The sequence below is a fragment of the Shewanella sp. ALD9 genome (assembly GCF_002836315.1).
Taxonomy (GTDB): Bacteria; Pseudomonadota; Gammaproteobacteria; order Enterobacterales; family Shewanellaceae; genus Shewanella.
The window spans coordinates 1-108,156 of sequence record NZ_PJCD01000040.1; the positions used below are offsets into that span (position 1 = coordinate 1).

Annotated in this window: 84 protein-coding genes and 1 pseudogene; 29 read left to right on the top strand and 56 right to left on the bottom strand. The window is 42.0% G+C overall.

Annotated features, from left to right (window positions below):
• Positions 1-48: 48 nt before the first annotated feature.
• The 3 genes from yjjG to CXF88_RS16345 all read right to left on the bottom strand — a co-directional run bounded on the left by yjjG (position 49) and on the right by CXF88_RS16345 (position 3,319).
• Positions 49-750, bottom strand: coding sequence for a pyrimidine 5'-nucleotidase (gene yjjG, locus CXF88_RS16335; RefSeq protein WP_101087660.1), 702 nt, complete (start codon positions 748-750; stop codon positions 49-51).
• A gap of 133 nt (positions 751-883) precedes the next feature.
• A complete protein-coding gene (locus tag CXF88_RS16340) occupies positions 884-1,954 on the bottom strand; it encodes an aminoglycoside phosphotransferase family protein (protein ID WP_101087661.1) in 1,071 nt (356 codons plus the stop codon).
• A 75-nt stretch (positions 1,955-2,029) separates the two neighbouring features.
• On the bottom strand, positions 2,030-3,319 hold the full coding sequence (locus CXF88_RS16345; protein ID WP_101087662.1) for a DUF805 domain-containing protein: 1,290 nt from the start codon (positions 3,317-3,319) through the stop codon (positions 2,030-2,032).
• Between the two features lie 373 nt (positions 3,320-3,692).
• On the opposite strand from CXF88_RS16345, the gene gmk reads away from it, so the two are divergent.
• The 3 genes from gmk to spoT are packed head-to-tail and all read left to right on the top strand — an operon-like array spanning position 3,693 to position 6,777.
• Positions 3,693-4,316 (top strand): guanylate kinase, encoded by a 624-nt coding sequence (gmk, locus tag CXF88_RS16350; protein ID WP_101087663.1) that lies wholly within the window; start codon positions 3,693-3,695, stop codon positions 4,314-4,316.
• A 60-nt stretch (positions 4,317-4,376) separates the two neighbouring features.
• A complete protein-coding gene (gene rpoZ, locus CXF88_RS16355) occupies positions 4,377-4,655 on the top strand; it encodes a DNA-directed RNA polymerase subunit omega (RefSeq protein WP_011635854.1) in 279 nt (92 codons plus the stop codon).
• A gap of 13 nt (positions 4,656-4,668) precedes the next feature.
• Complete coding sequence (gene spoT / locus CXF88_RS16360; RefSeq protein ID WP_101087664.1) at positions 4,669-6,777, top strand: bifunctional GTP diphosphokinase/guanosine-3',5'-bis pyrophosphate 3'-pyrophosphohydrolase; 2,109 nt, start codon at positions 4,669-4,671, stop codon at positions 6,775-6,777.
• Between the two features lie 57 nt (positions 6,778-6,834).
• Here spoT and CXF88_RS16365 read toward each other — a convergent pair whose 3' ends face one another.
• The 4 genes from CXF88_RS16365 to CXF88_RS16380 all read right to left on the bottom strand — a co-directional run bounded on the left by CXF88_RS16365 (position 6,835) and on the right by CXF88_RS16380 (position 9,512).
• Positions 6,835-7,191: a hypothetical protein gene (locus CXF88_RS16365; RefSeq protein ID WP_101087665.1), complete on the bottom strand. Its 357-nt coding sequence runs from the start codon at positions 7,189-7,191 to the stop codon at positions 6,835-6,837.
• 124 nt (positions 7,192-7,315) lie between these two features.
• Positions 7,316-7,636 (bottom strand): hypothetical protein, encoded by a 321-nt coding sequence (locus CXF88_RS16370; protein ID WP_101087666.1) that lies wholly within the window; start codon positions 7,634-7,636, stop codon positions 7,316-7,318.
• Positions 7,636-8,466: a hypothetical protein gene (locus tag CXF88_RS16375; protein ID WP_101087667.1), complete on the bottom strand. Its 831-nt coding sequence runs from the start codon at positions 8,464-8,466 to the stop codon at positions 7,636-7,638. Before CXF88_RS16375 ends, CXF88_RS16370 begins: the two co-directional genes overlap by 1 nt.
• A complete protein-coding gene (locus CXF88_RS16380) occupies positions 8,463-9,512 on the bottom strand; it encodes a hypothetical protein (protein WP_242445182.1) in 1,050 nt (349 codons plus the stop codon). Before CXF88_RS16380 ends, CXF88_RS16375 begins: the two co-directional genes overlap by 4 nt.
• 412 nt (positions 9,513-9,924) lie before the next feature.
• Between CXF88_RS16380 and CXF88_RS16385 the strand changes: the two genes are divergently transcribed.
• Both CXF88_RS16385 and CXF88_RS16390 read left to right on the top strand, forming a co-directional pair.
• Positions 9,925-10,308, top strand: coding sequence for a RidA family protein (locus CXF88_RS16385; protein WP_011635852.1), 384 nt, complete (start codon positions 9,925-9,927; stop codon positions 10,306-10,308).
• A 157-nt stretch (positions 10,309-10,465) separates the two neighbouring features.
• A pseudogene (locus CXF88_RS16390) lies at positions 10,466-10,682 on the top strand (transposase domain-containing protein); the annotation flags it as partial.
• A gap of 230 nt (positions 10,683-10,912) precedes the next feature.
• Here CXF88_RS16390 and exeM read toward each other — a convergent pair.
• Entirely contained in the window at positions 10,913-13,528 is a 2,616-nt protein-coding gene (exeM, locus tag CXF88_RS16395; RefSeq protein ID WP_101087668.1) for an extracellular exonuclease ExeM, read from the bottom strand.
• 579 nt (positions 13,529-14,107) lie between these two features.
• Between exeM and CXF88_RS16400 the strand changes: the two genes are divergently transcribed.
• Positions 14,108-15,547 carry a methyl-accepting chemotaxis protein gene (locus CXF88_RS16400; protein ID WP_101087669.1) on the top strand — a complete coding sequence of 480 codons (1,440 nt, stop codon included), beginning with the start codon at positions 14,108-14,110 and terminating at the stop codon, positions 15,545-15,547.
• Positions 15,548-15,683: 136 nt separating this feature from the next.
• On the opposite strand, the gene CXF88_RS16405 is transcribed toward CXF88_RS16400, so the two are convergent.
• The gene (locus tag CXF88_RS16405; RefSeq protein ID WP_101087670.1) at positions 15,684-17,051 is read right to left on the bottom strand and encodes a hypothetical protein; all 1,368 of its coding nucleotides are present in this window, start codon (positions 17,049-17,051) and stop codon (positions 15,684-15,686) included.
• 200 nt (positions 17,052-17,251) lie between these two features.
• The gene (gene pmbA, locus CXF88_RS16410; protein ID WP_101087671.1) at positions 17,252-18,631 is read right to left on the bottom strand and encodes a metalloprotease PmbA; all 1,380 of its coding nucleotides are present in this window, start codon (positions 18,629-18,631) and stop codon (positions 17,252-17,254) included.
• Between the two features lie 159 nt (positions 18,632-18,790).
• Between pmbA and yjgA the strand changes: the two genes are divergently transcribed.
• The 4 genes from yjgA (at position 18,791) to CXF88_RS16430 (ending at position 23,772) form a co-directional block, all read left to right on the top strand.
• Entirely contained in the window at positions 18,791-19,324 is a 534-nt protein-coding gene (gene yjgA / locus CXF88_RS16415) for a ribosome biogenesis factor YjgA (RefSeq protein ID WP_101087732.1), read from the top strand.
• Between the two features lie 46 nt (positions 19,325-19,370).
• Positions 19,371-21,851, top strand: a complete 2,481-nt coding sequence (locus CXF88_RS16420; protein ID WP_101087672.1) for an Ig-like domain-containing protein — start codon at positions 19,371-19,373, stop codon at positions 21,849-21,851.
• A gap of 291 nt (positions 21,852-22,142) precedes the next feature.
• Complete coding sequence (locus CXF88_RS16425) at positions 22,143-22,544, top strand: hypothetical protein (RefSeq protein ID WP_101087673.1); 402 nt, start codon at positions 22,143-22,145, stop codon at positions 22,542-22,544.
• 337 nt (positions 22,545-22,881) lie between these two features.
• Complete coding sequence (locus CXF88_RS16430; protein WP_197708456.1) at positions 22,882-23,772, top strand: LysR family transcriptional regulator; 891 nt, start codon at positions 22,882-22,884, stop codon at positions 23,770-23,772.
• Between the two features lie 38 nt (positions 23,773-23,810).
• On the opposite strand, the gene CXF88_RS16435 is transcribed toward CXF88_RS16430, so the two are convergent.
• Positions 23,811-24,392 (bottom strand): aspartyl/asparaginyl beta-hydroxylase domain-containing protein, encoded by a 582-nt coding sequence (locus CXF88_RS16435; RefSeq protein ID WP_197708457.1) that lies wholly within the window; start codon positions 24,390-24,392, stop codon positions 23,811-23,813.
• A gap of 479 nt (positions 24,393-24,871) precedes the next feature.
• Here CXF88_RS16435 and CXF88_RS16440 point away from each other — a divergent pair, with 479 nt between their 5' ends.
• The gene (locus CXF88_RS16440; protein WP_101087675.1) at positions 24,872-25,384 is read left to right on the top strand and encodes a hypothetical protein; all 513 of its coding nucleotides are present in this window, start codon (positions 24,872-24,874) and stop codon (positions 25,382-25,384) included.
• Positions 25,385-25,563: 179 nt separating this feature from the next.
• Here the strand turns inward: CXF88_RS16440 and CXF88_RS16445 are convergent, their stop codons facing one another.
• The 34 genes from CXF88_RS16445 to CXF88_RS16610 form a co-directional block, all read right to left on the bottom strand.
• Positions 25,564-26,709, bottom strand: coding sequence for an ABC transporter permease (locus tag CXF88_RS16445; protein WP_101087676.1), 1,146 nt, complete (start codon positions 26,707-26,709; stop codon positions 25,564-25,566).
• Positions 26,706-27,878, bottom strand: coding sequence for an ABC transporter permease (locus CXF88_RS16450; protein ID WP_101087677.1), 1,173 nt, complete (start codon positions 27,876-27,878; stop codon positions 26,706-26,708). The genes CXF88_RS16445 and CXF88_RS16450 overlap by 4 nt, the downstream gene beginning before the upstream one ends.
• A 12-nt stretch (positions 27,879-27,890) precedes the next feature.
• Positions 27,891-28,880 carry a biotin/lipoyl-binding protein gene (locus CXF88_RS16455; protein WP_101087678.1) on the bottom strand — a complete coding sequence of 330 codons (990 nt, stop codon included), beginning with the start codon at positions 28,878-28,880 and terminating at the stop codon, positions 27,891-27,893.
• The gene (locus CXF88_RS16460) at positions 28,870-30,303 is read right to left on the bottom strand and encodes a TolC family protein (protein WP_101087679.1); all 1,434 of its coding nucleotides are present in this window, start codon (positions 30,301-30,303) and stop codon (positions 28,870-28,872) included. Before CXF88_RS16460 ends, CXF88_RS16455 begins: the two co-directional genes overlap by 11 nt.
• 180 nt (positions 30,304-30,483) lie before the next feature.
• Positions 30,484-31,932 carry a metalloprotease TldD gene (gene tldD / locus CXF88_RS16465; RefSeq protein WP_101087680.1) on the bottom strand — a complete coding sequence of 483 codons (1,449 nt, stop codon included), beginning with the start codon at positions 31,930-31,932 and terminating at the stop codon, positions 30,484-30,486.
• A gap of 110 nt (positions 31,933-32,042) precedes the next feature.
• On the bottom strand, positions 32,043-32,873 hold the full coding sequence (locus CXF88_RS16470; RefSeq protein WP_101087681.1) for a carbon-nitrogen hydrolase family protein: 831 nt from the start codon (positions 32,871-32,873) through the stop codon (positions 32,043-32,045).
• Positions 32,797-37,077 carry a YhdP family protein gene (locus CXF88_RS16475; protein WP_101087682.1) on the bottom strand — a complete coding sequence of 1,427 codons (4,281 nt, stop codon included), beginning with the start codon at positions 37,075-37,077 and terminating at the stop codon, positions 32,797-32,799. The genes CXF88_RS16470 and CXF88_RS16475 overlap by 77 nt, the downstream gene beginning before the upstream one ends.
• A complete protein-coding gene (gene rng, locus CXF88_RS16480) occupies positions 37,077-38,567 on the bottom strand; it encodes a ribonuclease G (RefSeq protein WP_059747760.1) in 1,491 nt (496 codons plus the stop codon). The genes CXF88_RS16475 and rng overlap by 1 nt, the downstream gene beginning before the upstream one ends.
• Before the next feature lie 81 nt (positions 38,568-38,648).
• Complete coding sequence (locus CXF88_RS16485) at positions 38,649-39,236, bottom strand: nucleoside triphosphate pyrophosphatase (protein WP_101087683.1); 588 nt, start codon at positions 39,234-39,236, stop codon at positions 38,649-38,651.
• 57 nt (positions 39,237-39,293) lie between these two features.
• Complete coding sequence (gene mreD / locus CXF88_RS16490; protein WP_011639151.1) at positions 39,294-39,785, bottom strand: rod shape-determining protein MreD; 492 nt, start codon at positions 39,783-39,785, stop codon at positions 39,294-39,296.
• The gene (mreC, locus tag CXF88_RS16495; protein ID WP_101087684.1) at positions 39,782-40,738 is read right to left on the bottom strand and encodes a rod shape-determining protein MreC; all 957 of its coding nucleotides are present in this window, start codon (positions 40,736-40,738) and stop codon (positions 39,782-39,784) included. The genes mreD and mreC overlap by 4 nt, the downstream gene beginning before the upstream one ends.
• Positions 40,739-40,801: 63 nt before the next feature.
• Positions 40,802-41,851 (bottom strand): rod shape-determining protein, encoded by a 1,050-nt coding sequence (locus tag CXF88_RS16500; protein WP_011639153.1) that lies wholly within the window; start codon positions 41,849-41,851, stop codon positions 40,802-40,804.
• Positions 41,852-42,043: 192 nt separating this feature from the next.
• Positions 42,044-46,387, bottom strand: coding sequence for a DUF6701 domain-containing protein (locus CXF88_RS16505; RefSeq protein WP_197708458.1), 4,344 nt, complete (start codon positions 46,385-46,387; stop codon positions 42,044-42,046).
• Positions 46,377-46,832, bottom strand: a complete 456-nt coding sequence (locus CXF88_RS16510) for an MSHA biogenesis protein MshP (protein WP_101087685.1) — start codon at positions 46,830-46,832, stop codon at positions 46,377-46,379. Before CXF88_RS16510 ends, CXF88_RS16505 begins: the two co-directional genes overlap by 11 nt.
• The gene (locus CXF88_RS16515) at positions 46,822-47,649 is read right to left on the bottom strand and encodes a prepilin-type N-terminal cleavage/methylation domain-containing protein (RefSeq protein ID WP_101087686.1); all 828 of its coding nucleotides are present in this window, start codon (positions 47,647-47,649) and stop codon (positions 46,822-46,824) included. The genes CXF88_RS16510 and CXF88_RS16515 overlap by 11 nt, the downstream gene beginning before the upstream one ends.
• On the bottom strand, positions 47,649-48,203 hold the full coding sequence (locus CXF88_RS16520) for a type II secretion system protein (RefSeq protein WP_101087687.1): 555 nt from the start codon (positions 48,201-48,203) through the stop codon (positions 47,649-47,651). The genes CXF88_RS16515 and CXF88_RS16520 overlap by 1 nt, the downstream gene beginning before the upstream one ends.
• A complete protein-coding gene (locus CXF88_RS16525) occupies positions 48,193-48,672 on the bottom strand; it encodes a prepilin-type N-terminal cleavage/methylation domain-containing protein (RefSeq protein WP_101087688.1) in 480 nt (159 codons plus the stop codon). The genes CXF88_RS16520 and CXF88_RS16525 overlap by 11 nt, the downstream gene beginning before the upstream one ends.
• Positions 48,673-48,915: 243 nt before the next feature.
• Entirely contained in the window at positions 48,916-49,422 is a 507-nt protein-coding gene (locus CXF88_RS16530; protein WP_101087689.1) for a prepilin-type N-terminal cleavage/methylation domain-containing protein, read from the bottom strand.
• 65 nt (positions 49,423-49,487) lie between these two features.
• Positions 49,488-50,093 carry a type II secretion system protein gene (locus CXF88_RS16535; protein ID WP_101087690.1) on the bottom strand — a complete coding sequence of 202 codons (606 nt, stop codon included), beginning with the start codon at positions 50,091-50,093 and terminating at the stop codon, positions 49,488-49,490.
• Positions 50,094-50,202: 109 nt separating this feature from the next.
• Positions 50,203-50,781 carry a hypothetical protein gene (locus CXF88_RS16540; protein WP_101087691.1) on the bottom strand — a complete coding sequence of 193 codons (579 nt, stop codon included), beginning with the start codon at positions 50,779-50,781 and terminating at the stop codon, positions 50,203-50,205.
• A gap of 44 nt (positions 50,782-50,825) precedes the next feature.
• Positions 50,826-52,040: a type II secretion system F family protein gene (locus CXF88_RS16545; protein WP_101087692.1), complete on the bottom strand. Its 1,215-nt coding sequence runs from the start codon at positions 52,038-52,040 to the stop codon at positions 50,826-50,828.
• Between the two features lie 2 nt (positions 52,041-52,042).
• Positions 52,043-53,803: a GspE/PulE family protein gene (locus tag CXF88_RS16550; protein ID WP_101087693.1), complete on the bottom strand. Its 1,761-nt coding sequence runs from the start codon at positions 53,801-53,803 to the stop codon at positions 52,043-52,045.
• Positions 53,800-55,095 (bottom strand): tetratricopeptide repeat protein, encoded by a 1,296-nt coding sequence (locus CXF88_RS16555; protein ID WP_101087694.1) that lies wholly within the window; start codon positions 55,093-55,095, stop codon positions 53,800-53,802. Before CXF88_RS16555 ends, CXF88_RS16550 begins: the two co-directional genes overlap by 4 nt.
• On the bottom strand, positions 55,092-56,036 hold the full coding sequence (locus tag CXF88_RS16560; RefSeq protein ID WP_101087695.1) for an AAA family ATPase: 945 nt from the start codon (positions 56,034-56,036) through the stop codon (positions 55,092-55,094). Before CXF88_RS16560 ends, CXF88_RS16555 begins: the two co-directional genes overlap by 4 nt.
• 69 nt (positions 56,037-56,105) lie before the next feature.
• Positions 56,106-57,776, bottom strand: a complete 1,671-nt coding sequence (gene mshL, locus CXF88_RS16565) for a pilus (MSHA type) biogenesis protein MshL (protein WP_101087696.1) — start codon at positions 57,774-57,776, stop codon at positions 56,106-56,108.
• Positions 57,777-57,789: 13 nt separating this feature from the next.
• On the bottom strand, positions 57,790-58,092 hold the full coding sequence (locus CXF88_RS16570; RefSeq protein WP_162024421.1) for an MSHA biogenesis protein MshK: 303 nt from the start codon (positions 58,090-58,092) through the stop codon (positions 57,790-57,792).
• Positions 58,093-58,096: 4 nt separating this feature from the next.
• A complete protein-coding gene (locus CXF88_RS16575) occupies positions 58,097-58,753 on the bottom strand; it encodes an MSHA biogenesis protein MshJ (protein WP_101087698.1) in 657 nt (218 codons plus the stop codon).
• Positions 58,750-59,370 (bottom strand): fimbrial assembly protein, encoded by a 621-nt coding sequence (locus tag CXF88_RS16580; RefSeq protein WP_101087699.1) that lies wholly within the window; start codon positions 59,368-59,370, stop codon positions 58,750-58,752. Before CXF88_RS16580 ends, CXF88_RS16575 begins: the two co-directional genes overlap by 4 nt.
• Positions 59,367-60,248: a biogenesis protein MshI gene (locus CXF88_RS16585; RefSeq protein ID WP_242445183.1), complete on the bottom strand. Its 882-nt coding sequence runs from the start codon at positions 60,246-60,248 to the stop codon at positions 59,367-59,369. Before CXF88_RS16585 ends, CXF88_RS16580 begins: the two co-directional genes overlap by 4 nt.
• Before the next feature lie 286 nt (positions 60,249-60,534).
• Positions 60,535-62,445 (bottom strand): RNase E specificity factor CsrD, encoded by a 1,911-nt coding sequence (gene csrD / locus CXF88_RS16590; RefSeq protein ID WP_101087701.1) that lies wholly within the window; start codon positions 62,443-62,445, stop codon positions 60,535-60,537.
• A 205-nt stretch (positions 62,446-62,650) separates the two neighbouring features.
• A complete protein-coding gene (locus tag CXF88_RS16595) occupies positions 62,651-63,898 on the bottom strand; it encodes a malic enzyme-like NAD(P)-binding protein (protein WP_101087702.1) in 1,248 nt (415 codons plus the stop codon).
• Between the two features lie 433 nt (positions 63,899-64,331).
• Complete coding sequence (rpmE, locus tag CXF88_RS16600; RefSeq protein WP_011639173.1) at positions 64,332-64,544, bottom strand: 50S ribosomal protein L31; 213 nt, start codon at positions 64,542-64,544, stop codon at positions 64,332-64,334.
• Between the two features lie 139 nt (positions 64,545-64,683).
• A complete protein-coding gene (locus tag CXF88_RS16605) occupies positions 64,684-65,916 on the bottom strand; it encodes a FimV/HubP family polar landmark protein (protein WP_101087703.1) in 1,233 nt (410 codons plus the stop codon).
• Between the two features lie 288 nt (positions 65,917-66,204).
• On the bottom strand, positions 66,205-67,056 hold the full coding sequence (locus CXF88_RS16610) for a FimV/HubP family polar landmark protein (RefSeq protein ID WP_101087704.1): 852 nt from the start codon (positions 67,054-67,056) through the stop codon (positions 66,205-66,207).
• An 82-nt stretch (positions 67,057-67,138) separates the two neighbouring features.
• Between CXF88_RS16610 and priA the strand changes: the two genes are divergently transcribed.
• The 7 genes from priA to CXF88_RS16645 all read left to right on the top strand — a co-directional run bounded on the left by priA (position 67,139) and on the right by CXF88_RS16645 (position 74,821).
• Positions 67,139-69,334, top strand: coding sequence for a primosomal protein N' (gene priA / locus CXF88_RS16615; protein WP_101087705.1), 2,196 nt, complete (start codon positions 67,139-67,141; stop codon positions 69,332-69,334).
• 182 nt (positions 69,335-69,516) lie between these two features.
• A complete protein-coding gene (gene argS / locus CXF88_RS16620; protein WP_101087706.1) occupies positions 69,517-71,262 on the top strand; it encodes an arginine--tRNA ligase in 1,746 nt (581 codons plus the stop codon).
• A 2-nt stretch (positions 71,263-71,264) separates the two neighbouring features.
• Positions 71,265-71,864: an SPOR domain-containing protein gene (locus CXF88_RS16625; RefSeq protein WP_101087707.1), complete on the top strand. Its 600-nt coding sequence runs from the start codon at positions 71,265-71,267 to the stop codon at positions 71,862-71,864.
• 170 nt (positions 71,865-72,034) lie between these two features.
• Complete coding sequence (hslV, locus tag CXF88_RS16630) at positions 72,035-72,559, top strand: ATP-dependent protease subunit HslV (protein WP_101087708.1); 525 nt, start codon at positions 72,035-72,037, stop codon at positions 72,557-72,559.
• A gap of 25 nt (positions 72,560-72,584) precedes the next feature.
• The gene (hslU, locus tag CXF88_RS16635; protein WP_101087709.1) at positions 72,585-73,910 is read left to right on the top strand and encodes an HslU--HslV peptidase ATPase subunit; all 1,326 of its coding nucleotides are present in this window, start codon (positions 72,585-72,587) and stop codon (positions 73,908-73,910) included.
• Between the two features lie 175 nt (positions 73,911-74,085).
• A complete protein-coding gene (locus CXF88_RS16640) occupies positions 74,086-74,472 on the top strand; it encodes a DUF971 domain-containing protein (protein ID WP_011639181.1) in 387 nt (128 codons plus the stop codon).
• A 127-nt stretch (positions 74,473-74,599) separates the two neighbouring features.
• On the top strand, positions 74,600-74,821 hold the full coding sequence (locus CXF88_RS16645; protein WP_101087710.1) for a hypothetical protein: 222 nt from the start codon (positions 74,600-74,602) through the stop codon (positions 74,819-74,821).
• 1,731 nt (positions 74,822-76,552) lie between these two features.
• On the opposite strand, the gene CXF88_RS16655 is transcribed toward CXF88_RS16645, so the two are convergent.
• Positions 76,553-77,332, bottom strand: coding sequence for a helix-turn-helix transcriptional regulator (locus CXF88_RS16655; protein WP_101087712.1), 780 nt, complete (start codon positions 77,330-77,332; stop codon positions 76,553-76,555).
• Positions 77,333-77,382: 50 nt separating this feature from the next.
• On the opposite strand from CXF88_RS16655, the gene CXF88_RS16660 reads away from it, so the two are divergent.
• A complete protein-coding gene (locus CXF88_RS16660; protein ID WP_197708460.1) occupies positions 77,383-77,823 on the top strand; it encodes a hypothetical protein in 441 nt (146 codons plus the stop codon).
• Positions 77,824-77,972: 149 nt separating this feature from the next.
• Here CXF88_RS16660 and acnB read toward each other — a convergent pair whose 3' ends face one another.
• Positions 77,973-80,570, bottom strand: coding sequence for a bifunctional aconitate hydratase 2/2-methylisocitrate dehydratase (acnB, locus tag CXF88_RS16665; RefSeq protein WP_101087714.1), 2,598 nt, complete (start codon positions 80,568-80,570; stop codon positions 77,973-77,975).
• A 402-nt stretch (positions 80,571-80,972) separates the two neighbouring features.
• On the opposite strand from acnB, the gene hxpB reads away from it, so the two are divergent.
• Positions 80,973-81,632, top strand: coding sequence for a hexitol phosphatase HxpB (gene hxpB / locus CXF88_RS16670; RefSeq protein ID WP_101087734.1), 660 nt, complete (start codon positions 80,973-80,975; stop codon positions 81,630-81,632).
• A gap of 677 nt (positions 81,633-82,309) precedes the next feature.
• On the opposite strand, the gene CXF88_RS16675 is transcribed toward hxpB, so the two are convergent.
• The 8 genes from CXF88_RS16675 to ampD all read right to left on the bottom strand — a co-directional run bounded on the left by CXF88_RS16675 (position 82,310) and on the right by ampD (position 98,591).
• Positions 82,310-84,574 carry a patatin-like phospholipase family protein gene (locus CXF88_RS16675; protein ID WP_101087715.1) on the bottom strand — a complete coding sequence of 755 codons (2,265 nt, stop codon included), beginning with the start codon at positions 84,572-84,574 and terminating at the stop codon, positions 82,310-82,312.
• Positions 84,575-84,682: 108 nt separating this feature from the next.
• Positions 84,683-89,146: an EAL domain-containing protein gene (locus CXF88_RS16680; protein WP_101087716.1), complete on the bottom strand. Its 4,464-nt coding sequence runs from the start codon at positions 89,144-89,146 to the stop codon at positions 84,683-84,685.
• 398 nt (positions 89,147-89,544) lie between these two features.
• Positions 89,545-90,975, bottom strand: coding sequence for a dihydrolipoyl dehydrogenase (gene lpdA, locus CXF88_RS16685; protein ID WP_101087717.1), 1,431 nt, complete (start codon positions 90,973-90,975; stop codon positions 89,545-89,547).
• A 199-nt stretch (positions 90,976-91,174) separates the two neighbouring features.
• On the bottom strand, positions 91,175-93,172 hold the full coding sequence (gene aceF / locus CXF88_RS16690) for a pyruvate dehydrogenase complex dihydrolipoyllysine-residue acetyltransferase (RefSeq protein WP_101087718.1): 1,998 nt from the start codon (positions 93,170-93,172) through the stop codon (positions 91,175-91,177).
• 11 nt (positions 93,173-93,183) lie between these two features.
• Positions 93,184-95,850 (bottom strand): pyruvate dehydrogenase (acetyl-transferring), homodimeric type, encoded by a 2,667-nt coding sequence (gene aceE, locus CXF88_RS16695; RefSeq protein ID WP_101087719.1) that lies wholly within the window; start codon positions 95,848-95,850, stop codon positions 93,184-93,186.
• 91 nt (positions 95,851-95,941) lie between these two features.
• A complete protein-coding gene (gene pdhR / locus CXF88_RS16700; protein ID WP_101087720.1) occupies positions 95,942-96,694 on the bottom strand; it encodes a pyruvate dehydrogenase complex transcriptional repressor PdhR in 753 nt (250 codons plus the stop codon).
• Positions 96,695-97,048: 354 nt separating this feature from the next.
• Positions 97,049-97,900 carry a beta-lactamase regulator AmpE gene (ampE, locus tag CXF88_RS16705; protein ID WP_101087721.1) on the bottom strand — a complete coding sequence of 284 codons (852 nt, stop codon included), beginning with the start codon at positions 97,898-97,900 and terminating at the stop codon, positions 97,049-97,051.
• A 136-nt stretch (positions 97,901-98,036) separates the two neighbouring features.
• Positions 98,037-98,591, bottom strand: coding sequence for a 1,6-anhydro-N-acetylmuramyl-L-alanine amidase AmpD (ampD, locus tag CXF88_RS16710; RefSeq protein ID WP_101087722.1), 555 nt, complete (start codon positions 98,589-98,591; stop codon positions 98,037-98,039).
• 417 nt (positions 98,592-99,008) lie between these two features.
• Here ampD and nadC point away from each other — a divergent pair, with 417 nt between their 5' ends.
• The 9 genes from nadC to mutT all read left to right on the top strand — a co-directional run bounded on the left by nadC (position 99,009) and on the right by mutT (position 107,448).
• Positions 99,009-99,887, top strand: a complete 879-nt coding sequence (gene nadC / locus CXF88_RS16715) for a carboxylating nicotinate-nucleotide diphosphorylase (RefSeq protein WP_101087723.1) — start codon at positions 99,009-99,011, stop codon at positions 99,885-99,887.
• A gap of 935 nt (positions 99,888-100,822) precedes the next feature.
• Positions 100,823-101,272, top strand: coding sequence for a pilin (locus CXF88_RS16720; RefSeq protein ID WP_101087724.1), 450 nt, complete (start codon positions 100,823-100,825; stop codon positions 101,270-101,272).
• A gap of 112 nt (positions 101,273-101,384) precedes the next feature.
• A complete protein-coding gene (gene pilB, locus CXF88_RS16725) occupies positions 101,385-103,091 on the top strand; it encodes a type IV-A pilus assembly ATPase PilB (RefSeq protein ID WP_101087725.1) in 1,707 nt (568 codons plus the stop codon).
• Positions 103,092-103,200: 109 nt separating this feature from the next.
• Positions 103,201-104,463, top strand: a complete 1,263-nt coding sequence (locus CXF88_RS16730; RefSeq protein WP_101087726.1) for a type II secretion system F family protein — start codon at positions 103,201-103,203, stop codon at positions 104,461-104,463.
• Positions 104,464-104,494: 31 nt separating this feature from the next.
• Positions 104,495-105,421: an A24 family peptidase gene (locus CXF88_RS16735; RefSeq protein ID WP_101087727.1), complete on the top strand. Its 927-nt coding sequence runs from the start codon at positions 104,495-104,497 to the stop codon at positions 105,419-105,421.
• Positions 105,418-106,047 carry a dephospho-CoA kinase gene (gene coaE, locus CXF88_RS16740; RefSeq protein ID WP_101087728.1) on the top strand — a complete coding sequence of 210 codons (630 nt, stop codon included), beginning with the start codon at positions 105,418-105,420 and terminating at the stop codon, positions 106,045-106,047. Before CXF88_RS16735 ends, coaE begins: the two co-directional genes overlap by 4 nt.
• Positions 106,040-106,774 (top strand): cell division protein ZapD, encoded by a 735-nt coding sequence (gene zapD, locus CXF88_RS16745; protein WP_101087729.1) that lies wholly within the window; start codon positions 106,040-106,042, stop codon positions 106,772-106,774. Before coaE ends, zapD begins: the two co-directional genes overlap by 8 nt.
• Before the next feature lie 42 nt (positions 106,775-106,816).
• Entirely contained in the window at positions 106,817-107,029 is a 213-nt protein-coding gene (yacG, locus tag CXF88_RS16750) for a DNA gyrase inhibitor YacG (RefSeq protein ID WP_101087730.1), read from the top strand.
• A gap of 23 nt (positions 107,030-107,052) precedes the next feature.
• Positions 107,053-107,448 (top strand): 8-oxo-dGTP diphosphatase MutT, encoded by a 396-nt coding sequence (gene mutT, locus CXF88_RS16755; RefSeq protein WP_101087731.1) that lies wholly within the window; start codon positions 107,053-107,055, stop codon positions 107,446-107,448.
• Between the two features lie 292 nt (positions 107,449-107,740).
• On the opposite strand, the gene CXF88_RS16760 is transcribed toward mutT, so the two are convergent.
• On the bottom strand, positions 107,741-108,156 hold a 416-nt coding region (locus CXF88_RS16760), incomplete at its 5' end, for an IS3 family transposase (protein WP_157822821.1).

Here is a 108,156-nt window from a genome sequence, read left to right on the forward strand (position 1 = left end):
ATTCAGTCGAATGGCTTTTTTATTACTGATTTTATAGCGTATTTAATCTTAGACAATGGTGTTGGGTATCAGTAATTGATGCAGTTCAGTTAAATTACGAACCTGATAACTTGGAGAGATATCATCACTTATAGGTTCGTCATGATGATTTAACCAACAAGTGTCGATACCTGCATTGATACCGCCTAAGATGTCAGAATGTAAGTTATCGCCAACCATAAGTACTTGATGCTTCTCCGGCTTTCCCATTAAGCTAAAAGCATGATGAAAAATAGCAACATCTGGCTTTGCTATACCTAGTTGTTCAGAAATAACCACCAGATTAAAAGCATCTTCAAAGCCAGTACGGCTCAAGCGGATATTTTGTAGCTCGGTAAAACCATTAGTAATTATACCAAGGTTAACTTTACCGCTTAGGGAATCAATCAGTTCTCGGGCACCAGGTAATGGCAGACAAATATCGGCCATAGCCGCAAGAAACTGACTGTTTAGATGCTGTGGAGTAACAGATAGTTTGTTCGCCCAGTGATGGAATCGGGTATGTTGTAAATGCGTAGCACTAATTAAACCGTTTTGATACTCGACCCACAATGGTTTATTTACTTGCTGATAAACAGCAAAGTCATCAATATTAAAATCAACTTCAAAGCGCGAAAACATTAATTTCAATCCAGCAAAAGCATCGAAATGAAATAGCGTTTCATCGGCATCAAATAAAATCCATTTATATTTATTGAGCAAATTCGACATCTACGAAGTCCTTCTTTTGTTTAAATGAATAACTAACCTCAGATCAAAATAATGCCCATTATTATAAAACTTTTTGTGCTGCTACTTATGGTAATAGGTATGATCTCAAGCTGAAGTGAGTTAACGATGGTGACTACGAGTTAAATAATGACATTAACTGCGCTTCTTGCTGCAGTAGACTTTGATAAATAGTTAACTGATTTATAGCGCGATCAAGATTGTGAGTTTGATACTTGATCCCAAAATATGTATCGCCATTTAAATAATCCGTTAAAAACCGTACCCCAAGCATTAATGGCATCACTTTAGTGCCGAGCCATAAACTACGTTTTTCGAGCGGAGTAATAATGTCAGCTAGAGATTCCATGTACGATGTTGTAGCTGCAATAATAATCTCAGGTCGGGCATATACATTGGTTAAATTAGTTGAGTCCTCTGGCTCTGGAGAGCAAAAAGCGCGCACCATATCACCAAAGTCATACATCAAATATCCTTTCATGCAGGTATCTAAATCAATAATGGCCATGCTGGACATATCTCGCCCATCAAACAGCATATTATTGATTTTAGTATCATTATGACATATTCGAACCGGTAATTCGGCTTCGTATTGTACCAATGTTGCCAGTAAATCTGTCTGTGACAAACACAAATTGACCCAATCTTTACAATGACTTAATCGATTGTGAGTGTCAGCTGCCTTTGCATCACGCAATTGAGCGATACGTTGAGGTAAATTCAAAAAATCAGGGATAACATCGACAATGTAACTAGGGTTCAAATCACTTAATGCTGCGGCAAAATGCCCAAAAGCCTCAGCTGCCAACTTAGCTTGAGCTGGTGTATCAACCACTTCAATCGTGTTGCTATGAGGTAAGTAATCTATTGCTCGCCAAAAACCTTGTTCGCCTAAATCCAAATATAGTGCACCTGCTATAGTGGCTATTGGACTAACCACTTGTAATGGATAATGGTGCTGTTGGTGCTTAATCAATAAATGCTGGCTAATATTGGCAGCATTTTGAATGACCACCTTAGGTTCAATAAATACTTGGGTATTAATGCGCTGCAACACCAACGATTTTGATTTATCACTCACCAAGAAGGTTTGATTAATATGGCCATTACCCAATGGATAAAGCGTACTATGCTCACTACTAAAACCAAACTGAGGCAATACATTTTTACGGATAAAATTGACCAATCAAAAACTCCAAATCATGTTCATCAAAGCAAAGATAACCAACACATTTCTTCTGTTTGGTTACCTTAATAATGGTTACTGGCTTAGTATCATTTCAAATTGAGGGTTTTGCATTAATGTTGCTTGGCTGCCCTTTAAACTAAATTCATAACCACACAACTTAAAGCTACCTCTAAGCGCAACATGATTAACAATGGCATCTTTATCCAGTGGCGTAAATCGAGCTTCACTGGCACCATCATCTAGTAGATCAACCGTTATTGGTCGGTAACGGCTACCGTCATTAAATTCAAGGTTGGTACAGGTTTTATCACCTATTGCAGTCGCTAAACGCCATAAATTTTGTTTATCACCACTTTCACCTAACCAACGTACGATAAGGATTTCGCCCTCTAAAGCGAGCCAAAACCCATCAGGCAGTTTGATCATTTGTCGAATGCTGGCTTGTTGTTGATTACTCATATCATCAACATGCTCAGTTTGCTCTGTGCCGTCGCCAGAAAATACACTGATTAAAGTGAAAACCAAATACACAACCACACTAACAGCAATAATAGCCACAGCAATTTTACCGATTAAAATCAACTTTGTCTGGTGTAACTTAGCCACATTCAACCAAGATTTTGCAAGTTCAGTAATCGACCCTGACTGCAACGCATCTTGATCAACATAAAGCGGCTGATGACTACGTTCTTGCGACGTCGAAAACGAATTGACCGGATCATCTTCTGTTGCTGTATCGAAATGTTGATCCATGTGTGTGCCAGCTTGCTCGAAACTTGTTTGCGGCACAGCATCATCATTAAATGGATGTTTGTCTCTATCGGCAGAATCTGGATGAGTTACACCCGTAAACGCTACTTCATCAGCTGGCTCTCTTGATGAAAAAGTGTTATCAGGCTGCTCATGAACAGGCATAACCTGCCCTTTCATTACCGGTTCTTGTCGATGAAAAACCGAGCCCGAAATGGATACTGATACCATGCTTGGTCCATAATATCCTTGCACATAGTTAATTGAATTTTTAGCCGGTAAGAATGCTAGGTAGCCACCACAAGCCAGGCCAAACAAAAACACTCCTGCTAGTGCGCCTAAAGGCGCCATTAAGTAGGTTAATATGCCAAAAACCAATACCGGAACAACACATACCATTGCCAATTTAATCGACTTATTGGCATCATTTAAGCGACGAACAGCCGATAAACCAACAATAGGCATTACTGCTAGCGTCACAATCCAATTAATTACACTTGCCGGAAATACAACAGCAGAGATTATTAGCAACAAAAATGCAGCTAAAATAACTCCCATTAACCTTAAGCCTGTGTCACGACCATCTCGGCACAGTAGGGTTTTTACAGACATCAATCATTCCTATTCATTTACAAAAAAATCAAAAAACAGCTGGCTACATAACAGAATGAGTCGGTGATTATCGTGCGTTATTACAACACAAATGGATTGTTCTCATCATCAAAATCGACACCCGCTATTAATAGCGCAAAGCCTACAGAATTTATCTTATAAAGCCATACCCAACCTAGATTTTGCGTTACTTTTTTATTCACTATCGCGTAAGTCACTTTTAAGCAATCCAAGAGTTGATTTCATTAATCTAATAGCTATTTGAGCATTTTAGACACAATACCAATATCTATCATTGCGCTAGCATAACCCTACAGTTAACGAGTATAATATTAAGCTTTCTTAATGAATAATCGGATGAGAAACCCTTTTTATGAGCACTCGTGGAAATCTTTTTATTGTGTCAGCCCCTAGTGGCGCAGGTAAATCATCACTTATATCAGCACTATTAAAAGATAAACCCAGCGATAAACAGGTTTCAGTGTCACATACGACCCGCAAACCTCGTCCAGGCGAAGTCGATGGCCAACATTATCATTTTATTACTGTGGAACAATTTAAAGCACTAATTACCCAAAATGCCTTTATTGAATGGGCCGAAGTTTTTGGCAATTTTTATGGCACTTCCAAGCTCGTCATCGAACAAACATTAGATAAAGGCATCGATGTATTTCTTGATATTGATTGGCAGGGCGCAGAACAAGTAAAAAAATTAATGACAACGGCGATTGGAGTGTTTATTTTACCGCCGTCTAAAGCTGAGCTTGAACGTCGTTTAACTGGCCGAGGTCAGGATAGTCAGCAAGTGATTGATTCGCGCATGGCACAAGCCGTTTCGGAAATGTCACATTATGCGCAATACGAATTTATAATTGTAAATGACGATTTCGATAACGCGCTAGCCGATTTAAGCGCCATTATTCGCAGTCAAAGGCTAACCTGTGCTAGTCAGCAGCATGCGCAAAATGATATGATTGTTGATCTCTTGGCAGATTAATTGTCATAGTGTATAATTTTGCGTCATTTTTTCCCATAGATAACACTGGAGTTTCAACACATGGCTCGCGTAACTGTAGAAGACGCCGTAAATAAAATCGGCAACCGTTTTGATATGATCCTGGTTGCAGCGCGTCGTGCACGCCAAATCGCCGTCCAAGGTAAAGAACCTATGGTTGATGAGATGAATGATAAACCAACGGTTGTCGCTTTACGTGAAATCGAATTAGGTTTAGTCACCTCAAACACTTTAGATGCTGATGAGCGCCAAACTGTTCGTGAACGTGAAGCAGCTGAAATTGCCGCTGTCGCAGCCATTGCAGAAGGCCGCGTTTTATAAGGAGTAGCGCCACTTGTATCTGTTTGAAGGTCTAAAAGAGTCAGCATCCAGCTATTTAGAGCCGGATCAAGTAGAATTACTCAAGCAGGCCTATTTGGTTGCGCGTGATGCCCACGAAGGGCAAATGCGCACAAGTGGCGAGCCTTATATTACCCATCCGGTTGCGGTTAGCCGCATCTTGGCAGACATGCGTCTCGATCACGAGTCGCTTATGGCTGCCTTGCTTCATGACACCATCGAAGATACTCCTGTCACCAAAGAAGAACTCACAGAGTTATTTGGTGTGGCGGTTGCAGAACTGGTGGAAGGTGTTTCAAAACTTGATAAAATCAAGTTTCGTGATAGAAAAGAAGCCCAAGCGGAAAATTTCCGTAAAATGATGATGGCAATGACTCAAGATATTCGAGTTATCCTCATCAAGTTGGCTGACCGAACTCACAACATGCGCACACTGGGCTCACTTCGCCCTGATAAACGTCGTCGTATTGCTCGCGAAACCCTAGAAATCTACGCCCCAATAGCTAACCGATTAGGTATTCACAATATCAAAATCGAACTTGAAGACTTAGGTTTTCAAGCCTATTACCCTATGCGACATAGAGTGATACGTGATGTTGTCAAAGCAGCTCGTGGGAATCGTAAAGAATTAATTAACAGTATTGAAGTGGCCATTGAAACACGCCTTGAAGAAGCTGGGATCCCCACTAAAGTCAAAGGTCGTGAAAAAAACCTCTATTCGATTTATCGAAAAATGCGCAGTAAAGAACTGCAATTTCAAGAGGTTATGGATATCTATGCGTTCCGAGTTATCGTTGACTCTATTGATACCTGTTATCGCGTGCTCGGCGCTATGCACGGATTATACAAGCCGCGCCCAGGACGTTTTAAAGATTATATCGCTATTCCCAAAGCCAACGGTTATCAATCATTACACACATCATTATTTGGCCCTCATGCGGTTCCTGTTGAAGTGCAAATTCGCACCGAAGAAATGGATCAAATGGCCGACAAAGGTGTTGCTGCGCATTGGATGTATAAAAACAATACCGATACGGCTCAACAAAGCACTTCTCAAGTTCGTGCTCATAAATGGATGCAAAGTTTGCTTGAGTTACAGCAAAGTGCCAGCAGCTCATTTGAATTTGTTGAAAACGTTAAAACTGAATTATTCCCTGAAGAAATCTACGTTTTTACCCCTGAAGGTCGTATCTTAGAATTGCCGGTCAATGCCACTGCCGTCGATTTTGCCTACGAAGTGCATACTGATGTGGGCAATACCTGTGTTGGCGCACGCGTTAATCGTCAAGCATACCCGCTGAGCCAACCATTAATTTCAGGGCAAACCGTTGAAATCATTACCGCAAAAGGTGCTCGCCCTAATGCTGCATGGTTAAACTTTGTCGTAACGGGTAAAGCTCGTGGTAAAATTCGTCAAGTATTAAAGAGTCTTAAAGGCGATAACGCTATCGCATTAGGTAAGCGTTTACTAAACCATGCCTTAGGTGATACTAAGCTTGAGACCATTCCGGCTGAATTACTTGAGAAAGTGATCAAAGAAACCAAACACACATCTTTAGAATCGCTGCTAGCAGATATTGGCTTAGGCAATGCCATGAGCATTGTGATTGCCCAGCGCTTGGTTGGTGAGCAGTTTGATTCGCAAGATAGCAATAAAGAAAAACCACAAATGCCAATTCGCGGTGCTGAAGGTATGTTGGTCACTTACGCCAATTGTTGTCGCCCAATTCCTGGTGATGCCGTCATCGCCCATGTAAGCCCAGGCAAAGGTCTGGTAGTGCATATGGAAAGCTGTGCCAATATTCGCGGCTATCAAGGCGAACCTGATAAGTATATTTCAGTGCATTGGGATAACGTAGAAGGCGCAGAATACCAAGCAAATCTACGGGTTGAAATTGTTAACCATCAAGGTGCATTAGCAAAAATCACTTCTATCATCGCATCTGCTGGATCTAATATTCATAATCTCAGTACCGAAGAACGTGATGGCCGAGTGTATTTGATTAATTTACGTATTTCAGTTAAAGATCGTGTTCACCTTGCAAACGTTATGCGCAGAATACGTGTTTTACCTGAAGTGCTACGTACCTCACGCAATAGATAGAAATAATATGAGGTGAGGTGTGCAAAATTGGCATCTCATGAATATCCATATCAAAATTTAAATGTTACTTCCCAATAAGGTTTGCGGCGCCTCATCAACATAATCAGTTAATGACACCATCTCCATCACTCGTTGTTGAGTTTTATCAGCAGCCTTGCGCCACTTTTTATGCTTGTCAGAACGGTCAACTTGATGATTAAAGCGCACCACTAAATAATGGCCTTCATCTAAACCTAAACAATACATGTCGGTGCGACTGCGTGAATGGGGTTTAACCAGTTGATGAAACACCCACTCAGTACCATTTATTTGTACCGTAGTAGCATCTGGAATTTTTGGGTAACCACCATTGTTTATAGCTGCTTCTAATTGAATAGCCATTACCTCATCTGAAAGAGTGGTTTGTTTACTCATTTCTTGCCTTATCCTAGTGTTGCTACCTTTAGCTTTATCACCAGGCTCAGGGTGATTATAATATTGATCATATTCTTGATTAAGCCATGAACCAAGCGCCTGGTTATCGAGCGCATTAATACCATCAGGTTTTTTTTATTCTAAACACACTGCTGAGCATGCGGTATTCACTGCGGGGAAAAATGCCGACAATGGGTAGATACATCCAAACTCGAGTATAGATATGCACATAGGTTTCGTGGGTGTGAGTTTTTTGCTTCGTATTAAACCAATACCTATTTCTATAAGGATAATTAACCTCTTTGGGTAACTGCCGAGCGACTATATTACTGATAGGAATAGTTATTTTTAACAGTTTATCTTCTAAAATAAACCGCTCATTGACGAGCTGAATAAAATCAGCACCACCAACAAAGCCTTGCCACAAGCGCTTCAATAAACCCATTATGCCGTTTCTTGCCCAGACGAAGTATCATTGGATAGTCGCGATTGTGGCTCATCTGCAACATAATCAGTTAATGACACCATCTCCATCACCCGTTGCTGGGTTTGATTGGCCGCCTTGCGCCACTTTTTATGCTTATCAGAACGGTCTACACGATGGCTAAAACGCACCACTAAATAATGGCCTTCATCCAAGCCTAAACAATACATATCTGTCCGACTGCGAGATTTCGGTTTCACCAGTTGATAAAATACCCATTGAATATTATTAAAGCTGGCTGAAGTTGCAGCAGGAATTTCAGGGTAACCACTACCATTTATATAAGCTTGCAACTGTGAAGCCATATGAGGAGTAGTTAGATCACCGTGTCTTTGTTGCATTTCGGCAATTAAAGTAGTATTTCGTCCTTTAGATTTATCTCCTAGTTCAGGGTGATTATAATATTCATCATATTCTTGATTAAGCCATTGACCTAATGCCAGATTATCAAGCGCATTCACTCCCTCAGGAGTTTTCTTGATCCGAAATACACAACCTAACATGCCATATTCACTGCTAGGCAACATACCGATAATAGGTAAATACATCCAAACTCGAGTATAGATATGCACATAAGTTTCATGAGTATGAGTTTCTTGATTAGTGTGAAACCAATGGTTATTTTTATAAGGGTAATTGACTTCTTTAGTCGGCTTTCGAGCAACAACATTACTAATAGGAATAGTGACTTTGAGTAGTTTACCTTCTAAAATAAACCGCTCTGTCACCAGCTGAGTAAAATCGGCCCCGCCAACAAAACCTTGCCATAATGCTTTGATTAATTTCTTCATAATAACTGGTTCATCTGTTCTGCTTGATTGATATACTTTCTAACATATGCAGCTCGTTTATGATCACCTAGCATCACCAGTTGCTGATGATATGTTTTCACCCCGAGAAATGGCAAGGTATGCGGACTTATTCCAGGTGAGCCTAGCAATGCTCTGGCAAATTTTAACGAACGCGCAAAACTACTTTTTGACAGATCATTTTTACCGGCTAGATTAGGCACGGGATCGAATGGATTATTACGCGGCTGATGGGTTTTTAACCCCACCAATTTAGCCGTTTGTTGCAAGTCAGTTACATTAGCGCCGCTGCCATGAATCGCTAATTCTTGACCGGTTAATAAGCCTTGATAATGAACTCGGTAATAGCGTAATGCCGATAAGAAAATAATCGCCCCCTGGCTGTGCGCTACCCATTTAACTTTTTTACCCAACTGTTGGTTTTGCTTCAATACTGCCGCCAAGTGCTGGGCATTATGGGAAGTATTGCTTTGGCTTTTATCAAAAGCACATTCAATAAGATCACGCACCACTTTATCACTGGGGTTATGAAATAAAGTATAAGCTTTAATTGCATCACTTTGATACGCATTATCTAAATGGGTACCCATTAACCACTGCGCTTTAGTAAACTCATTTAGCATACCGTTAACCGCAGCATGAGTGGTATTCACTTGGGTGCTTGGTTTCGGATCGCCCCATTCATTGGCAAGCTTCTCTATTTCATCTTCCGTTTTTACACCGTCATATTTTGCCCCTATACCTATTCTTTCAACTTGATACAGCATGGTGCGCTCATCTGTGTGGCGATCTTTTTCACCATACAACTGTTTATCAAAATAAATATCGGTGACATGCACTTGGCAGTTGGTGGCTATTTTGTAATCTATAAAATAGTGATAATTACGGAAGGGGATATCTGTGCGACGCATATGCCTAAAGGGATTACGGCTTTGTTTAACTGACGAGGCTGCTGTTGGTTGCTGGATAATAAATTGAATTTCTTTAATCACCTGCTGTTGGTCATAATCATTAAGGCTTTGCAGCATAACAAATGCTTGATAGGCAAATTCAACTTTTTGGTAATTAAAGTCAACAGGTCATCGAAGTCCATGCTCTAATGCTGTTTGATGGTCTAAACCCATTAAACTATGAGGTGAACTCGGTTGTAGTGCGTCTTTATTTGTACTGCTGTTTTTCCAAGTCATGCTATTCATCCGTGATACATAAATTGTGTATCATAAAATGGATTGTTGATTTTATATATAGCTACAAATGACTGATTTTATTAAAGTAAGTAATACTTGATGATAGTGTGTTAACAATAAACTCATGTCGATCAATTTAGGTCAGACGTTAGTCATAGTATTGAAACTGTTTAAGGAGGCTTGCTCAAACAGCGCTAAGCCGATACATTGACGAGTAATTTTTACCAAACAACACAATTAAAGAGAACTCAACATGGCCGAAAAAATTATCATCGCAACCGACAAAGCTCCACAAGCTATTGGCACTTACTCACAAGCAGTTAAAGTCGGCAGTACCGTTTATCTTTCAGGTCAGATACCGTTAGATCCAAAAACCATGACCATGGTAAGCGATGATTTTGCAGAACAAGTCGTACAAGTGTTCGAAAATTTGACCGCTGTATGTGAAGCAGCAGGTGGAAGAATGAGTGACATCGTTAAGCTCAATATATTCTTAACCGATTTATCTCATTTTGCCACTGTAAACGAAATTATGAGTCGTTACTTCCAACAACCTTATCCAGCTCGTGCCGCTATTGGCGTCAAAGAGTTACCAAAGGGATCATTGGTAGAAATGGACGGAATAATGGAAATTTAACGAAAAATATACCACTTTTAAAACGCGCCTAGGGCGTATACCGAATCAGTTAAGCGGTAAAACGACAAAATTTAACTGATCGGTTGACCGATCTTTCTAGCCTGCGAAAATCCGATAATCTTTATTATCGGATTTTTTATGGAACTTTCACCACCCCTTGCCTCACACTTCAATTAATCGTCTAACTGAGTTTTTTATCTCTCGCTGATGTACTAGAACCCGGGATTATTCAATCCTGCCTTAATTCAAATGGCGTAGCGACGTTAAGGCGATGTAAATTGCCCATGGACGCGATAGTTTGGGTTGTTATAGGCATGTCTCTATTCCGCTCAGAATACGTCCGTCAATTGATTAATAAGCTTGATACTGTGTTGCTAATGGCAGGGTTTCACCCGCTGAATATGAAAATCATCATTTTAGAACGTTACAAAGTGTCCAGTATTCCTAGGCCTTACCAAAGGCAAGCGAGAAAGGCGTTATCCACGGCACTTAAAAATTCATTAAAAACAGTATCCTGTAGCAAAAAAAAATACCGCTCACCTTAAGTGAACGGCATTACGCCTAGGGCGCCTTTTTTATATATGTATCATTAATAATGCAATAATTAACTGCGACGGCGTAAGCCTAGAGCACCTAATAACATCAATGCAAAGTAACCTAAACTACCACCATCACTGTCTTGAACAGGCTCTGGTGTTGGCGTAGGAGTTGGCGTTACTGGCGCAGGATAGCTTAATGCAATAATCACTGGATCATGGTCTGAAGCTGAGAATGGACTTTCAGTTTTAACCAGATCTCCGGTGTACTTGCTACCATATTCAAACAGGTTAGATTCAACTGAGTTAATGTGCCAGTCGTCAATACCGACTAACTTAGCCGCTAAACTCTCATTGGCTAAAGCATGGTCTAAATTACCTAATTCACCACTATAACTATATGAATAAGTGGCTGCGCCATGTGCTTGAGTGTTTAAGTTAATTAAACCATAACCTTTATCTATCACGCTGCCTTCACGCTCGTACACTTTACCGTTTAAGGTAGTCCACGATGCAGTGCGGATAACATGATCTGTAGTTGAGGCATCGTAATCAGTTAATACTGCTACCGGATCTTCTTTGCCGTAGGCATTTAAATCACCAATAACCAGTACATCACCAGCAACATCTTTTAGTGACTCACCGAGTACTTTGGCTGCTGATACACGAAATGCATTACACTTTCCTTGCAAGTCTGCTGGCTCAGCGTTTTCGTTAAATTCAGCCCAGTCCTCAATACAGCCTGAACCTTTCGATTTTAAGTGGTTAACCACAACAGTTAACTTTTCATCGTTAATGCTAAAGGTTTGCACTAAGCTATGACGTTGGAACTTTTCATAACTCGGGCTTTGCTCAACAACGCCATCTTTCTCACGGGTTTGCGCACCTTCTGCAGCATGTTGTTCTGGCGTCGCAATCACTTTTGCCGCGCCGTCTAATGTAATACGGGCTGGGCGATATAACATGCCAACTGTAATAGCATCACTGCCGATGAATTTGTCTTCATACTTATCAGCATCTTCAATTTCAACAAAGCGATACGCTTGATCATCAGTTAATTCTGCGTTCAATGCATCTACAAGGTTTTGAATAGCACTTAACTCGCCAAAGCCATTGTTAGCGATTTCCATTAAGCCAACAACATCAGCATTCATGGCGACAAGCGCATTCACTATTTTAGTACGCTGCAACACCATTTCTTCTTCGATTAATGCACCACGATTGCTGTTTGATGGATTAGCATCACCGCCAACAACGTCATTAAAGAAGTTCAACACGTTAAAGCTCGCTACGCGAATGTCGCCCATATCTGCCACTGTAGGCGCATCGGTACGATCGTTTACACGGATAAAATCGCCAGCAGTAATTATGTTGGTCGGTAAAATACGGAATGCGTTGTAGCTATAACCGATCACACCTTCAAGGTTAGTCAATTGATCGCCAACACGAATGTAACCCGTTTCTGCGTTAAACTCTGGGAAATAAGGTACTTCACCATCTTTCGCTTTGAAATCAGATTCAACAAATAACTGGTTCACCGCGTTAGCTTGAGCCAGTGCAATAGAATCTGCTGAGTTTGGCTCAAATACTTGAGTTGGTTTCATTAATGGCGCTTTATGTGACAACACCATATTGTTACGACGTCCGTCATAATCGTAGCTAAAGGTACGGGTGATTTTCATCTCACTACCCGCATCTAATACTACTTTCATGCCTTCAACACGCTCTAATGCTTGCGTTAGGGTTTCGCCATCGGCAACATAAAATGCACTGGCTAGAGGCACTTCACCTAATGCGCCAACTTCAATTTTTTGATCGTCCTTAAGGTTAATCTGAGTCGAGCCGTAATACTCGTTTACTTTACCTTGCACACACACTTCAGTGCCTGGCTGAATAGTATCTGGTGCAGCTTCGTTCAAGTAGACGAAAATGCCGTCTGAAGTATAAGGTGAGTTGTCACCTTGCATGTCTTGAATAAAGAAGCCTTTGTATAAACTGTCGCTTCTAGAAGTAACAATCCCTTTTATGGTCACTTCATTAGCCGATTCATAACTACCATCGGCAATTAATGGACTAGAGTCACCTGCACCTTGCACATCATAAATGTTGGTCAGTGTGGCCCCATTACAGGTAAATACTGTTGGCTCTGGTGTTACTGCGGTATCAAGCGAGCCTAAACCACTAAAGGTGTCTTTATCTAATGTGACCCATTGGCTAGCATCATAAGTAGTGCTGGCAGTTAAGGCGTCTAATTTACGCTGGAATGTGGTGTCAAACCCCCAACCTGCTGGTGTTGGAATGTCACCAACAACATCAACCAACACACCGTCTTTTAATAGGCCGACAGCATCGCCACCATTAAAGTATAAGTTACCGGTCATCGAGTCGGTTGAGGCTGGCAAGGTAATCGCTGCACTTGAATGCAAAATGACTTTGACACTTTTAGCAGCAATAGTGTCAGTTAATTCCACCATATCAAGCGCTGCAGAGTCACCGTCTTTGTAACGTACTAATTTGTAGCCTGTTAAATCAATTGCAACGTCACTGTTGTTATACAGTTCAATCGCTTTGTTGTTTGAACTACCTTCAACGTATTCACTAATTAACACCTCTGCATTTGCCATTATCGGCATTGCAGCGGCTACTGCGAGTGAAACCGCCGTTAGTTTAGTCAGTCCTTTCATTTTTTAACCCCATATTTTGTAATATAAATGCTATTTTTTTGTAATATGCGGGGCGATTGTCCCAAAGTTTGTTTACAGAAAAAAGAACATTGATCACATTAATGGGGTAAACAAATTTACTATCTGATTGATTATCAAGTAATTTTGTTTTAATTAGAAAACGATGATAAATAAAATCAAAAATACCTCAACTAAAACAACATTTAGCGCAAAAACAAGCATTGAGGGGGTGGTTGTTAAAAAATATAGATTTTGTAACACTTATTGTTCAAAAAAATAAAAAAATGACAACATACTGTTTGATATTTTAATTCATGTCATGGAATCATCTTGAAAATGTAAGGTTTTTACCCGATTATTACGCTAACATTGACCACCAACACTCGTAGTATGTTGAATACACCATGAATAAAAACCAATAAATCACTTAAGGTATGTGAGTTATTGTCGATATTGATCATGACTCGATGTCATGTTGGTCACAACAAAATATTATTAAGCTGACTATTTAGTATCAATATACTAAAAGCTCATCTAGTATTTGAATTTATTATCTTTACCGGTTTAGGTGCTCAAACCATGAAACAAGTTGATTTCAGAAATATCGATAAACTTTTCATCAAAATGTCCATTAACGATAAGTTCTGGGCTATTTTCGGACTGTTCCTGATTATTTTATCTAGTGTATCGATTAGTAGTTACGTTAATAAAATTGAAAATATAGAACAGCAATCATTACTGGTTTTAGAGCAAAAAACAGCAGCTATGGTTCAAGCACTTGATGCCACGAGCCAACTAGAACAAGCTTCAACATTAGGTTTACAAGTCTCAGGACGTTCACAAACAAGTTCACGCCAACGAGATACTATTACTGCCGTTTATGCATTAGATGGCCAATATTATACCCTGAGCGAATCTGTTTCTGGACAAGAAGCCAGCGCAAAACAAGCTGCTTTGATATCACTGTTAATGTCATTTTTATGGGTATTGCCTTTTGTAGTAGTGATTTATTGGACGGCCACGTTCCTTGGCGGTGCACTTTGGGTGTTATGGGATACCACGGAAAAAATTGCTAAAGGTGATTTAACCTCTCGTTTAGGCTTCCATCCTGGTCGTGATGAATTTGGCACCATTGGTTGCGCACTTGATAAAGCCATGGACACATTAACCGATCTCGTTGTCGCGGTGAAGAAAAGTGCCGATACATTGCAAACAACCTCGAGCTCATTCGCCAATGAAGCAGTACAAAGCGCGGAACAAATTGATTTACAATATGCTTCACTTGACTCGGTTGCTACAGCGATGGAAGAAATGACGGCATCAGCTGCCGAAGTCTCTAATATCGCTCGAAATTCAACTCAACGTGTTGAACAAGATTCAGAGTATACACGTCAGAGTTATGACCGAGCTAAGCGTGCGATTAATGAAATTAAGCAGTTATCGACCTACATTGAACAAACATCAAACTCGGTCAATACCCTAAAAATTAATGCTACCAATATTAATGAAGTGATCACCACCATTAATGCTATTTCAGATCAAACCAACTTACTGGCATTAAACGCAGCAATTGAAGCGGCACGTGCAGGTGAAATGGGCCGTGGTTTTGCGGTGGTTGCCGACGAAGTAAGAACCCTTGCGGGTCGTACTCAAGCTGCGACGGTTGAAATTCATAAAATGATTGAATTACTGCAAAGTGAAACACTCAATATTGACAGCATTACTCAAGATACTGTCAAACAAGCACAAACCAGTAGCGATCTAATTACTAATATTGGAACCGATATTAATGCCATTTCTGAATCTGCGAATTCAATTATGGACATGAGTTTCCAAATTTCTACATCGTCAGAAGAACAAAGTGCAGTGGCCAATGACATTGCAAAAGAGCTGACGGACATAAGACAGAAATCAAATATTATTAGAGGCTTATCGCAACAGTCTTCAAGTGGAGTTAAAGATCTAGCAAAAGCATCAGCTGATTTGGGTAAAATTCTTAGTCGATACCGTACTAATTAATCTCAGCTCAGATTATAACTTATTAGTTTGTATGTTTATTTGACTATAAGCGCTAAATGAAAAGCCGATATCGATGATATCGGCTTTTTTATGTTTAATAAGCAGTGGCTTAACTCACGGTTAATTCAACTTAATATTACTGTAATGACGTAAGTCTATGACCTAAAGCGCTTGTACTGTCTGGAGTCAGCACAAAAGTATAATTACTGTCGCCATCAAAGCTGATTGAATCAGACTGATAAACTAAGGTTTGCGTGCCATTATCGGCTTCGTAAACAATGTTAATTTCATAATCATCTTCAGGCAATGTCAGGCTGAGTTTTTCGACAAAATCTAAATCCGTTAAGGTATATTCGGCGGTTTCAATGGTTTCTGAAGCGCGGACAAAATACACGGTTAAGTCATCATAATCGTAAGCTAAATTCACCACATCGACTTTATATTCAAAAGCTCGAGGTCGTAAGTCTTGCTCGATCACCATACCTTTAACAGAACTGTCTTCTTGCTGATAAATCAGTAAAGACTTCACTTCATCTTGGTTAAACGTTACCAACAAGTTATCGAACAACTTGGCTTTACTGGTCGCATCTTTAGTGGTGATACCATAATCATTAAACGATGTTGATTGGTAATCCGTTACTGTGAAGGGTGAAATACCATACAAGTATTGTGTTTCTTGCTTACTGGCAATATCAACATCAATGCTTTGCGTTTCTAAACCATTAAACACCCGGTAATCGGCAGTTGCCTCTAACGCGGCGTAAGTGACAGGCGTTGTAGTTGAGTCAATGCTGTCGATAGTGACGTTAATATCACCTGCACCAAAACTATTACGAATAATGAGTTTATAGGCGGTTTCGGAGGTTAAACTCATGCTACCTGTGGTGTAGAGCACATTTTTAGTGCCGGTTTCGGTCAGATAGACAATATAATCATCAGTATCGAATATCTGTTCGCTGGTGTAACTGCTATACGGCACATTACCCAGCATCACCGCTTGGTCAATGGTTTGGGTATCAAGTGAAATATAGGTATCAAAAGTACCTTCATCAGTCGCTACGTTAGCCACTAGCACTTCCATTTTGCTGTAGTCATTATCATCGTCGGCATTTAACTCATCCATTTCATCGCGTGAATAGTTAATATCCAATAGTTCTGGATCGTGATAATCACCATAAAGTACAAACAAATGGTTCGAGTCGCTCGCTAAATCAACGGCGTCGCTGTAAACGGTTACCGTTTCACTATCTTCGTCTTGACCATAAATTTCCAGTTCTGTGCTCCCTGTACTATAAGCATAGCGCGGCATTGCATCAGCAAAATCAACCGCCGTATATGAATAGTCATCCAGTACTAACGAAGTCGATGTGCTATTAGGTGATGCATTATAAAACTGCACATAAGCGACATCATCACTGCTTTCTTCACTGTCTGAGCCACACCCTAGTAACAAGGCTCCCATTGCAGACACCATCATCAATCGACTTATTTTTTTGTTAAACATATTTACTCCATTAACCATCTAGTTACATTTGCAAGAGTTATGACAACCCTTGCCTGTAAACGACTGTCAAGAAAGGTAAAGTAAAGATATAAAGCGTAAAGAGCCAAGTTAAAGTTAAAAAAAAGCCTCTTAATCAATTAGATAAGAGGCTTTAATTCTTTTTGCATTTAAACCATAAATGCATTTTTCAGCAAAAGGTGTTAATTACCCGCGATTTTCATCTCGCTCAGTAAAATACCGCCGGTGCGGATTGATGAACGTAAATCGCGATCTTTACCTACGCCTTGTATTCCCATAAACATGTCTTTTAAATTACCCGCGATAGTAATTTCTTCTACTGGATACAACACTTCGCCATTTTCAACATAAAAACCTGCCGCGCCACGTGAATAATCACCAGTAACGCCATTAACGCCTTGGCCCATCACTTCCGTAACAATTAAGCCGGTATTCATGGCTTTAACCAAGTCATCAAAGGTTTGATTTGAATGGCTTAGGGTCCAGTTATAAATACCACCAGCATGGCCTGTATTGGTCATCGATAATTTACGCGCCGAATAACTGGTTAGTAAGTAAGTTTCTAGTTGGCCACGATCAATAATACGACGGTCTTGAGTTGCCACGCCTTCACTGTCGTAGTTAGCACTGGCCAGTGCGCCAATTAAATGCGGTTGTTCTTCAATACTAAACCAGTCTGGGAATATTTGAGTATTCAGAGCTTCCATTAAGAAGCTCGACTTACGGTAAATACTACTGCCACTAATCGCGCCAATTAAATGTCCCATTAAGCCTGTGGCAAGTTCAGGAGCAAATAACACTGGCATTTTCGCCGTGGCTATTTTACGGGCATCCAAACGGCTTAAGGTTTTGTTTGCCGCTTGCAAACCAACCGCTTCAGGTGACAGTAAATCATGATATTTACGGGCAACCGTATAGTCGTAGTCGCGCTGCATATTGCCATCAGACTCTTGGCCTATTACAACACAACTTAAACTGTAGCGAGAGCTGCAATAGCCGTTAAGAAACCCATGGCTGTTACCATAAACCCTAGCCGCAGTATGCGCATTGGCACTCGCGCCGTCTGAGTTACGGATACGGCTATCAACCGATAAACTGGCTTCTTCTGCGCGAATGGCCAACTGGGCGAGCTCTTCAGCATCGATATCTTGTGGATGATATAACTCCAAATCGCGAATATCTTGCGCCATCAAAGCGGGATCAGCCAAGCCACTAAAAGGATCTTCTGAGGTATATTTTGCAATGCCATCGGCCGCTTTTACCGCTTGGCGAATTGCTTCAGGGCTTAAGTCTGAGGTCGATGAACTGCCTTTTCGACCATCACGGTAAATGGTAATGCCCAACGCACCGTCTTTATTAAACTCAACGGTTTCAACTTCTTTTTCACGGGTTGAAACCGACAAACCTTGCTGCTTGCTGATAGCCACTTCAGCGGCCGAAGTGCCTAACTCTTTCGCATATTCTAATGCGACAGATACCGCGTCTTTTAACGCCGATAATTCAGAATCAATTCTAGGTGTTGGTTCAGTTGCGCTAGGCGCTGAAGAAGGATGAGAAGCCACAAATTTACTCTTTGATTAGTCTAATTGACGCTAGCATATCAAATTCAATTGGCGATTGATAACCGCGCATTTATATCGCAGTTGATCATCAATAAATTCTGCATATTCTAGGCCAAATAAATGCTATCATTAATGCATATTGACTTGAGGTTTATGACTATGAAAATTGTTGGCGATTCTGAGCTATTTCAGCAGCCCTATGATAATGATGACAACTATGTCAGCAGAACAGGCGTTAAAAAAGAAAGTGAGGATGCTCAAGCACTTGGCATGCGTTTAGTGGCCCTGAGCAAAACTCAATTAGACAAAATGGGTTTAGATGAATTTCTATATGATGCGATTCTAAAAACAAAACTGATTAAACAAAAAACTGAAGCCTATCGCCGCCATTTACAATACATTGGTAAATTAATGCGTGGCTTTGAGCATGAACCTATTGAAGCAGCACTGGATAAAGTGTTGAACAAAAACAATAATGAAGCCGCTCAAATACAGATTTTTGAAAAAATGCGTGAACGTTTATTAGCGAATGGCGACGATGAAGTCCAAGTATTACTGGATTTACACCCACAACTTGATCGTCAAAAAATGCGTCAACTGATCCGCCAAGCGAATAAAGAACTGGCTAAAAACCCAGAATCAAAATCGTCTAAAGAGCTATATAAGTATTTAAGATCTGAAATAAAAGACTAGGGTCCATCTCAAAAATAGTCTGTTTAATAGAATAAGGATGTTGCTAATGCGGCTAAAAATGATGACTCGCACACTATTGTTATTATTAACTTCAGTGCTGTTATTTACAGGTTGTAACGGTGCCGCGGACGGCACCGATACTGACACACTGAGTGGTAATTATAGTATTACCGTCAGCTATCAAAATGTCGTCAATGGCCAATGTGATGCGAATACGGACTCACTGATTTTTGATCTTGATGGTAGCTTTTGTGCCATTGCACATCTCAAAATTGGTAGTACTAACGTTAGTGGAGCGCTCATTACTTTTAGCACCACCAATGCAACAATATCACCTACCACGGTGTTAACCTTATCTTCTGGTCTTGCGACAACTCTGGTCACATCAAGTAGTACCGACGCTGGCACGCTTAGCGCAACTTACTCTCCAAGTGATGCAGATGCTGTTAGTGCGACTCGCAATTATCAATTTAAAGAATATGACACCAGTGTTCCTGTCGAAGCAATTAAATTAACCACTTCTATAAGTGATGCAACCGGTCCGATTACTCGCTTTAATATTGATAAAACAGTTCAACTCAATGCCTTGCTTACTGACAGTAATAATCAAGCTATTGCTAACCAAATTGTGACATTCAATGCTGGTAGTGCTTCGTTAGCGCCAGCAACTGCACTAACAAAATCTTCAGGCATTGCTACGCTCAACTATACGCCGTCAGAGGCAGAGTTAGGTGCCAGTCTGTTAACCGTCACCACAGAATATCAAGGTAGTACTCTCACCAGCAGCAGCGCTTTTGAAGTGTTAGCGTCTGACGATATTGCCACGAATGGTAATGTTAAGATGGGCTCGTATAATGCTAATGGTGAGTTTGTTGAAAGTGAATTGGCGACAACGCTAGTCGCTACAACCGATGGCAGTTATAACATTAGCGCCGGTGGCACATTTGGGATTAGCGCTACGTTAGTTACCGAAAACACCGATGGCACATTAACACGCTTGCAAAATCCAACCAGCATCAGCTTTAGTTCTGACTGCTCTACCAATGACAACGCCACACTTGATTCACCTGTCACTAGCTTATCAGGCTCCGCTAGCTCAACTTTTTCAGATGTCAGTTGTAGTGGCAATAGTGAACGTAATGACACCATCATTGCGACAGCAACGGTTAATGGCGCTAGTTTAAATGCAAGTTTGCCTTTTACCTTAGCCCGTCAAACATTATCTAATGTGAGCTTTGTGTCAGCTGACCCAAGCCAAATCCGTATCAAAGGTTCTGGTGGTACCGGTTCAACAGAATCATCGTTAGTGACCTTTTTAGTCACCAGTGCTAATGGCCAGCCGGCAGCACAACAAACGGTTAATTTCAGCTTAGACACCAGTGTTGGCGGTCTGCGATTTGCTAATGGTGAAGTGACCGACAGCAGTATTACCAATTCCCAGGGATTAGTCAGTGTGCGAGTGCAAGCTGGCACCATTCCAACCCCTATAAGAGTGGTGGCATCAACCACAGACGCCGACACTAACCAAACCATTACCAGCCAATCAGAACAGCTGACCGTCAATACCGGCTTGCCACAACAGCTTGGTTTTAGTATTTCAAGATCAAATGGCAACCCTGAAGCGGGCGACTTCAACGGCGAACAAGTTACCATTACAGCTTATGCCTCTGACAGTTTTGCAAACCCTGCACCAGACGACACTACCATCAACTTTACCGCTGAAGGTGGTCAAATTGAACCATCGTGTTCCATGGAAAACGGAAAATGTTCCGTCATTTGGACATCAACATCACCACGGGTAAGTGACCATCGTGTAACGATTATGGCTTATGCGCTAGGACACGAAACCTTCTTCGATACCAATGGCAACAATGTATTTGACGATGCTGATGGTGGCGTGGTTAACGGCTGCTTAAGCGGCACAACGTCAGTAGCATGCAGTGGCAACGGCATGGATGTAGAAACTTACCATGGCGGTGGTTTTGTTGACTTGCCAGACGCCTTTAGAGATGACAACGAATCTCGCACCCATGATTCAGCTGAACCGTACTTTAATATTCAAGCGAGCAACACATACCAATTAGCTGACGGTCAATTTAACGGCCCACAATGCCAAGGTGCATTATGTAATAGCACGGCTATGAGTACTTATATCCGTAAAGCATTAGTATTAACAATGTCAGGCTCTGATGCTAATTTTGTCATTAGCCAAGATGGCAGCTTGATTAATGATTACGACACTGATGTTCAACCTATTGCACTAGATGAAACGACAAAGTTTGATGTGGTAATCACTGATAGCGCCAATCAAATATTACCTTCTGGTACAACCTTAACCGTTACTAGCACCGAAGGTGAATTGCAGTTCTCTGGCTATACCGTACCTAACAAGAGTTCAGCAGGAGGAACATCAACCTCATTTACCTTGAAAAATAATGGTACACCAGGCACAAGCCAAGTCACACTGACAGCAACTACGCCTAAAGGTGTGGTCACTAAATTGATATTTGATGTGACCTTGTCATAAGCTCAATATTCTCACTCCTATAATATTTATCGATCCTTCAAGCCTGCTACTTCAGCAGGCTTTTTTATACTTGGCATTCACAAATATGTTGATACAATAAGACGTGCAATACGGTATTTAATTGATATATTGTTGAAATAAAAACTATTTTTGCTAGCTGACGTTATGTTCACGCCTTAAATAGTACTCAACATTATGCGTTTCGATACCATCAATAGCATCTGTAAACAGGGCTAGTTTACTATTACGAGGGACCGATTTACGACTCTCGACGCATACTAAGGAATAATAATGCGCAAAATTTCTCTACTTCTTACTATAACTGCAGGTGTACTACTCACCGCTTGTGCCGCTAAACCACCAATCGTGGCTCAAAACAAAACGGTTGTCGTCAATGACCAAACCTTCGTGCTTGGCGGATCGTATGATAAAGCAAATAATAAACTGCTATTGACCGCTAATGGTGACCCGATCATGCAGGGTCGATTCCCGCCAATGACGCCTACCCAAAATCTTAATGCAAACTTTAAAGATATGAAATTTAAAGGTGATTGTTACTTTGGTTCGGTACTCGGAGATCAAGGTGGAAGCTTTGGTATTGTTGCTAGCATTGTTCAATCAGCAAAATCGAGCACTGCAGATAAATGCGACATTTTTATCGATGGCACCAAGCAAGAAACACTGTACTTCTAATTAGACATATTAATTAAGCGCTAGCCCTGCTTACCTACCTATCTATTAATCCATTTCGTTATCTCAGTTGAGATAACGTAACATCAGTTAGCACCAAATTGGTGCGAAGAAGGTTTATTCAGCACCAGAGCAACTCAATCAATTTTTATAAAATTAGTTAACACTATGTTTAAATTAAATTTTAACTACTGGTCTAATCCTTGCTTTCTCTTCAAGAATAGCCCCTAGTCTCACTAAACTATTACTCAGTAGTCGACCCGCATGCATTACAGATGTCATCACAATTGATTATCATCAAGGGGAAGTGAGTTGATAAGCTGTCCTTGTTGAGAATTGAATGATCCCTTTACACACCTCCATGCGCGGCCTACGTTGTTTTTGCGTCGCTGCTGAATGCTTAAGTTTTAAAGAAACCGCTAAAAGACTGTATCTAACCCCTTCGGCGGTAAGTCATCAGATTAAACAGTTAGAGGAATCTCTAAATCAGAGCTTGTTTATTCGTCAAACCCGCGCGGTGACATTGACCGAAGTTGGCACACGCTTTTACCAGGCCATCGAGCCGGTAATGCAGCAATTAGTCAACACAGTCAGTGAATTTAACCAATCAGACAGAATGCTCGAAGTCAGTATTTCAATGCCAGAATTTTTTGCCAGTGAACTGTTTATGCCTAAACTCATTGGTTGGTCATCTAAATATCCCAACATCAATCTTAAGCTCGAAACCATTAAGTCGCGTAGCGATACAATTAAGCACACTGATGTATCCATTATGCTCTCTGGTAAACAACAAACTAATGCCGATGTGTATGATTTATTTCCAATCACTTATATCCCTGCGTGTAATGCACAACTGCATGCTGAATTATCTTCACAAGGTTTTAAAGCATTAACTAAGGTGCCATTAATATTGCATAAAGCTCGACCTTACGCTTGGCATCAATGGGCCGAAAATGTTGGCTTTGATGCATTTCAGCCTAAGCAGATAATTCAACTAGACAGTATGTTCAGTGTCGCCCGCGCTGCAGAACAAGGATTAGGCATTGCACTCATTCCATTACCCATCAGCCAAGCATGGTTCGATAATGGCACCCTTCTACCATTATTTCCTCATCCACTTTATAGCCATGATCGCTATTATTTGATCCGCCACACCAATGAACAACAGCGACCAGAAGTGCAATTACTAATCGATTGGATCCTCAAAAGTTTCCATGATGAAAGTCATTAATAATTAGAGTGATAATGACTTTATTACACTGTTTATTATCATTTCAATAGCTGTTCAGCGTATTGCCGAACGTCGTCTGGCATCATATCTTCTGTGAAGGAATAAATATCCGACCGAAGAAAATCCAACATTAATGTGGCACGATATTGAGCAGAATCATTCCAAGCTTCATGTTCAGCAGTATCATCAAATATTAAACATTTACCTTCTTCCCAATAACGGGTTTCGCTGGCAACACGAAGCCTGCAGTCAGGTGGCACCACTAATCCAAGATGTAAACGATATACATTATTGGCCCAACCGACATGTGGTGTTATATGCGTATGGGGGGCTAGTAGCGAAAAACCAGCGAGAGAAATGCCGCCGATGTTTTCAACGAGTTTCGCTGTTTGAGGGCATTTAACGCATGCACCTTCAACACGATTCCCAAGCGCATACAAGCCGAAGACACTCCAGCCTTGACCATGCATTTGTTGTTGAACCCATGGGTCAAACGAGTCATTTGGTAGTGCAAGAAATTCATCTCGAATTATTTCCCAATTAGCTTCAAGCTCTTTCACAAAAGAAAATTTAGAGGCTTCAATAAACATAATCATTAGTCCTAAATATACTATTAGCATTATCAGCCACATTTTGGGCTAAAAATCAGTGATCATTGCCAATAGTTTCTGGCCGTCTTTAATTAAGTATCAGTTATAATCCTACATGCCCTATCTTATTGATGTAAAGACATTAAAATCTTAAGCAGTGCAGACGCAGACAGTATAAATAGACTTTGAATCATATCAATATGGCTTACACACTATCAGTATTAAATCCCTTGATACCGTTGAAGACTGTTTATAAAAGAATGTGTAAGTCGTTAAGGTTTCAGGTTCAATGAAAATTGTGGAGGTTAAAGAAAATCGTTGGATGACCATGTCATGAAACACATCGATGTTAATTGCCGCGGCCATTAATTAAACAAAACTATCACACCTCCCCATAAGTGAATTTTTTTAACCCATTAATGCGTTTTTTATCGTTTGTCGACGCTAGTCGTTTTGACTAAAGTTCACCTGTAGCGCGGCGCTACACAAACGTTTAAAGGAGCTACATCATGAAAAAGAGCATCGTTAATGGCCTAATTTGTGCCACATTAGTACTGACAGCATCGACAAGCGTAATGGCTGATGAGCAAGGTCAACAGATCAAAAGTAATGCCTACAAAATGGTATTAGTGGAAGATGTGCCTGGTGTTAACGCATTGCAGTCTGGTGATGTTGAAGCAGGCTTAACCGCTACTTTGTCTGCAAGTAAGTTCGCCGTGGATGACTATTCTCGCAACGTGAACTTATGCGCTGGATATGTGCAATTAGCTGATATGGAAAAAGCCCAAAAAGCCTGTAGTGCAGCCGTGAAAAGTGCTCGTACCCAAGTGGCGATTCCATCAATGACGGTTCGGGCTTATGCCTATAATAATCGTGGTGTAATGAAATTACTGAATAATGACAATTTAGGCGCATTAGCTGATTTTAAATATGCTGCAAAAGTCGATCACAGCGAGATATACCAACATAACGTTAAACGTTTAGAGGCAGCTTTAAACAATGCCCAAAACGGAATGATGTAATTGGACTCTGACCAAGAAACCGTCACGGTTGCCCTTTATCAGTCAACAATAAACCCCATAAAACAAATGAAATAGACAGGTCTATCGAGAAGATAACTGTCTATTTTTTTTACTCAGTGACAAACCTAGCTATAACCTTATTTCGATATGATAGAACCTGGCTAACTTCTATGGGTGATTTATGATGCAACATCAACATTTTTCTGTTTCCGCCCAATGGCGACTATGGCCATCGTGACGAATACTGCAAACAAGCCCCACAATTGTAACCATTTAGGCATTACCGCCGACCAACCAGCTCCTAATTGATTTAACTCGAGCATCCCCATAATCGCTGGAACAGCTGGAATAACTTGAGATGCTAATACCAATGGTTCTGGAATTAATGCAATCGGCCACACAAACCCTGACACAAATAAAATCGGCATCGACACCAGTAAATACAATTGGGTAGGTAATTCTCGACGATTAAATAAACTGCTAAGATAAATACCTAACGATCCCGTGGCTAATAGAAAGGGCAACATAAATAGCCCAACTTCAATCACCGTAGCCACCACGCTTACTTTGTACCAATAAAAACAAAAACCTAAATAGAAACTACTAAATAGCGCGTAAATCATCATAAACACACTTAACCGTGCAAGCACCAAGGTTACTGGACGTACTTGCTGCCAATAACCGGGTTTGCGCCATTGGCCTGCGCCCAAAATACCGGTGCCAATTAATAAGGTTTGATGCAGAATTAATAAAAATAATCCCGGCACCACATACGGTGTGTAACCTAAACTGGGGTTAAACGCTGGAACTGAATTAATATTAATAGAATTAACAGCTTGCTGGGCAAGTTGGGGGTTTTGGCCCTGAGCCAATAAACCAATTAACTGCACTTGTTTACTGGCATCTATACCGGCTGACACTAAGCCTTCTACTACGGCTGAATAAATCAGAAAGTAACTCGCATCGCCGCCGTAACTTAATGTTGCACCCTTGCCTAACAACAAATCGCGTCTAAAGTTAGCCGGAATAACCAGTAAGCCGTGAGCTTTACCTTGATCGATCCACATTTGTGCTTGCTCAATACTGCTTACCTTAGCGAGTATTTTTATCTTAGCACTGGCATCTGCGTGGCGAGTCACCAACCTACTGAGTGACGAATTATCGTGATCTACCACCACGACCTTTTGCTCTGTCGGCACCTGATTCAAATACGGTAACGGATACAGAACCGAGTAAAATAACACTCCACCAAATAGCGTCATCACAATCGCTTTGTCAGCCAATATAGCTTTGCATTCTGCTACGATTAATTGCCAGAAGTTCATCGGTTGACCTCCAGAGTAACCGGGTGACTAACATGACCCTGTGGCGGTATTTTCTGCGCGTGGCGGCCCAGCACATAAAGCAAAGGCAATAACAGTAAAAAGCCCCAATAAGAACTGATTTGAGTCAATACTTGCGGCAAGCCAACACCATAACTGACGACGCTGATATGAGAGTCTATATAGTGACTCGATGGCATCACCAACCGCCACCATTTAGCCAATAAGGGCATATCGTTTACGGGAAAGGTTATTCCCATAAATGCAAATGCTGGAGCAAATAATGCGGTACAGAAACTGACCGTGCGAGCACTGTCACGCATAATCATAAAAATAACCAACACTAACAACCACAATGCCATGAGCATGAATGCCTGTGCCAATAGCAATAACCATAGCGAACCCGACACGGGCAAAGCTAAATAGTGGTATAACCACACTAAAATAAAGCCACTATGAACGAGCATGATCGGACTATAAAATAACACTTTAACCCACACTTTTGGCCAAATGTTTCGGGCTAAATAATAGCGTTCACCTTGAGGAATAAGCTCCGCATTAACACTATTAACAAATACCAACATCGACAGTAATTGCCATAATGCAATTAATATAGGCGGGACTAAAAAACCAACATAGTTATTATTTCGGTTAAATAACGCCGTCGTTTGGTTACTAATAGGCGTTAAACTCACATCAACGGTGGCTTTATTTGCGCCTTTAAGTAATAGGCTCACCTCGCCAATATGCGTTAACCCCTCAGCAAGGCTGAGTTGTAACTGGCTGGATAATAACTTACCTACTAACAAAAATTGGCTGTTATAGCGAATATCAATAGTGGGTTGTTTTGATGTGAGTAAATCTTTTCTGAGCTGGTAAGGTAAAATAACTAGCCCGTATACTTGCGCTTGACGCATAGCTTCAATCGCCGCAGCTTCATTGGCAAATGAACGTGGTGCAATCACGGCATTGGCCGATAATTGCCTTGTTAGCATGCGGCTAATTTGGCTGTTATCTAAGTCAACCACGGCAACAGGGAGCTGCCTTGGCAACCCCGCACTAAATAACCACCAAAGTGCGATCACGCTAATTAGCGGAATATAGCTCACCAAGGCAAGTTGCCATGGTGAATTCCACAACGCTTTACATTCTCGCCTGAATAAATGCCTCATCAGCAAGCCTTATTAATGTTCGGCAAGCTTGTCGGCACGAAACAATACCGACATACCAACTCGTAAATCGACAATCTTTTGCTTAGGTGTCAGTTCAACTTCAAAGGTACGCATATCAAAGTCATGGCCGCTCTCTGTCGAGCGCCAAGTGGCAAAATTACCCATAACACTAACGTGCGAAACGGTAAATTCGACTTGCTGCTGTAGTGCTGGAATATCTAACATGACGGTTTGATCTTGTTTAAATAGCTTCAACAAATCTTCTCGAACTTGTAATACGGCCCACGCATCACTCATATCAATAATGCTTACCACCGGAAAACCACTCGGTGCAAGCTCACCTGCTTGTAATAATACTTCACTCACCTCCGCTTTTTTAGGTGAGCGCATTTGGCTGTCGGCTAAAATGGCATTGACCTCGTTAACCGCACCTTCTGCCATACGAGTTTTTCCTGCGGCTGCGGCTTTAGTTTCAACCCGCGCGCCTTCATTTGCCATTTGATACATAGCGTAAGCTGCTTGCTCGGTATATTTAGCCGCTTGCCATTGGGTATAAGCTTCATCGCGCTTTTGCCGTGCGACAACACCTTCATCAAATAAGTTTTCAATTCGTTGGTAAGTTTTTAGGCTAAGTTCGGTTGCAGCCTTGGCTTTTAACCACTGTTCTTTAGCTGCGGTAACTTGTTGCTGCCTTGCGCCATTTTTAGCTTGTTGCTGCATAGCCGTTGCCGCTTCAAGGCCGCCTTGAGCCTGCAGTAACTTAGCATCTAATTCTGGGCTGCTGATGGCAAACAAAATATCATTCACATTGACTTGGTCGCCTTTGCGAACCAAAACTTGCTCAACTCGGCCAGGAACTTTAGACGAGATATTATATTCACGAGCTTCTATTTGCCCTTGCAACACTGTCGGTTGAGGCGTAAAAGCTAGCATTACACCGTACCCTAACAATAATATAACTAGCACGAATGCGACCACTGCAATAATCTTGTTAGCCCGCATAAGCAGCCCCTTGAAGTTGAGTTCGGTTAATAAATTCATCTACTTGACCACTAATGGCCATCACTTTGGCATAGGCTTGCATATAACGATATTTTGCACCTAATTGCTGAGTTTTCACTGCAGTTAAGCTCAACTCGGCATCGATTCGGTCAATTGAAGTGGATAAGCCTTGGTTAAAGGACAACTCTCGCAATCGTAAATTCTCGGTCGCCAATGCTAATGACACATCCAGCGCATCCGCTTCTTCTTTAGCTTGCAGCATTTGCCGATAACTCTGATCAATCAACAAACTTAAATCTTGTTTGGTTTGTGCTTTGGTGTAACGCGCTTGCAGTAAAGCACTTTTCGCCGCGAGCACTTTTCCACTGCGACCATCACGGCTAATAAGCGGTATGCTCATACCAACACCCACCATCCAGTCCGGCTCTACTTGAGAAAATAAGCTGTCATCTTCATACAAGGTGTAGTTGCCGTATAAATACACCGTGGGGTAGTAACTGCCCTTTTCTAAGTCGACTAAACCATTGGCTTGAGCTTCTTTAGCTTCGAGTAGTTTTAACGCCGGATGCTGAGTTAATGTCAGCTGGCTAAGGCGGGGCAATGAAGGTTGTTGTTCGAGTAAAAACAGTGCCGAAATAGGATCGACCGACGGTATATGTAACATCCTTGCTAGCGCAATTTCAGTCATTTCGTATTGACGCTTGGTTTTGCCCCAGTTGACTTTGGCATTTTCTAATGCGACCTGGGCATTTAAGCGTTCAACTTTGGCTATTTGGCCTTGTTGTTCTAATTTTTGGGCATGACTCACATGCAAAGTTAACGAGTCCACCAGCTGCTTTTGGGTATCTACTAAGGTTTTTGTCACCGATACTGCGTAGTAGCGATCAACTAACTGAAGAAATAACTCACGCTGAGCTAGGGCAAACTCTTGTTCTCTCTCTGAGACTTGGGCAGCATGTATTCCTTGGGCTGCAGTAATTTTACCACCGGTATAAATGGGCCACATGGCTTGTAAACTGGCACGAAATACATCTTGTTCGGTAAAAGGAGTGACAAAGAGAGAGCCTGGGATTTCAGCTAATGCACTACTAAGAGCTGCTGGTAATGTACTTGTGTCGAGAGTCGCTAATGGATTTAAGTCACGTAAATCAAGTTCGATAGGTTTTTCGAGGCGAGTATAGCTGCCAGCAATATTAAGCGATGGGTAATTTAACGCATCACCGGCATCCTCTTCCGCTTTGGCGCGGTTGACTAGCTGAGCTTTAGCTTGAAGCTGATCACTCACTTGCGCCAATTGCTGCCAAGCATGACTAAAGGTAACGGGTTCAGCAAAAACACTAAGATGGACAAATAAAACACTGAAACACAGAGTAAAGTTCACTCGTCTGCGACAATATGTACTGATATGACGTTGTGCAACCATAAACACCTCTAGAGTTAATACTCTAATTCCTTGATGAATTATAACGTAATTCCGTTATTATCACAGCCACTAGATCATAAAGTGCATATTCACTCACATAAGATAGTGATCACAGTGAAGATCACCATAACTCACTGAGCATAAACACTCAGTGAGTGACCAACACAGTAAAAGTTAGTGTTAAGCGGTACCACCAACCGTTAGGCGATCAATTTTTAGAGTAGGCTGACCCACACCAACGGGTACGCTTTGTCCATCTTTACCGCACACGCCAACACCTTTATCTAAGGCTAAGTCATTACCTACCATTGAAATGAGTCCCATAGCTTCAGGGCCATTACCAATTAAGGTCGCGCCTTTAATCGCCTGAGTCACTTCACCGTCTTCAATCAAATAGGCTTCAGAAGCCGAGAACACAAATTTACCTGAAGTAATGTCGACCTGTCCGCCACCAAAGTTAGGCGCGTAAATGCCTTTTTTAACCGACTTAATAATGTCGGCTGGGTTTGACTCACCTGCGTTCATATAGGTATTGGTCATGCGCGGCATAGGTAAATGCGCATAAGATTCACGGCGACCGTTACCTGTAGGCTCTTGCCCCATTAAGCGGGCATTTAACTTGTCTTGCATGTAACCTTTTAAAATACCGTTCTCAATTAAGGTGGTTTTTTGGCTTGGCACGCCTTCATCATCGATGCTCAATGAACCGCGACGATTTTCTAAGGTGCCGTCATCCACGATGGTCACTAAGGTAGACGCCACCTGCTGGCCCATTTTACCGCTAAATGCACTGCTGCCTTTACGGTTAAAGTCGCCTTCTAAGCCATGGCCAACTGCCTCATGCAATAAAACACCAGGCCAACCATTACCTAACACCACGGTCATTTCACCGGCAGGTGCATCAATAGCGTGTACATTAACTTGAGCTTGGCGCACCGCTTCGCGGGCAAACTCAAAACTCTGCGGTAAGCCAGCTTCATCGGTGGCTAAAAAGGCGCTGTAATCGTGACGACCACCGCCACCAGCACTGCCACGCTCGCGCTTACCTTTGTCTTCTAAGATAACACTACAGTTAAAACGCACTAATGGACGAATATCTGCTGCTAATGTGCCGTCACTGGCGGCTATCAATATTTCTTCATGTACGCCCGATAAACTTACGACGACTTGAATAATACGGCTGTCGAGACTACGAATATAAGCATCGGCTTGCTTTAACAAATCGATTTTCTTCACTTCGTCCATAGCCGCTATTGGGTCAGCACTGTCATACAATTTATGGGCTGTTTGGCGCTTAAAAGCTTGTACTTTATGTTGCTCACCAGCACTGGCAATTCCGCGAGCAGCTTTTGCTGCTGCATCTAAAGCTGCTGGGGTGATTTCGTCAGCATAAGCAAAACCGGTTTTTTCGCCGGTAATAGCGCGCACACCTACTCCACGTTCAATGTGAAAGCTGCCTTCTTTTACAATGCCATCTTCTAATACCCAAGACTCATGACGACAAGCTTGGAAATACAGGTCTGAAAAATCGATATTGTGTTGATGAATGGTATTTAAGTAACCTTGCAGTCCATCTAAGGTTAATCCATCTTGCAATAAACTCTGCTCTACTTGGGTTAAAAATGGCATTAAAACTCTCTTTTTTAATTGGTAACGCGTACTGCGAATTTGGTTTCTGTCAGGCTCGTTCAGTGTTATTTCAACCAGTATTATTTAAACCAGTATTATTTCAACCAGTGTTATTTCAACTGCGGTTCTATAAATCGATTATGGCCTATCACTGGCATTTGTTGACGAATACGCCGTAGTTCCGTTAAATCGACTTTAGCTTGTACCCAGCCGCATTCAGTGGCTTGCTCTGCAATCACTCGGCCCCATGGGTCGACGATCATACTGTGACCCCATGTTTCTCGACTGCCCTGGTTATGTTGTCCCCATTGGCCCGCCCCCAACAAATAACATTGAGTTTCAATGGCTCGGGCTTGCAATAACACCTGCCAATGTGCTTCACCAGTGACTTTGGTAAAAGCAGAAGGTAACGCAATATAGTCTGCACCCGCTAAACGCAATGCTCGAAACATATCGCCAAAACGGATATCGTAACAAACGGCTAAGCCGACTTTGCCAAAAGGGGTGTCTATGACACAAATGCTATCACCGGGATGAAAGGTATCACTTTCACGATAAGTCTTGGTGCCATCTGCCACCTCAACATCGAATAAATGCAGTTTATCGTAATGACCTAGGGTGACGCCATGATCATCAAAAAAATAACAGCGGCTAAAGACTCTACCATCATCTGCACGCATGGGGATGGTGCCGGCAATAAAATACACTTGGTATTGTTTTGCCATTGCAGCTAATGCATCTTTAAGCTCACTTTGATGCTCGTTGCCAGCATGTTCAAGTTGCTGGCTTTCATGGCCACCAAACAATAAACAACACTCGGGCAACACCACTAATTGCGCTTCATCGGCCTCGCGGGGTAAGTCTTTAAGCTGCGAGTCGACAAACGCGAGATTGGCTTTGACATCGCGACTGCTTTGACATTGTAATAAGCTGATTTGCATTTCTCACTCCTGGTAGCATAACGACGTTAGTTGCTGGCTCGGCTAAAGTTTTGCGAATTCGATCAACTTCAGTGTCAGTCGCTGACGGTTGATTTACATCAGATGAATTATCGATACCAGGCATAAGTTGCGTGGATGGCGAACTTCTTGGTAGCGATTTATCTTCCGCTTCACGAGCGTTATCGCCACGCAGAACATCTGCCTCAACGTTATTTTCTGCTTTACTGTCTATGCTAGCTTTGGCTTTAGCTCCAATAGTCGTCTCTACACTGGTCTCGTCCGCTTGCGGTAAAATTGCTTTAGGTATTTCGATTTCTTTACTCTTACGCTCAAGCTCTTCTAGCTGCGGGTTGTCCATGGTACCGGTGACTCGGAAACGAATTTCAGAGATAACTTCAATAACCGGTTCTAACACTTTCGTTAGGGCAAACGCGCCTAAACCTAGGGTCCATGCACTCGTACTCAATAACACCACGGTTGGCACACTTGACGCAAGTTGCGGCACAAAACGAATGTCATAATTTAAGCTTTGGGTGGTTAAGTCGGTGTAGCCTCTTACTCGCATATTACCAGCAATAGCATCCATTTCAGAATCAGTGGTTTTAACCACCCCATTATCAATCGTCAAGTTACCGTTAAATGTATTGAAATATAAACCTTCGCCAAACACGTCCGAAAAATCTAACGATAATTTGCGCAACAACGAATCTAAACTAAATAACGAAAACACTCGGGCACCTTTATCACTAATTTCCGATAAATGACCTTTGCCCAAATCAAACTTAAGTTGGCCATTTAAGGTGTCGAGGGCGAAGTGATAAGGTGCGCCTTGCCAAGATAACTGACCAGATAGGTCCAGTGGTGCATCTTGCAATCCCGGGTTTATTTTTAACATCGTCGATAAGTCATCAAACTTGTCAGCCTGTAAATTAACCTCAAACAGGGTTTTATCGATACCATTTTCAACAGACCATAAACCGTTGGCCTGTAATGCTACCGTCGGTTTTGTGATGGAAACAGTTTGAAATTGGTAGCCTTGTTTATGTGGTAAGCCTTGCAGCACTAAGTGACCTAGTGATAAATCATTAACGCTAAAGTCATCAACATCTACAGCTAAAGTGGGCAGATTCTCTAGCATCGACGTTGGCGCTAACTCAACGGTTTCAGGGCCACTCACTACCGGGAATAAATGCAGCTTTTTCGCGACCACTTTGATGCCTTGATCGCGCCAGTTAGGATAAAAATCGATACGTCCCGCAAACTGCTGCGAATCAGCGTCAACGCGCCACACATGTTCAGTGGGTTGAGCATCAAAATGCAATTTATCAAATGATTGACCCAATACATTTAATTGAGCGATGTTGGCATGAATACCGACTAATTTAGGGAATGCGGGGGCTGTAGCTTCAATCGAAGAGGTGGCATTATGTTGTGCTGTAGCGCCAGGTAGCTCTGCAGCCGTTAAGATGCGGTCGCGTACCGATGAGGTGATCACTTCAGGTTCTGAGGTGGCACTAAAGCGATTAATAAGCGGGAGCCACTGCGCTAAGTCGACTTTTGGCAAGTCTAAATGTAGATGTCCTTGTTGCTTATTTAAGTTATCACCTAGTCTAAAGTGGCGACCAATCATGACATCATAATAGGCAAGCTGACTGCCACTATCAGCATTAAATCCACCCCAAAACTCCAGATCATTGCCCAGTTTAATGCTCAATGATGATTGTTTGTTATCGCCAATAAGATCCGCACTTAGCTTTCTGGGCTCGTCTGCAGATTTTTGATAAGGCATAGGTAAATCCAATGACGTACCGATAAGATCGGAATTAGCAGAGACTTGTAAGCTGTAACCACTGGGGTCAAAAATCATGGTTAGCCCGCCGTTCCAGTCTAGCTGCCCATGGTACGTTTCCGTCATTGGGTTATGTAAACTGGCAGGCAGAGCATCAAGATCCCATTTGCCACGCATATCGACATTCAATGCTAAATTGCTGTTGTGTTTACCGGTCTTTACGCTAAACGTTAACGGCTGTTGAAATAATCTGGCCTTAATATTTTTACCTTCAATCAATTGATTTACAAAGCTCACTTGCCCTGACACAGCCTGTAAATCTAAACCAGGCGAGTTAATAAACACTGGGTTATTATCAAGTGTGACTTGGCCTTTAATCAATTGTTCACCCCCTTTATATAAGGGAATGGAAAGATCTAATGTGGTATTAATATTTCGCTGAATTTGCACCACATCTAACGTTGCCCCAACAGAACCCCGCAATGAAGAGGCATTAATCACTTTGGTGGCGGCTTGTGCATCGGTGGTGATATCTGCTTCTACTCTTAATAAAGATTCTTTACCAAGATGTGGAATAGAAACTCGCGCACCGTCCACCACCACGTTATCGAGTTTGCCCTGATCAATATGCAAATCCATCATGTCATTTTCAAATAATGCGGAAAGCGTGAGCGAGCTAACGGCAGGCCAATTTGGTTGGAATTTAAAGATGCCGCTATCAAGGGTAAAGCCCGCTTGAAATACGCCACTGCTATCTTGATAAGGATAATCGCCTAATGCACCATGCCAAACGACTTGTGCATCGTTTATATTCCCAGCCACTAAACCGTCATTCAGGTAGTTGATTAAATTGGGGCTCATCGCCATTAATGGAAAATACCGCCCAAGATGAGAGACATCATTAATAGTGACATGAGCAGCTAAACCCATATGTGTCTGCTGGGAAAACTCAAGATTCAAACCGGCTTGCAGGGCAATATCATCATTAATAAATTCAATATTAGGTACTGTTAAGCGTTGTTGTTCGACATTATAACGCCCCATAATTGGGCTGCCGCGCAGCACAATTGGTTGACCAAAATCACCGCTAAAATCAAGCGTATACTCCTGCTCTGGCAAGGCAAACTCGAGTTGATTATTGGCCCAGGTTAATTGAGCATCAATAGGGCTAATACCAGGCACTGACAGATAAGGTTGCCACTGTAATTGCTGTAACTCGACCTTGGCGATAAAGGGTTTGTCGTCCGGTTTATACAGCCTAATCGGCCCAATTAGCCCTTGAGGGTTGAGTTGTTGCCAAATATTCACTTGCTGCTTACCCAAATCGGGCACTAGCGGCAACATTGGGGTTAAGTTCGCTGGAATAATCTGGTTAGCGTAACCAAAAAAGTCACCCTCGCGAGTGCCAATTGCCAACGTTAATGATGGCCAAGTTTGATCATTGGTCGATAAATCTAAATCGTGGCTGTCTATTTTCCAACCATCGGGTTGTAGAGTCCATTGCAATGAACCTGAGTTAATTGCAAATTTTTGCTGGGTGTCTGCATCGTGCCATTGTAACCAGCTGGGTTTAAAAACCAATATGCCATCACGAATTTGACGATGAGCAAATGTCATCCACGCATCGAGGTTTATCACGCCTTGAAATTCAATATTATCAGTGTTTGTTTGAGCGGTATGCTGCCTTGACGCCCATTCACCTAGGTCTAATGAGTCTGCGGTAACATAAAGCTGGCCTGCTACAGTATCGGGTTGATAACCATCCCCTGTAAGGTCAATGCGTAATGTTAATTGCTCTTGCTCCGACTTAAGCTGATCGACGTGGATAATACCTTGCGCTTGGTGACGATTAGCCGTGTTTTGCCATAGCAGATTATCGATAAAAATCGGCTGATAAGCATGTTGTTTACTCACCAGTTGTAAGGACGCGTCGGTAATTGAAAAATGTCCCAGCTGTTCTAATAACAGACCATATAACCAATCAAGATTAGCTTTATCGCCCACTTTAGCATGGTCATCACTAGCCGCTAACTCATCAAGATTTAACGCGACTTTAACGCCATCAAATACTACCGTTTCAATCTGTGGGCTCAAGGTGAAAAGCGACTGCCAAAAATCGAGTTTGATATGCACATTTTCGCTGATAACGGTAATCGGTAAGTTATCTTGTGGCGGTAAGACTAAATTATTAACGGTAAGTGCTGGCCCAAAAGCTTGCCATTCTGCACTCAGTTTATCCATCTGCACATGCAGTTGGTATTCACTTTCAAGATAATGGATTAACTCAGTACGTACTTCAGGAATATGGGGCAATAAACCACGAATAAGGCTCACAACCAGTGCAAAAAGCACCAGCGCGATAGCCAAAATTTGCCAACATAATCTGTTGATAGTTACTGCCTGAGTTGTCGACACTACATCATCACCACATCATATTTACTTTGAATGTATAACGGTTCATTTTGCAAACGAATACGCTTACCAATGTAGACTTCTAATTCTGCCAGCAAATGCGATTCATCACCACTAAAGCTCATATACACCGCCGGCGAGCAATACAGTAAAAACTCATCGGCTTTGTATGCTCGGTCTAAACGGATAATCTCTCGAAAAATTTCATAAGACACGGTTTCAATCGTTTTCATGGTGCCGGTGCCTTTACAGGAAGGGCATTCACCACACACCACATGCTCTAAACTTTCGCGAGTACGTTTACGGGTCATTTCCACTAAACCTAAGCCCGAAAAACCACTGACACTGGTTTTAACGCGATCTAACGCCAATGCTGCATTTAAGCTTTCTAGCACCCGCGCTTGGTGTTCCTTACTTAACATATCGATAAAGTCGATAATGATAATCCCACCCAAATTGCGTAACCGTAGTTGCCTTGCAATTGCTTGAGTGGCTTCGAGATTAGTATTGAAAATGGTTTCTTCTAAGTTGCGATGGCCAACAAATGCGCCGGTATTGATGTCGACGGTAGTCATGGCTTCAGTTTGGTCAATAATTAAATAACCACCAGACTTAAGTTCAACTTTACGGCCCAAAGCCCGTTGAACTTCGTTTTCAACATCATACAATTCAAAGATAGGTGCGGGGCCGGCATAATGTTCAATTTTATCCGCAATTTCAGGCATAAACTCTTGCACAAACTGTTGCAGCTCTGCATAAGTTCGACGCGAATCGACTTGAATATGGTCAAGCTCAGTACCGACAAAATCACGAATGATCCGCACTGGTAAGGCTAAGTCTTGATACAGTAAAGTGACGCCTTTACGCTTACGACGCTCGCTGACTTTAGCCCACACCCGGCGTAAAAAGGCCGCATCTTGAGCAAGTTCATCTTCACCCACATTTTCAGCCGCGGTACGAATAATAAAGCCGCCGTCATCATCAACATAAGGAAGAGTAATATTTTTAAGGCGTTGACGTTCATCTTCAAGCTCAATACGTTGCGATACGCCAACATGACTAGAACCAGGCATAAAGACTAAATAACGTGAGGGTAAGGTAATGTCAGTCGTAAGGCGGGCGCCTTTGGTACCGAGTGGGTCTTTGACCACTTGCACCATAATGTCTTGCCCTTGACGCACGAGCTCAGCAATATCACGCACCACAAAGTTGCCTTTTTCGACATCGGCAACACATTCGGTATGAGGAACAATATCTGAGGCATGTAAGAAAGCAGCTTTATCTAAGCCAATATCAACAAACGCGGCTTGCATACCTGGGAGGACACGGCTGATTTTACCTTTGTAAATATTGCCGACCAAACCTCGCTTCATGCGACGTTCAATATGCACCTCTTGTAAAACACCATGCTCGACTAATGCAACACGCGCTTCTGTTGGCGTGACATTGATAAGTAATTCTGTGCCTTTTTTACGTTGTGCTTTTATGTTCATAAGCCACCAGTATTCGGGTCATGCTCCAATCGTAATATTGACAGCAGTTGTACCACCGTAGATGACCGATTAAAGCAAAGGTTAAGTTTGCTGCATCATGCAGGCTAATAATTCACGTGTTTCGACTAACGGCAAACCAACCACTGCAGAGTAACTGCCAGTAATCGATTTAACAAAACAACCACCCAGAGCTTGTATACCGTAAGCACCGGCTTTGTCCATCGGTTCACCTGAGGCAACATAAGCATCTATGTCTGCTGCAGACAATTCACAAAAGCTCACTTGGGTACGGCATAGTCGGTTAAAGGTGTGTTCACCGTCTGTTAACGCTACCGCGGTCATCACTTCGTGAGTTTGACCGGATAATAATGCCAGCATACGTTTGGCATCATTTAAATCTGTTGGTTTACCTAATATCAGGCCATTTAACACCACTATCGTATCTGAACCCAGAACTTGAGGCTTAACCACATGACCGCTAAGCACTAGGCCCGCTTGGGCTTTTTCAAGTGCGAGACGACAGACATATTGCTCTGCCGTTTCAGTCAACAAAGGTGTTTCATCAATGTTGGGTGCGACAAGCTGAAACGAAAAATCGAGATGACTAAATCCTGCTTGTGCCAATAATTCTTTTCTTCTTGGTGATGTTGAAGCCAGTACCCATGCCATCGGTTATTTACCCTAATTAGTGTACATTAAAATCATACTCACTTTAGTGCGTAAGGATTAACGTACTTTATAATGGCGGCGCATATTGCGTAACACCCAAAACACCCACCACCAAATAAATAAACTCGAAATAGCGGGTAAAAACATGTCCACATTAAATGGGGCTGCGCCTACAACAACAAACTGCACCCAAAATATCACTGCATGATAAATACAAATAAAACAAGCAACCAGTAACGACTGTTGCCAGCGAGGATAGTTACGTAACTGTTGGCACAACAACACCACAATATAAATCACTAATGATAATGCTAATGAACGGATCCCTAGATGAGCGCCCAACAACACATCAAGCATCACCCCTAACAACCACGCAGTGAGAATACTGTAACGATGCGGTAGCGCCATGGCCCAATACATCATCACCATCAATAGCCAATCCGGTCGCCAGGCTTCTACCATTTTTGGCAACGGCATAATCTGAAACATCATCCCGATGAATAAGGTCAGCCATACCACTAAGCGACCATTTGCAATATGTGCGCTCATTGGTTTACCTCGCTTGTTACTGGTGTAGTGGTTGTTTCTACGGGTTGAGGTTGGGGCGCTGAAGAATTTGCAGTGGCAGCGGCTTTATCTGCCGCTTCTTTTATTAACTCTTGTACGTCATTAGGCAGCGTAAACGGTTTGGTTTCATCAGGCCAAATCAGTAACACGTATCGAATACGATCTAGCGCTGCCAAAGGTTGAGCATAAATTACGGCATAACTCTGGCCATCATCACGCGACACGCTAATAACGCGCGCGACAGGATACCCTTCAGGAAAACGATTACCCAGCCCTGAAGTGACTAATAAATCACCCACTATAATGTCAGTGCTTTTCGCCACATGACGTAGTTCAATTTGATCAATATCACCCATGCCATTCGCAATGGCCCGCACATCGTTACGGGTAACACGTACCGGAATACCATGAGTGGTATCGGACACCATCAATACTCGACTGGTAAACTCACTAACCTCCACCACCTGTCCCACAACGCCCTGGGCGTCAACCACAGGTTGACCAACATAAATGCCGGTTTGTGAACCATGATTTAACACCACAAATTGACGAAATGGATCACTGGCAACTTCCATCACTTCAGCCACCATTTTACGAGAATCCATGTGCACAGGCGAACCGAGTAATGCACGTAAACGCTCATTTTCTTGGCGAACATGCTCAAAACGTTGTAAACGTTCTGACATAACCAGTTGTTGGCGTAACAGTTCTTTGTTTTGCAGTTCAAGCATATTGCGGGTGGCAAAAGCCTCGGCTGACCAGTCGAGCATCACCCCTGGTACATTGGCTAAATACTGTAGAGGACTTAATACGGAGGATAAAGATTGGCGTATTGGATCAAGGCGATTATTGGTCATAAGTAATGCCACCGACAAAATAATTGCCAGTGTCAATCTAAATTGACTCGAGACGCCACGAACGAAAATTGGTTTCATAAATTGTTCGCAACTTTGTTAACCCATAAAATGTCATTAACAAAGCCGCTCTGCAGTTGATAATTAGTTCTCTTCAGAGAACAAATCACCACCGTGCATATCAATCATTTCAAGAGCTTTACCACCACCACGAGCAACACAGGTCAGTGGATCGTCTGCGACCATAACTGGAATACCGGTTTCTTGCATTAATAAACGGTCTAGGTCACGAAGTAATGCACCACCGCCAGTTAATACCATGCCGCGCTCAGAAATATCTGACGCTAGCTCCGGTGGTGATTGCTCAAGGGCAACCATTACCGCGCTCACAATGCCAGATAATGGCTCTTGTAATGCTTCTAAGATTTCATTGCTGTTTAAGGTGAAACTTCTTGGTACACCTTCAGCAAGATTACGACCGCGCACTTCAATTTCAAGTACTTCGTCACCAGGGTATGCGGTACCAATAGTATGTTTAATACGCTCAGCTGTTGCTTCACCAATTAAACTACCGTAGTTACGGCGAACATAATTAATAATGGCATCGTCAAACTTATCTCCACCGATACGCACTGATGAAGAATACACCACGCCATTCAATGAAATAATCGCCACTTCGGTCGTACCACCACCAATATCGACAACCATAGAACCGGTCGCTTCAGATACTGGTAAACCCGCACCAATCGCAGCAGCCATTGGCTCTTCGATTAGATAAACTTCACGAGCACCAGCGCCCATCGCAGATTCGCGAATAGCGCGGCGTTCAACTTGAGTCGCGCCTACCGGAACACACACGAGTACGCGAGGACTAGGACGGAAGAAACTGTTGTTGTGCACTTGTTTGATAAAGTGCTGAAGCATTTTTTCGGTAACATAAAAATCGGCAATTACGCCGTCTTTCATTGGACGAATAGCTTGAATATTACCAGGCGTTCTGCCTAGCATTTGTTTTGCCTCTCTACCGACTGCAGCAACTGACTTTGGTCCATTGCTATTGCGTTCGCCGCGAATGGCAACCACTGAGGGTTCGTTCAACACGATGCCTTCATCGCGAACATAAATAAGAGTATTTGCCGTACCTAAATCGATGGATAGGTCGTTAGAAAAAATGCCGCGCAGCTTTTTGAACATGTATCAGGCCTGTATTCTGTGAAATCAGAAGAAGAAAAATCAGCTAACTTTATCAATGACACCCCCATTCTACAAGACCGAACAGGTTAACAATTGCTAATCTGACGTTTTTTTTTGTAAAAGTATCTAAAAAAATGCTAATCGGTCAAATTTAATCCTAAAAAGCGTAAAAGAGATGCTTTTTTATTCGGATCATTGACTCACCTCACGCCAATAAATGATCTTATCATGGCCTCGGTAGCGACCAAAGTACGCACTTGCTCTTGGGTTATAGAGCTGAGTCGGACTTACTTGGTCCCAATTCCAATACCACTTAAGCCAATCCTCGACTTGTAGCGGTGCAGTCACTTGACCTCGATATGCTACAGAACCAGTGTTTTGCCATAATAAGGGGAGTTGGCCATTGTTCATCGTAACGTTGACGGCACTGTTGCCATCACTACGGGTAACGGTTTCACCAGAGGTTAATAATGGGTCGTATACTTCGCTACCATCAAGTAGATCGAACACTCGAGTACATCTATCACTGACGTTAGTTATCCAGCCGCTACCATTCCAATATTGAGCATACGTTGGCATGCGTAAAATTTCATTTTCAGGGCCATAGGTATTATCCATCACCACTCTGCCATGACGAAAATCTTGAGTCGACAATTGTTTCGCATTGCAGGTGTTACTGTCAGCGCAAATAGCACTGTTGTCTGCACGCATATCAGGTGAGGCAATAAACGACACAGCTCCATCATTATCAAATGCTTGTACGCCAAGAGCTAACTGACTAAATGGTCCATCCACAGCCGGTGCCACGGTACGACGAAAATTTGCTTGATAAGATAATCCGACGTTTGCTTCACCCAAAGCCCAAGAACCAGCATTTATTGGTAAAGCACTTAATCTACCACTCAAATCTACACCATTATTGATGTTTTCACCCACAAGGCTTGCACTACCTTTAGCAAAGGCTCCTTGATAATTTTGGGTTACGTAAGTACCGGTATTCAAGGCACTTAATGTTAATGTCAAACCAAACGGTTGATCCATGTGGGTAAAGCTACCGCAAGATGGCAATACACTTGAACGGCTGACTAAAAATCGGTCTGGTATAAAACGACCTATATTAGGAGATGCGGCTAATGGAATGTCATAAAAATTCGACCCTAAATAGCTACTCGATGGATTAGCAGTAAAGCTAAAGACGCCCACTTCGGTTACCGACTGAGATACGGTATTACTATTAGTGGTTTGGGCGACATGATTATATTTTTCTGCTCCCACCTCTCCTAGTACGCCGCCAGATGGGGCAACTAATTGATGGCCTAATGTTACCTCGTTATGGGCATAATTTGGCGTATTGATGTTATCGCAGTAATCAATATCAACGTCAGACTCCCAGGCTTTACCTTGAATAACTACGTTAAATGACTCGCCGGCTTTTTTGTATCGATTACAGCTACTATCTCCTGCAGAGCACTTAGCATTATTATCTTCAGGCATAACGCATAAGCCCACAGGGAAACTAACAAACTGATCTGAACCTAACATGATCAACCCCTGCTCATCGCCTGTGCCAGTATACTTTGCATCTAACTGTATTTTTCCGGCATCTGGATAGTTAACAATAATATCTGCTTTTCCTTCTGCATCGAATGCCAACGCAAGCGTAGTTGCAGTGCTACTCTGTTTACCTACCACGGTATTATTTACAGTCGATGACTGGCCATTAATTGGTGTATTTGGGGTGATATAAGAGCTCCAAAAGTCGACATTTTTAGTCATTCTAGAAAACAGAGGTACACACTGTTGAGTGATATCTGAGGTTTTCACTGCACTAATAGTAATTTTGTCGGTTGGTTTATTAGCCAACTTATCCGGCACAGCAAAAATAAACCCGCTGCTTGCAAAACTTAAAGTACAGCTTGCTGTATTTAACTCGCCCGAACCACTGCGGCACAGGGTATTACTGCCTGCTATGGTTAAAGGAACGGAAGATGTCACCCCAATAGTGGTTGGCGTAGTCACATTGCTGCGTAAAGCGACCGTTGTACTGCCATTTTCAAATTTCACTACATTGGTTTTATTACCGTCAACATACCAAGCGCCATTTGAATTAGGAGCAAGCGATAGATTAGCCTCTACAGGCTCAGTAAATAAATTACATACCGCATCTTTACAGGCTCTGACCGTCATAGTTTCGGCCTTACAGGTGAATGGTGAATTTGTATAGTCAAACTCAAAATGATGAATTTGTTGACCGACCGGATTGGATTTAAGGGCACAAACCTTAAAGTTATCCATCTCATGATTATTATTGGAACCACCCGTGGATCCTGTAATTGATAGGTAAAAATCTTTAGGGACAGGAGCTTGCCCTGAGAAACTTAATGCATCAAAAGGAGCTATTAACGTTTCGTAATTATCCGTGATGCCATTATTCGTGGTATCTCGCAGCACTGACACCATGGCCTTCCCCGACACTCTTGAGTCAATAATGATTTTATATTTATGATTAGGCTGAGCACTGGATGTACTTCGAACGTCAATTTTAGGACTAATATCAGCACTAGTACCGATTAAATACCGATAACTTGTTGCTGCAGAACCACGAATTGCCACGGCTTGCCGCCTAAACCCGGGACCGCCATTTTTACCTTCGTTGGGACTAGAAAAATTACCGTATTCATCTAAAGCTATGCCTAACCATCCACCCGCAAATCCAGGGGTACCATTATTACGCTGTGCGTACCCTAAGGCGCCACCAAAACTACCTGGCTGAGGGGTAATACTAGCGTCAGACAAAATAATAGCGATACCATCTGCTCCCGTACCTGACGATTTAGACCAAGCATAATAATCAAACTCAATTTCAACTAAGTTATCCTCTGCAGGGAATAAACGTTGATAAGTACTGGATGTCGCTTGATTGCCGCTAGCAGAGGTAAAACGCAGACGCCCTTCCACTATTGTAGGCGGTAATGAAGAACCTAAGACCTTGAGCGCCCAATCATCACCAACATCAGAACGCGTAAATTCGTCACGAAAACAAATTAAGGTGTCTACTTTTTTCTCAAAAGCCACAAAACTGTAATGCTCCCAACGATGTTTACGGTCGCTATCGCTAAAAGTATCTTCATCGACAACCATACTCACTTTATCGTTAGTCAACTGACAACGTCGAAGCCAGCCGCCATCGCCACCTAAGCGGCTATTTTTACCCGCGACTAATATAGGGGCTCCCTTAAAACCAATTAAAGGCGTGGTATAACGACATTGCTCACTTACATCTTTAGTACCACTATCAGTAAACGTTTGTGCTTGACCAAAGTGATAATTAGTGTCGACACCATTTAAGGTCATAGTGCCGCTAGCCGTTGTGCCGCTAGGGGTGCTCAACGATAAATAGCCAATGGTTTCATTTTGAATTGAATTGTTATTTAAATTACCTGGTTGACATACACTATTGCTATAAGCCTCTGACGCATCTAATGCAAGTTGAATTCCTGTTGCCGTAAACTCGGAGGTACTAGTTAACCAACAATTATTATTTTTAGTTTGAATCTGATTCAACACCACATCTTGGGTAGTAGGCAAATTAACAGAGGTATAGGGTGAATTAGAACCAAATACAGCCTGGTCATAATTAACTGAGCCAGCAATTAGCTTGATGTCATTTGGCAGGTCATAGGACCCTGGTATGACAGCAATCCAGTGTACTTCAGGCATTTCTGTGGGTTTCACATAAGGGTTATCCGGTGATATAGGCTCTTGTTGTGACCAAGCAAAACCTTGCGACGATACACTATCAAGGAATACCGATGCAGGGCCATCACTGTTACCGTCTTCTGTGGTGATGGTAGGCATTAAGAAAACCAAGGGGGTGACGGCAGTGGGAAATGCTGCGTCAAATGTTACATATGTTGAGTCGTTACCAGACACAGTAGATTTACCATATTGGATATGAAATGTCGCAGCAGTCATATCGCACATACCATTAAAATTTGTATTACTAATGGGTTTAAAATCAACGCTACTGTTACCAGAAAGAGTCAAGGCGCCACCAGCCCCAAGTGCGCCAGAAATGCTACTATTGCCCGACATAGAAACAGAACCCGCCACATACACGATTGCATTAATATTAGTGTTGCCAGAAATGCTTAACGAACCTGCCACATAAATAATCAGGTTTTCTGGGGCCTCGTCTAAATTGATATTGGCATTGTTCAAATTTAAGTTATTAAAATATAAACGCGCTGTGGTGCCCGTGGTTGAAATAACTGCTTTATTGCCAAAGTTACCATTATCGTAATCATAGTCTCCAGGCAGGAATTGATTACCACCATCTCTGTCACAGGTCGTTGAGCTGCAGTTTAAATCTGATAATGGAGAGGCTAAAATACCTGACGGTAACACTAACCCAAAAGGAGAATGGTTACCTGAAGCGGGGTCGGTAAATATGCTGTCGCATTGTGGCGCTGCAAAAACCTGCCAAGGTAATAACAGCCAACAAGCCAATAAAATAAAACCAAGATTATTGCGCACGGGCTTCTACCTCCACTTGGCGACTGACTCGCAAACATGTTGAACTGTTTGAGTTTCCTACACAGTTAGCTGTTTCGCATACCGCTAAACTATTAATTCGATATTGAACAACACTGCCAACGCTTGCGGTATTACAACTAATGGTGACACTACAATTATGGAATCCAACGGCGTTATTGGGCGGTGTCCATGTAGAGCTAACACTAGTACAAGTTGCCACAGTGCCACCAACCGGAAATAACTCAGCCAGCGCTGCATCGGCGCCACTATTAGCGCTAAATAAAGCTCGAGTGCCCCACACCTCCATGTTCACAGATTCATCTGCATCACCGACAATACGGATTAAACTCGCGGCAAGTAAAAACATCACCGTTAGCACAAATACACCAATAATTAGTGCGCTACCTTGTTGAGAATGTTGGGTTAATTTCAGCTTAGGGAACATTCATCACCTGTACTTGATGTTGATATTGAAATGTTTCACCATTGACGCTAAATAGTGGCTGCAAATGCACTATAGCATTAGTCACCAGTGTCGATGGAGTCAAGATCACCGCGGGATTAACCGCTAAGGTATTAGTGATATTTTGTGCCATCAATACGCCATTGCCCATTGCAGCTGGTGCAGGCTGATTGACCTTATAACCATAGTTTTGGTACAGGCGCAGATCAACATTGCTAGCTGTATTAATAAAACAGTAGCTTAATGGGCTATCGGCAACAAACAAGCGTTTTAACGGTGAGGCCTCAGTAAAACGCACACTTTGAGTTAATGTAATGGTGAGTTGATCGCTTATTTCAGCCACACTCTGCACAATAAATCGTTTGGCGGTAGTCGCTTGAGGATTATAAATTTCGCTATTGGTTAAAGGATAAATTAGCACTGACTGAGCAGCATTAATGGGACGAATACTTTTAATCGCGGTTATGGTATTTTGCGCAATTTGAGGCACAAACGGTGCTTCAAGATACGATGTGCTGGTGCTAATAGGCAGTAACTCCAAACACTGATAACTGCCATCGGTTGCGGTAAGTACGCGCATACTATTGGGCACTGCACGACGAATATCTCGGGTCATCCGCTCGATACCAAAACGGCTTTGACTGAGCACTTGATCTACCGCACTTGATTCAACAAAAATGCGGGTACCAAAAATCACAAAACTACTAATCCCAACAATAATAATCCCTAAGATTAAAATGACCGTCACCATTTCAATTAAGGTAAAGCCTGCAGCTTTCAATCCTCGTCGTAAAGGCATTAGTAGTTACTCCTTACCGCTTGGTAAGTGATCACTTCATTGGCAGGCGTTGTCACCGCTACTGTAATTAATTTTTGCGCTTTCGTTGCTGAGTCGAGATATGCCACAGTGACGTGCAACTGATAGCGAGGATAGGCTTGGACATAAGTTTGGCTTGAGTCGAGCATGTTATCGTCTTCATCCAAACCATTATAATCATCAACGTCGTTGAACGTGTCTCGGCTTTCACCGTCAGGCCCCAGAAATGGAGTACCATCGGCTGATAAAGTATAAGAACAAACTTCACCAGTCGGTGCATTACACGCTGGTACTCCGCCATTGGGATTAGTATTTTGATCATATCGCTTACCCCAAATTTCATTCATTACCGAATGAGCTAATTCTGCCGAACGCACTCTTTGTAATGTTGATGCTGCTCTATCCGCCTGGGGAAAAAGCATACTGGTGAGCATCACTATCGCAATGCCGATCACCATCATGCCAATAACAAGTTCGATTAAAGTAAAACCACGAGTAGATTGTGATAAACGATGAAATTGAGTTTTACAGAGCATAAATATACCCCTCTGACTCTACCGCAATGGCTAAGGTTTCATCTGCCACCACATTAAAGCAATGGCCAGAACAAACCGGAGATAACATGCGACCTAAGCTGTCGAAGGTAATCGAAAACACTTGGCTAGCATTACTGGTTAAGGCGACATGAGCATTGCCGCTGAAGGTTTGTTGTTGCTCTATACGTACTTGGTTTGTACATATGCTGGCGGCTCTTCTGCTAAAATGGCGTAACGTATAACCGCTTGATGTCACATCAATTTGATAACACTGATCAGTATTCTGGATGGCTTTAAGTTGGACCTGGCGTAACTCACTAATAAATTCACTGCGTAAACTGTAGGCACTAAAAGATGAATCAGACATCAAACGCGGCAACACCGCCACGGCAATAATAGCAATCACAATCATGGTGGTAACCAATTCAACCAAGGTAAACCCGGCTTGAATATGATGTTGTCGATTCACTATGATGATGTCCTCATTCAACCTGATGAACATTATGAACGTTCAATATTAATTAAACCATAATGGTGTCAGTGACTTATATTAACTTATTCAGTATGGCAAAAATAGGCGATATTGTCTGTTTATTTATTACCTTGTCACATTTTATAGAAAAGCCAAGTGAGTCGTTTAATATTCTTTTTAACTCAAAACACTAAAAAAAAAACCTGCATGAGCAGGTTTTTATTACTTAACGATCACGTATTAACAATCTGATGCATCAGGAATTGCTGTAAATTCAGGTATCTTTGTTGCTGTTGCTGCAGTGTATTTGAAAAAGCAAGTTGAGGGTGCACCGGCTTGCCAAAAGTTACCTGTGGCAGCATCAAAAACCCAGTCAGTCGTGATTGCAGCCGCACCAGGATCTGTACCTGCTGAAACGCTTAAATCAATTGCCGTTTGGAAGTTAAGTAATGTTGCAGTTAAATAACCATAATCTGTTGTTACGTCTGCATTCGTTGCTGGCGTAGCTGTCGCATCGCCAGTTAAAGTAACGGTTGCCCCAGTAGCTTGTTCTTTACCCGCTAAAGCCGCTTTTGAATAAACTAAGGTATTTGCACCTTGGATAGCTGCTTTCAGACCATTTAACGCAGAAACTCGCGCATCACCTTGCAAGTTAATAAACTTAGGTGCTGCCGTAACCGCTAAAATACCTAGAATAATGATCACTACCACTAATTCGATTAATGTAAAACCTTGTTGTTTTTGCATATTAAATAACCTCTATAGAAAATAAATGGGTAAACCAACATCACTGCGAACAGTGGTAAATCAAATTAGTTGTTTGTAAAAGATACGACCTGACCCGTACCTGCATTATATGTTACACCGTTAGCACCCGCAGTGTCTAAATCAGGCGCAGGATCTGCTACACCCGACGTTTGATTTAGCGCTAAAGTAGCCACTTGGTGATAAACACACAAATCAAGACCAGTAACAGTTTGGCCATCAATACTGGTAGATGAACCGCCGACACCATTTTGCATTCTTACGGTATAACGATGATTACGAGCATCCTGATTGAACAGTACATTTCTAGGAGCATTTTGTAAAACTGAATCAAATACTTCCTGACATGTTTCGTTGGTCATTGAGGTAACATCAGTATTGGTTGTGCCAGTTGGAAAACCAAAACGTGTATCGAGTGATACGCTAGTACCATCTAAAATAACGCTGTTGTTACGACGACCATCAACTTCCCATTGTGCGCGAACAAAACTCACTGCTGTGGCTAAACCACCAGCAACACCATCAACACTGGCGTCTTCAGCATCATCGGTCACATTTAAAAAACGCGGGATCGCTGTAGCGGCTAATAAACCGAGGATGACAATAACAATAACCAACTCGATCAATGAAAAACCTTGTTGTTTCAATTTCATAATAACTCACTCTTATCTATAGCGCCTACAACAGGAAATAATACTGATTAAGCTATAACTTCACTAATATTAGCAGCTTATTTAAAATTTAACACTAATGGCACAAACTTTATCCATCGCTCATTAAAAAAATAACTCTACCCGTTTGTAGCTGATAACTTAAACTGGCTGTATTGCCTGAATAGTAGCGGCAAATGTTCTCATCAGGCTGATAATCTACCGTAATATTTAACTCTTGAACATTAGTTGCCAATAAATGCCCCCACAGTTGTTCACAACCTTGGACATCATTAGTGTCAATGGTTGGCCAACCTTGATTAGACATAGCAATCCAATTATCGGTGCCAACCAAATCAGCATCAGTATTAATAGCATCCATCTTACTCGGAGCATCTTTTGATACTGTATTGTCATCGCTAATCTTACTTGATGTCACATTCGATGCCATATGATGCCAGGACAACTGCATTTTATGAGGTCGGCCAGAAGCTAACCACTGACTACGCACCATAGCTAAGACATTCAAAAAACGATTATGTTCAAACTCTAAACCACGCCCACCTATGTTTGAGGTAGTATTGACATAACGTCCGCCAAAAATAGCCAGCAGCGTTAACACCACCACAATCGCAATAACTCGCCCATAGACTTTAAGCAGATCGCCATCCGCTTTTTGCTGGCTCAACATCTCGATACCCAATGATCTGTTTGCATTCTTTGTTGCATTCTTTGCTAACCGCCTTTTACCACATTCAGCATATCCCACATAGGTAGATAAATACCCAGTGCCAATATCAATACAATGCCAGCAACAAATGCGATTAAAATAGGTTCGAGTTTTGCAGTGAGGTTTTTTAAATCATAATCCACCTCACCTTCATAAAAATCAGCGGCATCATTGAGCAGCTGATCTATTTGACCGGTTTCTTCACCCACAGCAACCATTTGCAATACCAATGGGGTAAACAATTGGCTGCTATTTGATACCCTTAGCATTGACTCACCAGATTCAATACCACGGCGCATACCCACAATTTTGTCATGCATATAAGCGTTATCGACCGCATCTGCGACCAAGCTTAATGCCTGTGTCATGGGAACGCCTGCACTGAGCATCATCGAAAAACAGCGACAATAACGTGACAAGGTTGAGCGCTCAATAATAGATCCAATAACAGGTATGTGCAGCTTCCATAAGTCCCATTGCTTCTCGCCCTTTTCAGAGTGATGCCAATATCGAATCCCGACTATGATGCCGATTAATAGCACAATCATGTGAGGCCAAAAATTAACAAACAGATTAGACGTGCCAATTAAAATTTTTGTCGCCCAGGGTAATTCAGCACCAAAACGAGAGAACATATCGGCAAATTTAGGGATCACCATAATGTTCAAAATAACCATCGCAATAGTAATCGCAATCAAGACAAACATCGGATAGCGCATTGCGGCTTTAATCCGTCGACGAGTTTCTTGTTCTCGCTCGATATAACCAGACAACTGGATAAAAGCATCTTCCAACTTACCGGTATTCTCCCCAACATGGATCATCGAGACAAACAACGAATCAAATATATCCTGATGTTGATTCATTGCCGACGATAGCGGTCGACCTGAAGTAAGTTGAACAGAAATATCATCCAAAGCTTTTTTCATTCGATCGGAATGGGTTGTTTCCGACAAGCCCGCTATGGCCCTTAAAATAGGAATACCTGAACGCGTTAACGAATACATTTGCCGACTAAAAATTTGTAACTCTTCCAGCGACACCTTGCTTTGAAATAAGCTCATCGAAAAAGATTGCTTAGTTTTCACTTCGCGCAATTCTAGCGGAATGATCCCGCGAGAAAGCAACGCATCGGCCGCCGCGCTTTCATTAGCAGACTCAAGCTGTGCACTGACCGCCTGCCCTTGTGAATTACGTCCTCGATATTGATATAGTGGCATTGTTATAACCCAATATCTTGTTGGCTAACAATATCTTCCGACAACGGCACTTTCGACTCACTAACGTCTTCAACTAGTTTTGACACCTCTTCCAGTGTTGTGGTGCCAAGGAATAAATACTCCATCGCAGAATGCGCAAGGGGAATAAAGTTAGGACTGCGCAGCGCTGCACGGGCAAAATCTTGCGGATTACCCGTTCGCATGGCATCAATCATATTTTCGTCGAGCTCGAGTATTTCAAAAATACCGATACGACCACGATAGCCCGAACCATTACAGGTTTGGCAACCGCTACCCACTTTAAACGTAGCGCTGCTAATATCTTTTTTCGTCACACTCGCAAGCCAGCTGCGTTCAGCTGCGGTTGGTTGATAATCTACGGCACAATTGTGACAAACGCGCCTAACAAGACGTTGAGCGATAATGACCCGCAGCGCACTAGCAACCAAATAACTCGCCGCGCCCATATCGAGTAATCGCAATGCACTGGTAACCGCATCATTTGTATGCAAAGTCGATAATACAAAGTGACCGGTTAATGCACCGCGTAAGCCAATTTCCACCGTTTCTTGGTCACGCATCTCTCCCACCATGATAATGTCAGGATCTTGACGAAGCGTGGTACGCAGTACGTTAGAAAAGTCTAAACCAATCTTGTGGTTAACTTGTACTTGGTTAATGCGCGGTAATTGATACTCAACCGGGTCTTCTACGGTGATAATCTTTCTATCGGCAGTGTTAAGCTCACTTAAAATACCGTACAAGGTGGTCGTTTTACCACTACCGGTTGGCCCTGTAACTAGCAACATACCGTGGGGGCGTTTAATCTGTTTACGAATACGCGCCACAATATGCGGTGGCATACCGGTTTCATCTAACGTACGTAAACCTGTGGTCTGATCCAATAAACGCATCACCACCGACTCACCATGATAAATCGGCATGGTCGACATCCGCACATCGATTTTATGACCTTTTATTTCCATATGAAAACGGCCATCTTGTGGCATACGTTTTTCTGAAATATCCAGTCCAGCCATCAACTTAAGCCGTAATACTAAAGCAGAGGCGATATTAACTTCACTAAGAAGGTTTTCATGTAATTGGCCATCGATACGCTGACGGATCCGCAGCACTTTCTCGCCAGGCTCAATGTGAATATCTGACGCACGCATTTGCACCGCATCTTCAAAAATAGACTGTAATAGCTTCACCACGGTGGTTTCGTTATCACTGTCGCTTTGAGTCAAATTAGCCAAATCGAACATGTCATCTGCGGCATATTCTTCATCAAGCTTACCGGCAATTTCAGCAATTTGCCCGGTACGACGATAAAGGTTGTCAAACGCGTCGAGTAATTGTTGCTCTGGTGCCACCGCGATCATTAACTGCTTAGGGGCAACTAACACTTCAATATTATCAATAGCCTGCAAGTCAGCAGGGTCGCTCATAGCAACTAATACATGGTCGGAATGACTTTCCACCACTAAAGCTCGATAACGCCTCGCTTGTACTTCGGGGAGAATATTCACCACTTCATCGGCAATCGGACGACGACTAATATCGAGGTACGGTAAATTAAGCTGATGAGATAAAAATTTAAGTAACTGGTCTTCAGTAATACTGTTCAAATCAATTAAGGTGCGGCCGAGCTTTTTACCTGAATTGCGCTGCTCTGCTAATGCTTGCTGTAATTGGGTGTCAGTAATAATCAGCTCTTGAACAAGAAGATCTCCTAACCGCATCTTTAACTTAGGCTTCATCGGTTTTCTCCTAGCTGATCTAAACGCTTTTCAATAAATGTCATAGCTGAAGTTGATAGCCCTTCATAGCTTAATGCTGATCGGTATGCTTGCGCGGCTTGTGGATATTTTTGCTGGGAATCGAGCGCATAACCTAACCCCATCCACCAGCGAGATTGAGTTGACTCAGATACCAATAAGTTTCGGTAAGCCTCCTCCGCTAAAACAAAGTTTTTAGAGTTTTGTGCCAAATCGGTTTGTGCGATCCACTTATCACGAGCCCACGATGAGCTATCTGGGATCATCGCCACCGTTATTAACGCTTCATCATAAGCTTTTATTGCAGTTTGAATTTGCGACAAAATCACATAAAACTCCCACTGTTGTGGAAACATGCTGATTCCACTCTCGAGTAATCTCATTGCAGTCGTTGGATTATTTTGCGCAAAATAAATTTCGACTAATTGCTTACGGGCTTTATGTAAACTCGGTTGTAAAATAATGGCTTCTAAATAGTAACCCGCCGCATCGTCCAGACGTTGCGCTTGCTCAGCATCCATCGCTTTGCGATATTGCAATTGCGCCATTTGCGTCTTGGAAAGCACCACTTCATTGACGCTCATATCAACAGTTTTTGCTGCAGCAGATACTTCTGCGGGCACTTCTGCGGGTAAGAAGCGAGATGTTTGCGCTACGATTTGGCCTTGAGTGGATTCAGTATTAATCAGCGAAGCCATATTCTGTGAATTATTATCCACCGAACCACTGGGCTTCTCTGTGTCTACGGTTGAAGCTAGCACTGTTTGTTGGTTGACGCTTTCGCTATTAACGGCTGATGCAGTGCTCACTTTGGATGGATCAAGCTCGGATATGCGATCCGTTGGTTCAATCATCTCAGCAGTGATTTCTGGGGTGCTCGCTTGAATAGATGCTTGAGTTGATATTTGAGCTGCTGCTTGGGTTGGTGCTTCAGTTGAAACTTGAGCAAGCTTAGGTTCAGCAGCAACGACATTATCTTGTGGCTGACTCGCCAGCGATGACTGAATATCTTCGGTAACCGATGTATCGATAGCTGTTGGCTCATTGACCATTTGAATATTGGCTTGGCGATACATAGATACACCAAACCACAATGTAGGGATCAGGAGTACGGCAACAACAATAAGGCTAATAAGTGGTGAGCGAGATTTAGCTACTGAATGATACTGAATTTGAGGACGCACAAATTCACCCGCAGGTTGCACTGGTGGTTTGTCTGTTCCGGGTTGCTGACGCTGCTCTAAATCTTTCAGCATCTTGATAATCACACTCATTTAATCTCGCTTATTTGTGTCATCCATTCACCACAACAATTATCACCATTTAACCCAATAACCACCATCACTGTTACAAGCAACATAATTATCAGCATGCTGACACGGGAAAACCCTACTTTATGTTGTAAATTAATATCTTCTGTATCCGTTATCGCAGCTAGACAATGGCGAGATGTCACCTTTTTTTTACCTTGGCCATAACATAGCAATAAGCTCTTATGCGCCAATATATTCACTAAACGCGGGATACCTCGAGCAGCTTTGGCAATGCGTTTAATATCCGAGGTATTAAACAATTCAGGTCCTTGATAACCCGCTATAGCAAGTCGGTAACCAATATAAGCTTGTATCTCATCCCATGTTAATGGACGTAAGTCATAGCTAAAGGTAATGCGTTGTCGTAATTGTCTAAACTTGGGTTGAGCTAAACGCTCATCTAATTCTGGTTGGCCAAACAACACCACTTGCAATAATTTACGACTTTCGGTCTCTAAATTAGTAAATAATCTTAACGCCTCAATACTGTCATCCGGTAATGATTGCGCTTCATCTAACACTAACACCACGTGAAAGCCCTGATGATTTAACGCTAATAAGCGCTCATGGATAAGCCTTGTCAATTGTTGTTGATCTAATTTGTTCGGTAACGCTAAACCGAGTTCGCCCGCTACGGCCAAACGTAATTCTTTAGGATTCAAATAGGGGTTAGGTAAGTAAGCGCAATGATATTGAGTCGGTAAGTCATTCAACAGCTTACGACACACTAAGGTTTTACCGGTACCCACTTCACCAGTGACTTTAATAAAACCTTCACCTGTCTGTAATGCGGTTTGCAGCACTTGCAACGCTTCCACATGCGGCGACAACCCAAAAAAGAAACTCGTATTTGGGGTAAGCGTAAAGGGCAATTGACTTAAGCCAAAGTGCTGCAAATACATAATTACTGGCTATCCCTTATCAATTTCAACCGCTATTTTTAATCGTCAATTCTCTACCGTCAACGGTCGCTATTTAGAAGGGTACCAACGTTCGATTAAATCTTGCGAACGCTTTAATTCATCCTTCCATGTGTCACCACCCACAACCGTTGGCTTCAACATAATAATCAATTCAGTTTTCTTTTTAGATTTAGTGCGACTGGTGAAGGCTTCGCCCAGAAAAGGAATATCACCTAATAAAGGTACTTTAGACACTGTTTCAATATTTTCGCTCTTCATCAAGCCACCAATCACCACTACATCACCAGAAGCGGCGCGGATAACGGTATCCGATTCACGGATCTCACTTTGTGCTAACGGTAATTCTAAGGTTGAATCACTGATTTTAATTTCTTTGGTTTGTGAGGTCACGTCAATCACCGAAGGATGGACATGCAATATTACGTTGCCATATTCATCAATCTGCGGGGTTACATCTAAGGCAATGCCTGAGAAAAATGGTGTCAGCTCAACCTGCGGCGTCGTTACCGGAGTGGTACCCGCTACGGTCGTTGAAGATACATCGGTGACAAAGTATTCGTCATTGCCGACTTTAATAACCGCTTTTTGATTATTAGAAGCGGTAACACGAGGGCTTGAAAGTACATCAACATCACCTTGGGTATCTAACAAGTTAATAATGGTACTGAAATCACTTCCGGTGAAATTAATCGAGGTTACACCGCCAATTGCAGACGTAATCGCATTACTTAACCCTTGTCCTGCTGATGTACTGAAATCAACATTGGTACTGCCAGCATGACCTAAGACATTTTCCCACTGAATACCTTGCTGGTAACCATCGGATAAGGTCACTTCAATAATTTTCGCTTCCAAAATCACTTGGCGCTGTAGATGGCTTTCGGCTATTTGTAAGAAACTTCGAATTTGACGTAACTCATCAGGGAAAGCTCGAACGGTAACAAGCCCTGCTTGAGGGGTTACCACAACCTGTCGCCCGCCACCTGTTTCACCCATTATTGACATTAATGTGGCTTGTAATTCACCCCAAAAATCGGTCTTGGTCGTTGAACGAATAAACGTACCATTGGTATTGTCACTGCTGTTCGAATTTCCATTGCTACTGTTACTATTTGAACTATTACTACTGTTACTAGTGCTGCTATTGCTACTGCCATTGCTTGAATTATTGTTTTGGTCTGAAATCCGTCCTGAGCTAACGGAGGTTAATGACAACCCCTCACGTTGCATGTAAATATAATTCAAAGGGAAAGTTTCGGTTCGCATACCCGACGGAAACACACGTAAAATACGACCTTCTCGATTCACTTCGTAACCATAAATGTCTTCAACAACTTGAATGGCTTCTGACAAGGTTACCGCTTTTAAAGATAATGAAATTTTACCTTGTACATCTGGATGTACCGCGACACTCAATGGGGTGTCTTTTACTAAGCTGGGGAAAAAAACTCTTGCGTCAACTTCATTGGCTGATACATCAAAACGACGCTCGGCGGGCAATGCTCTTGCTGATTGGCTCAACACATTATTACCATTAAGCTCACGCTGAACATCTTCAGGCATTGCCGCTGGAGGAGGCGTAATGGCTTGACTCGCCTCAGCTTGTTGCCTTGACTCATTCAAGGCCGCTTTCGCTGTTTGTGGGTCGGGCCTATCTGTCGTTTGGCAAGCAACTAAGCACAGCGACATCAGAGGAGTAACATATCTAATCACATTCATTTTTATTCTTATCCTATCGCTCTGTTATCGACTGAAATAGTTGAAGTTTTCTTCCATCTGACAAGGTAACATAGTCCTTGTTAATCTTTGATACTCTTAATCCACTGCCGCTAATAGCATCACCTACCGAAAGAATAATATTATTAATAACCGCATAAGTATTCTGGCCGTTAACAATACTGTTTAACACCAAAGATTGATTATCAGCTTTGGCCTGCACAGCAACAAAGCCCTGCCCTGGTAAAGTTGGATCACGTAATGTTTGCGCGTTAGCAGCCGACATTAATAGCATCATTAGGCTGGATGCATACGCCATAGCATTAATCTTGTTTCGCAACACTGATAAAGTCCTTATTCACACTAAGTGTGTAAAGTTCTAATTCAACTAACGCATCGGGATGAGATTCAACACGGTAATCTAAACGCTTCCAATACAATTTATCGGGCATACTTTCCACCGCTTTAATAAACGCTAAAATAGAAAAGTAATCGCCTTGTAACGTCAACTTAATACCATGGCTGTAAAGATTAACTTTACTACCATCACCCACTTGCAATAAGGCTTTGGGCGCAATAGAGGCAAACGACATGAGCGATACCCCCTTCACATTGCCCAGTAAGTTGGCTAATACTGTCGGCATATAATCCGCAGGAACCATATCAACCATTTGGTTGCTGAGGTCAGCATCAATCAATTGCATTTGCTCAGTAATCAACTGTAATCGTTGTTGATAATCTTGATTGGGATCGAGCTGTAAACGCTCTTCATAAAGTGCCACTTGTTGTAATGAAATCGAATTTTCTTGTTCGAGTCCCTTTAACTGATTCTGAACACTTTGCTGTTGCTTCCACAATGACTCTAATGGCATAAACAGCAACATCCCAATGACAACGAATAAGGCTAACGTAATCAATATCCGCTCTCGTGGACTTAGCTCATTAAATTTTGACGACCACACCAGCCATTGTTGCTTCATTGTGCAAACTCCTTAGCAACGGGCTGGCTTATCAATTTAAACGCCAACGGCTGTGCTTCACCGCGATCCATTGTCATCGCTGAAAATGCATAACCCTTTAACGTTGAAGTGGTTTTTAATTTGTCTATCCACAATGGAATACTTTGAGGGTTACGACCATAACCTTCAAACTCAATTCGCTGAGCGCTAGTGTTTTGTTGCTCAATAGTAATATGACTCAACCACACATTGCTATCAGCCACAGCAGCCAAGTCGGTCAACATTGGCGAGTAACCTTGGCTTATCATGGTCTTGCGCTGACTTAGTTCATCTTTTAGTAGTTTTTTAAGATCTAAACGTTGTTGCTCAAGTTCAACCTTTGCTACCAAATCGGCATTAGGTTTACGTAAAGCAATTTGTTGTTCTAGTTGTGTCTTTTGGTCAGTTAATCGACTTTTTGTGCTGCTTGCCTGTTGATTTAACTTTTGCAATTCATCGGTATGCCACAGCCCTACAACATAAAGTACAGCGCAACCTCCGGTGAAAAAAGCCAATGCCAACATCATTCTCGCAAAGGTTAGCCTTTGCTTTTTCGGCAACAAATCTGTGGTATATAAATTAACACTGGTTTTTATCACACTTCACCTCGAGCTAATTCTTGCAACGCTAACTGCGCGAGTAAATTCGATACGCCATCGTGAGTAACCGCGACCACTTTTTGATTAAAGTTAGCACTAACGAGATTGGCCAATGATGAACTATCACCTTCAACCAAAATACTAATTGACCCAACTGGAGCTTGACGTAATTGGCTTTCAAAATAATCCATAGAACGTTGAATTTCTAAACTGAGGTTGTCGGCTAAGCCTTGCTTTAATTCTTCTAAAGTCGCTTTATCTAGGTGGTTAAATCCTCTAACGCGACGCTGCATTAACACTTCACCCGCTTTAACAACTAACAACAACAATTCTTGCTGCGGCAAGTGAGCGACTAACATATGTGCCATATTATCGTGTGCTAAGACATGGCTTAATGCCAATTCTTCAATACTGATCCCAACAATATCTAATCCATTGGCATCACAAGCACTGGCCAATTGCATTAAAAATTGACGACTACTGACCACCACATTCACTTTTGAACTGGCAATAAAACTGGATTCGAAATAATCTAGATGAATATTCGTAACGGGCTCGGACACCATGTCTTTAACAGACCAAATCAACGCTTGAGTCACTTCACTAGGCTCAACATTGGGTTTTTCAACTTGTAATAATTGATAATACTGCTGCGACAGCACTAATTGCACCCGAACTCGGCCAAACTGACTCTTTAATGCTTCAAAGGCTTGAGACCAATTGTTTTTTTGTACTAAAAACTGGCTGATAACAGGCGCTGATTGACCTTGCTGTGGCTTACATACCCACAGGGAATTTCCGGCGATAAATACACCTACATTACCCATCAATTGCGATGTCTGCCAAAAGGCTAGTTTACTCAAAAAACCATTGTCCATTGCGTGGCCCATATTCGCTAACATATTAATTATTTAAGATTACTGATGATAAATATATCAGTAAAAATGACATTTTTAAGCCTTGCACCAGCATTTAACATCAACATGATTCGATTACGCTGCATTGTCATTTCTCAGTATTATTGCTCAAATCTAAAACGATGAAGCTTTGTTACTGATACGTTAACGCTATAACTGCTCATTAATATAGCGCATATAGATTGAAAATAGAGTGCAATCTATTGATAAACAAGATCTAACTTAAACAAACATAGCATTATATGACTTAAACTTCAGATCTTTGCCCCAAAAAATCGCCTTGGGCTGCACTCACACCAAGAATTTTTAACGTTTGCCATTCTTCTAAACATTCAACGCCCTCGGCAATCACTTTCACTTCGGCTCTATAAAGGCCACCAATGAGACTACGTATAAATAATTGATTTTCTGAGCGTTGATCTACTCGGCGCACGATAGACCGATGTAATTTCACTAAATCAAAGTGATATTCCTGGATATAATGAGTACCCACAACTGATTGACCAACATTATCTACCGCCAATTTTGCACCCATTTTTCTCAACATATCGAGAGTTTTAACTACCAAAGTATTTTTCTGATTTTTGACAATAATATCTTCAGAAACTTCAAAAATAAGTCGCGCAGCTAAAGGACGATGCTCTAATAATGTAGATTGTAACCAACGAACAAATGCCCTACTGGTCAAACTATCAAGGCTTAAGTTAATGCTGTAAGTTGACTCATTATCAGACATTAACCTGAAGAGCACTTGTTCCAGCACTTGCCTCTCAACCTGTGGCATTAATCCACACTTGTTAGCCATGGGAATAAACAATGTCGCGCGAACATCATTACCTTTTAAATCACGGGCGCGGCTGAATATTTCATAGTGCATAATTTGATTATCACTATCAATAATAGCTTGCTGTAAGATAAAAAATCGTTTGGACACCAATGCATTTTCAATAAAACTACGCCAACGCACAGACCCTTTAGCGATTTCCTCATCTAACGCGCCTTTATCGTACATAAACCAGTTATTAACACGTTGCAGTTGCGCAGCTCGAAGTGCCATTTCGGCTTCTTCAATAAGCTGAACTTGTAAATCGCCAGCGTTAAAAAAAGCACAGCCTAAGTGTAAAAAGTTATCGGGATTACCAATGCCATAAAAAGGTAATGCAAGGCAGGTTTTGAGTATTCGTTGCGCTAACTGGTCGGCTTCTGCCAGTGATAATTGTGGCACTATGATGACTAATTGTGAGTAACTGCGGCGAGCAAAAATACTGTCCTCGTATTGAACGAGTGCGGCTGTAATGGCTTCCGTTGTTAATGACAGCATTGCCTTAACGCCGCTTTCACCGTATTGGTCTTCCACTAAGTCAACATCATCAAACTCAATTAACATTAATACACCATGAGCAACCATTTTCTGATTATGGCTTAATCCGTCGAGACGATTTTGAAAGAATATCGGGTTGCCAATCTGAGTTTGTTTATCAAGAAAAGTGTCTTTACGAATAAATTGATCTAAGCGGCCACGTTCTTTATGAGCATCATCCAACTCGGCCAGCAATTTGCTGATCGCACGATTGATCATCCGTGGTTTGCCATTTGTCGGCATATCGGCAGCTTGCTTTAAATGTCCTTCTAAAATGAGTTTGCTTCGTTGAGCAAGTTGTTCAATGCCATCTAGCTCTCTGGAGTACCATCCATAACCAAAACGGACAAAAATTCCGATGCTGATAAAACCAATAACCAGAATAATAAGCTCGTGCCAGCCAAGATCATGTAAAGAAAATGGCGGCGGCATAATTAATGACATGGATAATTGGCCATGGCTTAATTCGCTCTTATAGAGCGTTAAACTACTTTTAACGATATCGGCTTGATCACGATGAAATTGATAAACTAATTGGTTGTCTTGCGACAGAGAGAATTCAACCGCTTTGTAAGCGGTCAATAGAGGGGGTAACCAGGTAGAAAATTGACGACTACCGTGTTGTTGATAATCGTCGGCTAACATGGTTTCTAACTCAGCGACTTTTTGTTGCTGAAAAGTGTAGGTCAATTGGGTAAAGCCCATCACCGCACACAGTAAAAATACAAAAGCCACCGCAGCTAATGAAAGCAGCCAAAAACTGGTTAATTTTTTAGTAAGGATCTTGGTGAGTTTCATTTATCCGCTATCCTGCTGGATTTATTTATTTTATTAATGACTCCAATGTTATCCAGTATAACGATTGTGCTCTACAACTTCACTAATCGTTTTTAATCACGCTTATCTTAGGCCTATAAAAAAGGGGCAAAAGCCCCTTTTATTAACGGCAGCAGGTTTATTATCCTTGTTCGGATGAATAAACCTGATTAGGTATGCTTGCTTTCTACACTTTGTATTCAGTCGGTAATGTGGTGATTTTTGCCACCCCAGAATCGATTGCCGCTTGCGATACTGCGCGAGCTACCAGCGGCAGTAATCTTGGGTCCATAGGTTTAGGCAACACATATTGCGAACCAAAACTCAATGATGACACGTTAGGATAAGCCGCTAACACCTCGGCTGGCACAGGCTCTTTAGCGAGGTTAGCAATAGCATATACAGCAGCCAGCTTCATTTCGTCGTTAATGACCGCCGCGCGAACATCGAGTGCGCCTCGAAAAATAAACGGGAAGCACAATACATTGTTCACTTGATTTGGATAGTCACTACGACCAGTACCCATAATTAAGTCTTTACGGATATTATGAGCTAATTCAGGCTTAATTTCAGGATCAGGATTTGAACAGGCAAAGATCACCGGGTTAGGTGCCATTAACGCAATATCATCGGCAGCCAATAAATTTGCACCCGACAACCCTAAAAATACATCGGCATCTTTAATCACATCTTGTAGGGTGCGTTTATCGGTATTGTTGGCAAATAACGCTTTATATTCATTGAGATCTTCACGGCGCGTATGAATCACCCCTTGCCTGTCTAGCATATAAACATTTTCACGCAATGCGCCACATTTAACGATCATAGTCATACACGCAATCGCAGCAGCACCGGCACCTAAACAAACAAATATTGCATCATCAATTTTTTTACCTTGAATTTCCAGAGCATTCAACATGCCTGCTGCAGTAACAATAGCAGTGCCGTGTTGATCGTCATGAAATACCGGAATATTGCATCGCTTAATCAGTTCTTGTTCAATTTCAAAACATTCAGGCGCCTTAATATCTTCTAAATTAATCCCGCCAAAGGTATCAGCAATCGATTCGACAGTATTAATAAAGTCTTCAGTTGTGCGGTGTTTCACTTCAATATCAATCGAATCAATATTCGCAAAACGTTTAAACAGAAGTGATTTGCCTTCCATAACCGGTTTTGACGCTAATGGTCCTAAATTGCCTAAACCTAAAATAGCGGTCCCGTTGGTAATAACCGCAACCGAATTGCCTTTATTGGTATACCGATAGGCATTTTCAGGATTAGAAGCGATCTCTCTAACAGGCTCTGCCACACCAGGACTATAGGCCAACGCTAGATCGTGGCTTGATTGAGCCGGTTTTGTCAGGCAAACAGCGGTTTTACCTGGTACTGGGAATTCATGATAATCGAGAGCTTGTTGACGAATATCTGACATTTTATACATCCTGAAATGCGCTATCTATGAGGAAAGTATGATCCATAGTTCACTTTAACCGTGAACTTGCAGGCCATCTAAAATTTTAATAACAATACGCTAATACAGGGATTATATACATCAAAAACTCAGTGATAGGAGGTGTTGTGAGTCAGAATAGAGGCTACGTTTTATAATTATAACTAATCGAACATGAATATATATAAATCAATAAGTTAAAAATGTAGGAAAATAACAAGATTTACGATAACAATCGGATATAGACGTCGATATTTGCAGTTTATTTTGTCTAAATAACAATAAAGCGAGGTTTGTACTTTTTTGTATTGTTTACCACTAAAAAATTAGTTTTCGTTACAGCACAATACTGCTGTTGTCATATAAAAAACAAAAAGGCGCCAAAGGCGCCTTATTCAAGTAAATTGCAATGCAATTACTTTTTACCAAGCATACCAAAACGCTTGTTGAACTTGTCAATACGACCACCAGTATCAACAACTTTCTGAGTACCAGTGTAGAATGGGTGACATGCACCACATACGTCCAAGTGTAGGTTTTTACCTGCAGTTGAGTTCACTTTGATGATGTTACCACAAGTACAAGTTGCAGTAATTTCAGCGTAATTTGGGTGAATACCTGTTTTCATTTTGGGCTACCTTAAATTGAAGGCCATGTCGCTCTCCCAACCCGAAGTTGAGCACCACATGCAGTTAATAACAATATGTTTTAGGCGCAAGATAATACAGTGTCTCTTATACACAAACAAGTAGAATTTCTAAGCGATACTACGATTGTCGATGTGTGCGCTCTAGAGTCTCATAGGTAATTTGTGCCTTAGATGAATTTTGATGTTGCTTTAACATCTCACTTGAGGGGCACTGTAAACGGCTATCAGACATCAATAAGTAAATTTTACCATTGGCAAACGCATTAGGGTTTGCCTCATAAATCGCCAGCATTGCACCGTATACACTGATTTGCCATTGTCGATAATAACGATCGGCAACTCGCCATAACGTGTCTTGAGGAAATTTATCCATTAAACAGGTTTTATCTTGCCCATAAGTCGGTATCGATGACTTGGCTATATTATTGATTGGCAATGGCTGAGGCGATATTTTCGTTTCATGAATAGCGGCCAATAACGCATTACTTTCAGATTTTTTACTGTCCATATCATTCACTGAACCATTCATTGATACTGACTGAGTGGCGAGAACAGGCACAGGTAATGTTGGCGCTAATAGTCCTTGAGACTTACCGCGTTGACTGGCGACTAAATTGTCGAATGAGATCCTATCTACCGCGACATTTTGATAGCGCGAAAGCGTCTCCATTGATGGGCAGCTTAACGAGTGGCCTAATTGCAGTAGACTAATTTTATCTTGATAGAATGCAGAGGGATTTGTTTGATAAAGGGCAAGCATGGCGCCATAAATGTTTGAATTCCATTGCTTACGATAGCGAACCGCTATTTTCCATAACGTATCATTCGGTAACTGATTGATCTGGCAATCATTCAGATTTTTTTGCGTTGTAACAACCTGAGGTATAACGCTGGCTTTACGACTTATAGGCGTAAGCATTGAAGTCGGTAATACCGAAGCTGACTTCATCGTTTTAATTGCTACTGGTTGGTATTGGCTCTGAACAATGGCTTGAGAGAATAAAGGTACCGGTGAGTATTGTAGCCATTTAGCATTACGGTATTCAGAAACAATGAGTGCCGCATCTTTATCGCGGATTTTTTCGGTACCACTTAATACAAAGACATCACGATCACGCTGTTCAACCTCAAGCTTTTCTAACACAATATTATCTTGATAAATTTGGCGTAAATAAAATGTCAGCCGCGATAAATCATGGTGATCGGTTATAACATTCACGGTGAACTGAGGAGATTGTCCGTTTTCAAATGGAATAGTATCGATACTGATATGACTGACTTGTGCAATCACAGTTGAAATACTATCAACCGCCAATAATGCTAATATTGCTAGCACCTTAAAGCTTTTCATTAAATCAATCCTTTCGATTATAAACCGCTTCAGCACAGCGCAAAACACGCTGTAAAACCATGATGTTAAATACACGTATACACTGACAAATAAAATGTTCACATAAAGCTCATCAGGCTGTAATTTATTATTATTGTTTACTTTTTTAACCTTATCCTTGAGCTAAATCATAAGTATTAACACGGGCAACTATATAAACTAACATAAACAGCTGCAACTAATTACTGATAAACCAAAGTAAATACTCGATTAAGGACTACTTTTTATCACTAATTATGATCAGAAACCTTATTTAGCCGCATGCTTTGCTTCAATGACCTCAAAGACTTTTCTATCTACCGCTTTATTATTGTATTCAGCTAAAATAGCCTTCGATGGGCAATGCAATGGAACATCTTTTAATAATAAATGAATTTTCTGTTTGGAAAATGCCATTAAGTTAGCCTCAAAAATAGCTAACATTGCCCCATAAACACTGGTATGCCATTGCTCTTTGTAACGGTTCGCAATACGCCATAATGTATCACTATTATCTCGCTCAATTACACAGATTGCCTGATGAGAGGATTCGGCTGTGGATGTTTCTGATGGTTCTGATGGTTCTGATAGTTCTGATAGTTCTGGTACTGATGATGCCTGCTCTAAACGCCTGTCATCTTGTTGATGTTTTTTGGATACTTTCCCACTAGTGGTGTCTTTTGCTACTGGCAGTACTCGAGACGTAACAACATTAGAGACTAAGGTGGCACTATTAACTGAGTACGGGGCATCAAATAAGGCCATTACTGCTAACGTAACCGCTCCTTTCGCAGTATCTTCGGTAACGATTAACTGTGCATTTACATCACTGATGATATCAGTACCCTTAAGCTGCAATAAAAAACGATTAATACTCTGCACTGCTAACTTCTGCTGCACAACCTTATTGCCATCCAAGCTGTCATCCAACTGGCGAATATAAAAACCTAACCGCGACGCATCATCATTTTGTGCCACGATGTTGATCTTTAATTGCGGGAGATTATTCAATTCAAATTGGCGACTATTGATACTGACATGATTCACTTGAGCCATTGGCGTAGCAATATAGCCCAATAATCCAAATACTAGAATGATGACCTCAATAAGTCCTTTACGCATATATGTTGCCCTATCTCTTTGATGACACTTAGAGGTAAACTGATCCGCAATCCACTATCGAATTGAAAAATGATGAAGCCTTATGCCCGTGTTTGTTGAAGTCGCCTTACCCGTCCCGTTACGCAGAAACTTTAGTTATCGTGTAAAAGACGAACAACAAGCGGGATTACAAATCGGTCTTCGAGTCAAAGTCCCTTTTGGCCCTCAACAACTCATCGGCTTAATTACTGCTATTACTGACAGCTGTGACTTAGCACCGCAACAAATAAAATCAGTCACAGCTGTACTAGATGATGCCCCATTGTTACCTGATTCGCTATATAAATTAACCCTCTGGGCGGCCCGATATTACTTTACTACCCAAGGACAAATGCTCAGCCAAGCGCTGCCTGTCGCACTGAGAAAAGGCCTCGAAGCGGCGCCGCAAGCGGTGGTTGAATATCATTTGAGCCCCGAAGGACGCAATGCTGATTCTAGCGTATTAAAACGTGCCCCGGCACAGAAAAAGCTGCACGAGTTATTACTGGCAAACCCCATCAGCCAAGATGAGTTCACCACCCAACAATTAAGCAAAGCGGCATTAAAAGCATTAGAACAAAAACAATGGATTGAACGGCAACAAAAAGTACTCAGCCATGATTTAAGCTGGCGCCAACAGCTTATTATGAATGAGTCACCTCATAAGCTTAATAAACAACAAGCCGTTGCAGTTTCAGTACTCACTCAACAGCAAGGGTTTCATTGCACCTTATTAGAAGGGATCACAGGCTCTGGCAAAACCGAAGTCTACCTCACCTTGCTTGAGACAATTTTAAAACAAGGTAAACAAGCACTGATCCTCGTGCCTGAAATTGGCTTAACACCGCAAACCATTAATCGCTTCAAACGCCGTTTTGAAGTCAATGTTGCCGTGATCCATTCCGGATTAACCGATAATCAACGCCTAGAAGCTTGGCGTCAGGCTCGTGTCGGTGAAGCGGCAATTATTATTGGTACTCGCTCAGCACTCTTTACCCCAATGGCTTATCCAGGGTTAATTATTCTTGATGAAGAGCATGACAGCAGCTTTAAGCAACAGGAAGGTGTGCGTTATCACGCGCGAGACTTGGCAGTAATGCGTGGGCATCTTGAAGATATTCAAGTGGTATTAGGCTCCGCAACGCCATCATTAGAAACCTTACAAAATGCGCTATCTGGCCGCTATCATCACTTGGAACTGAGTGAACGCGCTGGTGCTGCGCAAAAGGTTAAGCAAGGTATTGTCGATATTACCTCGCAACCATTAAAAGCGGGCATGTCGACATCATTAATTAATGAAATGCGTATGCACCTTGATGCGGGTAATCAGGTACTGCTATTTCTAAACCGCCGCGGCTTTGCCCCGGCCTTGCTTTGTCATGAATGTGGTCATTTACATGAATGCGATCGTTGTGATGCTTTTTTTACCGTTCATCAAGGCTTAAACGAGATTTGTTGTCATCACTGTGGCAATCAATACGCTATCCCGCGCCAATGCCATCAATGTGGTAGCACCATGCTAATGGGCCACGGTTTGGGGACAGAGCAGCTAGAACAAGAATTGATTAAACTGTTTCCCAAATATCCGGTTGTCCGCATTGACCGAGACACCACCAGACGTAAAGGCTCCCTTGAACAGCAGCTAAAAGGGATTTACATGGGTAAATATAAAATTTTGGTCGGCACACAGATGCTCGCCAAAGGACATCACTTTCCAGATGTTACCCTTGTTGGCTTATTGGACGTCGATGGTGCATTGTTCAGTGCAGATTTTCGCGCACCTGAACGTTTTGGGCAGCTATACACCCAAGTGTCTGGCCGTGCTGGCCGTGCAGACAAACCCGGTAAAGTGCTACTGCAAACCCATCAAAGTGATAACCCCATTTTACGTGATTTATTGAAACGCGGTTATGGTGAGTTCGCTCGTACTCAGCTGAAAGAGCGCCAACAGGCACTATTACCACCCGCTTGGCACATGGTATTAATTCGAGCAGAAGCACATTTAGCCGAAGATGCTGATGCGTTTCTAGCCCGCACCAGCGAGCTATTACCACAAGATAAAGACTTTGAAATTATTGGCCCAATTCCGGCGCCACTTGATCGTAAAGCTGGAAAATATCGACGCCAATTAATACTGCAAGCTAAAAGTCGTCAGCGCTTGCAAACCGAATTCGAACGCGTATTAGCACTCATTGAACAAATACCTGAAAGTAAGCGTTGCCGTTGGAGTATCGATCGTGATCCACAGGATTTAATGTAACACAGCGGCATTTTTACTAAGCCAACGGACCCTATATCTGTCATAAACTTCGCTTAGGTTGATAATCAGCATAAAAAAACCAATATTTCCGTTAAAGCAGATAGCAATCACCCCCCATAAACGGCTAAAATATGCGGTTCCGTCATGTCATTCATTTAACGAATTAGTGCAAGCAAACGCCCATGAAATCACATATTGAATCTTTACTAGAACAAACCATCGAATCCTTCAAACAGCAAGGAATTGTGCCGGCTGATTTTCAAGCTCGCATTCAGGTCGATCGCACTAAAGATAAAAGTCATGGTGACTTAGCGACTAACCTTGCAATGATGCTGACTAAAGTTGCTAAAAAGAACCCGCGCGAATTAGCACAGCTTATTATTGATACCTTGCCAGCATCATCTTATGTGGCCAAAGTAGAAATTGCCGGACCAGGGTTTATTAACTTTTTCATTGATGACAATGCATTAGCTAATCAACTACAGCAAGCACTGACGAGCGACCATTTAGGAGTGGCTTTACCGACTAAGCAGACTATCGTTGTCGACTATTCTTCGCCAAACTTAGCCAAAGAAATGCACGTCGGCCACTTACGCTCAACCATCATTGGTGACAGCGTCGTGCGCGCACTCGAGTATTTGGGCCATAAGGTCATTCGCCAAAACCACGTCGGCGATTGGGGGACTCAGTTTGGTATGCTACTGGCGTTAATGGAAGAGTTACGCGCAGCTAATGGCGAACAAGCCAAAATGGAATTGTCTGACTTAGAAAGTTTTTATCGTGCTGCTAAAGTACGTTTTGATGAGTCTACAGAATTTGCCACTCGCGCTCGTCAACTTGTCGTTGCATTACAATCAGGTGATGAATACTGCAATAAGCTATGGCGCGAATTTAACGACATCTCATTAAGCCATTGTCATGATGTATATAAGCGTTTAGGGGTTAGCTTAACCCGCGCAGATGTTCACGGCGAAAGCGCATATAATGCCGACCTAGCCCAAGTAGTTAAAGATTTAGATACCCAAGGCCTGTTAAGCGAAAGCAATGGCGCTAAAGTGGTATTCCAAGAAGCGTTTCGTAATAAAGAAGGCGAGCCTTTACCGGTTATTATTCAAAAAGCCGATGGTGGCTATTTATACGCCACCTCAGATCTTGCCGCCATGCGTTACCGCTCAAACGTATTAAAAGCCGATCGCGCCATGTACTTTGTCGATTTACGTCAAGCCCTGCACTTCCAGCAAGTGTTTAGCCTTGCCAAACTGGCTAAATTTGTTCGCCCTGAAATGTCGCTAGAGCACACAGGCTTTGGCACCATGAATGGTGAAGATGGTCGTCCATTTAAAACCCGTTCAGGCGGGGTGGTTAAGTTAGTCGATTTACTTGACGAAGCCGATGTTCGCGCTCTTGAACTGGTTCGCAGTAAAAATCCAGATATGGATGAAGCTACCCTCACTGAAATTGCTCGCGTAGTCGGTATCAGCTCAGTTAAGTATGCCGATCTTTCCAAGAACCGTACCAGTGATTATATTTTCAGTTTTGAGCAAATGCTTAGCTTTGAAGGTAATACTGCACCTTATCTTCTTTATGCCTATACCCGCGTGGCTGGTATTTTTAAACGTGCAACAGATATTGATCTTAGCCAAGCTAAGATTGTGCTCGAGCATGAAAAAGAAAAAGACTTAGGCACTAAACTGGCACAATTTGGTGAGGTGTTAACTCGCATGACAGACAAAGGCTTACCGCATGTATTATGTGGTTACCTGTATGAGCTAGCGAGTGAGTTTTCGAGTTTTTATGAAGCTTGCCCAGTGCTTGCTGCCGAAACTGAAGCACAAAAGCAAAGCCGTTTATTGCTTGCACAATTAACCGCTAAAACCTTAAAAACGGGCTTGTCGCTACTTGGCATTGAAACCCTAGAGCGGATGTAATCATGAGTCGTGACTACGCAAATCGCAAACCTCGTGCGGGCGCAAAAGCCCGTGCGCCACAACGAAAAAAAGCACCTAAACGCTCTTTTCCTTACTTGGCTGTTTTTGTGATACTCACCTTAGTCATAGGTTTTGGTTATTTCTTATGGTCCATTAATGGCAGCTCCGACTCATCGGTCGTATCTGAGCCAGCTCAACAACCTAAAAAGAAAACGCTATCAACCGCGACCGTAGAAGCGCCAAAAAAAGTGGTCAAAAAAGATCCTAACGCACTGCCACCTAAGCCGCAGGAAGAATGGACTTATCTGGAAGAGCTTGAAAACAAGCAAGTGGAGATAGACTTACCTGAAACAGGTGTAGTGTCTAGTGGCATCTATCAAATGCAATGCGGATCGTTTAGGCAAGAGTCGCAAGCAAATGAAATGAAGGCCAGAATTGCCTTCCAAGGTGCTGAGGCACAAGTGCGCCGCAGCGAAGGTACCAATGGCGTGTGGTATCGCGTGGTATTAGGACCCTATCCGAACAAGCGCGATGCGGAACATAATCGTCATAAGATGCAGAACGCAGGGTTAAATGGCTGCATCATTTGGTTGTGGGAATAACGCTGCTCTTCTGATATTGCTGTATAAATCACTTTAGCCCTGTTCTCTGCAACAGGGCTTTTTGTTGTCCATCGCTTGATATCTGTCATTTTGTCCCCATATCCATTTTATCAATCAACAATTGCATTCACCCTAATGACCCGTTGATGTATTAGTGAAGAGGATTTACCGTGACTACTATCGTATCCGTACGCCGCAATAATCAAGTTGTCATCGCTGGTGATGGCCAAGTGTCTCTAGGCAATACCGTGATGAAAGGTAATGCACGTAAAGTGCGCCGCCTATACCACAATAAAGTCTTAGCCGGTTTTGCTGGCGGTACTGCCGATGCATTTACTCTTTTTGAGCGTTTTGAAACCAAGCTCGAAATGCATCAAGGCCATTTATTAAAATCTGCCGTAGAGCTTGCCAAAGATTGGCGTAGCGACAAAATGCTGCGTAAGCTCGAAGCTATGCTGGTCGTAGCGGATACTGAAACATCATTAATTATTACCGGTAATGGCGACGTTGTTCAGCCAGAATATGACTTAATTGCCATTGGTTCTGGCGGAAACTATGCTCATGCATCAGCCTTAGCATTACTGCAAAATACTGAGTTAAGCGCGGAAGAAATAGCAGAAAAATCACTGACGATTGCAGGCGATATTTGTGTATTCACCAACCAATTCAAAACTATCGAAAAGTTAGACTACTAATTCGAGCGTTAATAAAGGAACAGTTATGTCTGAAATGACTCCACGTGAAATTGTTCACGAACTAGATGCACATATCATTGGCCAACAAAATGCCAAACGCTCAGTAGCCGTTGCATTGCGAAATCGCTGGCGCCGGATGCAACTTGAGCCAGAACTTCGTCATGAAGTCACGCCAAAAAATATTTTAATGATTGGCCCAACAGGTGTCGGTAAAACTGAAATCGCCCGTCGTTTAGCCAAATTGGCTAACGCACCTTTTATCAAAGTTGAAGCGACAAAATTTACTGAAGTGGGTTATGTCGGTAAAGAAGTGGAACAAATCATCCGTGATTTAACCGACTCAGCAGTGAAAATGACTCGCGAACAGCAAATGAAAAAATGCCGTCATCGCGCCGAAGAAATGGCCGAAGAGCGCATTTTAGATGCCTTATTACCTAAGCCAAAAGATGACTGGGATACCGACAAAAAAGATGACTCTACCACCCGTCAGGTTTTCCGTAAAAAGCTGCGCGAAGGTCAATTAGACGACAAAGAAATTGAGATTGATGTTGCTGCGCCTCAAGTTGGTGTTGAAATCATGGCCCCTCCAGGCATGGAAGAAATGACCAATCAACTACAAGGCTTATTTCAAAATCTTGGCCAAAGTACCTCTAAACGTAAAAAGCTTAAAATCAAAGATGCTTACAAGCAGTTGGTTGAAGATGAAGCGGCAAAGCTAGTCAACCAAGAAGACTTAAAAGAACAAGCCATCGAGCTGGTTGAGCAAAATGGTATTGTGTTTTTAGACGAAATCGACAAAATTTGTAAGCGCGGCGAAAGCTCAGGCCCAGATGTATCCCGTGAAGGTGTACAACGTGACCTACTGCCATTAGTCGAAGGCTGCACCGTTTCTACTAAACACGGCATGGTTAAAACCGACCACATTTTGTTTATTGCTTCTGGTGCATTCCAGATGTCTAAACCGTCTGATTTAATTCCAGAGCTTCAAGGCCGTTTACCGATTCGTGTTGAATTAGACGCCCTTACCGCTGCTGATTTTAAACGCATTCTAACAGAGCCATTTGCCTCACTCACTGAGCAACATGTCGCCCTGATGAACACCGAAGGCGTCACCATAGAGTTTACTGAATCAGGTATTGAGCGCATTGCAGAAGCAGCATGGCAAGTGAATGAGCGCACCGAAAACATTGGTGCACGCCGTTTACATACCGTGATGGAAAAATTGATGGAAGAGATTTCATACGAAGCTTCTGAAAAGTCGGGTTCTAAATTTGTCATTGACGCTGAATATGTCAATGACCACCTTGATACCTTGGTACAAGATGAAGATTTAAGCCGCTTTATTTTATAACCATTATTTGAATCAAGCGCCCTCCCATTTGGTTATTATTAATGGGAGGTCTCGTGACTTTTTGGTTTATGAATAAACATCACGAATGCAGGTTACAACAATAGGATTAACAGCAAAATCGCGTATGATGATAATCTGCGATTTAGCGTTAATCCTTTTTTTTATAGGTATTCCCATGACCCAATCAACGCCTACCGTCACCGGCATTAAGCTTAAGCGTCAATCTAAGTTACTCGAAGTGACCTTTGATAACGACCAAACTTACAACATCAGTTGTGAAATGCTCCGAGTCTTCTCGCCATCGGCTGAAGTGCAACGTCATGGCGACCCAATATTGGTTACCCATAAGAAAGCTGTAAATATCAAAGCGCTCGAACCTGTTGGTCATTATGCGGTAAAAATTACCTTTGATGATGGTCATGATACTGGCTTGTATTCTTGGCAGGTGCTACATAACCTGTGCAGTAATCAAACTGAATTATGGCAACAGTATTTAGCCCGATTGCGGGCAGAGAAAGGCTCACGCGAGCCTCTGATTTCGATGAATATTAAGTATTCATGATGACGGTACGCTTTAACGATAGACGTTGATTTCAATACTATATTTGCATAACTTTACTCATCGCGATCAGCAATTGACACTCAAACGATTATGCTTAGTCATAGTCTTCACTCGTATCGAGGTGTGTATGAAACAGTCAATTCAATTTCCTATGATTAAAGTGTTATTGGTCGGATTAGCAATTATAAGCTTGAGTGCTTGTGCCCCACGAGCTCATCATGGACACGCAAAAGCGCCTACTAATAAAAAGACGGTAACTAAAGTGGTCGTTGTTAAACCAGCGGCATATCGCGTCGTTAATGTTAATAACGTTCATCAAAAGGATGTTGTTATCATTCGAAAACGTTAAATGACTCTACTATAAGTGCCAGCTATTTTGCTGGCATTGTTGAATGATGAACTTAGTTAACTCGTATTAACAATGGCCTGCAGCCACTAACGTCGTGGCGCTTCGCCCACACCAAACCAAGTGCTAAAGTTGCATTTCTGGCAATAAATTTAATCCAAATAAATCTCATTAACCTCGTCATCCCGGCAATGCTTTTGAGCCGGGATCCAGGTGTTTCGTTATGCTTAGCACTTATCCCTGATGGCATACGGCCACTAAGGTCGTAGCGCCTCGCCCACGCCGGATTTTTCAAACTTCGTTTGAATTAAGATCGCAAGGTTCCACCCTGCACCGGCCAAAAGGGGATCAACAGCAATCCCCTCTTGGATCACCCCTGCCGTTCCGGCAACATTTTCGCTATTTAACCAAACAACAGCAGCGAAAAATTGCGACGGAAATTTATCCAGCTTTTGACCCCATTTTCGTGTTCTTCGGACTTATTCAAAAATGCTAACGCTTCAGATGGGGCGTCCCTTCCCCTCTAACGCTAAGCTCACATCCATGTGAGCTTCACGCTATTTTCTTCAACATCCTCAATAATATGAAACCTGAAAGAGTTTAATCAGTTCTAAACTTTAAATAACTGACAACCATAAATAACGTTAATCGAAGAGATAAAAATCACAGATTTAGATGAGTCTGCGAGTATCCAAAGCATGGAGGTTTTGGATACGTCCACATGGATGCTAATTTTTACATCAAGAGTCGGCGTCTCGTTGAATTATCTACACGATGACCTGCGACTGGCAATTGGTTAAATTGAATTTTTGGACTGCTATTTTAGAATCAACTTCAGGAATGGGGATGAAACCATAGATATCATAATTACTATAAACGTTATCCTTTAAGTACAACTATATTGTTCCATACTCGGAACAAGCATTCTATGCTGTGCGAAAGCACTTTTATATGTTTAAATTTGCCATCGGTAAACTCATAGGAAGAGGTGATATAAATGAAATTTAACCACAAGCTTACTCAGGCAAAACTGAGTGCTGTAACCTTATGCCTTGGGGTTTCATTTGGTATGTCTTTACTTATCGGAAGTACAGATCCTTTTATCGGTCTTATGTTGGGCATAATAACCATCGGAGTTTATATTATGATCTTATCGGGGAAATGGCATTCGAAGAACAAATAAATGATTTTACATCCCAAAAATGTCAGCATTTAATTTAACGTCGCTTGTCATCGGCTTCGGCCCATTTTTCAATAAAGAGTGAAAATGCTAACGCTTCCGATGGTACATCTGATATGGACAGATTCACGAATGCCGTGATGACAGGACAATAAATAACGACTTTTTTACAGTAAAAGATAGCCTGACTCTGATAACTAGAATGCCTTGAAGCACAAGGATGTACGTTAAAGGTCTGCCAGGCTGACGCATTCTGTTGTAAAGAGTCTTCAACATCCTTAAGCTTAATAGTATCAATTACCTGCAGCTGATATGTAAATGAATATCAACATTATTAAACTCACATCGTTATCCCAGATGATTTATTTCAACTATCATTTCCATCATTTCCGAGATTTTTCATCGGGCCATATCTAAAGCTAGGTCGCGGCTGAGAGAATACCTGCTCTGAACATAAATTGTTATATTGTTGCCCTGCACACACCATTGATGTTATTTAGCATTAGCCTCATAAAATAAATCTAAAAAGTGACATTATCAAGCGATCGACTCTTCTACAGGCTTTTTAGAAATTGCTCTGTTTGTGCATTTGCAGGATAGTAATGCTCCATCAACAATTCCGAGGCAGTTATGTCTAACGGCGTACCAAATGAAGTCAATGTAGTTAAAAAGCGCAGCGTTTTACCAGAGACCACTATGTCTAAATAGATAAAAGGTTCAGTCGACACGATAAGTGTTTTATCCGCTAATAAATTCGCTACGCCAGGATATTGATATAAAGATTGGATCAATTCATCATGACGTTTAGGGGCGTATTGATTCTCCAGATTCAAGCGTTGTAAAGTGGTTTTAGCCACTTCCTGCCAGTTGGTCATCACATGACGTAAACCATTAGGGTGCATTAGCCAGTGAGCAATATTATCCAACCAGATACATTGCGGGTTTTCAGCCTCCATTAAGGCAATTAATTTATCAAAGCCTTTATTGCGGATCACGACATTCCAGTACCAATCAACCACAATAGCTGGGAATGGTTCATGTTTGGCGACTATAAGCTCAAGAATACTCGCCACTTCCACTTTTTTATTATCACTCAGTGGCGTACGTACATATTGTTCAGCAAAGCCTGCTAACGTGATCAGTTCATTACGGTTTCTTAAGGGCAAACTAAGTACTTCACACAAGTTCATGACCATTTCTTTACTGGGTTTGGCGCGACCCGTTTCAATAAAACTAATATGCTTAGTACTTACATTTGCTTCTAATGCTAAATCGAGTTGGCTCAAACGACGACTAGTACGCCAAAAGCGTAACTGCTGACCAAATTTATTCATGATGACCCTTGCTAACGTTTTATAGGACTATGTTACCGCGATTTAAATCAATGAACATTACCTCTGAGGTAATCGCTTTTATTACATGTAAATATCAATATAGTTTACACACACAACAAAGAGTAAAAGCGATGACTAATTTTAGAGTGGCATTGTTAATATCATGGATATTAATTATGAGCATAACGGCTTACGCTATCGTACAAGCCGGTCCTAATTGGCCCGCTATCTATTTTGGGGATTTATTTTTAGGTAATCCTTGGCGCCAGCAGTTTAATACTGATTTTTTAATTCACTTATTCATTTTATGTTCATGGGTGTTTTGGCGTGAAGAATCGAAACTGAAAGGGGCAATTTATGGATTTTTGAGCATTATTATGGGCGGTATGTTTGGCTTTATGTACATCCTTTATGCATCATATCAAGCAAAAGGAAATGTTAGTAAAATCCTGCTTGGTCACCATTGGCATAAGTTAAAGAAAGAAACATAACTGTATGTTTTGACAGGCTCACCGTAAATTATCTTATTGCTAAATATTACATTCTAACAAAGCAATATCTAATCCTACATAACTAAACACCAAATAAAAATGCCAGCATTTCTGCTGGCATTTTTGATCAATTGTTAACTCGTTTAAGCTTAAAGCGCGGCTTGGAAAATCACGCTGTCGGCTTTCTTAGTGTAAGAATCGATTTGGTCGAAGTTCAAGTAACGGTAAGTATCAGCTGCTGTTGCATCTAATTCTTTAGCGTATTCTTGATACTCTTCTGCTGAAGGTAAACGACCCAATAACGCTGCTACTGCTGCTAACTCAGCTGATGCTAAGTATACGTTTGCGCCAGTACCTAAACGGTTAGGGAAGTTACGTGTAGAAGTTGATACTACAGTAGCACCTTCTGCAACACGTGCTTGGTTACCCATACATAGAGAACAACCAGGTATCTCGATGCGAGCACCAACACGGCCGAAGATTGAGTAGTAACCTTCTTCAGTTAATTGATCGCGGTCCATCTTAGTTGGTGGTGCAATCCATAAACGAGTTGGTAGCGTAGTAGCAAACTTTTCTAACATCTTACCGGTAGCACGGAAGTGACCGATGTTAGTCATACAAGAACCAACAAACACTTCGTCAATCTTAGTTTGTGCAACGCTTGATAATAATACTGCATCATCAGGATCGTTTGGTGCACAAAGGATTGGTTCTTTGATGTCGTTTAAGTTGATTTCGATAATTTCAGCATATTCTGCATCTTTATCTGCTTCCATCAACTCTGGCTTGGCAATCCACTCTTGCATCGCAGTAATACGACGTTCAATCGTACGACGATCGCCATAACCTTCAGCAATCATCCACTTTAACATCACGATGTTAGAGGTTAGATATTCAATGATTGGTTCTTTGTCTAGCTTAATGCTACAACCTGCAGCTGAACGCTCAGCAGATGCATCAGATAATTCGAATGCTTGTTCAACTTTAAGTTTTTCAAGACCTTCGATTTCTAATACGCGGCCAGAGAAAGCGTTGATTTTGCCTTTCTTCTCAACCGTTAGCAGACCCATTTCAATGGCTTTTAATGGGATAGCATGGACTAAATCACGTAAGGTAATACCGGGTTGCATTTCGCCTTTAAAGCGCACTAGCACTGATTCAGGCATATCAAGAGGCATGACACCTGTTGCAGCAGCAAACGCCACTAAACCAGAACCGGCAGGGAACGAAATACCAATAGGGAAACGAGTATGTGAATCACCACCAGTACCTACGGTATCTGGTAGTAACATACGGTTTAACCACGAGTGAATAACCCCGTCACCTGGACGTAAAGCAACACCACCACGGTTCATAATGAAATCCGGTAGTGTGTGGTGAGTCGTTACATCAACTGGCTTTGGATAAGCCGCAGTGTGACAGAATGACTGCATGGTTAAATCAGCACTAAAGCCTAAACATGCTAAGTCTTTTAACTCATCACGTGTCATAGGGCCGGTAGTGTCTTGTGAACCTACAGAGGTCATCTTAGGTTCGCAGTATTGACCAGGACGAACACCTGATACGCCACACGCTTTACCAACCATTTTCTGAGCTAAAGTATAACCTTTATCAGAAGCGGCGATATCTTGTGGACGAACGAATACTTTCGATGCTTCAAGACCTAAGGTTTCACGCGCACGGTCAGTAAGGCCACGACCAATGATCAACGGAATACGACCACCAGCACGAACTTCATCTAACAATACTTCGGTTTTAAGCTCAAATGTAGAGATCACTTCATCAGTGCCGTGACGCTTAACTACACCTTCATAAGGGTAGATATCGATCACATCACCGGTCTCCATTTGATCAACGTTGAGTTCGATCGGTAATGCACCCGCATCTTCCATGGTGTTGAAGAAAATAGGCGCAATTTTGTTACCTAGACAGAAGCCACCAGCACGCTTGTTAGGCACAAAAGGAATGTCATCACCCATAAACCATAACACTGAGTTAGTGGCAGATTTACGTGAAGAACCCGTACCAACAACATCGCCAACGTAAACTAAAGGAAAACCTTTAGTTTTTAACGCTTCGATTTCTTTGATTGGGCCAACAACACCTGATTCATCAGGCACAATACCGTCACGCGCATTTTTTAGCATTGCTAATGCGTGTAATGGAATATCTGGACGAGACCATGCATCTGGCGCTGGAGACAAGTCATCAGTGTTGGTTTCACCAGACACTTTAAACACTGTTAATGATACTTTGTCAGCCAATTTTGGACGGTTTAAGAACCAGTCAGCATTGGCCCAAGCGTCGACAACTTGCTTAGCAAAGTCATTACCCGCTTGCATTTTTTCAACAACATCGTGGTATGAATCAAACATCAACAATGTATTTGAAAGTGCTTTAACAGATAGAGGTGCTAGTGCTGCATTATCTAGTTGGTCAATTAGCGGCTCAATGTTGTAACCGCCTTGCATGGTGCCAAGCAGTTTAACAGCGTGTTCTGCGCTTAAGATAGGAGATGACACAGTGCCTTTAGCGACTGCATCAAGGAAAGCGGCTTTAACGTAAGCAGCTTCGTCTACTCCTGGTGGAATACGATTTTCGAGCAAGTCGAGGATGAACGCCTCTTCACCTGCTGGTGGTGTTTCAAATAACTTAACCAGTTCAGCCACTTGTTGTGCATTTAATGGCTTAGGGACTACGCCCTCTGCAGCACGTTCTGCGACGTGTTTACGATATGCTTCTAGCACGGCAACATTCCTCTTTGTTTGGCGCCTAACGGCGAAACTCAGCGCCACTATGGTTACGCTGATAATTCCACTGGTTCGGGCTTGAAATCCGACCTCCAGTATACTACAGCTTTATAAAAGTATGAATCAGCTCACACTCTCAGAGGTATGAAATCAACGCGATTTATCAACCTAAAAATCAATTTAGCGCTAAGTTGAATAAAATAAAATTAGACAATAGTTTGAAACAGACGGAAAAACATTTAAATACATTAACTTATACAGCACCCACTGATTAAACTATATACAAAAAGATATCCCCTTTTTTAGATGAAATATTTTTTAAAAAGTGTGTTTTGATTGTGTCTAATCAACAACAACGTAATAATTAACACTTTACGTTGTGCCGTTTATGGAGTCAGTATTGTGTCAAACCAAATAAAAGCCGTTATTTTTGATATGGATGGAATTTTAATCGATTCCGAACCGGCTTGGCAGTTAGCCGAGCTGACGGTGCTAAATAGCTTTGGGCTTAACCTCAGTCTTGAAGAAGTAGAACAAACCACAGGCTTGCGTATTGATCATGTTGTTAGCTATTGGTACCAACGTTTTCCTTGGCCGAATTACGACAATACAGCTACAGCGAATACCATCGTTAATGAAGTGGTAAGCCAAATAAAAGCCAATGGTGAACCGATGCGAGGCGTTATTGAGTCGCTAGAGGCGTGCAAACGTTTAGGGCTTAAAATAGGGTTAGCCACCTCGTCATCGTCATTAATTATTGAAGCCGTGCTGCGTAAACTCGATATTGGCCATTATTTTGATGCGATTGAGTCCGCTGAAAATCTCGATTATGGTAAACCACATCCTGAGGTATATTTAAATTGTGCTAAAGGGTTGGGCATCGCACCGGGACAATGTATCGCAATTGAAGATTCGTTTAATGGCTTAATCGCCGCGCGGGCAGCCAGTATGCAAACCGTGGCAATTCCTGCGCCTCACACTGCTACACAAGCTAAATGGGTGATTGCCCATCATCAGCTAGCTCACGCAGGATTATTACCCGCGCTGCTAGAGGCCTAGGCCGCTACGCTGCTAAGGTCCTAGACCGCTACGCGGATAGTCCGCTGCGCTTCTAGAGCGGACTTCGTCCTGCTAGGGACAGCTACGCTGCGAGGACGATAACAAGCGATAACAGCGAACGCTGCGCTCACGGATAGGGCACTCTAGGCTTTTGGCTCGATTGTTATCTCTCATCATCGCTTGCCACCGCTCGTCACCAAGATTTTATAGCCTCTAGCAGCGAAGCGTCCTAGCCTCTAGGCTTTTAGCTTTTAGCTTTTAGCTCGATTGTTATCTCTCGTCATCGCTTGCCACCGCCCGTCACCAAGATTTTATAGCCTCTAGCAGCGAAGCGCTCTAGCCACTAGGCTTTTGGCTCGATTGTTATCTCTCGTCATCGCTTGCCACCGCCCGTCACCAAGATTTTATAGCCTCTAGCCGCGTAGCGCTCTAGCCACTAGGCTTTTAGCTCGATTGTTATCTCTCGTCATCGCTTGCCACCGCTCGTCACCAAGATTTTATAGCCTCTAGCAGCGAAGCGCTCTAGCCACTAGGCTTTTAGCTCGATTGTTATCTCTCGTCATCGCTTGCCACCGCTCGTCACCAAGATTTTATAGCCTCTAGCAGCGAAGCGCTCTAGCCTCTAGGCTTTTAGCTCGTAAGCCTCTAGGCTTTTGGCTTTTGGCTTAGTAGACTGCCTAAAAGTTTTTACCGACAAACAAATAGAATGCTGTTTCACCGCGATCGGTAAAACCAAAACCTAATGCTGCCGGACCCCAGTCGGTATCAGTACCTAAATACAAACTACTGGCGTAAATCAAATCATCTAAATCGACATCATCACGATCAAACCACACATTACCGGCTTCAAGACTGGTGCCTAAATACAAAGGCAAGTCGGTGATCAGTACATCACGGCCGAGATCATATTGATAAATCACGGCTCCAAACACTTTATGTGCACCAATTAAGGTGTCTTTACGGAAACCCGACAAATTCAAGAAGCCGCCTAAATCTGCCACATGCAAGGTAAAGTTACCGTCATTCTCAACAGTTGCCAGTTCCATCTTACCTACAATGGCGTGATTTCCGAGTTTCAACGCCCCCTTCCAATCCGCTTCAAATTGCCATGCTAAGTCATCACTAAAAGTCGTATCGACATTGCTTAGTCCATTGTAGGATTCATCTCTTAAGTAGCTGACAAAGGTAATTCGATTACCTTCCGTCGGGAAGCTAATGCTGTTTAGGCTGTCGTAGGCCACTTTTAAATAGCCACCCGTGGAATGATAATCTAGTGAATCAACCGAGCCAAATTCACTGCTAACCCGACCATCTTCGCCGACAAAGCCTAATTCGATAATACCATCTGAATCAAAGTTATAGCCGATACCTAAAACGATTTGAGCAACATTATTTTCGAGTTCTACATAACGGCTATCTTGATCAATTAAATCCCAATCTTTCATTTCATACTGGAATCGCGCTAGGCTATAAAATGTTTGATCACGGTCTAATGGTTGATAAAACTCAGTGCCGACTAACTTTTTATACCCCAGTTCTAATTCGTTACGCCACTCACCACCATTTTCAGTTAAGTCGGTCATGGTGTAAGCCAAACTGAGTGTAATAGCCGAATCTAAGGTGAAATCATCTTCCCAGTTAAAGCCTGCTTGAAAGTAATTCGGCCCCCATGATTTGGCTCTGGTGGTAATAGTTAAAATTCGGCCTTGTTCAACATCTTCAAACTCGGCATCGACACGCTCGAATTTATTCAGTGAATACACTCGATTTAACGCTAAATTTAACTCTTCTTTGGTCAGTACAACGCCTTCGGTAATCCCTAAACGCTCACGCAGTAATTTTTCACTGACTTTTGATTGATTGTCGAAAGCAATTTTATAAATGGGTTTTTTAAGCGGATCGATCCACAGTAAACTTTGTTGTAATTTATCCGCTTGATAAGCTAAATAGTCTTGCTCACTAATACCAAGCGCTTCCAGCTTCACTAACTCTAAATTGGCGGCATTTTCACCTAATTTGAGCGCTAATGGCATGATTGAAAAATCAGTGGTGCTTAGGCTATCAATGGCGGGACGAATGAGGATATCGCTAGACGTCAGTAAGGTTTTTTGGCGAGCTGTGCTCGCTTGAGTCAAAATAGTTGAAAGCTGCTCTAAAACCGCAATGGTACTGTCTAAATGTTCTTGTTTGGTCAGTGCGGAACCAATATCGACGGCAATGATGATATCTGCCCCCATGGCTTTTACCACATCGATAGGCATATTATTGGCAATTCCGCCATCAACCAGTAAACGACCGTTAATCAATGCTGGCTGCAATGCACCTGGAACGGTGGCAGATGCTTGCATGGCTTGTACTACACTGCCGCTGGATAACACCACTGCTTCACTGGTTGCTAAATCCGTCGCCACCGCTCGGTACGGAATCGCGAGTTCATCAAAGTCACCAAACTGTTCAACTAACCCAGTGGAGTGGCGCAGTAATTGAGACATGCTTTGGCCACGTAACAAACCACTAGGTGAGGTTAAGCTATTATTGTTATAACCCACGGTCAGAGGAATATTAAACTGATCTCGTTGCTGTTTATCACGGTAGCTTAATTTATCGCGCGGAATGGTGTCTGAGTAGCCTTTAGACCACTCACCACTAAGCATTATTTCTTCTATTTGATCGGCGTTATAGCCTAACGCGTACATGCCAGCAACATAAGCACCAATACTGGTACCCGCAATGTAATCAACAGGAATATGATATTTTTCAAGTACTTTCAACACACCAATATGAGCAGCACCTTTTGCGCCGCCACCACTCAGCACTAAGCCAATAGTGGGCCTTTCTTTAGCGGCTTTTTTTGCAGCATAGACAGGTTGCACTACTAGGCTAAAGCAAATACAGCTAGCCAAAAACCAGGTAGGTAAGTTAAGGCGCAAAATTTGTTGCATAAATCATTCCGAAAGTAAGTAAAAACAACTTATTCTAACAAAATTTAATCAATACCCATACTAATGGATAGCAGCAACAAGATTACCCTGGCATCACTAATGAACTCATCATTCATTAATCGCCATTTGTCGCTTAATATCGAGCTCAAGTTCGGCTTTGGGCATCGGCTTGGCAAAATAATATCCCTGAATAATATGACAACCACGCTTAACGACTTGTGCAAGTTGTTCAGATGTTTCAACACCTTCAGCCACGACTTCAAGCGATAGGTTACGTGCTAATTCAATAATACTGCTCACAATGGCTTGATCGGCTTGATGGTTGTCAATATGAATTAAAAACGAGCGATCTATTTTCAGAATATTGACTTGGAATGAACGTAAATACGCAAGCGACGAATAACCTGTACCAAAATCATCTATAGCAACATCAATACCTAACTGCTCTAACGCGAGTAAATGCTGGCTGGCGATAGCAATTTCTTTCATCAATACGCCTTCGGTAATTTCTACCGACAAACATTTAGCAGGCATGCCAGTTTGATGTAATGTTGCGGTTAAAAAGTCGATAAAGTCTGGCTGTCTGAAATGCATTGCAGACACATTAACCGACACTTTTATGTCGCTTTGGTATCGCTGATGCCAATCTGCACCGTCGAGACAAGCTTGAGTTAGCACCCAACGATCAATCTCAACAATCAAACCACAGGATTCTGCAATACCTATAAACACATCGGGGTTAACCATGCCATCTTTTGGGTGTTTCCAACGAATTAACGCTTCAACGCCAACAATACTATTTTGTTGGTTAACATCTATCTGAGGCTGGTAATACAATTCAAATTCATTGCACAGTATCGCTCGATGCAAATCAGCCTCTATGCGTAAGTGATATAAGGCTTCTGCATTCCGTTCTGCTGAATAATATTGAAAATTACCACGGCCCTCTTCTTTAGCATGGTACATGGCTAAATCGGCGTTTTTAATCAAGGTTTCTGGCGTTTGATCATCGCCAGACCAAATGCTGATACCAATGCTGGTCGAAATAAAAAATTCTCGACCGTATAATTTAAAAGGCGTTTCGATTTGTTTTAATAACTGTTTGGCAATGTGGTTAATGGTGTCGACGTCTTTTGCATCACGCAGCAAAATAACAAACTCATCACCACCAAAACGACACAATAAATGTTCTTCAGACAAACAAGACTGTAGTCGACTTGCAGCTTCAACGAGTAATGCATCACCCATACTGTGACCGTATGAGTCGTTAACATGTTTAAATCTGTCGAGATCTAAAAACAATAACGCTAGGGTTTCTTTGTGCTGTTTTGCTATTTCAATAACCTGGCCCAATCGGCGCGAAAACATCGCTCGATTAGCTAAGCCGGTTAACATGTCATTGTTTGCTAAGCGGCGCAGATGTAACTCATTATGCTTACGCTCAGTGATATCAGAAAACACCACCACATAATGTAATGCCGAACCATTCATATTGAACATGGTCGATACATTGATCCAAACAGGGCATCGGCTACCATCACTACAATTAAATTCACATTCTCCGGTCCAAAAGCGCTCCTTATCGAACACATCGTCCATATCAAAAGGTTCTACGGTCTCAAACACTAAGTCGGAAAAAGGTGTGCCGGCCAAATCACTCTTTTTAGCCGCTAGAATTAAATTAGCCGCAGCATTGCTAATTTTGATGTTCTTTTTCATGTCTAATATCAACATGCCTTCGGAAGTGTTTTCAAATGCTTGGGCTAATAAATTAACCTCACTTTCAAGGGTTTTTTGTTGAGTGATGTCGGTATACATCCCTGCAGCATAAATTAATCTTCCATTGTTAAGATCTACCTCAATAGCACGGCCTTTAATGCGTAACCAATGCCACTGATGATCATGCTGATTACGATATCGATACTCGGCATCAATCATCTCGACGTTACCGTTAACAAGGTCCTGCCAAACAGATGTGATTCTCTCAACATCGTCTTGATGAATTGGGATATCTTCTAGTTTAACGTCAATCTGCTGCTCTGGTCCTAATACACCACCGCGATTATCGAGTGACAGCACTTGTGTTGATTTATGCCACTCCCATAGGTCCGAATCGCTGCCTTTTAACGATTGACGTAGGCGTTCATCACTTTCAACCAAAGCATGATTCATTTGCTTAAACCGATGAATTTGCCGCTGTCTATATAACAATATAATGGCGGCTATCAGTAATATGCTAAAAATCAATGCGCCTTTAAATTGTTGTGAGCGCCACCAAAACTGCTTTACAGTAAATCGATATTGAAATGGCTCATTCGACCACACGCCATTTCTTTTATATAAAAGCTCAAGTGCATACGACCCAGCGCTTAAACCGGTAATATTAATCTGTGACTGGCCTTCTAATAACACGTAATTGCCAGAGTCTGCGCCATCTTTGACCAAACGATACTGTATGGTCATTGGCTTATCATCAAGGTAATCGAGCACGGCAATTTGAAAGCTAATTAAGCTGGCACCCGGTTCGACTTGCGACAATTGACTTGGAATGAGATAAACCTCGGTATTGTTTTCATAAAACACCGACACAGATTCAAGTATCACTTTGTCATTTACAGTCCGCGGCGCCAGTTTATCGAGGTCGATTAACATCGCTCCGTCTGGCGTACCCACAAAAAAGCCTTTTGCAGGGTCATAAAACTTTGCCGACTCATTAAATTCATCGGAAATAAAACCGTCTTTATGGCTAAACGAACTGACTTTACCTGTCGCCTTATTAACCTTAATAATGGCACTGGCACAGCCAACAATATGGTCTGTTTCAGTGTCCTGTAAAAAGAACACCACTTTACAATCGATCTTCCACTGTTGATCCAGCGAAATAAGCTCATCGGTTTGAGTATTGAATTGATATATACCTTGCTGGGACGTGCCTAGCCATATAACCCCCGGCGCCACTTGCATAAGACTATTCATGGTTGGGACATTTGTAAAATCAGCAAATACATCCACTTTAGAAATATACTCACCCACAGTGGTTAAATAGCCAAAATGTTTACTGCCACTAATCCATAAATGATCAGCATCATCCCTTAATAAGGCTTTATATAGCGTATGACTTAATGACTGCTGGCCATCTGATAAAACTTGTAACGTCAAATAAGTATTACCATCTTGCCAATAATACAATCCTTTAGTGGTGGTAAACCAAATCACATCACTCAGTAACTCGTCACGATAAATCCCAATGACGATTCTATCGTCCAGTGACTCTTTACCACCACTCCATGTCGCAAAGTCGGTACTGGCATTAGTCAATTTATTAACAACATATAAGCCACTGGTCGTGGCCAACACAAGATGATGTGCGTTTAAAGACTCAATTCGATAAATACTGTCACTCAGTTCAAATCCTTTGGGGATGACCATGGTTGAGGTTTGGCTCTGAGTGTTAACGACAGACAAACCACCATCGGTGCCTAGCCACACCTTATCGCCTTCGCTGTATACCGACCACACCATTTCATTATCAAGTTGATAAGGCGGCTTTTTAGAATAATCTTCAATTAAAAAATGAGGTTTACCCGCTATCACCGCTAACCCATCACCAGAGCCACCAACCCACAGTAAACCTTCAGAATCCACCGCCATATCATGAATGTAATCAATATTAGCTCGCTGTTTAAGCTCGTCATGGTATACGGTTAACTTGTTGTTTTCTGGACTCCAAAAAATCAATCCTGCTCGGCTTGAAATCCACAAGTCACCATTAAGATCTTGCTCCATTTGGTCAACATAATAGGGAATCTCAGGCACAGATTGCACCGTAAGCGTTTCGGTATTGACCTTAAATAAACCTTTCGATGTCAGCATCCACACTCGTTGTTGTCTATCTTGAAACAACTTCCTGATGGAATCATTTTTATCAGACAACGAAAATAGACCAATGAAGCTACCATCGGCTTGGTGAAGTTGAAGCTCGTGATTAGTTGAAAACAAATACTGGGAATTGTGCAATTCAAGCGCATTGCGCCAAGGTAAATTATGGTCTAAAGAATGACTTGGAGATAAAGACAATTGCTGAGAAGCATCATCAAAATAATACACTTGACCAGAATAAGCGAGTATCAGCAATCGTCCATCAAGCTGGCGCTGAGTTGCCGCCACGCGAATACTGTTATTGATATTAGTCGCATCATTATCTTCAGGTTTAAGCAATAAACTGAAGTGATTATCTAAAATACTGTAAAGATATAGCGAGGAATTAGTGCCAACAAGTAAATGGTCTTGGCCAGAATTAACTACTGTTGTAATCAGTTCGTCATCAAGTACCGAATCAAAACCCACTTTATCAATACGCCTTACTTTACTATTACTAACGCGATAAAGACCTTGCTGAGTCGCCAGCCAAACATAACCATAACGGTCAAAACTAATGTCTTGAATCGTCGCATTAGCTAAGCCATCTTTGGCGTTAAAGACTCGCTGAACAATGTCTGCACTACACGCAGGCAATACAGTAAATAAAGACAATATAAAACAGCCTAGGCTCACCAATACTGCTCTGGTCATAAATTCAGTTTATCCTTTACGTGATCAAATGCAGGCAAGCCCCACACGTAGCAAAAAACAGGCTTATCATCATCGACACATTAATCATCTTGGTGTTGTGATGGATCGGTTACTAGCCAAAAAAGTTAATATCACTTATTTTTATTGTTAACGACTTGAATGCGATTTTTATAAGTAATATTAATGTTTTAACATTATTTTAGTAGGAAAGTCACCCCCGATTGAATCATTATTCGATTCGCTTTCTATTCTGCTAAATCAACATGTTGTGAAATGCCCTATAACGTAATATAACTCACACATATTAATCATTAAGACTAGCCTAAAATATCAGAAAAAAGACAAAAAAAAGCACCCCAAAATGGAATGCTTTTTTAAGGCTATTTAGTCAGTGTAAGTTACTTCTTCTTAACCGCTTTAGGGTTAGGTAAGTCAGTAATTGAACCTTCATACATTTCAGCCGCTAAGCCTACAGACTCATGTAATGTTGGGTGAGCATGAATCGTTAATGCGATATCTTCAGCATCACAACCCATTTCAATTGCTAGGCCAATTTCACCTAATAATTCACCGCCGTTAGATCCAACAATAGCACCACCGATCACGCGATGAGTCTCTTTGTCGAAAATTAACTTAGTCATACCTTCACTGCAATCTGAAGCGATTGCACGGCCACTTGCAGCCCAAGGGAAAGTCGCGGTTTCGTAAGCAATACCTTGCTCTTTCGCTTCTTTCTCAGTTAAACCGACCCATGCTACTTCAGGATTAGTATAAGCAATTGATGGAATCACTTTAGGATCGAAGTAGTGCTTCATGCCCGAAATCACTTCCGCAGCAACATGACCTTCATGCACACCTTTATGAGCCAACATAGGCTGACCAACGATATCACCGATAGCATAAATATGCGGTACGTTAGTGCGTAACTGCTTATCAACGTTAATAAAGCCACGTTCATCAACATTCACACCTGCTTTTTCAGCAGCTAAAGACTTACCATTAGGCGAACGACCAATTGCGACTAAAACAGCATCGTAACGAACAGGTTCGGCAGGTGCATTCTTGCCTTCCATTGTTACGTAAATACCGTCGTCTTTTGCTTCAACTGCGGTCACTTTAGTTTCAAGAATAAGGTTAAACTTCTTCTTGATTTGCTTAGTGAATACACGGACAACGTCTTTATCTGCAGCAGGAATAACTTGGTCAAACATTTCAACCACGTCAATTTTACTGCCTAAAGATGAATACACAGTACCCATTTCTAGACCAATAATACCGCCACCCATCACTAATAACTTACCAGGCACTTCTTTCAGTTCTAGTGCATCAGTTGAGTCCCAAATACGTGGGTCGTCATGTGGAATAAACGGTAATTTAATTGGACGTGAACCCGCTGCAATAATGGCTTGTTCAAACTGAACAACAGTCACAGTGCCATCTTCAGCAGTAACTTCTAAGCTATTAGGGCCAGTGAACTTACCAAAACCATTAACCACATCAACTTTACGCATTTTAGACATTCCGCCTAAACCGCCTGTTAATTGGCCAATGACTTTATTTTTAAAGCTACGTAATTTGTCTAAATCAATCTTTGGCTCACCAAAAACAACACCATGGTCAGCAACAATTTTGGCTTCTTCAATGACTTTTGCTACGTGCAATAGTGCTTTTGAAGGAATACAACCAACGTTTAGACACACACCACCAAGGGTACTGAAACGCTCAACAATTATGGTGTCTAAGCCTAAGTCAGCAGCACGAAACGCCGCAGAATAACCTGCTGGGCCTGCTCCTAGTACGACTACTTGAGTTTTGATTTCGTTACTCATGATTTCCTCTAATCTTGTTCATTCCGTGTGAAAGACGGATCGGCCCAAATGTCGATGTCGCCAGCTTGAAACTTACGTTTCACTTCCAATTTCTTTCAATTGTGGACTAAAAAATTGGGATGGGCGCATTTTATACTCAAATCAATTTGTTTGAAACCGATCACAATAAAAAGGTCGCTCATATGAGCGACCTTTGTGGTTATAAAATCAATGTACGAATGTCTGATAGTATCGCAGACAAGGTCACACTAAAGCGTGCAGCCATTGCGCCATCAATAACGCGATGGTCATATGACAACGATAACGGCAACATTAATTTAGGTTCAAACTCTTTACCATTCCACTTTGGCTTAATTTCAGATTTTGATACACCTAAAATAGCCACGTCTGGGTAGTTAACAATCGGCGTAAACGCCGTACCGCCAATACCACCTAAACTTGAAATGGTAAAACAGCTACCTTGCATGTCAGCAGACTTAAGTTTGCCGTCACGAGCACGGATAGAAATGTCGGTTAACTCACGCGACAATTCAACAATGCCTTTCTTATCAACGTCACGTACCACCGGAACCATTAGGCCATTTGGCGTATCAACAGCAACACCAATGTGGAAGTACTTCTTCTGAATAAGCGACTCACCATCAGGGCTCAAACTAGAGTTAAACACTGGGAACTCAGCTAATGCTTTGGCGACCGCTTTCATCATGAACACTAGTGGAGTGATCTTGTAATCCGCTTTCTTCTTCGCGGCAAGGTCGTTCTGCTGCTTACGGAATGCTTCCATCTCAGTGATATCAGCTTCGTCAAACTGGGTGACATGTGGAATGGTTACCCAGTTGCGATGCAAGTTAGGACCAGAGATTTTCTGGATACGGCTTAGTGGTATTTCTTCCACTTCACCAAACTTACTGAAATCAACTTTAGGCGCTGCAATCACGTTTAAGCCACCAGCACCACCAGAAACCGCTGTAGCAGCAGTTGCTTTAGGGCGTGATAATTCGTATTTAACAAACGCTTGCACGTCTTCTTTCAAAATACGCGCTTTACGGCCAGTACCAGAAACCTTGGTTAAATCAACACCAAATTCACGCGCTAAGCGACGTACCGCAGGCGAAGCATGAACAACGCCAGTTGACGCAGTCACTGCAGCACTTGGGTGAAACGGCACTGGTGGAGTTGATGGACGATTAGCCGCCATAGTTGGCGCGGCTGCCGCTGGAGCGGGTTCTGCTTGAGCAGGAGCAGCTTGCGCTACTGGTGCAGAGCTAGTGGTTTCAATGGTCGCAATTAAGCTACCTTGAGACACTTTATCGCCCACTTTAACCGTTAACGACACTAATTTACCGGCAAACGGTGCTGGCACTTCCATCGTAGCTTTGTCTGTTTCAAGGGTAATTAACCCTTGATCTGCAGTGATTTCATCACCAACAGAAACCAACACTTCGATAATATCAACATCATTGGCGTCGCCAATATCAGGCACATGAATTTCTTGTACTTGAGTTGTCGTTGCGGCTTGTGCTGCAGGAGCCTGAGCCGCTTGAGCAACCGGTGCAGCGGTTTGTGGCGCAGATGCAGTAGGTGCAGCTGCAACAGGCGCAGAACCGGCAACTTCTAGCGTGATAACCAATGAACCTTCAGACACTTTGTCGCCAACGGCCACTGTTATTGATTTAACCACACCCGCTTTAGGTGACGGTACGTCCATGGTTGCTTTATCGGTTTCTAAGGTAATTAACCCCGTATCAACGTCAATGCTATCACCAACAGCAACTAATACTTCAATGACTGACACGTCTGTGTCTCCGCCGATATCAGGTACTTTTACTTCAATCACTTCTGAGCTACCAACACTTGGTGCGGCAACTGGCGTCACTGGTGCAGGAGCTGCTGCTTGTGCCACTGGCGCTTCAGCTTTAGGTGCTGGCGCAGCTGCTTCGGCTTTAGCCGGTGCAGCGTTAGCTGCACTCATCATCGCAATCAAGGTACCTTCAGAAACGGTATCACCGACAGCGATTTTTAATTCTGCTAACGTACCAGCAAAAGGTGCTGGAATGTCCATGGTCGCTTTATCACTTTCAACTGTAATGATTGATGCTTCTTTTTCAAGATAATCACCAACCGCAGCACAAATTTCAATAACCTGTACTGCATCAGTATCGATGTTAGGAACCAAAACTTCTTTTAATTCAGCCATTTTGTATCCCCTTACGCGAACTGTGGGTTAATCTTGTCAGCATCAATACCATATTCAGCGATGGCTTTAGTCAACACATCAACAGGCATTTCATTACGATCAACAAGAGACTTCAGTGCCGCAATAACAATAAACTTAGCGTCTACTTCAAAGTGGTGACGTAAGTTTGCGCGGCTATCGCTACGACCAAAACCATCAGTACCAAGTACTTTATAGTCTGTCGGTACGAAAGCACGTAATTGCTCGCCGTATATCTTCATGTAGTCAGTAGCCACAATCGCTGGCGCGTCTGCAGATAATACTTGGCTAATATATGCTTGCTTAGGTTTTGCTGTTGGGTGCAACATGTTCCAACGCTCAGCAGCCTGGCCGTCACGAGTTAACTCGTTAAAGCTAGTTACACTGAATACGTCAGCGCTTACGCCAAAGTCTTTTGCTAATGCTTGTGCTGCTTTACGCACTTCTTCAAGTATCGTACCGCAACCCATTAACTGCACTTTACCTTTACCACTACCGGCAACTGTTTCAAGCTTGTAAATACCTTTGACAATACCTTCTTCGGCACCGGCTGGCATTTCTGGCTGAACATAGTTTTCGTTCATTGTGGTTAGGTAGAAGAAGATATCTTCTTGATTTTCGCCATACATACGACGAATACCATCTTGTACTACAACTGCAATTTCATAACCGTAAGTTGGATCGTAAGAGATACAGTTTGGAATAGTGTTAGCCAATACGTGGCTGTGACCATCTTGATGCTGTAAACCTTCGCCGTTCAATGTTGTACGGCCTGAAGTACCACCGACTAAGAAACCACGAGCGCGCATGTCGCCAGCAGCCCATGCCATGTCGCCAATACGTTGGAAACCAAACATAGAGTAGTAGATGTAAAACGGAATCGTTGGCATGTTATTGACTGAGTAGCTAGTTGCAGCTGATACCCAAGATGACATTGCACCTAATTCGTTAATACCTTCTTGTAAAACCTGACCGGTTTTATCTTCACGGTAGTACGCCACTTGATCAGAATCTTGTGGGATATATTTTTGGCCTTCGTGAGCATAAATACCCACTTGACGGAATAAACCTTCCATACCAAAAGTACGCGCTTCATCAGGAATAATCGGCACAATACGCTTACCAATACCCTTGTCTTTCAATAACGCGGTTAATACCCGTACAAACGCCATGGTTGACGAAATTTCACGGCCATTAGAGCCTTTCAAAATCGAATCAAAAATTTTCAATGAAGGAATTTCTAACTCTTCAGTGAACTTTTCACGACGTTGCGGTAAATAACCTAATAATGCTTCACGACGACTCTTCAAGTATTTCACTTCTTCAGAGTCTGGACCAGGATGATAGAAAGGCAGATCTTCTAGCTGGTCATCAGGGATCGGGATATTGAAACGATCGCGGAAGTAGCGAATAGATTCAGCGCCCATCTTCTTGACGTTGTGAGCGATGTTTTTACCTTCGCCTGCATCACCTAAACCGTAACCTTTAACGGTTTTAGCTAAGATAACGGTTGGGCGACCTTTAGTTTTCTGTGCATGTTCAAGTGCAGCGTAAACTTTAACAGGATCATGACCACCACGGTTTAAACGCCAAATGTCATCATCTGACATGTTAGCAACCATTTCGGCAGTTTCAGGGTACTTACCAAAGAAATGCTCACGCGTATACGCGCCGCCTTTGGCTTTACAGTTTTGGTATTCACCGTCTACGGTTTCTTCCATTAACTGTAATAATTTACCGCTAGTATCACGAGCCAATAACGGATCCCAATAGCGTCCCCAAATCACTTTAACCACTTCCCAGCCTGCGCCGCGGAATTCGCCTTCAAGTTCTTGGATAATTTTACCGTTACCACGTACAGGACCATCAAGACGCTGTAAGTTACAGTTAACGATAAAGACTAAGTTATCTAATTCTTCACGAGCAGCTAAACCAATAGCACCTAATGCTTCTGGCTCATCACACTCACCGTCGCCTAAGAAACAGTAAACAGTCTGCTTAGAACAATCTTTTAAACCACGGTCAGTTAAATACTTTAAATAACGCGCTTGGTAAATCGCTTGAATAGGACCAAGACCCATCGATACCGTCGGGAACTGCCAATAAGTAGGCATTAACTTAGGGTGTGGGTACGAAGAAAGTCCTTTGCCATCAACTTCTTGACGGAAGTTAGCCATTTGTTCTTCAGTAATACGGCCTTCAAGGAACGAACGCGCATAAATACCAGGTGCAATATGACCTTGGAAATACACCAAATCACCACCGTCATGCTCATTAGGCGCACGGAAGAAATGGTTAAAACACACATCGTAAATTGTCGCACTAGACGCGAAACTTGAAATATGGCCACCCAGCTCTAAATCTTTCTTAGAACCACGTAACACCATAGCCAAAGCATTCCAACGAATAATCGCCCGAATACGGCGTTCCATTTCTTGGTTGCCAGGCATGTTTGGCTCTTGGCCTGCTGGAATAGTGTTTAAATACGCAGTTGTCGCGTTATACGGTAAGTGAGTACCGTTACGGCGAGCTTTGTCGATTAATTTTTCGAGTAAAAAGTGTGCACGTTCAGGCCCTTCTTGCTCTAACACAGCTTGTAGAGCATCAACCCACTCTTGGGTTTCTGATGGGTCTAAATCTTGAAGCATATCTTCAGACATCTCGCAGTCCTTCTCTATATACGGATTATATTTCGGCTTTTTGCTGCTTGTTGACACAGCAAAAGTGTATTCTTATTCAAAGTGACAAGTGCTACACGCCGCTCTTTAAACGGCGCAAACTACGTTGCAACCGACTGTCTTCTTCCCTTACTGACAACATGACTTCTTCTATGTAGCTTAGGTGCTCATTCGAAGCTTCACGTGCAGCGTCTGGGTCCCGGCGTATAATCGCAGCCAGTAACGCGCGTCTGTGATCATTTGCCATGGTGGAAGCTTCTTCGCGTATGCTTAAAAGCTCCAGATTTTGTGCGACATTTTTGTGCAGCACAGGGGTTAAACTTAATACTAAATGCAACATAGCAACATTGTGTGATGCCTCAGCAACCGCACGATAAAAACGTACAATGGCAGCAGCTTTAGCCTCAATATTCGTCGCAGCTTCTACTTCAATAATTCGTTTTTGAATATTCTGCATATCCGAATCGGTGCCGCGCAGCGCAGCATAATACGCCATCATGCCTTCAGTGGCGTGACGGAATTCGAGTAAGTCATACTGACTTTCAGAGTCGTTATGCATTAATTCAACGATAGGATCGGCAAGGCTTTGCCACAGTTGTTCTTTAACATAGGTGCCACCGCCTTGACGACGCATGAGCAACCCTTTAGCTTCTAATTTTTGAATCGCTTCACGTAAAGAAGGACGAGACACTTCAAATTGCACCGCGAGTTCGCGTTCAGGAGGTAGTTTCTGACCAGGCTGCAAACTGCCCTCTAGGATCATCCGCTCTAATTGCTCCATGATCACATCAGAAATTTTTGGCTGGTTAATCTTAATATAAGCCATGTAGCGCTCTGCTCCCTAAACAAGCAATTGTCAATTGGTCTTACCAATTAATATGAGAGAGCGCACTTTATCAAATCATACAAGCCGTGTCTAGTTATCAGCATACCGACAAAAGAACACCGCTTTGTTTAAAACGCTCAAGCCCAGAGCATAACCGATATTTATGCTTAAGGGGTCAGACCATTTACCCGAAAGTCCTAGAAACTAGAGCGCTACGCTTCTAGAGGCTATAAAATCTCAGCAGCGAAGCTGTCCTAGAATCTCAGCAGCAAAGCTGTCCTAGCATGACGAAGTCCGCCCTAGAAGCGCAGCGCCCTATCCGCTTAGCGCACTATCCGCGTAGCGCCCTAGAGTCTAACTAACAAATCCAAAAATGGTTAATACCGAAACCATGGTTAGCAGTAATACAAAGTTACGCTTACTTAATGCCAGTAATGCCAAGGTAGATTGCACACTCAACGGCGCATCTCCAACTTCAGGTAAAGACTCTGCCGCAACAGCAGTATGGGTCACTATCGTTTTAGCATCGGTATTGACACTTAAACCATATTGTCGCCAAACGCTTAACCCTGAACTAAACTGACCACTTAACACATAACCAAAACTAAACACTCTGCTTGGCAACCAATCAAATATCATTTGTAAACGGTCGACCAATGGCATTTCAAGCTTATTCTTACTGTTGTACTCACTATAAAAACGCACTGTACAATATAAAACTGCACCTACTGGGCCTAAAAATATCAAATACAACGCCACAGCACCGTAATAGCGGTAATTAATCCACGCCACCATTTGGCCCACTTTGCGGCCTAAATCCTGTTCGTCCACGACATCCAAATGCTCTGTAGAGTCCAACTCGCTAGCGTAACAGTAACAGGCTTGTACATCTCCGCGGCATGCCGCTTGAATATACTGTTTAAACACAATTCGTAATGTTTGGTGACTAAAGCAAATAATCGATATCAGCACCCAAAACAACAAGCTCAATAAATCAAAAAAAATGCCATCAAGCAGAAAACAGATCAACAACACTAATAAAGCAGGCAACACGATGGCAATCACCACACCGAATGGTGATTTTAGCGACTGGCTATCCCAAAACTGCTTTTGGTAACGCGTCATCACACTATCGAACTGCCAACCACTCGGCAGAAGCTTCATACGCTCAACTAGAATTGCCACTAATAATGAAAATAACGCCATGAATATCCTTTTAACTTCAATTCAGTTGTTGCTATCGCCATTAAAGAACCGTTTTTACGTGGGCGATGGCTACAAATGCTCTCAGCAAATGAGATCAATAAATGCGACCAACAACAGTTATGTCCACAAGACTAGCCTAAGCAACGGCAATGGCTTGCTTATATCGAGACCAATCAAAACTAAAACCTGGGTCTGTTTTACGCCCTGGTGCGATATCACAATGGCCAACAATATTATTTACGTTAATCATAGGATACTGCGCCATTAACTCAAATGTTAACAGCATTAATTGATGATATTGCTCATCGGTATAACCACTACTATCGGTGCCTTCTAGTTCAATACCAATTGCAAAGTCGTTACAGCCCTTACGCCCGTTAAACTCAGAGATACCAGCGTGCCATGCTCTGTCATCACAACTCACATACTGCACCACTTCACCATCGCGGCGAATTAAAAAGTGTGCCGAAACTTGCAAACCTGCCAACTCAGCAAAACTGTCGTCAGCCTCAATATCTAAGCAGCATTGAAAAAGTGCATCAATGTGCGGTAAGCCAAAACAACCCGCCGGTAAACTAATATTGTGTATCACCAACAAACTCACCTCATCTGTTGGCCGTGAATTAAAATGGGGCGAAATACACTTTCTAGCGCTGGCTAACCAACCTTGTTTTAATAAGCCTTTTGCCATATTCATCCTTTAAACATAACGACATAACCTCAACCAGAGTTAACAATAGGATTGTAAGCCAAAACGAGAATAATTGGCCTATTGGATATCAAACTTGTCATTTGCTTAGTTAACAAGGTGCTGCCACTTATCATTAGCAGTGCCAGTAGCTGGTCTATTGTAAGTCAATGCAACACAGTTAGCGGCTCAAAGGACAGTTCGATAACCGTTTATTATCCCAAGCTAAGGTTATTTAACCATTATCAATCTGAATTTAACAGTATTCAACGGCCATACCCATGCTGAAAATTGCCGACTGGGTAGTGTCAGTATCTAGCCAAGTTATGGTAATCTTTAACAAATGCATTCTGTAACAAACACTCCGTTGAATGCAGATACTGTTTAGCCTTATTACACTCTTTAGCAAGGATTTTGCTTATGTTAGAAAACGACATCCGTCATGCAGTGCAAACAGCGCTTGATGAAGACTTAGGTCACACAGCCCATAATACCATTCACGATATGCTCAATGCTGATATTACCGCTCAGCTTATCCCTGCAGACAAACACGTTTCCGGCGCGTTAATCACCCGCGAAGATGGGGTGTTTTGCGGTAAAGCGTGGGCAGAGCAAGTATTTAATCAACTGGGTAGTGAAGTCGTGCTGCATTGGCATGTTGATGACGGTGACTTAATTGTAGCCAATCAATTGTTATGTGAACTATCTGGCCCTGCACGCGCTATTTTAACTGGCGAACGTACAGCAATGAACTTCATTCAAACCTTGTCAGGGGTAGCCAGCTTAACCAAACTGTACGTTAATAAGCTTGCAGGCACCCATACTCAATTACTCGACACCCGCAAAACTATCCCAGGTCTTCGCACCGCCCAAAAGTACGCAGTCACCTGCGGTGGCGGCAAAAACCATCGCATTGGTTTATTCGATGCCTTCTTAATCAAAGAAAACCATATAATGGCTTGCGGTGGCATCTCACAAGCCATTACAGCAGCGCGCGCTTTAGATGGTAACAAGCCGGTAGAAGTCGAAGTAGAGTCTCTTGATGAGCTCACCCAAGCACTTGATGGCGGAGCCGATATCATTATGCTCGACAACTTTGACGTCACCATGATGGTCGACGCAGTCAGCCTTAATAATCGTTATAAAGATCAAGCTAAAGGCGCAAAGTTAGAAGTTTCAGGCAATGTCACGTTAGACACCCTAGCCACCTTCGCACAAACTGGCGTTGATTATATTTCGGTAGGTGCCCTGACTAAGCATGTCAAAGCATTAGATTTATCATTGAGATTAAAGGCTTAATACTTAGAGCTGAAAGGTTCTAGAACGGACTGCGTCCTGCTAGGTCGCTGCGCTTCTAGGGACAGCTTTGCTGCTAAGATTTTATAGCATCTAACAGCGCAGCGTTCTAGAACCTAGGCCTTTTAGTTTTTACCCTGCGACAACGTTAAAGCAGAGATGTTGAAATAATTTGGGTATAAACCTGCCACATCTGCTATCAGAAAAAGCGCCAATAAACCGACATTGTTGCATTTTTGTCAAATAATTTTTCCTCTATGCCTAGCACGTCAAAAAACATATAGGGTATAATGTGCGGAAAATGTGAAAGCAGAGCATTTTTAGACATTTATTTTTAATTTGTATCATAAAACTATTCCTTTTTTAGGCGGTTTATACTAACGTCTAATGTAGGCGAGTTGGCCTTTCGGCCATGTACTGCAATACTAAAGTTGCAAAAAACGTCTATTTTTTATCAATCACGTAACATTGATTCAACGGCTTGTTAGTGATATTAATATTACCGATTAATAAAACGAGCGTTTACACTAGCATTGCAGCTCAGCCGAAATGCAATACTGACACAATAAAGTAAGTAGCTTGTTGCTATCTATAAGTGATGAAATTTACTGTCCAATGGATAACAAACATAGCGATGGCTAAACTATAAAACTTGTTATACTGAAAATGTTTCATAGGTTTAGCCCTCTAAAGCACATTTTAGAAAAAAGAATTAACAAACCTTGTCATCATGGACACATAAAACTTAAATCATTGCACACTATGGTATGAGTAATATGCACAAGCGACGACATAAACGACATCGTGACAATTATTGTCACATATTTGTGTCTGTAAGGCCTTAGGCATATGGATTGCCATTTAGCACACTCAACTATAAACAAGTGTGCTAAAACTCTAGGATTGAAACTGCCACAGCCTATTTTACGGAGAGAAAAATGAAAGGTATTAACCAAATCAAAAACGCTAAGGGTTTCACCCTTATCGAATTAATGATCGTAGTCGCAATTATCGGTATTCTTGCTGCAATCGCACTGCCTGCTTACCAAGATTACACTGTACGTTCACAAGCTGCATCAGCACTTCAAGAAATCACATCTGGTAAAGTCGGCTTTGAACAAGCGGCTGTTGAAGGTAAAACTCCAAATACGGCAGTTAATACAGCTGGTTTTATTGGCGTTGGTCCTGCAACGACATATTGTTCATTAGTAGCCATAACTGCTCCGACGGCTGCAATTGGTGGCAGTATAGTATGTACCGCTCAAGGTGGTAACGCTGCAAAATTTAATGGTAAAACCATTACTTTGACACGCAGTACTGAGGGTGCTTGGACATGTGCTACGACACTGCTTAAAAGTTACGCTCCAGGTAAGTGTGTTGGTGCTTAAAACTAAAGATTAAATGAACAAGAAGGCAGCTTATGCTGCCTTTTTTTACTTTGGCTATAAAAAAATTATACCATAACCTAAAAATATCATTATGTTAGCAAGGTAAATAAGCATGTCGACTGCGGGATTAAATCTTGGTCTTTCCACATTATTCATAAAAAAAAACCTGTTAACAGAAGAACAGATTACGACTTCGATTTCGCAATCTCGTAAGACAAAAGTTTCGCTCGTTACCACCTTAATTCATTCAAAATTGCTATCCGCACGTGAAATAGCTGAATTATGCTATGAAGAATACGGTACGCCATTACTCGATTTAAGCGAGTTTGATCTAGCATCAATAGCTGAAGAGCTTTTAAACAAGAAACTCATTGCTAAACACAAATGCTTACCACTCTTTAAGCGCGGTAACCGCCTGTATATTGCGACATCAGACCCAACCAATATCGCCGCACTTGAAGACTTCCAGTTTAGTTTAGGTTTACATGCCGAAGCTATCCTAGTCGAAGACGATAAACTACTAAAAGCCTTAGAAAAAATACTAGAAGAAGACATTAGCGGCCTTGGCTTAGAAGGTATTGACGAAGAAGCCCTTGCGAATATTGAAGTAACTGACACAAGCCGTGACGATGAGCCAACCGGAGATAGCAGTGATGATGCTCCGATTGTTATTTATATTAATAAAATTCTTACCGATGCCATTCGCAAAGGAGCCTCAGACTTACATTTTGAACCTTACGAAAAACGCTACCGTATTCGTTTTCGTATCGACGGTATCTTGCATGAAGTATCAGAACCGCCAGTGAATCTCTCCAACCGGATTTCCGCCCGTTTAAAAGTGATGTCTAAACTGGATATTGCTGAGCGTCGCGTACCGCAAGATGGCCGTATAAAAATGAAACTGTCACGCACCAAATCTATCGATTTTCGTGTCAGTACCTTGCCCACTATCTGGGGTGAGAAAATAGTAATGCGTATATTGGATTCATCTTCCGCCCAGCTGGGGATTGAAAAGCTCGGTTATGAAGATGATCAACGTTTGTTATATGAAGAAATGCTCGCAAAACCGCAAGGAATGATTTTGGTCACTGGCCCTACGGGTTCAGGTAAAACTGTCTCCTTGTATACCGGCCTCAATATACTTAACACCGAAGAGCGTAATATTTCCACCGCCGAAGATCCGGTCGAAATTAACCTCGAAGGCGTTAATCAGGTTCACATTAATTTAAAAGCTGGTTTAACTTTCGCATCAGCTCTACGTTCATTTTTACGTCAGGATCCCGATGTGGTAATGGTCGGTGAAATTCGTGACTTAGAAACTGCCGAAATTGCCATTAAAGCCGCCCAAACGGGCCATTTAGTGTTATCAACCCTACATACTAATTCGGCTGCGGAAACCTTAACCCGTTTAATCAATATGGGTGTGCCCGGTTATAACATTGCTAGCTCAGTCAATTTAATTATTGCCCAACGACTTGCCAGGCGCCTATGCCCTGCATGCAAACATGAAGAAGAAATTCCTGTTGCTGAAATGCAACGCTTAGGCTTTAGTGAAACTAATATCGCAAAAGGTTTTACGGTATTTAAACCGGTTGGTTGCGAGCTATGCTCCGGTGGTTATAAAGGCCGAGTGGGTATATACGAAGTCATGAAAATGAGCGATGAAATTGCTCGGATTATTATGGAAGGTGGCAACTCACTCCAAATAGCCACCTTAGCCAAACAGCAAGGCATGCGCGATTTACGTCAATCTGGGCTACTTAAAGTCATTCATGGTGTAACCAGTATTGCCGAAATTAACCGTGTCACCAGTTTTTAATTCAGCTATAGTAAAATCAATTATTGTAAATCAACTCTTTAATTAGTTATTGTTTATTAAAAGTAATGTTCTAGCGTGGATGCAACGAAACAATAAAAGGACTGGCTAAATGGCCACAGCAACAGTAAAAAGAAAGACTAAGGCGAAGAAAACCACCAAGCACCAACCTAAGGTTTTTACTTACCAATGGAAGGGTGTTAATCGTGATGGTCAACGTACTTCTGGTGAGTTGAAAGGCTCCACGATTGCTGAAATCCGCAGTGTGTTAAAAGCACAAGGTGTTACTCCTAAGGGCGTGCGAAAAAAGTCAGCCCCTTTATGGAAATCCGAGAAAAAAATCACCGCGATGGACATTGCGATGATCACTCGCCAAATCGCTACCATGTTGGCTGCTGGTGTGCCATTAGTAACCACTATCGAACTACTAGGTCGTGGGCATGAAAAAGCCAAAGTGCGTGAATTATTGGGTACTATTTTATCTGATGTCCAATCCGGTATTCCACTTTCAGATGCACTAAGACCGCACCGACGCTATTTTGATGATTTATATGTCGACCTAGTCGCTGCCGGCGAACACTCAGGCTCACTTGATGCAGTATTTGACCGTGTAGCAACCTATCGTGAAAAAGCTGAGCAATTAAAGTCAAAAATTAAAAAAGCCATGTTTTACCCTGCTGCGGTGGTGGTAGTAGCTTTTGCTGTCACAACGCTACTATTATTATTTGTAGTTCCCCAATTTGAAGATATTTTTAAAGGATTTGGAGCTGAACTACCGGCATTCACCCAAATGATTATTGATATGTCTCGTTGGTTACAGGCTTCATGGTATTACTTCGCTATTGCAATTATTGCGGGTATTTGGCTATTTAGACGGACACATAGAAATTCGCAAGCATTCCGAGACCGTGTGGATGTTGCGGTTCTAAAAATCCCTGCTATTGGCGATATTCTTCACAAAGCTTCGATGGCTCGTTTTGCGCGTACTTTGGCAACTACATTCGCAGCAGGTGTGCCATTAATCGACGGTTTAGAGTCTGCTGCTGGGGCATCAGGTAATTATGTATACCGTAAAGCATTACTAAAAGTTCGCCAAGAAGTGATGGCAGGCATGCAAATGAATGTCGCTATGCTCACAACAGGCTTGTTTCCAGACATGTTAATTCAAATGGTAATGATTGGTGAAGAATCTGGCGGCTTAGATGAAATGCTTAATAAAGTATCAAACATTTATGAAATGCAAGTTGATGACGCTGTCGATGGTCTGTCGAGCCTAATTGAACCCGTTATGATGGTAGTAATTGGTACTGTTGTTGGCGGTTTAATTATCGGCATGTATTTACCTATTTTCGAAATGGGTAATATTGTCGGTTAATATTAAATAATTCTTAAAATAAAAAGAAAAAATGACTGAATTTATCACAACTTTTATTACAACAATGACTCAATATCCTTGGGTCTTTGTTGCAATTAGCTTTATTTTTTCTGCTACTATTGGCAGCTTTCTCAACGTCGTGATCCACCGTTTACCAGTGATGATGAAACGTGAATGGCAAAGCGAATGTAACTTTTACCTCAATGAATATCATCCTGACATTGTCAAACAAGTAGGCAGTGAGCATTTACAGAAAGCCATCGATCCCTTTCCTAAAAAGTACAATCTGGTAGTGCCAGGTTCTGCATGCCCTAAATGCAAAGCCAATATAAAGCCTTGGCATAATCTGCCAATATTAGGTTGGCTGATGCTTAAGGGTAAATGTGCCGATTGCAAAACCAGCATTTCAAGCCGCTATCCCATTATTGAACTGTTAACCGGTGTATTAATTGCCGCATTAGCCTGGCATTTTGGCCCTACATGGCAATTTGTGTATGCCAGTATTCTAACGTTTGTGTTAGTGGCGTTAACAGGCATCGATTTGGATGAAATGCTGTTACCAGACCAACTCACGTTACCAATCCTGTGGTTAGGATTAATCATTAACCTTAAAGGCATTTATACTAGTCCGGAAGACGCGATTATCGGCGCTGCTGCAGGGTATTTAAGTTTATGGTCGGTATTCTGGTTATTTAAATTAATCACTGGCAAAGAAGGCATGGGATACGGTGACTTTAAATTATTAGCCGTTTTCGGTGCTTGGTTAGGCTGGCAAATGCTGCCATTAATTATCTTACTGTCTTCACTAGTAGGCGCGGTAGTGGGCATAACCATGATTATGGCTAAACAACTCAATAAAGGTAACCCAATCCCTTTTGGTCCTTATATTGCTGCTGCAGGCTGGATAGCGTTAGTATGGGGACATGACATTCTTAATTGGTATCTTAGTACGTTATGAGCTTAAACAAGTATGTTGTAGGGTTAACAGGCGGCATAGCCAGTGGTAAAACCACCGTGGCTAACTTATTTGCAGAATATGGCATAGACTTAGTGGATGCCGATGTTATTGCCCGAGAGGTGGTATCAATAGGTTCTGATGGACTCAAAGCAATAGTGCAACACTTTGGTCAGTCACTGCTATTAACCGATGGTAGCCTTGATAGAGCAGCTCTACGAGCACAGGTATTCGATAATCCTCAACAACGTTTATGGCTTAATAATTTACTCCATCCAATGATCCGCCAAAAGATGCTCAACCAAGTGCAAGCATCGGTTTCTGCATATGTAATAATGGTAGTACCCTTGCTATTTGAGAATCATTTAGATAGTTTAGTTAATACTACTTTGGTTGTAGATATAGCACCAGAGTTACAGATTTCAAGGACGATGCAACGTGATGGTGTCAGTAAACAACAGGTAGAGCATATTCTGGCGAGTCAAATGACTCGAGAGCAACGACTTGCTAAAGCTGATAACATTATTGATAATCAAGGAGAATATGAGCTGTTGCGCAGTCAAGTACTTCGTCTGCATCAACAATACTTACAACAAGCAGCCGATTTAGAAACTAACGTCAATGACTGATTTAATTTATGAACAACCATTAAATGAAAAAATACGCAGTTATTTACGTATAGAAAACCTTGCCCTCCAGTTGCAACAGCATGCCGAACAAGATAACCAACATCAATGTTTTAGCCCTTTATTTGCTCTTGCCGAACTAACTGAACGATGTGATTATCGCACCGATATTTTAAAAGATATTGAAAAACAGATTCAGATAATTTCTCATTGGCGTGCCCACTCAAATGTAGATAACGCTCAAGTGGATCAACTCATCCAAAGGCTAATCGCACTAAAATTACCACTGCAAGCGCAAGAAAGAATTGGCTGTAGCCTTAAACAAGACAAATTTATCTCTGCATTACGACAGCGCTTCAACATGACTGGCGCATACTGTAATTTCGACTTTCCACAATTGCACTTTTGGCTTGGCAAAGACTGGCAACATCGACAGCAAGATATCAAAAGTTGGCTTATTCAATTCCAACCTCTACTCGCCCCAATCACATTACTTCTTGAACTGATTCGAACGACAGCAGATTTTGGTCTATGCCAAGCTCCAGTGGGTTTCTATCAAAGTAACTCAATACAACCGCTGTCATTAATTCGAGTGCAAATAAATTCCAATCAAAACTGCTACCCTACCGTCAGTGGTAACCGAAATCGTTATGCCATCCATTTTGTAGATTTCGATTTACATCGTCATACCTGTGAAACTGTTGAATTCTCACTAGCAACCTGCACTTAAACACTTTAACATCACTGGTAATATAAATAACCAAGAATGATTATGCCTTTAACAGTAGTAAACTGCCCAATTTGCAGAACCAAAGTTGAATGGAAAGACGAATCCCTATTTAAACCTTTTTGCAGCGAACGCTGTAAATTGATCGATCTTGGCGACTGGGCCTGCGAGAAGCATGCCATTCCGGTTAAGCACGATGTAGACCTAGATCTGTTGGATGATGCTGGTTTTGATGAAGGTGACTTCTTTAAACAATAAGTTCAAATTATAAAGGGGCAAACATGCAAAAAAGAATTCATGTCGCTGTCGGTGTCATCATTAATCAAGATAGGCACATTTTACTGGCTAAGAGGCTAGGACACCTTCATCAAGGTGGAAAGTGGGAATTCCCAGGTGGTAAGGTGGAAAATAATGAAACGGTTACGGAAGCGTTAATAAGAGAGCTTAAAGAAGAAGTTAATCTTGATGTAGCTAATTCAACTCCCTTCATGGACATCAGTCATGATTATCCAGATAAACACGTCAGACTTGATATTCATTTAATTACTGAATTTTCAAACCAAGCGAAAGGTATGGAGCAGCAACAAATTGAATGGGTGCCGATACATAGTATTGCAGAATACGACTTCCCAGAAGCCAATCAGCCTATTGTAGAAAAAATATTAGCTGAACTCTAAAATTGTCCCTCCCTATTTAAATACCGATCTGAAAAAATAAGTCCATTGCTAATAAAGTAATGGCCTTAAAACTGATATTGTCCTGCCTTGAAAAAATTCACAAATACTCCTTCTCTATCAATATTCATTGGAGCATTACATAGCGCCGTAATTAACCGTTGCTTAGTCATTTTAAAACGTTAAGTCGATAAAAACGTGGTCATAGTTATAACGACTATATGACTATGTCAATAGCCGAAATGGCAGCCTTGATGTGGTCAACTAAATCTGTACACCAACAGGAGTTGCGTCTTTACGCTGCCATTTCGGCAGCTGTTGGCGTCATATAATTGTTATAACTATGACCCCGTTTTATATTGTAGTGCTTTAGTATGTAATTCAATGCATCCTGCTTCGCTTCATCAAAATTGTTGTAACCATACTTCGGCATCCATTCTGTTTTAAAACTTCTAAAAAAGCGTTCCATTACCGCGTTATCCCAGCAGTTTCCTCGTCGACTCGTACTCTGCGTTATTTGATACTTCCACAACATTTGTCGATATTGAAGACTACTGTAATGGCAACCTTGGTCAGAATGAAACATCAGGTTTTGGGGCCGTCCACGACTTTCAAATGCCATTCTTAATGCTGCACAAGTCAAATCAGTATTCGGGCTGTCAGAGCAAGCCCAACCCACCACTTTTCTCGCATACAAATCCATTACCACGG

Excerpts from the sequence above, each read along its gene's own strand:
- CXF88_RS16365 (WP_101087665.1), bottom strand. The coding sequence starts at position 7,191 with ATGAGTAAACAAACCACTCTTTCAGATGAGGTAATGGCTATTCAATTA.
- yjjG (WP_101087660.1), bottom strand. The coding sequence starts at position 750 with ATGTCGAATTTGCTCAATAAATATAAATGGATTTTATTTGATGCCGAT.
- CXF88_RS16545 (WP_101087692.1), bottom strand. The coding sequence starts at position 52,040 with ATGCCACTATATCAATATCGAGGACGTAATTCACAAGGGCAGGCGGTC.
- CXF88_RS16595 (WP_101087702.1), bottom strand. The coding sequence starts at position 63,898 with ATGTCAGATATTCGTCAACAAGCTCTCGATTATCATGAATTCCCAGTA.
- gmk (WP_101087663.1), top strand. The coding sequence starts at position 3,693 with ATGAGCACTCGTGGAAATCTTTTTATTGTGTCAGCCCCTAGTGGCGCA.
- CXF88_RS16560 (WP_101087695.1), bottom strand. The coding sequence starts at position 56,036 with ATGTATTTGCAGCACTTTGGCTTAAGTCAATTGCCCTTTACGCTTACC.
- CXF88_RS16730 (WP_101087726.1), top strand. The coding sequence starts at position 103,201 with ATGGCCACAGCAACAGTAAAAAGAAAGACTAAGGCGAAGAAAACCACC.
- CXF88_RS16640 (WP_011639181.1), top strand. The coding sequence starts at position 74,086 with ATGACCCAATCAACGCCTACCGTCACCGGCATTAAGCTTAAGCGTCAA.
- pdhR (WP_101087720.1), bottom strand. The coding sequence starts at position 96,694 with ATGGCTTATATTAAGATTAACCAGCCAAAAATTTCTGATGTGATCATG.
- CXF88_RS16445 (WP_101087676.1), bottom strand. The coding sequence starts at position 26,709 with ATGAACTTCTGGCAATTAATCGTAGCAGAATGCAAAGCTATATTGGCT.
- rpoZ (WP_011635854.1), top strand. The coding sequence starts at position 4,377 with ATGGCTCGCGTAACTGTAGAAGACGCCGTAAATAAAATCGGCAACCGT.
- CXF88_RS16555 (WP_101087694.1), bottom strand. The coding sequence starts at position 55,095 with ATGAGTGTGATTATCAAGATGCTGAAAGATTTAGAGCAGCGTCAGCAA.
- mshL (WP_101087696.1), bottom strand. The coding sequence starts at position 57,776 with ATGAATGTGATTAGATATGTTACTCCTCTGATGTCGCTGTGCTTAGTT.
- CXF88_RS16430 (WP_197708456.1), top strand. The coding sequence starts at position 22,882 with ATGATCCCTTTACACACCTCCATGCGCGGCCTACGTTGTTTTTGCGTC.
- argS (WP_101087706.1), top strand. The coding sequence starts at position 69,517 with ATGAAATCACATATTGAATCTTTACTAGAACAAACCATCGAATCCTTC.
- ampD (WP_101087722.1), bottom strand. The coding sequence starts at position 98,591 with ATGGCAAAAGGCTTATTAAAACAAGGTTGGTTAGCCAGCGCTAGAAAG.
- CXF88_RS16605 (WP_101087703.1), bottom strand. The coding sequence starts at position 65,916 with ATGAAAAGCTTTAAGGTGCTAGCAATATTAGCATTATTGGCGGTTGAT.
- CXF88_RS16420 (WP_101087672.1), top strand. The coding sequence starts at position 19,371 with ATGCGGCTAAAAATGATGACTCGCACACTATTGTTATTATTAACTTCA.
- CXF88_RS16470 (WP_101087681.1), bottom strand. The coding sequence starts at position 32,873 with ATGCAAATCAGCTTATTACAATGTCAAAGCAGTCGCGATGTCAAAGCC.
- CXF88_RS16515 (WP_101087686.1), bottom strand. The coding sequence starts at position 47,649 with ATGCCTTTACGACGAGGATTGAAAGCTGCAGGCTTTACCTTAATTGAA.
- aceF (WP_101087718.1), bottom strand. The coding sequence starts at position 93,172 with ATGGCTGAATTAAAAGAAGTTTTGGTTCCTAACATCGATACTGATGCA.
- CXF88_RS16425 (WP_101087673.1), top strand. The coding sequence starts at position 22,143 with ATGCGCAAAATTTCTCTACTTCTTACTATAACTGCAGGTGTACTACTC.
- nadC (WP_101087723.1), top strand. The coding sequence starts at position 99,009 with ATGTTAGAAAACGACATCCGTCATGCAGTGCAAACAGCGCTTGATGAA.
- CXF88_RS16625 (WP_101087707.1), top strand. The coding sequence starts at position 71,265 with ATGAGTCGTGACTACGCAAATCGCAAACCTCGTGCGGGCGCAAAAGCC.
- rng (WP_059747760.1), bottom strand. The coding sequence starts at position 38,567 with ATGAACATAAAAGCACAACGTAAAAAAGGCACAGAATTACTTATCAAT.
- CXF88_RS16645 (WP_101087710.1), top strand. The coding sequence starts at position 74,600 with ATGAAACAGTCAATTCAATTTCCTATGATTAAAGTGTTATTGGTCGGA.
- CXF88_RS16380 (WP_242445182.1), bottom strand. The coding sequence starts at position 9,512 with ATGCTGCAAAGCCTTAATGATTATGACCAACAGCAGGTGATTAAAGAA.
- CXF88_RS16550 (WP_101087693.1), bottom strand. The coding sequence starts at position 53,803 with ATGAAGCCTAAGTTAAAGATGCGGTTAGGAGATCTTCTTGTTCAAGAG.
- CXF88_RS16370 (WP_101087666.1), bottom strand. The coding sequence starts at position 7,636 with ATGGGTTTATTGAAGCGCTTGTGGCAAGGCTTTGTTGGTGGTGCTGAT.
- CXF88_RS16720 (WP_101087724.1), top strand. The coding sequence starts at position 100,823 with ATGAAAGGTATTAACCAAATCAAAAACGCTAAGGGTTTCACCCTTATC.
- hslU (WP_101087709.1), top strand. The coding sequence starts at position 72,585 with ATGTCTGAAATGACTCCACGTGAAATTGTTCACGAACTAGATGCACAT.
- CXF88_RS16680 (WP_101087716.1), bottom strand. The coding sequence starts at position 89,146 with ATGACCAGAGCAGTATTGGTGAGCCTAGGCTGTTTTATATTGTCTTTA.
- mreD (WP_011639151.1), bottom strand. The coding sequence starts at position 39,785 with ATGAGCGCACATATTGCAAATGGTCGCTTAGTGGTATGGCTGACCTTA.
- CXF88_RS16530 (WP_101087689.1), bottom strand. The coding sequence starts at position 49,422 with ATGCAAAAACAACAAGGTTTTACATTAATCGAATTAGTGGTAGTGATC.
- CXF88_RS16660 (WP_197708460.1), top strand. The coding sequence starts at position 77,383 with ATGAACATTACCTCTGAGGTAATCGCTTTTATTACATGTAAATATCAA.
- csrD (WP_101087701.1), bottom strand. The coding sequence starts at position 62,445 with ATGAAACTCACCAAGATCCTTACTAAAAAATTAACCAGTTTTTGGCTG.
- CXF88_RS16675 (WP_101087715.1), bottom strand. The coding sequence starts at position 84,574 with ATGCAACAAATTTTGCGCCTTAACTTACCTACCTGGTTTTTGGCTAGC.
- CXF88_RS16585 (WP_242445183.1), bottom strand. The coding sequence starts at position 60,248 with ATGGACAATGGTTTTTTGAGTAAACTAGCCTTTTGGCAGACATCGCAA.
- CXF88_RS16400 (WP_101087669.1), top strand. The coding sequence starts at position 14,108 with ATGAAACAAGTTGATTTCAGAAATATCGATAAACTTTTCATCAAAATG.
- mreC (WP_101087684.1), bottom strand. The coding sequence starts at position 40,738 with ATGAAACCAATTTTCGTTCGTGGCGTCTCGAGTCAATTTAGATTGACA.
- lpdA (WP_101087717.1), bottom strand. The coding sequence starts at position 90,975 with ATGAGTAACGAAATCAAAACTCAAGTAGTCGTACTAGGAGCAGGCCCA.
- mutT (WP_101087731.1), top strand. The coding sequence starts at position 107,053 with ATGCAAAAAAGAATTCATGTCGCTGTCGGTGTCATCATTAATCAAGAT.
- CXF88_RS16460 (WP_101087679.1), bottom strand. The coding sequence starts at position 30,303 with ATGGTTGCACAACGTCATATCAGTACATATTGTCGCAGACGAGTGAAC.
- CXF88_RS16535 (WP_101087690.1), bottom strand. The coding sequence starts at position 50,093 with ATGAAATTGAAACAACAAGGTTTTTCATTGATCGAGTTGGTTATTGTT.
- CXF88_RS16735 (WP_101087727.1), top strand. The coding sequence starts at position 104,495 with ATGACTGAATTTATCACAACTTTTATTACAACAATGACTCAATATCCT.
- CXF88_RS16450 (WP_101087677.1), bottom strand. The coding sequence starts at position 27,878 with ATGAGGCATTTATTCAGGCGAGAATGTAAAGCGTTGTGGAATTCACCA.
- CXF88_RS16655 (WP_101087712.1), bottom strand. The coding sequence starts at position 77,332 with ATGAATAAATTTGGTCAGCAGTTACGCTTTTGGCGTACTAGTCGTCGT.
- rpmE (WP_011639173.1), bottom strand. The coding sequence starts at position 64,544 with ATGAAAACAGGTATTCACCCAAATTACGCTGAAATTACTGCAACTTGT.
- ampE (WP_101087721.1), bottom strand. The coding sequence starts at position 97,900 with ATGGCGTTATTTTCATTATTAGTGGCAATTCTAGTTGAGCGTATGAAG.
- tldD (WP_101087680.1), bottom strand. The coding sequence starts at position 31,932 with ATGCCATTTTTAACCCAAGTAGAGCAGAGTTTATTGCAAGATGGATTA.
- CXF88_RS16520 (WP_101087687.1), bottom strand. The coding sequence starts at position 48,203 with ATGCTCTGTAAAACTCAATTTCATCGTTTATCACAATCTACTCGTGGT.
- CXF88_RS16440 (WP_101087675.1), top strand. The coding sequence starts at position 24,872 with ATGAAAAAGAGCATCGTTAATGGCCTAATTTGTGCCACATTAGTACTG.
- zapD (WP_101087729.1), top strand. The coding sequence starts at position 106,040 with ATGACTGATTTAATTTATGAACAACCATTAAATGAAAAAATACGCAGT.
- CXF88_RS16435 (WP_197708457.1), bottom strand. The coding sequence starts at position 24,392 with ATGCTAATAGTATATTTAGGACTAATGATTATGTTTATTGAAGCCTCT.
- pilB (WP_101087725.1), top strand. The coding sequence starts at position 101,385 with ATGTCGACTGCGGGATTAAATCTTGGTCTTTCCACATTATTCATAAAA.
- CXF88_RS16485 (WP_101087683.1), bottom strand. The coding sequence starts at position 39,236 with ATGGCATGGGTACTGGCTTCAACATCACCAAGAAGAAAAGAATTATTG.
- CXF88_RS16405 (WP_101087670.1), bottom strand. The coding sequence starts at position 17,051 with ATGTTTAACAAAAAAATAAGTCGATTGATGATGGTGTCTGCAATGGGA.
- aceE (WP_101087719.1), bottom strand. The coding sequence starts at position 95,850 with ATGTCTGAAGATATGCTTCAAGATTTAGACCCATCAGAAACCCAAGAG.
- coaE (WP_101087728.1), top strand. The coding sequence starts at position 105,418 with ATGAGCTTAAACAAGTATGTTGTAGGGTTAACAGGCGGCATAGCCAGT.
- CXF88_RS16570 (WP_162024421.1), bottom strand. The coding sequence starts at position 58,092 with ATGGCGTATGCATCCAGCCTAATGATGCTATTAATGTCGGCTGCTAAC.
- priA (WP_101087705.1), top strand. The coding sequence starts at position 67,139 with ATGCCCGTGTTTGTTGAAGTCGCCTTACCCGTCCCGTTACGCAGAAAC.
- CXF88_RS16540 (WP_101087691.1), bottom strand. The coding sequence starts at position 50,781 with ATGTTGAGCCAGCAAAAAGCGGATGGCGATCTGCTTAAAGTCTATGGG.
- CXF88_RS16455 (WP_101087678.1), bottom strand. The coding sequence starts at position 28,880 with ATGCGGGCTAACAAGATTATTGCAGTGGTCGCATTCGTGCTAGTTATA.
- yacG (WP_101087730.1), top strand. The coding sequence starts at position 106,817 with ATGCCTTTAACAGTAGTAAACTGCCCAATTTGCAGAACCAAAGTTGAA.
- CXF88_RS16610 (WP_101087704.1), bottom strand. The coding sequence starts at position 67,056 with ATGCGTAAAGGACTTATTGAGGTCATCATTCTAGTATTTGGATTATTG.
- CXF88_RS16375 (WP_101087667.1), bottom strand. The coding sequence starts at position 8,466 with ATGAAGAAATTAATCAAAGCATTATGGCAAGGTTTTGTTGGCGGGGCC.
- yjgA (WP_101087732.1), top strand. The coding sequence starts at position 18,791 with ATGAAAATTGTTGGCGATTCTGAGCTATTTCAGCAGCCCTATGATAAT.
- CXF88_RS16345 (WP_101087662.1), bottom strand. The coding sequence starts at position 3,319 with ATGTCTGTAAAAACCCTACTGTGCCGAGATGGTCGTGACACAGGCTTA.
- exeM (WP_101087668.1), bottom strand. The coding sequence starts at position 13,528 with ATGAAAGGACTGACTAAACTAACGGCGGTTTCACTCGCAGTAGCCGCT.
- CXF88_RS16575 (WP_101087698.1), bottom strand. The coding sequence starts at position 58,753 with ATGAAGCAACAATGGCTGGTGTGGTCGTCAAAATTTAATGAGCTAAGT.
- CXF88_RS16500 (WP_011639153.1), bottom strand. The coding sequence starts at position 41,851 with ATGTTCAAAAAGCTGCGCGGCATTTTTTCTAACGACCTATCCATCGAT.
- CXF88_RS16385 (WP_011635852.1), top strand. The coding sequence starts at position 9,925 with ATGGCCGAAAAAATTATCATCGCAACCGACAAAGCTCCACAAGCTATT.
- CXF88_RS16510 (WP_101087685.1), bottom strand. The coding sequence starts at position 46,832 with ATGTTCCCTAAGCTGAAATTAACCCAACATTCTCAACAAGGTAGCGCA.